Source organism: Hymenobacter sp. BT188 (genome assembly GCF_014333585.1).
Lineage (GTDB): Bacteria > Bacteroidota > Bacteroidia > Cytophagales > Hymenobacteraceae > Hymenobacter.
The window spans coordinates 1-107,192 of record NZ_JACSCW010000008.1 but is presented as its reverse complement, the minus strand read 5'-3'; the positions used below and the strand labels follow the sequence as shown (position 1 = coordinate 107,192).

Genomic DNA, 107,192 nt, shown 5'->3' with positions numbered 1-107,192 from the left:
TTCATCCTGAGCCAGGATCAAACTCTCCATTGTATAAATTTCTTCACTTAGCCGAAGCTAAGCTGCTGTCATGGGCTGACTCCTGCTCACGTATTGACGTAATCATTTAATTCGTGTCGCTTGGTCTTACTTGTTTCAAGTTTGCTTTATTATCAAAAGTAAACTTGAAACGTTTACCATTCGTTACTTTCCAATCATTCAAAGAACGTATGCGCCCTTCCTTTTGAAGGAGCCTTGCGAGCCAATTGACTCGTTTTTTGTTGATGTCCAACCCTCTTTCGGATTGGGGATGCAAAGGTATCTTTTGTTTTTAGATTATCAAGTAGAATCTTTAAAATTTTTATTTAAAATTTCCAGACTCTATTCTTAAAACCTCTTTACTTACCAACTCTTTTTGATTTGGGAGTGCAAAGATAAGAACCTCTTGATTGAAAAAGCAAATAAGTTTTATTTAAAATATCTGCTTGATGAATCAGAAACTATTGGACTGACAGTGCAAGGAGCAATCGTCAATGAAGAACCTTTAGCTTGTTTGCCCACCGCGTTTCGGATTGGGAGTGCAAAAGTGCAGGATAGAATCATCGTTTGCAAGTAGAGAGCGGTATTTTTTACAGTAATTTACTACCGGATCGCTCTGATGGGAGACAGAATATTGAGATACAACTTGTTAAGAACACCAACTATTTCGAATCGCTTTAAGAATCTACCACCAGATTAGTTATAATAGCCCAACTGAACCAGAAGCAGTGCCTACAATCATCTACCACATACATCAGTTGCTGCGATTCTCTAATAAGGAATGAAGATGGCTACGTCTTAGAGCTACTCGCCACACTTGCGACAAAATGCAGCACCTTCCTCATGCTCGGTAGCTTGGCAAACGTGGCAGATAACGTGTTTATAGTTCTTTTGGTAAGGACGTGATAGCTCGGCAGTGACAATTCCGGTAGGAACGGCAATGATGGCATATCCCATAATCATAATAACCGACGCTAGTGCTTTTCCTAGGGTAGTAGTAGGAGAAATATCACCGTATCCAACAGTGGTGAGCGTGACGATAGCCCAAAAAATACTCTGGGGAATACTACTGAAGCCATTCTGCCCACCTTCGATCACATACATTAGTGTGCCGGTTATTACTACCATTGCCACTACAAAGGTTAGGAACACTAATATCTTGTGACGACTAGCTTTCAAAGCCCCCATTATAACTGCGGCTTCTCCTACGAACCGACTGAGTTTAAGAATGCGAAAGACTCGCAATAGTCGGATTGTGCGAATAATCAGTAGATACTGGCTGCCTACTACAAGAAGGCTTAAGAACGTGGGAACGATAGCTAAGAAGTCGATTACGCCTAAAAAGCTGGAGGCGTACTTCAGTGGCCGACGTACCACTATAAGTCGGGTGATATACTCTATAGTAAAGAGGATGGTGAAAAACCACTCCAGGGCGCGCAGATAAGGGCCATACTGCTGATTTATGCTCTGCACACTTTCCAGCATCGCTACTAGCACACTGAGCAAAATGGCCCATAATAGTGTGATGTCGAAGGCTTGCCCGACGTGCGTGTCTGCCTCAAATATTACTTGATATACAGCTTGCTTCCAGCGTGAGGGCTGAGCAGAGGGATTATCTGGCACGGAGTAGCTTTTTATAAAAGTAGGGCAGTATACGATGCGAGAAGGCCACGGTCAAACTGACTTCGCTCTAATTCGGTGTCCTCCAAAATAAACAAATAAGCCCCCCAGAAGCGTGGCTAACCCATAAAGCGACTCGGTAGGATTGTCACGGAGGATAAAAAGCAGCGTCCAGCCGCTGAGCGCCAAGAATACAAGTGGAGTCAATGGATATCCCCACGCGCGATAAGGGCGGGGCAAGTTGGGCCGACGCCACCGCAGCACAAACAAGCCCATGACCGTCAGAAAGGTGAACAGACTAAGGACAAAGCCTGCATAAAGCAGTACTGCTTTGAACGTGGAAGTAAAAATAAACAGAAGCGTGAGGGCCGTTTGAAACAGCATAGCGCGAACTGGGATTCCTGCTTTACTTACGACTGCCATTTCGCGCAATGCTGGCATATCCTCGCCCATGATCTGCATAATTCGTGGGCCAGCAAAAATCATGGAGCTAACCGTAGACAGCAGCAGGCCTGCAATAACGCTTCCCATGAGGCGACCTACCGATTCTCCGAAAAGATGATTGGCCGCTACGTATCCTACTTCTACTTGTCCGGCAAGGCTGGCAACAGGTGTTGAGTAAAGGAAGATGAAGTTTAACGCCACATACAAGAAGACTACGATAGAGGTACCTAGCAGCAAAATGCGCGGTAAGTTGCGCTGGGGGGCTTTTACCTCACCGGCTATGTACACAACCGCATTCCAACCGGAGTAGGCATACGACACATAGATCAATGACACGGCGAACTCTGGACTGAGCAACTGGCCCCAATCGGTGGGCTGGGGGGGAAATTGAATAGGTTGTGGCTCAGCAAGCAGCCAACCAGCTCCGACAAATGCCACTAACACTATTACTTTGGCCGCAGTAATAACTACTTGCAAATAGCTTCCAGCCCTGCTGCTCGTGGCATGAATAGCCGTCAGCACTAACACTACTGCTACTGATAGCCACAGCGGATTAAGCGCTGGCCACAAACTGGTGGCATAACTGCTCAGAGCCATTGCGCCGAGCGCCGTAGGGGCGGCAAACCCCACAGTCGCAGATACCCAGCCCGACAGAAAGCCAATAGCCGGATGATAAATTTGGGATAAGTAATGGTATTCGCCCCCTGAGCGCGGCATAGCAGCAGCCAGTTCGGCGTAGCACCAAGCACCACACAAAGCAATAAGCCCCCCAACCACCCAAAGCATCAGCACCACAAAGCCGCTTTGGATATCCAATAGCTGGAAGCCCAATGTGGTAAAAACACCCGTTCCTACCATATTGGCTACTACCAAGGCCACGCCGGTAGTTAAGCCAATCTGGTAAACAGGTGCTGCGGCTTTAGTCATGCAAGTCGTTTAGCTCTTCTTATACATATAGAGTAAGCTCAGGGCAGATTCTAATTGTGGGCACTCTATATAATATAGGTATCGGCTAAGCTCGCATATATTAGTTGCTTGTACCGTATAGGCAGCGGTTATACTTTGGGGCGCTTGTACAAGGGCACAGTGCTGCATGGCTCCCCATACATCATGCTAGCTGCTACCGGCAGTAGCTTTTGCATGATGGCTACGTAGGCATATGTAGGTACAGGAATGCTGCCACAGCCCTTCACTACTACTTTCGCGTCGCGATACTCTTCGGCATCAATGGCTGCAATGGCATCCTGAAACAATTCCTGCTCCAAGGCTTCCAAATCGCCAAACACGTACCGATGGGCGTGTCCTTGAAGTTTCGTGGCCAACAGCATATATGCCCACGTAGGCACAATAGCATCGGCCGAGCAGATGATAGCTACATTTTTACCGTCGTATTGACTCCAGTCATGGGTCTTAACGAATTCGCGAAAGTCCTTTTCGCGCAGAATAAGCCCTTGAAACAAATTGTGTTTAATATCATACACCACGCGCTCTCCGGGATGCAGCAGCAATTCCAGATTGAGCGTGGTAAGGGCGCTTTGCGCTACACGGTTGATGATTTCTTCCATATCGATAAGACCCAAAGGGCGTCAAATTGGTGCAAAAGTTATTATTGCCTTACTCATCAAATGATGACTCAGGAAGGCCATTCCATTGTTTCTACAACTCTCTACTTCACCTTAGGAGTAGTTGTATAAACTTCCTTCAGATAAAACGGCTCGTAGTACGCAACATCCCGAAACTCCTGACGCTGAAATGCCCCCCAAGCCAAAGCACCCACCGCCACCGCCGACGGCTCGATGCCTGTTAGGAAGCCAGCGTTAGGTTGCTCAGTGAGCAGCGGCTGAAATTTAACTGCTCCGTTGCCAAAGAATAACACGCGGTGCCCACCTAATTGTTCGGCCAACGCATCAGGAGTTAACACCAAGGCTGTGGGGGGCAAAATTTCTCGGCTGTCGTAGGTATATAAAGCGGTATAGACTTCCATGCGCCGCGCATCCAGCATGGGGCAATAAAGATAGGCTTCAGGCGATGCGGTGTAGGCAGCTACTTGCCAGGCCAAGGCCTGCAACGTACTAACAGCCAGCAGCGGAATATCTAAAGCGAAGCACAATCCTTTGGCTGCCGCCCCACCGATTCGCAGACCCGTGTACGAACCAGGCCCATCGGATAAAGCCACCGCCGCCACGTCCTGAAGCTTGTGACCCGTGTTTTCCAGCAGTTGATTTACTAGCACGCTCAGGTGCGACGAGTGCGATTTCTCTAGTCGCAGTTCGGCCTGGCCGACTAGAACACCCGCTTGGTGCACAGCTACAGAGCACACAGGAGAAGAAGTTTCGAGAGAAAGAATAAGCATGAGCTAAGTCTATTTGCGCAAAGGTACAACCGGGAAGAGGCGCAATAATGAGGAGTTGAAATTCCCTTTTGGTTGGCACAAATAAAAAAGCAGGCCCCTACAGGAACCTGCTTTTGCTTATCATAGAATGCCTAAAGGTTATTTCTCCCCTGTTTTCTTGAGTTCAGGGCGAGATTTTGCTTCTGGCGTGCCTGGTTTCAGAAGGGCCGCATAGCGCGCCTGATCATTCAATACATTCAGGGCCATCAGGATATCCGGATCATCGTCGAAGCTGGCTTCGATCTGGCCCTTCTGGAAATAGTAGCGCGATACGATTTCCTGCTCCAGCAACTCCCGAATTTCGGGCTTAAAGCGGGTTAGGTCGTTGCTCTTGTTTGTGGAAACCTTACGACGAATGGCCTCGATTTCAGCTTTTACGTCGTCGTAGTGCTTTTCTTCCTTTGCCCTGCTGCTTAACTGAGCAAGGCTTTTTTCCATATCCGTGGAATAGCTCAAATCCTTTCCGCCTAAGAACTCAATGAATTTCTGATACTCAGTATCTGTGAGGTGAAATTCACGGGCGGGGGGCAAAGTGGCGTGAGCGGCGCGGTAGCGAGTAGCGTAGTCAAACAGATAGTTTTTCTGCAGCAGCACCCGGGTGATATCCGCAATAGCACGCTCTTTCACTTCCACATCGGGAGCTACGCCGCCGCCATCATATACTACACGGCCGCTGGTTGTTTTGAAAGCGGTGCGCAAGGAATCAGGCACTTTCCCCAAGGTGCCATCTTCGGCTCGATGGGCGTAGTCTATTTCCTGAATGCAGCGCCCGCTTGGAATATAGTATTTGGCAGTTGTTACCTTCAGTTGAGAGTTGTAAGACAAAGGCCGAGTGGCCTGCACTAGTCCCTTGCCGAAGGTTCGCTTACCGACCAGCACCGCCCGGTCGTAGTCCTGGAGTACGCCCGACACAATTTCGGAGGCGGAAGCGGAACGGTTGCTGGTCAGCACCACCACCGGCATTTGCGTGTCCAGAGGAGCATCGAGGGCTTTATATGTCTTATTCCAGTCCGTTACCTTTCCTTTCGTGCTCACTATATCCAAACCCTTATTTACGAAGAGGTTAGATACGTTTACGGCTTCGTTGAGCAAACCACCAGGGTTGTCGCGTATGTCGAACACGATTTTTTTGGCGCCCTGCTCTTTCAGCTTCATTACCGCCATGCGTGCTTCCTTGCCGGCATCGATGGTAAAGCCAGCTAGTTGGAAGTAGCCGATTTCAGGGGTCAACATACCGTAGTACGGCACATTTTCTACCTGAATTTTGTCGCGGGTAATGTTGATTTCCACCGGCACATCCTGTCCATAGCGCGTCACCGACAGCTTTGCTACCGAATTGGCCTGTCCTTTCAGCAACTTGCTGATATCGGAGTTATTCTTGGTCGCAACGTTGACTCCGTTAATAGTCAGAATCTCATCGCCGGGCAGCAAGCCAGCTTTTTGCGCCGGATAGCCTTCGTAAGCAGCCTGAACCACAGTTTTTGCTCCCCGCTTCACTACTACCGCCCCAATACCGCCGTACTGCCCAGTGGTCATGGTGCGGAAGTCCTCAATATCGTCTTCGGGAATGTAATTAGTGTACGGGTCTAGCGACTTAAGCATGGCGTCGATACCCGTTTTCACCATTTTTGCGGGCGTTATCTCATCCACGTAATAGGTGTTCACTTCCTTAAATAAGGTCGCGAAAATGTCGAGGTTCTTGGCAATCTCGAAGTAGCGCTCATTATCGGAGGCACTGCGGAAAGAGACGAGCAACGTGGCCCCGCCTAAAACCAGGCCGGCCAGATATTTTTTGCGCATAAAAAGGCTGAAAGTGTGGAAAACAACCTACGATACAGGCACCACTGCAACAGTGGGGGTTGCATCAGTTAGCAAACGCTCCAGCCCTGAAATTAATTTTTTTTCAACCAGCGCGAAAGGCTTTTTTTCCTTGCCCGAATAGATAATCCCTAGCAAGGCAACAGAATGCCCCCCAGGTGCCTCCAGCAAGCGGTATTTATTTAACCGGTATGCCTCCCGCATCAGGCGCTTCAGCCGGTTGCGGTCCACAGCTCGCTTGAAGGAACGCTTCGATACGCTCACCAGTACTTGGGGCGGAGCGGTTGTAGAGGCAGGGGCAGGCAGCCACACCAACCGCAGGGGGTATAAACCAAAAGAAGAACCCCGGCCGAAAAGCTCGTCAATGAGCTTTTTGCGACACAAGTGTTCTTCTTTCGGAAATGAGTAAGAGCGCGCGCCCGGCGCCATAGAGTTGGCTGGCAGGGGCGAATCGGCGGGAGCCGTCAGCGGTTTAGCGCTTATGACGACCCTCGTCGGATACCGTCAGGCGCTTGCGGCCTTTGGCGCGGCGGGAGGCCAGCACACGGCGGCCGTTGGCGGTTTCCATGCGTGAGCGGAATCCGTGCTTGTTGCGGCGCTTGCGCTGCGAGGGTTGAAATGTTCTTTTCATCGTCTTGGAATGCTATTCGGGGATGGCCGGCAAAGGTAAGGCCTTCATTTGTAAATGCCAAACAGTATAAGAAAGTAGTATATGCTTGTTGGCTTTAAGACTTATTTAAGGCATTCTAGCATGCACTTAAGCTTGCAGGGAGACCTGCTTCGTATACATTTGACTTCAGCAACTTCCTTCGTTTTTGGGGCACCAACGTACAATCCAGCCGCAAAGCCTACTTTCCCTTTATGATTCGCTACCACGTCTCGTTTGAGAATCCACTGACTTTTTATCTGCAAATTCAGTTGACGCTAACAGTGCCGGCCGAAGCTACTGAAGCCCTGAAGTTACAGTTGCCTGCCTGGCGCCCCGGTCGCTATGAACTGCAAAACTTTGCGCAAAAGATTCAGCGGGTGGTAGTAGATGATGCTGATTCGGGCGAGGTCCTATCCTACCGTAAGATAACAAAAGACCGCTGGCAGGTGGCGGACGCAGCTGGCCGCACCGTACGAGTGCGCTACAACTTCTATGCTCATCAGATGGATGCGGGCGGCTCCTGGCTCGATGAAAGCCAGTTATACATAAATGGGGTGCAATGCTTTATGTACACTGAGGGTCGTCAGCAGGAGCCTTGCGAGTTGACGCTAGAGCTACCGGACAACTGGCAGATTGCGTGTGGCTTACCCCAAAAAGCCCCCCATATGCTTCAGGCCGATAGTTTTGAGCACCTCATCGAATGTCCGCTGATAGCTAGTCCTACGCTCCAACACCACGAATACCAAGCGCAGGGCATTCCGTTTCATGTGTGGGTGCAGGGCGAATGTAACCCGGACTGGCCGCGGTTGCTTCAGGATTTCGCAGCCTTCTCGGAGGAGCAGTTGAGTCTGTTCGGCAGCTTTCCGGTGTCTGACTACCATTTCCTCAATCAGATACTACCCTACAATCATTACCACGGCGTCGAGCACACCAACTCCACGGTTATCACGCTGGGACCTGCGCAACTGCTTATGACAGATGTGCTTTACAAGGAACTGTTGGGCGTAAGTTGCCACGAATTATTCCACACTTGGAACATCAAAAGCATCCGGCCGGCTGAGCTGCTACCTTACGATTACACGCAGGAACAGTATTTCCGCACTTGCTACATCGCCGAAGGCATCACAACGTACTACGGTGAGTACTTATTGGCGCGCAGCGGCGTGCGCACGGCCGAGCAATACTTTCACGAGCTGAACACGATGCTGCGCAAGCACTACGAAGACGATGGACGCTTCAACTTATCGCTCGCTGATGCCTCAGTCGACCTTTGGCTGGATGGCTACAAGAACGGCGTGCCTGATCGTAAGGTATCCGTGTATCATAAGGGGGCGCTGGTAGCGCTGCTCCTGGATTTGGCGTTGCGGCAGCTTTCCAAGCACCAGCGCAGCCTCGACGATGTACTGCGGCGACTGTGGCTGGAGTTTGGCCAGCCGGGCGTGGGCTACACCGAAGATGACTATATCCGTTTGGTAGAAGAAGTAGCAGGCCGGCCCATGCGGCAGTATTTTGACAGCTTTATTTACGGCACTGCCCCCTTGGAAGAGCCGCTGACCAAAGCCCTGCACTTTGTGGGCTGCACGCTTCTGCAGGAAGAAAACGTATCGGCTACGGAAGGCGTATTCGGGTTTAAAACCATTGTGAAAAACGAGCGAACCGAAGTAGTGAACATCCTCCCCCACTCGCCCGCTGCCGCCACTCTTACCGTTGACGACGAAATAATAGCGGTGAATGGGCAGCGGGTTCAGATGAATTTGCAGGTATTGCTTAGCACTGGGGCTTCCAGCTATGAGCTAAGCGTGTTTCGTCAGAGTCGCTTAAATACCGTGTCGCTGGCAGCTGATCCAACTCGGCGTTTTTGGCCAAAGATTACCATTACGAAACGTCCTGATGCTACGCCGGAGCAACAGGTTAGCTTCAAACAGTGGCTCAAGCAAGATTTTTAATTTTGTGCTTATATGAATTTGTATCCTATTCTTTTTACGCTGGGAGGCATTTTGCTGATCAGCTGTGACAGTAGTCCTCAGGAAATCGCGAAAACTCCGGCAAGAATACCCGCAGCGGCTGTGCAGCCGAAAGTTATTCCACCTGCTGACTCAGCAACGGCAGCCCCAGCGGCCAAGATTTTACGCTCAGAGGCTGATACCCTTAAGCTCCGCAACGGCAGTGTAGCTCGGCTCACCCCAGCCCGCGAAGCTGAGTTTGCCCGCCTCAATGGTATTGACAGCGACACTACCGAGCAGAAATATATCCAGCTGGCCGATGGCCGTGCCCAACGCCGCGCTGATAAACTTCTTCTTACACTCAAAAATGGCCGTACGCTTACGCTAACCAATAATATTACCGATCCGGACGAGGAAAAGCACGTCGTCTACCGCTTCCGGGGCCCTTTAGCCAACAGCAACTTTTGGGTGCTGGATGTCACGCGCTGGGAGTCAGGATTTGTGCTTCTCATTAATCAGCATACCGGGCGGCGCACGCAGTTGTGGGGCCGACCAGTGTTAGCGCCCAATGGCACCCATTTAGTCACATTCAACTCCGATATGGAAGCCGGCTATTCGCCTAATGGGCTGGAGATTTGGTCCTTGGAAAGTGGAATCCCAATGTTGCGCTGGAACCGCGTAGTGAATACCTGGGGGCCAGAGGAAGTACGCTGGCTGAATGACAAAACGCTCATTATCCGGCAGTATTATCCTGACAGTACGCCTCAGATCAAGTATGCGCGGCTGCTGCTGCCCCAGTAGCTTACGGCACAAAAAGCCCCCAGAGCTAGTTCTGGGGGCTTTTTCGTGCCGTTTATCAATCCTTACTTTGCCTTTTGCTGCGAAGGATTGGGGTTGCTGCGGGGCTTATTGGTACGAGCCGAAAGTACTTCGTTCACGTTACCACCGGGCGTATTGCCCTTTATATCGTTGCCCGCTTCGGTAAGGATATTTTGGTTGGCGTTCTGCACTTTAGTTCCGCCGCTATTGGAGCCGCCCTTCATATCCGGGGCTACAGAATTCATATCATTCTGCGGCGAGTCGGAGGGCACAGATTTCTTCTTCGAGGGCTTCTTATTTTCTGCCATTGTAGTAGAGCTAAGGGTGAGAAGATTACTTCGTTCTTTTACCCAGCTTCGCTTTATTTAGTTGCTCAAAGGCGAGAAGCAAGCACATAAAAAAGCCCCCCAGTACCAATAACTGGGGGGCTTTTCTGGATTAATCAGGCTTACGCTTCTATGCTGATCGGCTCTACGTTTACCAGTTCAGCGAATTGACGCTCCCGAACCTCGATTTCCTCTTTGGTCAGATTAACCAAGCGCTCGGTACCAAACTTCTCAACGCAAAACGAAGCCATGGCCGAACCGTGAATGACGGCACGCTTCATATTGTCGAAGCTAATATCATCGGTGGCGGCGAGGTAGCCAATGAAGCCGCCCGCAAATGTGTCGCCGGCGCCAGTCGGATCGAATACTTCTTCTAGGGGCAATGCGGGAGCAAAAAATACTTTGTTTTTGCAGAACAACAGTGCGCCATGCTCGCCCTTTTTGATAATCAGATACTTAGGCCCCATAGCCATAATCTTACGGGCTGCTTTTACCAGCGAGTACTCACCCGAAAGCTGACGAGCTTCCTCATCGTTGATGCTTAGCACATCTACCATTTCAATGGTGGTGATAAGCTCTTCGAGCGCCACATCCATCCAGAAGTTCATGGTGTCCAGCACGATAAGCTTCGGTCGATTGACAAGGCGCTGAATAACCAGGCGCTGCACCTGCGGCGTCAGGTTGCCCAGCATCAGGTATTTGCAGTCCTGGTAAGAATCCGGAATGATGGGGTCGAAATCGGCCAGCACATTCAGCTCTGTTTGCAGGGTTTCGCGCGAGTTCAGGTCCGTCGAATACTTACCCGACCAGAAAAACGACTTCTCCCCTTCTTTTATCTGCAACCCCTCTGTGTCTACGCCGTGCTCTTGCAATAACAGCACATCCGATTGCGGAAAATCGTCGCCTACTACGGCCACCAGCTTCACCGGCTTTACGGAGTAAGAAGCTGACAGCGTGATATAAGTAGCCGCGCCACCAATGATTTTGTCCGTTTTGCCGAAAGGCGTTTCCAGGGCGTCGAACGCCACCGAACCGATAACTACCAGACTCATAAGAAGAGGGAATAAAAGTGATTCAAGCAGATGATTTGAAGTTGACAACGGTACAAACAAAAAAAAAGTCCCCGGAAAAAACTTTCGGGGACCTTTTCAGGGTAAGCAATGGGGCTCGAACCCACGGCCTTCGGAATCACAATCCGATGCTCTAACCAGCTGAGCTATGCCTACCAGATGGGTAATGGAGGGACAAAAGTAGTGGTACGGCGGGGTTATTCAAAAATTATGAGAGAGTTTTTTTGATCGGCGCAGAAGTAGCGCGAAGCTGCCGCCTCGCGCACGAGCAATGCGAGTAGGTGGCACCGCCCTGCTGATGCCAACGCGGAGGAACTCGCTACGCTTGTGCGCGAAGCGGCAGCTTCGCGCTACTCTCCTACCGAAGCGTCGTACCTTTGTCTTTCGCATTACCTTTTTTCATCATGTCCGACGCCACGCCCCAACCCATTTCCTTCGCCGATTTCAAGCTCAATAAGCAGCTGCTTACGGCCGTGGCTGAAGCAGGCTTTACGGAGCCTACCCCCGTTCAACAGCAAACTATTCCGCTTCTGCTTGCCGGGCACGATGTGCTCGGTATCGCGCAGACGGGCACCGGCAAAACTGCCGCTTTTGGTTTGCCCTTGCTCATGAAGGTGAAATATGCACAGGGTATTCATCCCCGTGCCTTGATTTTGGCCCCCACCCGTGAGTTGGCCATTCAGCTCGAAACGCATATAAAGCGCCTTGCTACCCAAACCGATCTACGGATCTACGCTATTTATGGCGGCTTGGGACCCAAAACACAGATCGAAACCATCGCCCAAGGCGTCGATATTCTTATTGCCACGCCGGGGCGCCTACTTGAGCTTTATCTGAAGGGCGACCTAGTCTTGAAAGAGCTGAAAACCTTAGTTCTTGACGAGGCCGACAAGATGATGGATATGGGCTTTATGCCTCAGATCAGGCGTATTCTGGAAGTTATCCCGACCAAGCGGCAGAACGTGCTGTTCTCGGCCACCATGCCGGATAAGGTAGCAAATCTGAGTGAAGAGTTTCTGGAGTTTCCAGTGCGAGTGGAAGTGACCCCGGCGGCCACTTCAGCTCAGAACGTCAGTCAGACGATGTATCAGGTGCCTAACCTGCTCACCAAAATCAACTTGTTGGGCCATCTGGTGCGCGATGAGGAAGTATTCAACCGCGTCATGATTTTCTGCCGCACCAAGGAACACGCCGACAACGTAGCGCACTTTCTGGGGCGCAAAAGCACGGGTGAGGTACGCGCTATTCACGGCAATAAGGGCCAGAATGTGCGTATTAACGCAATGGATGCATTTCGCGCTGGTGAGCTGCGCTTCCTAGTAGCTACTGATGTAGCGGCCCGTGGCATCGATGTACCACAGGTAAGCCACGTCATCAATTTTGATGTACCGCTGATTTACGACGACTATGTGCATCGCATTGGTCGCACTGGCCGGGCCCAGCATACGGGAGCCGCCATTACGTTTGCTAACGCCGCCGAAATGCACCACATGGGTCGCATTGCGGAGCTTATCAATCAAACTATCCCAGAGTTACCCCTGCCACCCGAAGTAACGGTGGCCGCTACTGCCTTCGATGAGCAGCAAGGCATGGATCGGGAGATTGACGATCGTCGTCGCCGCCTTGATCCGAATTTCAAGGGTGCCTTCCATGAGAAGAAGGTGCCGCTGCAAAAGGACATCGATAAGCGGACAGGTTTGCCTTACGTGGAAGGCCCAAACCGTAGTGTAAAAGGGCGCAAGGCGAATCCGTCGAAGGGACGAGCATCGTCGCCAGCGAAAAAAGCGGTAGCCAAGGCTCGCAATCGTCGCAAATAAAGTCTGGTTCTACCCGCCAGATTACTCACTGCATGCCATCAGGCGGTAGCCCGCCCGCACTGTCTCTTCGCACAACGGTAGATACACTCTGACTCCTAAGGCATTGGTGTGCAAAAAAACTAATACAGGAGCGGCAGACGACCGTTCGTGTATAGTGGAAGAACGGCCTTGCAAGGTGAAGGATTGAGGTTTCATAGTAGTAATGATGAAAAGAACGAGATTCTAAATAGCGGGTAGAGCTAAAGATAATACGATACTAGATAAAGCTGAACTGTCTTAAGCACAAATATTTATAGCTTACTTCACATCAAAGCAACAATATAATTTCCCGTTAGGCAATACCCACTTACAGGTATTCTGACCTCAATCTTTGCTACGTAGAAATGCCCCCCAGACTGTCGGTCTGGGGGGCATTTCTACGTAGTTCTATCTCGGAATTATAGCCTCAGTGCTGAAAGATGGGCAAGTGACTGAACTCGATGGTTATGAAGGTGAGAGCAACGCCCCAAATGGCCGCACTCCACAGCATATGCAGCAGAATACGTGAGCGGGGCACATGCAATTGAGTAGCAATGACGGTACCGAGGATGGGGCTAAACAGGATAGGCGTCAGGAAAGCAATGCCGGGCATCCCGAAACGACGAAAAATGCTTACGATACGGCGGCTGCGCTTGCTGAATATGGGTTTTCCCTTACGCTGGCGCCGCTTTCGCATGTGCAGCGCCCAAGCACGGCCCACCCCCGACACGATTACTACACTGGTCATCATGCCAGCCACGGTTAGCCCCCACGTGAGAGCGAAAGACAAACCCGCTGCCGTGCCCGCAACCGGGCCGGCAAAGAACTTGAGAGAGCTCAGTAGGTAAACAGATGCATATTGGGCCAATTCTTTGGCAAGTTCGGGTAGCACGAGCAAGAGGTAGTTACAGCTTGAATGGCAAAAACAGCCAACAGCTTCGGGCGTAAAGGTAACACGAAGCTTGTGCCCCCTTTGGTTCCCTGTATGCTGGCAGATTGTATGCCGTATTAGTAAAGCTGGTTTCTCATAGGCACTCTCCTACTCACAACTTGCTTCCGTATGATAAGTCGCCGGCGTCGCCGAGGCCGGGCATAATGTAAGCCTGGGCGTTTAGGCCTTCATCAACAGCTGCTACCCAGAGTGTCGCCTCCGGGATTTCGCGGGTTACATACGCTACACCTTCAGGGCTGGCAATAACGGCCGCTATGTGTACCTGCCGAGGCGTACCAAAGCGCAACATTGCTCTATACGTAAGTACCAACGATTTACCCGTAGCCAACATTGGATCTGCCAGAATAAGTACTCGCTCGTCCAAGGAAGGCGCGGCCAGATAATCGACCTGCACTTGCACTTGTGACGTGCCTTCAATGCGGTAAGCAGCCGCAAAAGCGCTGGGCGACTGGTCGAAATAATTGAGAAACCCCTGATGAAACGGCAAGCCCGCCCGCAACACAGTAGCCAGCACCGGAAAGTCGCGGAGCTGCTGACTACTGGCCGTGCCCAAGGGGGTTTGTACCGCTTTGTCGGTATAGCTTAGCAAAGAGCTGATGCGATAAGCGATGATTTCGCCTAAGCGCTGGAGGTTGCGCCGGAAGCGCAGACTGTCGCGCTGAACGTCCACATCACGCAGTTCGGCCAAAAAATGATTTGCGATGGATGGCTCGGCGCACACGATGTGTACGCGGTTGGAAAGGTCGGGAGTAGCTTCGGGCGTTGGGTTTAGCGCATCCATTGCAGATACCAGGGTTGGCGGGTTTGAGTGAGGGCCGCGTAAGGCACGGGCGTGGCGCCGAAGTTGGCGAAAAAACGCGCAATAGAGGGAATCATTCCGCCCTCAAAATCGAGTACCAAGCCGGGCGAACCTGCATAACGCTGAATTACATGGTCGAGCAGCAGCAGCGGGGCACCAACTTTTTTGCCCCCCAGTGAGGCGGCGGCAAACAAATAAATAATGGTGTGAGCATGATAAACGAATAATGCCCCAGCCAGTAACTCACCGCTATTCGGAGCTCGTACCTCCAGTATCAGCAGTCGGCTGTGCATCGGTAAAGATTCTACCAGAGCCTCCAAGTGCTGATATTCCTGACTTTTCAACCCAACAGCGACTTTCTCCTTTTTGAACAACTGAATAACAGCCTTCGCCGACATTGTTTCGGTAACTATTAAAGGCTGAGGCTGCTCCTGATTACGACCTAAACGGCGGCGGTAGTCGGGGGAATATCCAGCAAGCAACGTAGCATAAACGGGCGCCAGATTGAGCTGATAAGTTTGGCGCGGTGTCAACTTGAAGCCAGTTGGCGCAGCTACCAGTTCATTTTGGGTGCTCAACTGCAAGTACAGATGCGCAAAACGACCAGCTGGCAGCAAAGCCAGATAGTCGAGCACATTGCGGTGGCGGCTGGCGGCGGTGGTGATCAGGCCAAGCTGCTGCGTAAAAGGCGGCTGATACACGTCGCGGCCCCAAGGCCGCGTTTTAATGGGCAGCGGAAATATGGAAGCATAAGTACCCGTGTCCTCCTTCATTTCCACCACCGCATCCCAACGAACAGCCGTAGCCGCTAGCCACCAAGCGCACGCATACGGCAATGCGTGGGGCGCGGCTGCAATGCAGGCTTCCCAGGCAGACAGGTCGATTTCAGAATGGCGGAGATAACGAAGCAGCAAGGGAAAGTTTGAAAATTACCAGACTTAGTACGGCAACCTGAAGCAAAGGAGCACAGCATTGGGGGGCTATTTTAGGGCAAAAAGATTCAGCAAACCAGCCAACACGTCTTTTACGCAGCGAAGCCGGATCGATTTTCGCGCTGAACCTAATTTGCCCCCCAAGTGCGTAGTTTTGTACAGCCGGACGCCTCAGTGGTCGTTTGGTCCTACTAAGTAGTATGAGAAAATCGTTATTGCTGCTCACAGCGTTGAGCTTTGTAACTGGTCAGGCCGTTGCCCAGGTTAACCCAGCTGGTCCCACTTATCTCCGCATCGACACGCTGGGCGCCAAGCCTGCGGTCCCGGTTCAACCACAAAGTGATGTGCAAGGCACTACCTATGTGCCGCTCGACAGCGACGTGTATCGGCTTATTGACCGCTACACTATTCTCTTCGGCCCCGATTCGCTCAACGACCCGCACACTTCCGTACGGCCCTATACTCGCGCTAGCGTAGCCCGCTTAGCCGAGCGTATTCTTCGCGATAGCACCACCGTGGGTATCACTCGCGCCGACCGATTCAATGCAGACTACCTATTGCGCGACAACTGGCAGTACACGAAGCAGGATGTTGCGGTCAACACCTCGAAAAAGCCTGTGCTGGGGCGGTTTTACCGTAACCAGTCTGATTTTTTCCATGTAGAAACGCCTAGCTTCACCTTGCGCGTAAATCCGGTAGCCAACCTCTCCGCAGGTTATGACACCGACATTGACGGCCTACGCTACCTCAATACGCGCGGCGTGCAGGTGGAAGGTACCATCGACGAAAAGCTGGGGTTTTATACCTTTTTGGCCGATAATCAGACAGCAGCGCCATTTTATGTGCAACAACGGGTACTGCGCGATAACATCGTACCGCACGAGGCTTTCTGGAAAACCTATAAAAACCGCTCCGACCAGTACGACTTTCTGTCGGGCCGGGGCTACCTGACGTACTCGGCAACAAAGCATATCAACCTCCAGTTTGGCTACGACCGCAACACCATCGGCAATGGCTACCGCTCGCTCATTCTGTCGGACTACACGGCGCCTTACCTGTTTTTGAAGGTGAACACCCGCATCTGGAAATTCAATTATCAGAACCTATTTGCGGAAATGACGGCTGAAAAGGCCAACCAAGACACTATTTATCAAAAGAAGTACTTCGCGCTCCATCACCTCAGCCTCGATCTGGCACCTAACTTCAATGTGGGCGTGTTTGAATCGGTAGTTTTTGGGCGCGGCAAAGGCCGCTACGAGTTGCAGTACCTCAACCCGATTATCTTCTACCGATCTGTGGAGCAGGCTATTGGCTCAAACGACAATGCTTTGCTGGGCCTCGATTTCAAGTGGAATATCAAACGGCGGTTGCAGTTGTATGGGCAGGTAGTATTGGATGAGTTCGTTATCAGTGAGGCGCGGGCAGGCAAAGGCTCGTGGCGCAACAAGCAATCCGTACAGCTAGGCGGCCGGTACCTGAATGTAGCGGGTATCCAAAATCTCGATTTTCAAGGCGAGGTCAATTATATCCGGCCTTACACCTATCAGCACCTCGACCAGTACCGTAACTATCAGCACTACAATCAACCCCTGGCTCACCCTATGGGGGGCAATTTGGTGGAGTTGCTCGGTATCATCAGCTACCAGCCCTTGCCACGTTTGAACTTAGTAGCCAAAGGATTCTATACCGTGCAAGGCAATGACGTGGTGGATGAAAATGGCTTTTTGGTCAACTACGGTGGTAATGTGCGCTTACCCTACACCAACCGTCCGCTCCAGCCCGATGGTAATGTGCGCATAGAGGATTTCCGAGTGGGGGATGGTATCCAAACTAATCTTATCCACACCGATTTTACCGCCACGTATCAGGCCCGCCACAACGTATGGCTGGATGCGAAGCTGATTATGCGCCGCGTAACCAGCCCCGATGTAGATAATATAACGAATAGTACAGTGTATCCGTCCTTGGCTTTCCGTTGGAATATTGCGCAGCGCCTCCACGAGTTTTAACAGCTCCTGCGGGCCGCTATTTCCATGACCAATCACTATGATGTCGTTATTCTCGGGGCCGGACCGGCGGGTACGGCGTGCGCGTTGGCGTTGCAACATAGTGGTTTGCGCGTGGCGCTGGTAGATAAAGACCAGTTTCCGCGCGATAAAGTCTGCGGCGACGCCATTCCGGGCTTGGCGCTAAAAGCCATTCGGCAGCTCTCGCCCGCTTTGTACGAGGAGCTGTACGCGTTGCCGCAGAAAGCCGAAACCCGCGACAGTCGGCTGTTTTCTCCCGACGGCGGTGATATTAGGGTACGTTGGCAAATTCAAACCTTCAATAGTCCGCGCTTACACTTCGATGCGCGGCTGCTGGCGATGGTGCGAGCCCATACCGCAACGCATGTTCAGCTCGATTTTCCAGTTAAAGACATTCACATCACAGCTAAGCAGGTCACGCTGCTGCCCGCTAACGACCAGGCGCCACTTTCCTGCCAGCTGCTTATCGGCTGCGATGGCGCGAACTCGGTGGCTGCCCGCAAGCTTACCAAACGTTCCCTCGACCGCGCACACCAGTGCGTAGCCGTGCGCGCCTATTTCCAGGGCCTCACCGACACCGACGAAACTACTACCGAGTTTTACTTCCTACGCGAGTATCTGGCTGGCTACTTCTGGATATTTCCAGTCGGCGACGGCGTGTACAATGTCGGCTTCGGCATGCTCTCATCTGATGTAGCAGCCCAAAAGGTGGATTTAAAGAAAGTGTTATTGGCTATCACTCGCGAGCATCCGCAGGTAGCCAAACGCTTTGCCCAAGCCAGCCAACTAAGTGAAGTAAGTGGCTTTGGCTTGCCGCTGGGGGGCAAATCTCGGCCTATCAGTGGCGACCGTTTCATGCTTTGCGGCGACGCCGCGTCCCTTATTGACCCATTGCAAGGGCACGGCATCGATACGGCTATTCAAAGCGGCATACTAGCGGCGAAGCAAGCCATACGCTGCTTTGAGCAGCAGGATTTCAGTGCGGCGCAAATGCGCTGGTACGAGCAAGCCGTGTATCAACAGATAGGCAAGAAGTTGGCGCGTAGCTACCGGCTGATGCGGTTTATTTCTACCAAGCCTTGGTTGGTAAATGCGGGCTTTGGACTTGCCCGCAATGCCTGGGTAAAGAAATGGCTGCTGAAAGTGGTCGGGTAGAAGCCGATTAACAGTAGGCTGCGCTAATGCCTTACCTTTGCGGCCTCCATGAAAACTTACCTCCGCATTCTGGGCTATGCGCGGCCGTTCGCCGATTTCGTGCCCCTGTATTTTCTGTATACGGTGCTCGGCATCATATTCGGACTCTGCAACTTTACGCTAGTCATCCCGCTGCTCAACGTGCTGTTTGGCACGACAGAGCAGCATACAGCCACCGCTACCGCCCCGCCGGACTTTGCGCTGTCAATCGACTATATCAAGACGACGTTCGATTACTATTTCACGCAGGTCACGCTTTCTCGTGGCAAGCTGGGCGCGCTGAGCTTCGTATGTATGGTTCTGATTGTCTCGGTATTTCTGAGCAATCTGTTCCGCTATCTGGGCTTGCGCATTATTGCCCGCGTTCGGGCTCGCGTGATTCGCAATATGCGCCACGCGCTGTACGAGCGCATCACGCAGCTTCAACTCGGCTATTTTTCAGGCGAGCGTAAGGGCGACCTCATGTCGCGCCTCACCAACGACGTACAGGAAGTAGAAGGCTCCGTGGTAAATACCCTAACCGGCGTCATCCGCGACCCACTGTTTATCGTGGCCTACTTCGTGCTTTTGCTGTATATGTCGGTGAAACTCACACTGTTTACTCTGCTTATTCTACCGGTATCAGGCTTGCTGATTTCGGGCATTTCCAAGCGACTTAAGCGGCAGGCTCATCAAAGTCAGGAATCGCTGGGCACTATGCTGACGGTAATTGACGAGACACTGGGGGGCATTCGGGTTATCAAGGCCTTCAATGCCCAACCCTACATTTTGGGCAAGTTTCGGGCGCAGAACAACGAGTACGCACGCACGCTGCGGGCCATGGCCAACTCCCGCGATTTGTCGTCGCCTATTTCCGAGTTTTTGGGCGTAGGCGTCGTGGCTGGCTTGCTATTCTACGGCGGCACTTTGGTACTGTCGGGCGAGTCGGAGTTGACGGCGTCCGACTTCATCGGTTATCTGATTCTGTTTTCCCAAGTATTGGTGCCAGTAAAGGCGCTGGGCGGGGCGTTCAGTTACATTCAGCGGGGTTTGGTTGCCGGCGAGCGAATTCTGAAAGTGGTAGATACAGAGCCCATCATTCGCGACAAGCCCGACGCGCACGTGCTTCCTCCTTTCGAGCACCAAATCGAGCTGCGCAATTTGCAGTTCAGCTACGGCGACCAGCCCGTGCTCAGCGACATAAACCTTATTATTCCCAAGGGCAAAACTGTAGCGCTGGTCGGCCCATCGGGCAGCGGCAAGTCAACGCTGGCCGACCTATTGCCACGCTTCTACGACCCGACTGGGGGGCAAATTCTGATCGACGGCCACGATGTGCGCGACTGCACCATCCATTCCGTGCGCGAGCAAATGGGCATTGTGACCCAAGAGAGCATTCTTTTCAACGATACGATCTTCAATAATATCCGCTTCAACACCGAGGCCACCGAGGCGCAGGTAATAGAAGCCGCCAAAATTGCCAACGCCCACGAATTCATTCAGCAAACCCCCGAGGGCTACCAAACCTTTATCGGCGACCGGGGCTCGCGCCTCTCGGGCGGGCAGCGGCAGCGCATCAGCATTGCCCGCGCTATTCTGCGCAATCCCCCCATTTTGATTCTGGACGAAGCTACTTCCGCCCTCGATACGGAGTCGGAAAAGCTGGTGCAGGAAGCCCTGACGCGCTTGATGCAAAGTCGTACTTCGCTGGTGATTGCCCACCGCCTAAGCACCGTGCAGCACGCCGATGAAATTGTGGTGCTACAGAACGGCCGCATTGTGGAGCGCGGCACCCACGACGAGTTGCTGGCGCATGCTGGTGGCTTGTATCAGCGCCTTAATAGCATGCAAACCAACGGCATATTGGTGTAGAATTCGGGCTATAACTAAGTGCCAGCATGAAGTTTAACCGCACCGAAAAAGCCCCTCAGACCGTGAAAAAGGCGCTTAAATTCAACCGTTGAAGGCTTGGTTGCGTTTAGCAGGATGGTGCCAAGGTTGCACTGCGCGACGAAAATGGGTAAAGGTCTATATTTAGCCCGCCATTGTGGCTTCCGCGCGTAGTCCGACCACCGGCTTTTCATCCACTTAGCTTTCTCTTCCTATGCTTGCTTTCAAACGCTTAGTCAATGTAGTCGTCATGGTGTATTTGCTCCTGGCGCTGCTGTTCATCCTGATGCCCGCTTCCCGCGACTTTATGATGTCATCAATGGGATTGAGTGGCGACTTAGGGTTGGCAACATTTTACAACACGATGTTTGTCATCGGAGCCATATTGCTGGCTTTAGAGTTGATCGTAGAGAACCTGTACAATGTGGCTTTGCAGCGCGACCTTTCCCGTCAGGCCGGTAAGGTAAACGAGTTAAAAGCTCGCCTCTACGACCATCAGATGGAGCAGCGCGACCGAGACTTGCAGGCGCGTCCGGTTACTACATCGGCCTCAGCAGCCCCCGCTCGTCCCACTACCACAGTGCCCCCCGTTGTGCCCGTTACCCCAGTAACACCACCTACTCCCGTAGCGACACCAACTCCGGCTCCAGCACCAGTACAAACACCGACCCCAGCGCCAACCGCCACTACAACCACTACAACTACCCACCTCGACCCGGTATATGTAGTGCCCACCGATCCGACGCCGGGCACTAATTTGCCCCCTAACCCCAATGTGGTAGAGACACCACCGCATTCTAACGTTCCGCCTGCTTCCGCCGCCGACCTCGAAACGCCACGGCCCTCGCAGTATCCTTCTTCCCAACCTTAGTAGTGACCAATTCGCTTACCAACCGCATTCAGGCCGAACTCACGGAGGCTCGCACGGTCCTCGACCGTTTTCTGGCTGATCCAGCCAACCTTACTGCCATTGAGCAAGCCGCGCGCCTTATGGCTAACAGCTTGCAACAGGGAGGCAAACTTCTGAGCTGTGGCAACGGCGGCTCCCTCTGCGATGCGCAGCATTTTGCTGAGGAGCTCAGCGGCCGCTACCGCCACGATCGTCCTGCATTGGCGGCCATCGCCCTGACCGAGGCCTCGCACATGAGTTGCGTCGCCAATGATTATGGTTACGACCACGTGTTTGCTCGCTTCGTGCAGGCCCTAGGTCGCCCCGGGGATGTGTTGCTGGCCATTAGCACCAGTGGCAATTCGCCCAACATATTACGCGCCGCAGAAGCCGCTAAAGCAGCCGGAATGCGTATTGTAGGCCTCACTGGTAAGGATGGGGGGCAATTAGCCGCTCTCTGCGACGTGGAAATTCGCGCCCCGCACTCGGGTTATGCGGATAGAATCCAGGAGATTCATATCAAGGCCATTCACATCATGATTATGCTGATTGAGGAATTAGTAAACGAAAAAGCCGAGAGCTAGCCCATTTGCGGGCTTGTCCTTCTTCTCAAGAACACAGCTAAAAAAGCCGGCTTCCAAAAAAGGCCGGCTTTTTGGTGTCTATCTTTGCCTAGCTTTCATCTTATCCTATTCAGTTTTTATCAATGCTTACCAAAACCTACGGCTCGGCCGTGCAGGGAGTTAATGCCAATACCATTACAATTGAGGTAGTTGTATCACAGGGGACTAATTTTTATGTAGTCGGCTTGGCCGACAATGCTATTAAGGAAAGCCAGCAGCGCATTGAGTCGGCCCTGAAGTTTCGGGGCTATCGGATGCCGCGCACGAAGGTGGTAGTGAACATGGCGCCGGCCGATGTGCGTAAGGAGGGCTCTGCCTATGACTTGCCTATTGCGTTGGGTATTTTGCACGCCTCCCAGCAGCTAAACACGGAGCAGCTTGGCGATTATATTATCATGGGTGAGCTGGCGCTGGATGGCAGCTTGCGGCCCATTCGAGGTGTATTGCCTATTGCCATTCAAGCTCGCAAAGAGGGTTTCAAAGGCTTTATTTTGCCGCGCGAAAACGCCCAAGAAGCGGCCATCGTGAACAACCTTGACGTGATTCCGGTGGACAGCATGCAGCAGGCCATCGACTTCTTCGAAGGGCGCGAGGAAATTGCCCCCCTGCGCATCGATACCCGCGACGTATTTCAGCACAGCGTCAACCAGTACACTGCCGACTTCGCCGATGTGCAGGGCCAGGAAAACATTAAGCGCGCGCTGGAAATAGCCGCGGCTGGGGGGCATAATGCCATAATGATTGGCCCGCCTGGCGCTGGCAAAACCATGTTAGCTAAGCGGTTACCCAGCATTTTGCCACTCCTTTCCATGCAGGAGGCGCTCGAAACTACCAAGATTCACTCTGTGGCCGGCAAGTTGGGCACTAATGCCTCCTTGCTGACAACGCGGCCGTTTCGGGCACCGCACCACACTATTTCGGACGTGGCGCTCGTAGGTGGCGGCGGTAATCCACAGCCGGGCGAAATCTCGCTTTCGCACAACGGTGTGCTGTTTCTGGATGAGTTGCCGGAGTTTAAGCGCACCGTCCTGGAAGTGATGCGCCAGCCGCTGGAAGAGCGCCGCGTGACTATTTCGCGGGCGAAAGTGAGCATCGAGTTTCCGGCCAACTTCATGCTTATTGCCAGCATGAACCCGTGCCCCTAGGGTTATTCGGTCTTGATAATCAGATATTTAAAGATTAAGTAACAAAATAAGTAACAAGAAAATACATCGTGCTGCGAGTGAAGTTCTTGTAAAAATCAAATTTCAAGCACCTACAAAGCGCGCTCACCTTCGAGCAACTCCCCTACCTTCGCTGCTCGTTAACCATTTTGAAGGAAAATGAGGGGGACCGACACTACAGGCGCATTTGACAAGGCACGCAACGGCCTTTGGGCTTCCATACAAAAGCGCCTTGTCAATCTTTACGAAGCTGACAAAAGCTTTAAAAACAGCCTACGTTTCACAGATACCTTTCCCTTCGCTGCCCAGGCAGTAGAATACGAAGTGCTGGTTGAGTACACGAAGCAGCACACCAAGCTCCGTGACCTGTTTGTAGACGAGGTAGAGCAGCTTGGCGTGCTAGTAAAAGCGGTGAAGACCAAGCCCTACACGAGTGATGAGAAAAAGCAATTGTTCACGCTAATCCTTGGCTACGCAGACTTGCTGTGGTCTGTATGTAGTGAGCTTGAAGAGTGTGTTTCCACTAAGCATATAGTAAACAACGAATGGGAGGAAGCAAAAGCCAGTTTCGAGCGGGTGAAAGCTTTTGCGAGGCTTCATGTGAAAGGAATTGAGGGATTACTATAGGATAAAGTGATTGTGTTTGCGCTTGCTTATCACGCTTTGATTTATAGACCAATCCAGACCGTCAGCGGCCCCCGTCGGTCGTGAGAACCGGCGATTAAATTATTTAATTGATTGGGTCCTCACAGAAAACAGAAATTTGAGCCCGTTTGACACCTAAACTTTTAACCAAAGGATTGTACGGTTAGCCATCGGCGCCCACTTAGGACCTTGTCCCGCAGCAGGAGACGTCTTAGTCTAAGCTTTGTCATGGGTGCTGAGGCAGGTGTAGCTAGCAACCCTTATTTTCGAGGAGGTAAGACCTATTGACCCAAGCTACCGTACCCCTGGAGGAGAGCACTCCACGAGAGACCGCGGCCCACTTTCGCGCAAGCCCTTCCTTTGCAACGCCATCCCGCTGGTCTCTAGGCGCTACCCCCCTTTAAAGCCGAGTACGCCCTACGGCCCTTCCCCGCGGACGTCGCGCACGAGCCGCTGGAAGGCGTGGATGAGCTCGACCGTGTCCATACTTGTGGCCACGCTATGGAAGCCTTGCCCGAACCGCTGCCGCGCCCGCGTGCGATCGGCATAGATGAAGCAGTACTTGCCGGCCGCTTGGCACGCGACCAGAATGCGCTGCAGCGCATTCTGCATCACCGGGGCCTCAAACTGGGCCGGCACGCCCAAGGCGATGGACAGGTCAAAGGGCCCAATGAACAGGCCATCCACCCCGGCCACCTGCACGATCTCTTCCACCCGCTCCAGGCACTCGCGGGTTTCGCATTGGGGCAGCAGCAGCGTCTCGCGATTGCAGCGGGCTAAATACTGCCCTAGGTCGTGGAGCTCGGGCGCGTAGGTGAAGCCCGAGGCCCGGGACGGGCCAAAGCCGCGCTCGCCCAGGGGCGCGTACTTGCCATACTGAACCAGGCGCCGAACCTCCTCCACGGTTTTGACGGCCGGAATCACCAGCCCCTGGGCCCCTTGATCCAGCAGGTTCATCACGGAAGCGCGGGAAGCATCCTTGACCCGTACCAGCGGGGTCAGCGAGTGGCGTTCAGCGGCCAGGATCTGGGCGGCGGCCCCCGCCAGGCTGCTGGGACCATGTTCCATATCCAAGACGACATAGTCGAGCCCGGCCAGGGCCAGGCATTCAATGAGGGCGGGGTCCCCGAGCTGCACGAAGGTGCCGAGCGTGGGGGTGCCCTGCTGCAAGTGGGCGCGCAGACGGTTGTGCATCCAGGTAGAGTTGGGTGAGGCGGCCACGGGGGGCCGGCGTAAGATGGGGATTTCGCACGAACCCGTTCGCCTCCTGCCCGCAGAAGGGTACCTGCGCAGTAGTCCGCTCCGCCCACGGAGCCACCATCCGCTGCCTTTAGCCGGTGGCCGGGGAGAACTGTTGGTGGGTCAAAGGTGACCTAGTGGAATTACCCGCGATAGTCACCTTTCTCGAGGGAGCGTTTAAGAAACGTGACAGTACTACGCAGGCCAACGCCTAACACCCGTTGTGTGGCCCCTGGTAAAATACCACGGGACAATTTTCACTCCCTTCGCCTGATCCTTCTACAAGGGGGCCTAATGGGTGGAGCGAAAGTAGTCTAAGTGGATTGGCTCTCGGTCGCAGCGTCCAAATGAAGAATGAGCTGGGCTTGGCGCACAATCGCCTGCCACTCCGGGTCCGCCAAAATAGCGGCCTCCGTATCGGGCTCCGCGTAGGCCTTGATTTGACGGTCCAGGGTCTGTAATTCCTGCAGGCTAGCCGGACTCATCCCCATATGCTGCTCCCAGGTGAGGAACTTGGGGAAAAAGGCGTCATCATATAAGCGGCAGTACGTTTCGCTGAAAGAATCTACCTCGGATCCCGTCCCCAGCCAGACGCGATGCTGATACGTCGGATCCGCGATATCGCCAAGGGCCGCATAGATTTGCTGTTTCCAGAACGTGTATTCGCGCAGGGTCATAAGAGGAAGATTGGTTAGTGCCCTATTATCAGGCGTTACAGGGTCGAACCTAGTCACCTTAGAACTGATAAGTGGGCCTTATCAGTGCTGACTTTAGACGCTGTACCGGTGTGCAACGAGCGTTCAACAACTGTACAGCATCCCTATAGGGACTGATAACCATGTTCTTATCGGGTCCTATTGCACTTTATTACATCCTGTAAACGCCCTGCCAACGCTGTTTGAACAAAGACCCTTGCGCTGAACGTCGCGTAAGCGCTTACTTTGCCCCGGATGAGCAAGAAGGATTATGTTGCCTATGCGGTATTTTCGATGGTGGCCATGTGCTGCTATTTTGCCGGAAAGGAGGCCTTTGGCTTCTTTGGCGGCATTTTCGGCCTAGCGCTGGGGCTGTTCGCCGGGCTTGCCGCCCTGCGGCTGATTATCCGCCGTTCCCTACGGTTCGGCGTGTATGCGTTGGGCATTGTAACCGTTGGGGGGCTGTCGGCCCTCTACGGCTTGGTGCACTTATCGGAGCGCGCAGTGACCGTGGCCAATCTCCAGGGCCGGTGGGTAGCCGGCGACCCCGGGGGACCCGTTACCTTGCACATCCGGGATTCGACGGCGGTGCTGGACATGGAGGTGTTTTCGGCCCCCCAACGCTTCGCCCTGGTTGTCGCCCACGACAGCTTGCGCATGAGCAGTCCCACGACGAGGCCCTTCGCATGGCGCGTTCATACCCTGACCACGACCCGTATGAACATCAGCGCCAAGCAAGGCGTGTTGACTTTTCAGCGGGAAGACAACGAAGGCCGGCGGTTGGTAACCCCATAGCGAACGCAGTGCTTCGCGTCGAGTAAGAGCTCCTTTCAGACTGCCTTTCCCCTCCCGTTGCTCAACTACCAGCAGCGGCCCGAAGCCAGGTCCGTTGGACGAGACGCAGGTAGCACCTGTTCATAATAAGGACCGATACGACCCTGGTTATCGGTCCTTATCCGAAGGCTGGTGACGTATGGCAAGTGGGGGTTCGGAAACGGTCTGCGTTTTATCACTCGTTTTTGATAAGATGCCACCCACTATAGCCAACACAGAAAACAAAGAAGCCGATGAGTACATAGCCCGGCACTTTATCCCGCTCGTCACTATCCAGGGAGCCAGGTCCCACAAATAGGTCGGGATAGACGGCGGAATGAAATAGCGCCCCCGTTCCTGGGGCGTTCACCGCTTGCCAATACTGGCGACCAACGTTAACCACACGGGCTTGTCCTTGATAGACAAAGTGGACAACATAGGAGGGGTGTTTTCCACCGGAGCCCGCCGTTTTACGAACGATGTCCACCGGCACCGTATGCCCCGCCCGCACCACTTGCCACGCCTGCTGTTTGTGGACCATCACCAGGCTCATCATGACGGTCATGAAAACGGACAAGAGCAAGAGAAAGGTGTAGGGATTCCACAAGCGCGCAAACAGGTTATCCGAGGGGCGCATAGGCTATAATCATATTTCGGGCAGTTTCTTTAATCAGCCTAAACTTAACACTATTCCCAGAGTGCGTTTATAACTACTTTTATGTAAAACAACTTTTCCGTGACGGCAGTCAGTTAATTTTCTGCAGGTGTATACCCGTTAAATCTCATTTTTAGGGCACCCTTAGAAAAGCCTTAGGTGAGCAACTAACACTTTTCCTAGGGTGCGCCCAGCGGCAAGTCCTGGAAGATGGGTGAGCCATGCTGCGGCTCGAGCCGAAAGCCAAAATCCCCCACACCGCAGCGGCACCTGTGCTAGCGTGTGGGAAGGCAAGCTGGTGGAAGCGTTTGTCACTGGACTACGCCTAGCAGGCAGGTCCAGGCGCTAAGGGAGCTTGTGGCAGGCTCCTTGCTTATCCCAGCTGAGGCCGGTGCGCGTAAGCCGGGTACGTCCTGTGGCCTGCTCAGATAAACCATTTGGGTAAGGGTTACGCTGGTAACCCATACCCATGGTATGGGTTACCAGCGTTACCTACTTATCATCATTTGTTCACCGTGCAACGTCAACTGCTTGCTCGGCCTAACCCATTTAAAAGAGCATTAGAGAAGACAATGGGTGACTTGTATCAGGAGGAAAGGAGTTAGATAAGGCGTCTATGGTTATGTGGATTAGTGCTCATTACGGCTGGTTGCTGAGCTTAGCGGGCCTCCTGACCGCCATCCTGGTCATCAACCGGGTGCTTCGCACCGGGCCCACCCCCGCGCAGGCTCCGGGTCCGAAAACCAGCACCCCCATCGGCGGGCCGCCGCGGGCCGGGCGCTCTGGGCTTCAGGATAACTCCGTCAGGGAGCCCGGCCGCCCAACAGAACAGGGCCGCCCGGCGGCGAGTCGCAGCAAGGTAACCCCTAGTCTAGGCTTAAGTGGGGGCGTCGAGCAGCGGCAGTCAGGGTAGCAGAGCCCACCCAACTGAATGATGTAGGCCCCCTAGTTCCCACTCCGGCCCGGGCTGTTGGGGCCGGAGGTGGTCCCAGCAGCTCCGGCGCCTGCAAGGCCTGAAACCAGCGGGCGGCCAGCTTTTCCTCTCCCCGGGCATTAGGGTGCAGGCCGTCGTGCAGGTCCTGGTTTTGAATCTGACTAAACCCAGTATGCTGGTCCACGATGACGACGGGGGACTGAGCCCGCGTTTTCTTTGCGGCTAGGGCCGGCAGCAGCGCATTCAGAGCCCTGATTCTCGGATTGATCCGCTCATTGGGCGGGGCCGCGGGAATCAGCTGGGCCAGCAACACTTTCACCCGCGGGTTTCCGGCCCGCAGCGAATCGATGATAGCGCCCAGGTTGTCGCGTATCTCCGTCACGGGCTTGTCGCCAAAGCAATCATTGGTGCCCGCGTGCAGTAAGACAATATCGGGTCGCTGATCCTGGGCCCACTGCCGGCTTTCGGCCAGCAGCATGGGCGTAGTCCAGCCCCACTGGCCCTGGTGATGTAAGTCAAAGTCCAGGTGGGGCCCCAGTCCGCCCTTGTTGAGCAGGCGCCCGCCCACAAAGTTCACCGGGTAATGGGCCTGCTGCAGCTTCTGCCAGAGGGGGCGGCGGTAGCTCGCATAGTGGCGATTGCCGTGGGTGATCGAATCCCCCAGGGGCATGATGCTCACCCGGTCCTGGTTAAGGTAGGATGAGGCCATTATCCAAAAGGCCAGCAGTAAACCGAGGAGGAGCAGGAAGGCGCGAAAGGGACGAAAGGCACGGATTGCTCGCATGCGAGGGAAGAAGTTAACGAAGCCAGTGATGCATACAATAGGATGGATAGCTTCTTGGTGTTAGCTACTAGGTTCGGTTTCCAGGAGCAGGGATCAAAGGTTTAGTAGTGCGCTCTGCTGCAAAGTGACGGCCAGCATGACGGCGACCAGCCCGAAGAGCAGGAACACCATCAACCACCAGTACAAGCGCTTGAACGGGTCCACCGGGAAGGGCCTCCACAACAGCAGCGGCAAAGACAAGGGCGTAAAGCTATCAAAAAGCGTATGACCCGTCAGCCGTAAGACCAGACTGGTCGCGACGGCCAGTAAGGCACCCGCCAGCAACAGAACCTGCTGCCAGCGGGGAATCTTGGGTATCATAGGACGAGCCGTTTAATATGTCTGGTTGGCCCCCGCTACCGTATAGAGGGGGTCTTCCATAACATTGACCTCGATGATGGATTCAGCCTTGGTCAGCAGCTGCCGGCAATCGGGACTCAGGTGACGCAAGTGCACTTTCTTGCCCGCCCGGTGGTAGCGCTCGGTGAGCTTGTTCAGGGCTTCAATAGCGGACATATCGGCCACCCGGCTTTCTTTGAAGTCGATGACCACTTCCGCCGGGTCGTGCTGCACGTCGAACTTTTCGTTGAAGGTCTGCACGGAGCCAAAAAACAACGGTCCGAACAGCTCGTAGTGTTTAACCCCGGCTTCATCGAGGTACTTACGGGCCCGGATGCGGGTGGCATTTTGCCAGGCAAACACCAGGGCGGCTAGGATGACGCCCATGAGCACAGCCAAAGCCAGGTTGTGCAGGGCGACCGTGATGCCCGTCACCAGGACCATCACCAGCACATCAGCGGCTGGCATCTTGCCAAATGTTTTCAGCGAGGCCCACTCAAACGTGCTCACCGACACCATGATCATCAGGCCCGTGAGGGCAGCCATGGGTACTCGCTCAATGTAGGAAGCCCCGAACATAATGAAGACGAGCAGCATCACAGCCGCTACCATGCCTGAGAGGCGGGCGCGGGCCCCCGACGAAATGTTAATCAGACTCTGCCCGATCATGGCGCAGCCGCCCATCCCAAAAAACAAGCCCGACGTGATGTTGGCTACACCCTGCGCCACGCACTCTTTGTTGGTGCGGCCCCGCGTTTCCGTGATTTCGTCGATCAGGTTCAGGGTGAGCAGGCTTTCAATCAAGCCCACCCCCGCCACAATAGCCGCATAGGGGAAAATCAGCGCCAGCGTTTGCAGATTGAACGGCACAGCTGGAATATGGAAGGGCGGAAAGCCGCCTTTAATGGAGGCAATATCTCCGACGGTTTTGGTATCAATACCCAAGCCGATAACCAGCGCCGACACCACCAGAATAGCGGCCAGAGAAGCCGGAACGGCCTTCGTCAGGCGTGGCAACCCTACGATAATGGCTATGGTGAGACCCACGAGCCACAGCATAGTAAGTAAGGGCGTTCCCGTCAGCCAGTGGCTTACCCCGGCAGCGTCCACCGTCTTAAACTGCACGAGCTGGGACAGGAAAATAACAATGGCCAGCCCATTGACGAAGCCAAACATCACCGAGTGCGGCACCAAGCGAATGAACTTACCCAGCCGAAACACTCCGGCCAGTATCTGCAGAATACCAGCTAGCACAACGGTGGCAAAGATGTACTCCACCCCGTGGCTTTTGGCCAGAGCTACCAACACCACGGCCACCGCCCCGGTCGCCCCAGAAATCATGCCTGGCCGGCCACCTAGCAGGGAAGTGACGAGCCCCATCACAAAGGCGGCATATAAGCCCACCAACGGTGGTACTCCCGCAATGAGGGAGAAGGCCACCGCCTCCGGAATCAAGGCCAGGGCTACTGTGAGGCCCGAGAGGATTTCATTCTTAAAATTTATTTGGTACTGAGTGAAGTATTGAAATACTTGTTGCATAAAACGCGCTGAGAATGGACAAAAGGAAATCTGTCTGCTTTCAGTTGAAAGCAGGGAGAAGAATATCTAAAGCCAAACTTCAGGGCGGAGTAAGCTGAAAAATGAAGGCGTGATGCAGGGGCATAAGCAGAGAAGAAGTGCCTGGAGGTGAATATCAAGCGAACCCAATCAGGCTAATACTTCGAAGGATGACTCTGAAAGCTTGTTTTTGAATGACGGGCATTTAGAGCAGCGGCTTCCGGGCTCGCACCTCGGCCACCCGGCGGGCCAGATCCTGACTATGCAGCGGAATACCCCGCGCGTTTAAATGCGTCGCATCGTGCCAGTACCGTAGGTTGTTGGAAAGCTCGGTAATGGGCTGTTGGGCATAGTTGATATAGGGAATGGACTCAGCCCGTAGCACAGAATCAACCAGGGCGGAAGTGGCCGCCAGATGGCGCGGCTGTTGGTAATAGGTGGCGGTGAAGCAAATCAACTCCATCTGCTCTTGTTTGCAAATGGCAATAAACTCGCGCAGATACCGCAGATGGGCCCTATTGAGGTAGGGAGGTTCCGCGTTCAGCTTTTCCAGCGCATAGAGTGTGCGTACGCTATCCTGAGGTGAGGGCGTTTCTGGCTCATAGCCTTGATTAAGGGGAGCATCGGGGTTACTGCTTACGTAGTTTTTGGCGAGGCTCGCCACGTTGCTGTTATGGCGGTACAGCGCAAAGCTGAACTTCAGCGGGGCCAGCCACGTCCATTCGTTGGTATAGGCCGTCACCAGTGGGTCCTGCCCATAATAGTACTTCAGATACTGAATATCTTCTGGGTAGCTGGGGCGCAGATACTCATCCAGATCGACGTGGAGCAGAATCGTGCGGGGCAGCTTTTGCTTTTGCCGCAGGACACTCAGCAGGGCCGTATGAAAAATCTGCGTCGTGCCATGATGGCCAAGGCTGAAGGTACCCGGGCCTAGACTATCAGGGCAGATATTAGACACCAGCCGCGAGTCGCCCATCAATACGATTGGGGGCGGAGTCAAGTCCAAGTAGGTATTAACCAAGCCCCCTCGCTGGCCGCTACGGACCCGCTCGTACAAATTATCCAGCAGCCAAGCGCCGCCGCGATCCAGCGAAAAAAGCCCCCCCATGAAGAGTAAAAAGAAGATGGTGAAGTTCTTCATAACAAATAGCCGGGGAGGTTAAAACTGGAAATAGATAAATTGCCCCCCAGAGCTGACACCGAAGCACAAGAGCACAACGACCAGACCCAGGGACACAGCCAGCGGCTTGGCCCACCCATTCGTTGGGGCTAGCAAGTGAAAATCGTGGCGACGGAGGAAAGCATATTCGAGCAGTAGCAGCACGGCAACCCGAGGCACAAACGTGCCCAGTTTTTCTAGGTCCAGCGCGGGTGGCGCCGTGTGCAGCACCTCCGTCACGTGGGTCACGACATACCATGCTTGCTCAAAGGTAGTCGCGCGAAAAAACACCCAGGTCAGGCAAATAAGGTGGAAGGTGAGCAGAACCCGCAGGAGTTTAACAGGCCAGCTTAGCGGCTCGCCAACACGTACGCCGAGGAGTTTTTCTACGCTCAAATACAATCCATTTAGAAAACCCCAGATGACGAAATTCCAGGAGGCTCCGTGCCATAACCCTCCCAGCAGCATGGTTAGCATGAGGTTGCGGTAGGTAAAGATTTTGCCCAACCGACTGCCCCCTAGCGAGATATACAAGTAGTCGCGCAGCCAGGTAGAAAGGGAAATATGCCAGCGCCGCCAGAACTCGGTGACGCTCTTGGCAAAGTACGGCAAGCGGAAATTCTCCATTAGTCGAAACCCCATGACCTGCGCCGAGCCTAAGGCAATGTCGGAATAGCCGGAGAAGTCGCAGTAGATCTGAATGGCAAAGGCATAGGTAGCCAGCAGCAAGGACCATCCGGAGTGCATTTCATAGTTATTATAAACTGAGTTGACGTACCCGGCCAGCACATCGCCGACCACCACTTTCTTGAACAAGCCCCACAGTATGCGTTGTAAGCCCATCACCACCTCATTGAACTCGAAGTGCTTTTCCACGTGAAACTGCGGCAGCACGTTCTGGGGCCGCTCAATTGGCCCGGCCACGAGCTGAGGATAGAACATGACGTACAACGAGTACAGGCCCAGATGGCGCTCCGCCGGAAAGTTGCCCCGATACACTTCAATGGTGTAGCTCATGGCCTGAAACGTGTGAAACGACAAGCCAATGGGCAGGATAATGCCCAAGTAGGGCAGCTCATATTGCGTGACGTGAAGCGAGTCGAGCATGGCCCCCACGTTATCGAGAAAGAAATTGTAGTACTTGAAGATGGCCAACACCCCCAGGTTAGCTATTAAGCTAAGGATAAGAAATTGCTTGCGCCGCGGTCCGGTAGCCTTTGCAATCTGTATACCTGCTACATAGTCAATGAGAATGGTGAAAAACAGAATCAGGATGTAGGCCGGAATAAAGGCCATATAAAACCCGCAGCTGGCCCCTAGCAACAGCCACCATCGATGACGGTGGGGAAGGATATAGTATAGGGTGGTGACAACCACGAAAAAAACGAGGAACTCAAAGGAATTAAAAAGCATAGCCAGTCAAGGCACGGCTGCTGGAGCTGCACCAAGTATGAAATCAAACAGGTAATAGGATAAAAGCTTTTAACCGCCTACGCCCGGAGGCACGGCAAAGCAGGGCTACCAGGAACGCCTAGCTAGCCAGTATTAAATAACAGGCTCTCTTTACAGGAGCCTACCGCGTCAAGGCGGGGTAAAAAATAAGATGTGACTAAGCAACATTAATAATAATGTATACAGGAAATAGGGAGTACTGCAGTAGAGAATGCTACAGGACGATTCGTAAAGATGCAAAAGTAGGCTGAACGAATCACTAAAAAATGTATAATTCGGACTTCCTGGTATTTCTACTTAATCTGCTACGGCTCTGGTTTCGCCCGGTCAGTGTTTAATGAAGCGCACACGCTTGGTTCCTGCCTGAAGGTAATAAAGCCCCTGGCTAAGTTGGGAGATATCGAGCGTGATCTGCGTACTCTCGGCCACCTGCCGATCGACCACTTGACCGCGTCCGTTCCAGATAGTAATCGGCGCTGGGCTAACAATACCGCTCACCGTTATCATTCGGTCCGCCGGAATCGGGCTGGCGATTAATTCAGACTGATAAGCTGGTGAGACCGTTACGATGCCGGAGAATCTAACGTCCCCGTTGGTGTCGGTTTGGCGCAACCGGTAGTAGCTTTTTGAATCGCTGGGGGCCATCAGGTCAACAAAGGCATACTCCGTTCTACTGGCTGTGTTACCCCGGCCATCGACTTGGCCCACGGGGGTAAACTGAGTACCTGATCTACTCCGTTCGATAGTGAAACCCACGTTGTTTTGCTCACTGGCCGTAGCCCACTCCAACTGCACACCAACTGGTAGGGGGCGAGCATTAAATCGTACGAGGTTCACTGGCAGCGGCTTTCCCAGCACTGTTTTTAGCGCTTGGTACCACCGCTCCGCCATCTTTTCTTCACCTCGTGCATTTGGGTGTACTTCATCATAAAGATCAACCTTGGGCTCAGTACTAAAACCTGTATTTTGGTCTACTAGTATTACTGGCGCCGCCTCCGTGTTTTTCTCCTTAGCTAAGTCGCTAAGTAAACCGTTCAGCTCAGCGATATTAACATTAATATTTTCGTACACACTAGGGATGATTTGAGCTAGCAATACCTTCACAGACGGGTTAACGGATCGTAACTGCTCGATAATGAGGGCTATGTCATTGCGCGTACTTTCGGCACTTTGTCCACTTATAAGGTCGTTGGTGCCCGCGTGAAGCAAGACAATATCAGGTTGAAAGGAGGTAGCCCATTCTTTACTATAGAGGCTTAGCCAATCTGCTGTCCTACCGGAATGACCCTCATGATTACGGTCAAAATCTGGATCAGGAGGTGCCCCGCCATCATTCAAAATTTGGCCACCCACAAAATCAACATTATAAACGTCAGTTAGCAGTTTTTTCCATAACGCCCGCCGATAGCTATTCAGCTCTGTATCGCCCTGGGTAATAGAATCACCCAACGGCATAATTTTAATCTTCGCTGGCGTTTGCGCGTACGTTGGCAGTAAGCCAAAGAGCCCCAACAGAAGCCCGCGCAATACAGGCAAGATAGTTCTTACAAGAGCCGTATAGGTGCTAGAATTAAACAAAGTAAGTTTCAAGCGAATGGGTTCTTAAGCGGCTCCATAAATGAAGTAGGCTGACTATACGAGTTATGCCTGTCAGTAGGTTTGCCTCGAATACTTAAATACGCGTGCAGTGGTGCCTACACTTAGGGTGTAAAGACAACTTGCTCGATGGCAAAGAGATACTATAAACTAAAAACAAAGATAGGCCAGATATCAGGGAGATGGGTATGGCAACTCCTGATGTAGTTCACCGCCTACACCAGACAGCCCATTATGGCAGAAGAGATAACAGGCAAAACGAATTGCCAATAATATTTTATATAGTATATTTGCTTTATACAAAAAAGGACACCTATACTCTTTTTAGTTTAACTGTATGGGAGCAAAATCTAATGATCATCTATTAACAAGGCCGCGTAAGCGGCTAAGCGATCGGGTACGGTTAGGCCTTGTTCTTATGATTGGGTTTATGCTGCTCTTAGCCATTGCCTACCTGGTAAATCGAGGCTATCGGTATCCAGAGAAGCGAGCCGATTGGCGAAGTGAAGTGCCTCGCCCCTAACGTTCACGAGGTAGAACCTGGCCCCGAAGCGTGTCCAGAAGAGTATAGAGCGTAAAAATTTGGAGTTATTATCCTAGTCATAGGGCAGGCATACCTATTCCAAAACCTATAACGGAGAGCATTATTTAGCATAATGGCCATTATACGACTGAACCGAATTACTTGTCTGGGCTTGTCCGGTTGGGTGGCGGGCAGCAGATCGCTATTTAGGCTAGATTTAAGGGCTGTTTCATATGATACCCATGCCCTACCATCCTCCTCGTTCCCCTCGTCGTACGCTGCCTCGGGCGTTGCTAGCCTCCGGGGCGGCAGGGGCCTTTTTAGCGGGCGTCTTGGTGCCGCCCTTCTCGCGTTACGTTAACATTATCATCTTTCCTCTCTACCAAGAATTCTTTTATGGTCGCCTCCGCGAGTCCGTCTTTTTCACCGGTTTTGCCATCGTAATTAGCCTTCTGCTTTTCTATAGCATGTGGACGATGAGCAAGTACCTATTTCGCCCTGCTTAGCAGGGTGCCAATACCGGTTTACAAGCCTCCTGTATGCCTACCAAGCTATTCAGAATTAGGTACGGGTTCACCCTCGTGCTGCTCGGTGCGAGTCTGCTCTTCGGGAGTAGCTGTCAAAATATAAATCAGCACGGCATCCAGGTTCAGGGCTATCTGCTCGATCAGGTCACCCGTAGGCCCGTACCCAATGCGCGTGTCACCCTTCTCTGCTGGTATGCTGCGGGCTGGGATAAAACCGACTATGTCCGTGTCCAGGTGGTCCCTAATGCTCAGGGGTACTTTGTCGCCACCTTTGAGAAGGGCTATAAAGTGGTCGTGGCCGGGGTTGCCCCAGCCTACCAAGTAGCTCTGCAGGAAGTTACGGTTCCAAAGCAAGCCAGCTTGGGCGTGGAATTACTACTACCGCAGAAAGAAGCCGGTAAACACGACGCGCTGGAGGTGCTCTATGCAGGAGACCTAGAAAAGTATATTGTCCAGACGACGGGCAATTAATACCAAACCCACGCGTACTCATTCCTTTGAATCAGTCATGCTCTAATTACTTAGCATAACTGCCCTTATAAGGCAGGTATCTTAGGAACCTGGATTCGTATCTAGTAAGCTATTTTCCTGTCAGGTCTGCTTCCTTATTCTCACCATGCCGACACCCACTTTGCCGTCCTCCTCCGATATTCCTGAGAAACGGAGGGCCTACAACACGGGGTATCCCGGCCAATGGTGGGCAGCCAGCATCTTGCTCGGCCCGATTCTGGTGGTCTTACTGGGGGTGGTGAAAGGCGGAGGCATTAGCAGCATGGAGATGTTTCCCGTGTTCCTGCTTTTCGGCCTGGTCTTCTCCTTGCCAACCTTCGGGGCTTGTTGGTGGGCCTATGCCCGGTTGATAGACTCCCTGTACTCCGCTTTTGCCATCAAGCTCCTCTTGAACGGGATAGCAATCGGCGGCGTGCTCCTCACCTTTTTTGTAATTGGCGCTACCGGTACCATGGCGATGCCGCTTATCATAGTATACGCGAGCAGTATCATACTGGCGAGCTGCTGCTTTCGAATTTATGAGCCCTAGCGAAGTTGCCTGTTGGCAACAGACAAAGTAGATAAAACGCAGACGAAAGCCCACCCATTAACGCCTATCTATTCCCGGTTTTGTCGCTTAGCATAAGAAGAGTTATACGCAAGGGCTTGGAATAATAGAATCTGAATTACTTACTTCAATTCAGCCCGACTAGTACTTTCTTTAGTAACAATTAAAAATGCCAGTATAAAATCAGGACCACTACCGTGGAAGCTCGCCCGATTCTTGTCCTGCGCTTCTACCGGAGCAGGTTGCCGATACGGTGCTCCTTCTCTTCCTGCTCGAGCAGGCCACCCATTCCCCACGCTTACTCGCTTCCTGTTGATCTGTTTCCGCCTCTTGCTTTTCGTAGGACTGTTCCTCAGCGCAGCCTGTACCAAAGAACCCGCCGCACCGACTCCCTCCTTGCTGGGACGCTGGAACCAAGAGGACGGTACCTTCTACGGTTATAACGCCCAGGGCCAACTCTTACAAACCTCTCCGGCCCCAACCTCACCGCCTCAGTTTTACCTGGAGATCACCGACCTAACAATTGCTCACTATAGTGAAGTGACGGGTCCAAATGGTTTCACGCAGCTCATTGTACCTCCTTCCCCCTATACTCGCCAAGGCAGCATCCTACGGTATGCTAATGGCGTCGAGTTAACGATCGTCGAGTTAACGGCAAACTCGCTGACCTTGCGTTCATCAAAAGTCGTCGTCGTATTTGAACCGCTTACTGGGGTGCAGCAACGAATGAGCGAGTTACACTACCGGCGCTAGCCAGCGGGAGGAAGGAGAGAGCCCCATCGAGGGAGGGGTAGATGAAGGATAAGCCATTCTTATTGCTCTGAGTAGTTTATAACATGCTGTAAACGACCGTTTCCAGCACGTTAAACGTCTTACTTCACGTCCACTACGCCCCGGAAAGCTGAGCGGACAACGTATTCCTCCACGAGTGTTCCCCGCTCCGCATGGCCCCTCCCGCATTTATCACCACAGTCAAAGAGCAATTCGCCTTCCTGGAAGTGGACTTTGCCTGCCGACTCGTCCAGGCCAGGAAAGCGCCCCAGGTCTACGAGTTCCGCTATCAAAACAGCACGACCGGGATTGAGCTCACCTATGAGTATCGCGAGGCCTATTTGTTTATCCTGCTCTACCAGCTCCAAGACGGCAAATGGGTCGCGAATCCTACCCCGATGCAGGAGCAGACTAAGCTCACTGGCTATGCGCTGGATGATGTGCTGCTGCTCCGCAATCCCAACGCCCTGGTCAAGCCCGCCTACGCGTACGGGGCGGATTCGGTCTACTACGAGAAAGAAACCGGCCTGAGTCTATACATCGGGGCGTTTGCGGCGAATTTGCAGCGCTATGCCGCCGATATTCTCCAAGGTGACTTCTCCCTCTTTCCGGCGTTGGAGAAGGTAGTGAAGGAGAGAATGAAAAAATTCCAAAACCCGTAAAATCCGTAAGATTGACCCCGGCCGTTTACACCCCAACTTCTAAAAGCAGTGACCAGCGCTGTGTCATGGATCGCATTTCGGCTCGCTAGGTACTGGCTATGGCCACCATGAATAAGGACCGATAAGAAGGGTCGTATCGGTCCTTATCGGGAGAAGGTACTTTTACACCCCAACCGCTAGCACGGGGTAGTTAATAGCCATCCTTCCCTAGTCCGTCACAATGAGCCCAGGCTGTAGAGTGGCCATTCGGCGCAGGGAATCCTTGGGCGTCTCTTTATACACCTGATCATACAGGGCCATTTGCTGCGCCTGGTTCAATCCCTCCAACTTAACTGGGTGTCTAACCAGCCCACGGGGCACAAACAGCACGTAGTGGCCCTGCTGTTTGTGCCCCACCATCACGGTATCAAGCACCACCTTTTTGGCTGTGGTGATGCGTACCTGCACGGTAAAGGTATCCGTATAGGCTAGGCAGAGTCGCTCCAGTAAGAGCCGCGACTTTTCCGGAAAGGAGTCGGTGTAGATGACCGTTGAGTTGAACGTTACGCGGACCTGTTCGCCTTGGTAGAAGAGTCCCCCCACCTGGAAGTTTTCACATGTCTCCGCCGGCTGTTCTTGTTGGCGGCAACTGGTAGCCAGCAAACTCAGCAGCACGAGGCAGTGAAGGGGTTTCCGCAGGGCTCCTTTCATCAGTATTCGGCGGGCATTTTTTCGATGGACAAGGTAGTCACCCGTGCGTGTACTTCTCGCGGATAACAATCCTGTGGGCCGCGTTTTCTGTCTGTTGGAACGGGTAGCCGAAACTTACGCAACAGCTACAGGGTCTTATCGGTCCCTATCGGGAAGGTGTACAGATGTTGAACGCTCGTCTCACCAGTGTACAGCTTCAACAGTCCGTATTGATAAGGCAGGGTTTTCGGTACTAAGATTAGAATGCCTCTGCGTCTAGAAAGCGGCCCTTTCTTGGATACTTTTCCGACCCTCGAAATCTGCCCGTAAAGGCGGTTTTTGAGGGCTGTTTTTTTGACCCTTTTACGGACAGTGTTTCGTAGCTTTATGGACAGTTTGTAAAGCTCTATGATGAAAGAGGATGATTGCTCATTCACCTCTATTCAGATCTCTCAAGGTAGTATGATGGCTACCACCTGAAGTGTAATGTTCAAATAGTAGCTCTTATTCATTAATGAGGTTTAATCACTAGCGTTAGTTTAATATTTAAAAATCTTTAAAAAAGTATAATGAATAAGTTTCAATTTGATTTAAACAAGTTCGTTTCTTTAGAAGCGAAGGAAATCGTAAATGCTAGAGAACGAGCAATATCAATTCATCATACAAGCGATATTGATGCGGCGGGAGATGAAGTTGAAAAGAAAATTAGAGACCTAATAAGAAATAAATTACCTCTGAATTATTATGTTGGGCATGGTCATATAGCTGACGAGGAACTTAATCTTAGTGGACAGCACGACTTGATAATTGCAGATAATATTGGTTCTCCCATACTATTTAAATCTGAAAATAATACTGAATATTTCCCTTACGAATCAGTCTATTCAATTGGTGAAATTAAATCTACTTACAGAAGCTCGGGGAAAGCTATAGAAAAATATGTTAGTAAAATTAGAAGTTTGCAGGATGTTTTGCGACGTAAAGAAACTCCCCTAAATATGTTAAGCAACACTGTGTCACTTGATCAGAATTTCTTTAAGGTCCCTTCAAATTATGGTTGGCCATATCGAAGTTATGTATATAAATTTATGCTTTTCGCAAACGGAGGAGATTTTAAAATAGAACAATTAAAAGAATTATATAAAAATACCGAAAATAAATATCTGCCCAACGTAGTAGTAATATTTGATCAAGGTATTGTTATTAACTGCGAGCTATTTGATAAGGAAGGAAATGCAATAAAGACTTTGACAATAAATCCATACCCTGAATTCATTGAGCCAAATGAAGCCCACAGATATGAGTGGCTTCTTGTAAAGTTTGGGGAAAGTATTACCAGTTCTAGTCTAGCATATTTATACTTCACATTAAATGATCATCTGCGTAAATGTCTATTGCTAAAACCTGATCTTTCTAGATATTTTCACAACGTTGGATTGTTTAATCCTAAGCTCGCATTTAAAGTATGATATTTAATTTTAAATAGTGAGGTATTATAATTGAATTTAAAAAATGAGAGCCGCCATCTATGCCCGCGTGAGTACCCGCGACAAAGACCAGGACAACGAGAACCAACTGCGTGAGCTACGGGCCTTTGCTGAACGGAAGGGCTACTCTATCTACAACGAGTATATCGATCAGGAGTCGGGGGGCAAGGCGGAGCGCACTCACTTCATGCAACTCTTTCAGGATGCCCACCAGCGGCGCTTCGATGTGGTCATCTTTTGGGCGCTGGATCGCTTCAGCCGCGAAGGAGTCGTCGAGACGCTGAACTACCTACAAAAGCTCTCGGCTTCCGGCGTGCAATTTCTATCCTTTACTGAGCAGTACCTAGACTCCACCGGCGTTTTTAAGGATGCCATTATTGGTATCCTGGCGGCTTTCGCTAAACAGGAAAAGGTGCGTTTAGGGGAGCGAACCAAAGCTGGCATGAGCCGGGCTCGTGAGAGAGGTAAGAACATCGGCCGACCCTCTGTAGATGCTGAGAAGGTAGTACACGTGAAGCAACTGAAAGCTGCTGGCATCTCCGACCGTGCTATTGCAGCTACTTTAGGTATGTCACCCAGTACAGTTGCTAAATATATAAAGCCATAATAATTCGAAAAACACTGGGAAATTGACAATCGTTTTTGATCATTTAAACTAATTTTTTATGCCTTGGAAGAATCAAGCACAGGTTGAAGAAGAACTCAAGCAGATTTCTGATAAAACACGACTTCAAAAGTTTTATAATCTTCGGGAGATTATAAATCAATCCATATTCCCACAAGACTATGAGGCAAATCCTGCATATGCTAGATATCTGGTTAAGTCAGAGCATGCTCAAGAGATATTAGATAGCAATTCTGAAATCGAGGATGAATTCTCTGCATCTGATGTAGTACTTGGATTGATGGACTTCTTTTACTTTAATGATCTTTTAATAGATATTAATACGTCGGACATTGATGAAGTTATAAGATTATTTTCTGAAGAAATTCGCAGTAATAAAGTTAAGCTTCCTCACAGATTTGGTAGAGAATTGTACGATAAATTTAATGATAACTTCAATAACGATAGAACTGAATTCTTGGAATATGATGATGTTGTAAAATTACTAGATTCAACTGAGCAAGGTATATATCAAGTCGGAAACCTAGTAACAGGTCCGTTTGGCATAATAGAGAGTTTAGAAGTAAGGTATCTTCCACCAAGTCTAAAATTACCTCTCTGGCATTGTTCTGATACAGGATGTACTGCTTTGCATTCAGTTCAATTGAATGTAACGGCATCAATGAATATTCAGGCCTATAACAGTATTGCGGAAGCAGGAAAAGAATTGTTTGGACATGATTCCGAGTGGGAAGGACCATATTCCTATTTGCATAGAGGAGAAAAATGGGCGGGTGGAAGGCCTTACACTGATTTATGCGTTCTTATTTCTGACACTATTTTAGGTATTGAGCGTTCTAACCTATTAAAGCAGGCAATAAGTAGTGATCAAGGCGCTTTTTTGCGGAATATTTTGCGCACTTATGGAAAAAAGAAGGCTGCTGAAGGTTCAGTAGATGACGTTGTTAAAAAACTAAGCAGTGCTGAGCAGTTGCAGTTACTATTTCTATTGACTGATGATAGTTTAATAAAGCTTATAGACGATTGCGTACAGCGACGCATAATTAAAATACCGGCAAATGAGTTAAGAGTAGTTCGTACTGGTGCTACAAGTCTATATTCATTAGATAGATTTTGTGAATTATCGATGTATGGTGTTAAATCAGACAGCAGGGATCCACTAGTGTCATTTTCTGCTGCTATCTGGGAAGGATATAACAAAGCAGGCCTCTTAGACGATTTAGCTTGGCGTTGTAGTAAACATGAAGGTTCTGCAACTCCAGGTATGGTGATGGCCTATCTAAGAGATCATTCTCCTCAAGAAGCTGTGCAAACCTTAATTTTGCCGAGTCGAGTGGTCTTAAATTATTTATCAGAAAAATTCATAATGCATCTTATTGCATCTGAGTCTGATACTGACCTTACTAATAGACTTCTTTGGAAGGTGGGATTCGATGTTACCAGATATGAAGCAGATTATATCTCTTTTATTAATAGACTTCAGTCTTTCAATGACACACTTTTGTCGATAAACGAAATAAAAAGTGAAGCTGATAGAGAAGCTATTCGAAGTGCAGGCGTAAACCTTTTTGTTTCGCTAGAACATATATTAGAAGAATTTATTTCTTATAACGTTTGGATGTTGTCATCAGATCATTTTCTGAACACTCATTTTAATTTTAATAATAAAGATGCTGTTAAGTCTGTTTCTGATATTATAGGCAGTAGCAAAGATAGCGGGTCTTTTACTGCTCATTGGGATGATAAGGGTGGAAATACATTAGGGACTCTTTTGGTATACCTATCAGCTACTAGTAATTGGATTGAATCTCTTATTACTAAATCTAAAGAAGACATCAAGAGAGCACCAGAAGATTTGCCTCATTATACAAGTGACGACGAAAGGATTTTTGCATTTGCACATACAGAATTATGGGCTGATGCTACACAATCTGAATTAAAGCGTCTATATGAGCATTTTGACAAAGCTGTTAAGTTATTTCTTACTTCTGCACTTGCTGAAATCAGAAATGGTTTGGATCATAAAAGAACTGATTTGACTTTTCCAGATATGAATGCTATGCTAGCATGTTGCGCTAGGTTAAAAGATGCATTCAACATCATTGACGCGTTTAGATTTTTGCCAAAAACATATTGGCTAAATAGTAAGCAAGTAGATGTTTATGGAAGGATTCAATCAGAGGCGTTTGACTACCAAAAAAAGGCTATAAGACTCTTCGGACCTAGTGAAATGTCTGGTTTACCAAGTATAAAGTTTGGAAAGCCTGCATTAGTACCTTTTGGTAATTTGCTAGGAATACCCAATTCAGAAATTGTCTTTGGTATTCAGGAAGTAAGTCCATATTCTGAATATTGGAATGGGTATCCAAGAAGAAGGTTTATTCCTGCAAAAGAAGCAGAAGGCGTTACTGAAGAAGTTGAGGTGGTGGAGTCAATAGACAACGAGGAATAGACCGTTTATCTGTCCTTCGCGCTGGCTTCGAAAGTGGTGAGGTTTGGGTCCTTCAATGATCCCAAACCTCACCACTTTATTTATGAAAAAGCTTCTACTTACCTCACTTGCTGGTTTTGCCATGTTGTCTGGTGGCACTACCCCAACTCCCTCCTCGACGACTGCAGCGCCCGAAGGGCAGACAGTTAAAGGGCCAACGTATTCGTCGAAATCCCCGAAGCAGGCACAGACGCCATAAGCGCAGCAGCAGTCAAAGCATGTTGAAAAAACGCCCCTACGTTAGCCAACATGGGTGCCTTAACACCTATCTCAACTTGTTCCCTTTCTTGTAACGGACCATAAACGCCCATCGAGATACGTGATGAGATTGGGTTGTTTTGATGCTAGTCGCCTTTATTAAACCAAAAGGTTCAACAGAATTTACTTATGCTAAAGAGTGTGCTCACCGGGGAAGCAGCTCCCCTCCTGTTCGGAAAAGGCACTTCTTAAATAATTTAATGGCAGCGGACCTTGGACTGTAGGAGTCGCCCCCACGTAGAGGCCGGGGTAATTAAATTATTTAATTCCGATAAGGCATCAGGCCTGTTCCCGCTCGCGTAATACCAAGCGTCGCACGCCGGCGGCGGTGAAAGCGCAGCCCCGGCGGGTGCGGTAGCCTGAGGCCGTGAGCTGGGTTGCGATGCGTCGGTAGTCCCATTGCAGGCTGCGGTACAGCCGGGCTAGCTCCATGGCCTGCCGGTTGGCCAGACTCATCTGGGCATTCACTTGACGTTGCGTCTGTCCCTTGGCCCGCGCCTCCGCCGTCAGATTGGCCGGCGTGCCTAGTTGGTGCCCGCGCGCCTTCTTGGCCGCGAGCGCATCTTTGGTACGGGTGGAAATGGCTTTCGCTTCCTTCTCCGCCACGGCCCCCAGCACGTGGATGGTAAACTCATCGGCCGCGGGCATATCGACCGCTTTGAAGCGCACCCGGCTTTCCATGAGCGCCGAGAGAAAGGCCAAGTTGCGGGCCAGCCGGTCGAGCTTGGCCACCAGCAGCACCGCCCCTCCCTCCTTCGCCGCCTGCATAGCCGCCACCAGCTGGGGCCGGCTGTTCTTGCGCCCGCTCTCGACTTCGATAAACTCCGCTACAATCTGCTCACTCGGCGCTAAGAAGGTACGGACGGCGGCCTGCTGCGCTTCCAGCCCGAGGCCACTGAGCCCCTGGCGGGCAGTACTGACACGGTAGTAGGCGACGTAGTCGGGCATGGACAAGCGGGGGTGAATGGTAGAGCCCAAACCTACCCTTTTTTCCTTGTATCATTTTATAAACGGTCGTTCAAGAAATGATACACGACCCAACCGGTACGTTCCGAGCTGGGAGGGGGGCCACATTCACCGCGGCAGAGAAACCAGGAAGGCCTCCCTCCTGCCCTATCCTCGCACTGGTTTCTTTCTTCAGCTACCCGACAAGGTGGGCAGCTAAATCTAGGATATTCCGTATATTTACTAAGGGAGGTGCTTCGTTACCCCCCCTCTTTTTTCCTACCTCCCATGAGTGATACCCCGGACCTTTCCGCCCCTGCCCCAACGGGCTATACGCCCCCGACCGAGCCCTGCCGCTTTCCCAATCTAACGGATAAAGAACTCGACCGCGACATGGTGAATCTGTTTTTGCCCGAGATCGATCTGTTCGCCACCGATGAGGAGCTCGCGGCGATGTACCCGCCCGGTGACTGGGCCCGCATGCAGCGGGAGCTGGACCGGCAGTAACCTTCCCGCCCCGCCCGCGTCAACGGGGAGGGTTCGGCAGTCCGCCACCCCGGATACCCGAACACCCGGCGAGCAGCAGATGCTACGGGGTTTCGCGGCCTGTTTTTCCCTACAATCGGGGGTGTTGACTTAGAAAAGCTCGATCAGGGGTGGCTAGCGTTCTGGCTCGAGGGGGCAAGGAGGGGCAAGGTGGAAAACGGCTACCAAGCGAGCCCCGCCCGCTACGCCAGGGCTTTCTAATTACATAATTTAATCCGGTAAGAAGGTCCCACCGGCAGCCCAGGGTCCCTTGCTCGGACGGAGGGTAGTACCCAGCGCTTCCCGGTACCGGTCCCCCCAGCTGCGGGCCGGGAGGGTGCGCGCTGGGCCTGGCCCGGCAGCGGGGCGTATTCCGCTGGAAGTGTGCTTGACTTCCTCCGGCCACGCCCTCCCGGCCTCCAGGTGCCGTGCGTTGCACGCGCGTAGGGTGCCGATGGCTGGCGGATAGGACGGGAGCCCCCTCGCTTGCCGTGGATACGCATCGCGGCGGCGGGCAAGGCTCGTAGCTGCTGTTGCTCCTCTCGTGGCAGGGCCACCAGCTGCCGCTTTAGGTTAGAGGTCGACGTTTGCCCGGCACTCCGTAGCCCGTCGATACTGGCTTGGACAAGACGCTGCGCGCCCGAGTAAAGCGGGTGGGCCTTCCGCGCCGGCCTGCGTTGCCCGGCATCCACCTGTACCACGCCCTCGGGAATAGCGGAGACGGCGGCAACCTTGGGCGTAGCGGATTCTAAGGGGTCTATGGGGTATTTTTGACTGGTATTTCGGTGTTTTGACCTAGAAACCCCGGTTTACTTGTGGCTAACGTTGTGGCTCGGTTGTGCACTGAAGGGCAGAGTTGCCCCCGGCTAAAAATTAAATTATTTAAGGGGTTTCGCAGCCCCTCTTTTAACCATGTCCCCGTTCCGGGGCGGGGGGCGAGTGGGGCGCGGCGGGGACCCGGTGGCTCAGGCTTCGGGCCGCTGGTTGGCTTGGCTAATCTTGTCGGCATTGCGGTTCACGTCTTCTTTCATTTGGGCAATCTTGAGCTTGAGTTGCTCGCGGATCGTGGCGCCCATGTTTTTGGGGGCGGAGGGCGTTTCGCCGGGTACTGGGGGTACGACGGGAGCGGTGGGGTCCGGCGCTACGGGCTGACTCATGACGTCTTCCGTGGGCCATTCTTTGAGCTTCTTATCCGCGGCCTCTCTGGCAGGGGCTTCCGCTTTGATCTTATCCCAATCGTAGACAAACTGACTCGGGTAAATGGGCGTTTCGTCCATTTCTTCCTGAGTAGCCGGCACGCCCCCGGTAAACTTGGCGTACAAGCTCGTTTGCAGGCGGGCCATAAGGTACTGGGGGTTCTGCCCCATGCGAGCGGCCACGCGGGCAATGATAATATCTAGTATGCTAACCTGTTGCAGCATTTGCTTCCGTAGCACCGGGTCCAACAGGATATTGATATTCATATCCGCTTTGATATTGACCGTGCTTACTTCGCCCTCCATTTCCTTGCGGATTTGCTCCAGTATGCTTTGCAGTTGGCGTTCGTTGGCAATACTCGGGTTTTGGATATAGGCCGCTTTGCGCATCTTATACACCCAGGTTAGCTCTTCCATACGCATGGGCTTATACCCTAAGCGAATCCCTGAGGGGTCATGCTTCACCTCTTCCTGCCTTGCCTTAATGGCTTCCAGGTGGCGGGCTTTGAAGGCGCGCAGCGTACCAATAGACAACTGATAGCCCCAGTCTTTGGTAATAATTTCGTGCACGTCTTCCACCGTGTGCATATTGCCAAACAGCTCTATGAGTTCGGCTTTGCGCGGGTCTAATACCGGGGCTACCTCGGCGTACATGCTCATACTCGTGCGCCCCCCGTAGGCCAGGGAGGTGAGGCCGCCTATTTTGCCCTTGATACTCGAAGCGGCGGCGTGCAGCGCCAGAATATTCTGTTGCTCCTGTTGCGGCAAGGCCACCAGCTTCAGCTTCAGATTATAGGTCGACGTTTGCAAATCAATTTCCAGCCCGTCAATACTGGTGCGGACGATCCGCTCGGGGCCCGAGTAGAGCGGGTGGGCCTTTAGCTCCTGCATGCGCTGCCACGCGTCCACGTTGACTACGCCCTCGGGAATACCAGAGGAGACGGCGGGAACGGTGGGGGGCGTGGTCGATTCTAAGGGCTCCATGGGGTAATTTCTACTAGTATTCCGGTGTTTTGACCCACTTTGCCCCCTTTTCGTCTGGGTAGCGTTGTGGCTCGGTTGGGTGATGCTGGGTGATTAAATTATTTAATGGGACGCGGGCCCGATGGTATCGGGGTACACCAAGTCAATGTGCTCAGCTGGGCGAGCTTAGGCTACTATCGCGTTGGTTCTGGACGTCGGTTTTAGCGCGCTCATGCCATACGCTTGCACTGTATGATGAGAATCCAGCGCTTGAAAAATAACATCCAATGCCGCCAGATCCATTCCTTGGAGATTGCTTGTTTTGAAGTCAACTAACGGTTTTACTATATACTTAAGTAGCCCTTCCATGTTATACACAGGCGTCAATGCTTGTCCTTTCTCATTCGCTTTATTACCAAAGTAGGCTAGCCACTCTGCCACTAATTTCTCCGCAATCAGAGAATTGGGCAGAATAATGTGGAAATGGGGATGGCATCGATCTGCAATCTTGTTTACTTCTAAGCTGCGAACGGCTACGAGGGGAGATGGAAACAATTTCTGCGTAGCTGGCTTACGCCAACGGTCCCGAATGCTCTCGAAGGCCTGTTTCATTTCGTTGATCCGACTGGGCAGTTCTTCTTCTGTGCACGTAGTTAGGGTAAGAGTTACAAACTGCGCGGTTTTCCAACTCTCTAGCACAGGTAAGTACTTACGTAGCACTGTGGCGATGCGCTTACGAGAACAGACTCGGCACCATCGTCGCTTGCAGAAGAAATAAGATGTTACCCAACGCCCATTTTTCAGCAGGGCCTCATTACAGCGGAGGGACTTTTCATATGCTGACCGTAAAGGGGTGGACCGGGTCAGAAGTTGCTGAATTAATTCGTGGGTAAACTCTTTGTCTTTTTGTCTCTTTTCCAGAAATACCCTGGAAGTAGATGATCTGTCCCGACTTATGCCATTAAATGAACTAGGTATACGCTCCGCACTTGCGCTAGTATTCGTGTTTTTTTGACCAGTGGAAGCAGAGATTGGGTGGACAGTTTCGTCCGAGTTCGAGTTGTTAAATTGAATCAAGGCACTTCCCTATTCGGGAGTACAGTCGGTATTTACAGTCTTTAATCGCCTAAATGCTCAAAAACTGTTCTTGCGAACAGTATTCTTAGAATAAAGCACTCTTTCTACTCAATTCCTTTTCGATAATAACGCCGAAGTTCAATCGCTGAAGCCGCAGCTGAATTATTATTTACTTTATCTGCAGATTTCTCTCGATGCGTTTTCGTGACCAAATGACTTTTAAAGGCTATTAGATTTTTTTTAGAATATCTGTTTGTACTGCTTCCTGGTAATGTTACAGGATAAAGAAGTTTTTCGGTTTTGTTTTTTTTATAAAGCCAGGAAGCACTCACCCCTAATAGTTCAGCAGCTTCGTTATGAAATAGGAATATGGTCTCATCTTCTAAAAGCTTATTTGAAGATAGTTCTAACCTCATTGAAGATTCATCTAGGTTAATAGAATGACTCATTGAATTATTTAACCGCCTTTCTTCAGTTTGGAGGCGGTTCGGTACATAGTTGATCAACAAATCACAGAGTTTACCCATAGTGTCGTCAACGACCAATGTACCATGCATTTCATTGGTAGGAGTATCAATATCCCAAAAGAACGGATCGTTATACCTCTGATGCCAAAGTCCACCCTCCTTATTAATACGACCGCTTTTAAATTCGTTTAATAGGTAATTCAGGCATTTGATTCGTTGGTATATGGTCAAGGAATTAAGCTTGAAATCTAACATACCTTGTGGTTCAGAACCGTCATTGCATGCCATCTGCACCAGTAATTCTTCAAATTCGTCAAATATATTATCCATGTGTTATGAATTTTTTAAACAAATAAATCACCAATTGATGAGGTTGCTTTGTTTAATTTCGAATCTAAAATTTTCGCGTATATCTGGGTAGTATCAATTCGGCTATGAGCTAACGCTTTTTGCACTAAAGAGATATCTTCATTCTTGAACAGGAGGCATGTTGCAAAAGTATGACGGGCACAATGCCATGTTATCTTCTTATTAATTCCTGTTGATAATATCCAACGGTCTAGCTTCACATTTAAATACATGTTGTAAGTAAGAGGGAAAATTCGTTCGCTGGCCTGCTTAGTTTCCCCAACCAGCGATAAGGCGAACGCACTCAATGCAAATCGTAAGCGCTTTTTTCCTTTGCTCTTTCGTATTTCAGTATCTAACATGTCTCCCTGAATGTCTTTCCAGGTGAGAGCTGTTAAATCTGCCCAACGGAGACCCGTTGCACACGCAAAAAGAAATGCACGCTTCATCATTCCGTCAACTGGATTAGCCTTTAATTCTTGAACAAGCTTTTTTACTTCTTCTGGATCTAGATAGTGTCTTTGAGGCATAACTGACGCAAAGTTCTTAACAGGAAACGCTGCATCTTTGGAAATAAGCCCCTCTTTAAATGCCATTGCAGACACCATTTTCAGCCGCTTAAAATAGATTTGGGCACAGTTGGAATTAATACCTCGATTACGATTACCGTTAGTTTCTAGGTTTAGGCCAGACTTTCTACTCTCATTAAGAACGACGAGCTTAGTTAGATAAGCACGAAATTCTTCCACGAACTGGGTGGTAAATTGCTGAAAGCCTAAATCTTCTCGATGACTAGTATGCATAAATCTCTCAAAGTGCCTAAAGCAAGAGTAGGTATTGGACTTACATCCACGTCGGGCACGCCGCCGCTCTGCCTCTGCTCGAAAGTAGCTTAAGAAGGATTGTGAATCTCTTTCTTCTGGCTTCGTTGCGCTAAGCTCAGTCTGAAAAACATAAGTACCTTCTGCAAGCCTCCCCTCTAGTATTGATAAGACCCTTTCAGCCTGCCTTTCCACGTCAGCATTAGCTTTTAGAGTTGCTTTATCTTTGCCTGGCCTGATAATTAGCTGAGGCTCTTTATACGTTGGATATTCACGGCGTCCTTTGTAGTAAACATCGAAGTAGTACTGTTCAGAGCCATCGCGTAGCTTACGCTTTCTTAATTTCACACCCATTTTAAACGGTTTAAGGTTTGTTACGATTTGTTACGCCCCGAAAGTAAAAGTCTGTTACGAGCCCCAAAAGCCGCAGCAAAAAGATGCAAAAGGAAGATAAGAGATGTTAAAAGATGACAAAAGATATAAATTCATCTTTCTCATAATCAAGTAATTGCATTACAAAAAATGCGCTTTCCAACTCAAATCAAATGGTGAATAGCCTCTGCCCCTGCGGCTACTACAATCACCCAGAGAAGGAATGTGTTTGCGGTCCCGGCGTAGTGCAGCGCTATCTTAACAAGGTAAGCGGCCCCCTCCTCGACCGTATCGATTTGCACGTAGAGGTTACACCCGTCACGTTTGACCAGATGACGGAAACCCGCAAATCGGAAAGCAGCGCTGATATTCAGCTACGAGTAGAAAAGGCGCGGAAGGTGCAAAATGCTCGTTTCAAAGACTTTCCCGATATTCATTCCAACGCCATGATGCCTTCGCAGATGGTGAAGGATATTTGCCAGATAAATACGGCGGGCCGCGCCCTGCTCAAAACGGCCATGGAACGCCTCGGACTCTCTGCCCGCGCCTACGACCGCATTTTGAAAGTAGCCCGCACCATCGCTGACTTAGCCGGTACCGAAGAAATTCGCATCGAGCACTTGGCGGAGGCTATCCAGTATCGAAGCTTAGATCGCGAAGGCTGGGCCGGATAATTTTTAACTAACTGACCGATGTACAAGCGCTTCGTCAAACCTCTCCTTTTTCAACTCGACGCGGAGCGCGCACATCACTTTGTTTTCGATAATCTCAAGCGCGGCTACCGCGTGCCGGGCACAGCCGCCTTGCTGCGCGGCCTCTATGATTTCCAGCATCCTAGTCTGGAACGAGAGGTTTTTGGGTTGAAATTCAAGAATCCTGTGGGCTTGGCGGCGGGCTTCGATAAAAACGCCGACCTCACCGATGAGTTGGCAGCGCTAGGCTTCGGCTTTGTGGAAATTGGGACAGTGACGCCACGGGCCCAGCCGGGCAATCCAACCCCACGCCTGTTTCGGCTGCCGACTGATGCGGCCCTTATTAACCGCATGGGTTTCAATAACGAAGGTGCTGAGGTCGTAGCCGCACGCCTTCGTCAGCGCCGCTCGTCCATGATCATTGGCGGCAACATTGGCAAAAATAAGGATACGCCTAATGAGCACGCCGCCGCCGATTACATCACCTGTTTCGATGCGCTCTTTGATGTAGTTGACTATTTCGTGGTCAACGTCAGCTCGCCGAACACGCCCAATTTGCGCCAGCTCCAGGAAAAAGCCCCCTTGATTGACTTGCTCCAACAAGTACAGAGCCGTAACCAAGCCCGCCCTCAACCCAAGCCGCTGCTGCTCAAAATCGCGCCTGACCTGACGGATGGCCAACTTGATGATATCTTGCTCATCGCCCGCGAAACCAAGTTGAGTGGCTTGGTTGCCACCAACACCACTATCAGTCGGGAAGGGCTGCAAATTGCCCCCCAGCAGCTACAGCAGCTAGGCGCAGGCGGGCTGAGTGGTCGCCCTCTGCGCCAGCGCGCCACGGAAGTTATTCGGTATTTACACCAAAAATCTAACGGCGAATTGCCGATTATTGGTGTGGGAGGCATTTTTTCGGCTGCCGATGCTCAGGAGAAACTTGCAGCCGGCGCAGCGCTGGTGCAGGTATATACCGGCTTTATTTATGAAGGCCCAGCGGTTGTGAAACGGATTAATCAAGCGTTGGTGCATTGATCTTTTCTACTGTTCTACTGAGACCGTCGTGCAGAGCGGTAGCGAAGCATCTCGCTCGCACCGTTAGATTAGTAATTCTGCGTCAGCACGCGAGATGCTTCGCTACCGCTCTGCATGACGGTCTAAATAAGAATTAGTTAGCTCAAGAGAAATTTTTCTGCGGTATCTGATAAGGAAGATCTACACCTGCTTCTGTAGGCGCACTTCCACTATTTATTCAGGCCGTTGCCCCTGCGAGAATTTCGCTTTGTAGCGCCGCTGCACCCACATTAGCGGCGGCACCATGACCAGCGTGGGCCACAGAAAATTCCAGGGCCAGGGAATGAACGTGAGGCTAGTAGCCGAAAAAGCCGACACCGCCGCGATGTAAGCCCCTACGAAACCCGATATATGGTTGTGCAGCCATTGCCCCGTGGGCCAAGGGCCAGGGCGCCGAAAGGCGCGTAACTGCTGCACGGCAAAGTTGACCCCAATGCTGCCAAACACGAGCGAAATGACATTGCGGGTAACCAACCCATAGACAATTGTGCCCCCAAAAACCACTAATCCCAGCCCTACTCCTATCCAGTCGTAGACGGAGGCTTGCTGCCCTCGGCCCATGGGTTTATGGTAGAGGGAGCGGTAGCCAAACCAGGCCAAGTACAAGCTAAAAATACCCGTCAGGAGCAAGAAGGTGAGACCCTTAACACTGGCTGAGCAGATAGCCGTAGTGCCTGCAACCACCATCGCCCAAAAGAATATTCGGCCCCAAAGCCGATGCGCTGCTCCACCTTTTCGCACCGCCAGAGCGGCCGGCGCCATAAAAAAGCCTACAAATCCGGCCCCAATGTGAAGCCAGCGGTTCAGCAGCAGTATCTCGTCCATGACAGCAGCGAATAAGCGTTGAGTATCAACCAACTCTGGTTGGTTGCTGTCAAATGTGGGCGAAAACGGGGTTTGAGTGAAAAAAATGATTCTGAAGCGTCGGAATCAATAGCTGAAGCAGCGGCTCCGGTAGATGAATTGCTGCTGGGTCGGAGGCTGGGGGGCTTTTTTCATCATGCCGGAGTTCATATAAAGCGTTGTGATGACGAGACCGGCTAAATCTTCATTCCCACTCGCCACTCAATTACGTCGGCGGCGCCGCGGTGCACTTTTAAGTCAATCGAGCCAAAAAGCCGTTCCGTAACGTGGTATTTCAAGCCGATACGCTCGTAGTAAAAGCTGTTCGATTTGTACGGATTATACACGTAAACACCTAGGTGCGTTACCACCGCCATGCGCCCAAACAGCAGTTCGTGACCGACGAGTACCCCCGCTTTTTTCACGTCGATTAGCGCTTCTCCATTGCGAACCGTATCGCGCTGCTCAGCCAGCAAGCCACGGTCGTAAAAGCCCTCTACGCCGGCTACTAGGTTACTTTTGCGGTTAATCCGCCGGCCGGCAATCACCGTCAGCGAGTTTACTAGATACTTCTGCCGGCTCGATTCGTTGCGCTGCTTGTAGCCGAGGGTGCCGCTTAGGTTGAGAAAGTTCTGGCCAATATCTTCCGGCACATAGCCCGGTACAGTAGACACTGGCCGAAATGGGCGCTGCTGATGATAGTTCAGGCCCACGACCACCGTCGGAATATTGATGCCGAGGTTGGGCTTGGTGGTAGCGCCGTTGGAATAATGGTTGAGACCCACGCCTAGCAGTAGGCCCAAATGCTCCGAAATGGCTACATCGTACTCGGCCCGCAGTTGTAGCGTGGCGTTCAGGCGCGAGCTGACAATCAGGTTTTTATGGTTGGTTTCTTGATCGAAGCGTATGGGAAAGTAGCCCAGACCAGTGCCCATGCGTAGGTTCAACTCGTGGCGCGCGGTGCGCAGAAACGCTTTGTTCAGGTACACGGTAGCGGCGTACGACTTGCCCAGCACCGGATTGTGGTAATCGTAGTACGTGAGGGCCACACCTACTTTCGGGTAGCGATACCACGCGTGCCAAGGGGCATTTCCGGTGGTTTGGCGCTGCCAGTTCAGCTCAAAGCCCGTTGGGTGGGCCTGCACCAAGTGCGCTACCCGCGGCGTATGGGCGATAATAAAGCCGCCTTGCACATATGCGCCTAGCACCAGCGGCCCGCGGGGCGCCCCGGTGTCATCTGTACCCTGAGCTTGTACCGACTGGCCACATAAGCCCAGTGCAATGAAAGCAGCTAAAACAATACTGCCCCTATTCAATCGACCAAAAATAACCATAGAGCAGCGTATCGCGACTCAAAATTAGTAAAACTCAGGCCACCGCACCCCGGAAACAAGGCGGTTACTAAATGAACACTAAGCTACTGACCTCATTGTACTTGTCGGAAACAGGGGCGCTCAAAATAGGTTTATACCACTGCTACCACAATATTAATTACTACCTGAGCCGCAACTTTTATACTCGTTTTTACGGTATGAGGGCCGGACATTTGTTTGTCTTGCTGGCATTAATACCAGATTTACAATGTTTTACAAATCCTTTTTATCATTTTTATGAAAAAGTTTGCAGTACTAGCTCTAGGCCTTCTGACGGCTTCCGTCGCCCAAGCTCAGGATCCGGGCGGATTTCGCATTGGCGTAAAAGCCGGTGCCACTTACTCGAACATCAGCGGTGACAACGTAGAGCAAATTACGGGTGCGGGCTATAGCAGTGATTTTGGCGATTACAAGTTTGGCTACAACGCCGGCGTATCGTTGAGCATCCCGCTTAGCTCCGATGGATTCTTCTCCTTCGCTCCCGAGTTGTTGTACAACCGCAAAGGCTACGAAATCACCTCTACCCAGAAAAATCCGGGTACTGGCATCGAGAAGATCGAAGTGGAGCAGCAGCGTGTGTTGCACTACTTAGACGCACCACTTCTGGCTAAGATCAACGCTGGGGGGCTTTTCTTCGAGCTTGGTCCACAGGTGAGCTACTTGTTCGGTTCTAAAAACAAGAGCCAGACTACTACCAAATTCACCAACGGCGACAAAGACAAGGTAGAAGATAACGGTACTTTTCTTGACTACACTGGTGTTAGCCGCGACGAAGCCTACAAATCTGACTTGGCGCAGTTCGACATCAGCGGTGTAGCCGGCATCGGTTACATGACCGAAGGCGGCATCAGCTTGGGCTTGCGCTATGCTCGCGGCTTCAACTCACTGATCGACACGAAAGATCAAGACAACGAGCCAAAAGCATTTAACAATGCTTTCACCTTACAGTTGGGCTACTTAATTCCGACGAAATAGGTAGTTGCTGTTCAGCTTCTTAGAACGGGTTGCCAGCACTTGGCAACCCGTTTTTTTGTGCTGTTTGAAGTTTAAATAATACTGTTTTTATTGGTTTTTGGCGACCCTGGCACACTTTTCGTCTGTGGTTGAGCTGTGCAATTTATCTAACCAAACTTCTTTTGCGCCATGAAAAAAACTGCATTTGTACTCGCCACTCTGCTGTCGGCTGCGGCCTTTGCCTCTTCCGATGCGCATGCTCAGGGCATTCGCTTTGGCATCAAGGGCGGTGCCAACTACTCCAACCTTTCCGGCGACCTGACCAACGAAGACATATACGAGAATAAGTTTGGCGCTCACGGTGGCGTCATGCTGAATATCGGCCTCGTAGACGACGGCTTCCTCTCGGTGCAGCCCGAGGTTTTGTTTTCCCAAAAGGGCTACAAATACGCCGATGATCAATTCACCTTCCTAGGCCAGAACTACACCTACAAAGGCACCCAGACCTACAACTACATCGATGTGCCATTGCTGCTGAAAATCAATACGGGGGGCGTTTTCTTCGAAGGTGGCCCGCAGTATAGCTACCTGCTCAAAGTAAAAGATGAATCGGAGCGCACGACCAATGGCACTGTGTTCAGCAAAGTACAGAACGAGCAAAACCTGGACGAGGTAAACCGCAACGAGATTGGGTACGCCGCCGGCTTGGGCTACCAGAGCGACACGGGCTTATTGATTGGCCTGCGCTACAACGGCTCCTTCACTGACTTTGCCAAAGACGGCTACCGCGACGACGAACTACGCAACGCCCGCAACCAAGTGTTTCAGGTGTCGCTCGGCTACTTGATTCCGAGCCGCTAGTCTGCGGTAAGTAACCGTACAAAAAAGCCCCCCACCTTGTCTTTTTGATAGGCTGGGGGGCTTTTTGTATGATTGGCATAATTATACATGTAGGCAATCGGAAGCGCAATCCTAAGTCAGGAGGCGCATTAAATGCCTTATACATTCATATAAATGAAAAAAACTTTCCTCTCCCTCCTGCTGCTTGGTAGTGTTGCTTCCGCGGGATTTGCACAAGGCATACAGTTGGGTGTTAAAGCCGGAGCCAACTTGTCAAGATATACCGGCGACGGTAAAACGAACATTGAAGCAGTTACTCAAACAGGCATGAAAATGCTGGTGGGCTTTCATGGCGGGGTTACACTAAATGCTCCCTTAAGCAGCGATGGATTCTTCTCACTGCAGCCCGAGCTGCTATATTCTCAGCGAGGCTACCGTTTGGAGGAAGGCACCAATAAACTAACAGTGCGCCACCACTTCATCGACTTACCAGTACTGGCCCGCATAAACGCCGACGGTCTTATTTTCGAAGTTGGTCCGCAGCTAGGTTATTTGATTGGGACAAAAAATACCTTTGAAAACACGACAGCAGGCAACGGCGATGATTACTTTGATGGTGATCATCAGTTTAGTGTCGGCTATATAGCGGGCGTTGGCTACCAAGTCGCTTCGGGGCCCAGCGTGGGCATCCGCTACAATGGCAGCATTTCGGGGGTGTACCGTAACATTGTTGAAGATAAGAAAACACGCCACTCTCTATTTCAGCTTTATGTCGGCTATACCTTTGGTGGTAGATAGTACATAGAATGCAAAGGTATCAAGCCCGTCATCCAAGTTGGACGACGGGCTTTTTTATGATGATAGCCCTAGAAAAAGCTGCCCCATCTGTAGCTACTTTTGACCGATGACTTCGTTAGTAGTCTTTCGCTCTCGGTATTTTATGATAAAGGTACTTTTAGGCTTCTTACTGCTGCTATTCGCCAGCACCACCAGCTACGCCCAACTCGTGCGCTTACGGCCGGGCATCAAGGTGGGGGGCAATTTGAGCAGCGGCGTTGGCCGGGATGTAGAGGACAGCAAGTTTCGGGTGGGCTACCACGGCGGCGCTACGTTGAACGTGAGCATTGGGGAGCGGTTTTCGTTGCAGACGGAAGGGCTATACACAATCAAAGGCGACAAGGCACTTGCTTACGGACCGAACATTCTGTCTGAGTTGCGCTACCTGGATGGCTTAGCACTCTTGCGCTACACGGTCACCGACATATTCTTTGAAGCCGGCCCGCAGATGGGACGCTTGCTGTCGGTCAAGAGCAATCTAGAAGAAGTAGCGGAGTTCAGCGTGGAGGAAGGCCCCTTTCGTCAGATAGAGTATGGCTACGCCTTCGGCTTTGGCTACCAGGATCCGGGTGGCCTCAGCGCGGGCTGGCGCTACCTAGGCGGCCTCAGCAACATCTTTAAAACTGTCCAGTTTGCTGAGAATGAAACGCAGCAGTTACACGTCCGCAACGGAGCGCTGCAGTTTTACGTCGCCTACCGATTCTTCAACAAGCAGAAATAAAGCAAAAAAGCCCCCCAGAATATTTCTGGGAGGCTTTTTTTGCTTTACAACCGGCGAGTATTATTTGCTGGCCGCCGCGTAGTTGCGGTAGAAGTGCGGAATGGTTTCGATGCCCTTCAAGAAATTGAAGACGCCAAAATGTTCGTTGGGTGAGTGAATGGCATCGGAGTCCAGCCCGAAGCCGAGCAGCACCGTATCCAAGCCCAGCTCCGACTTGAACATGGCTACAATTGGAATTGAACCGCCGCCGCGCGTAGGCACCGGCTTTTTGCCATACGTAGTTTCGATGGCCTTAGCCGCCGCCTGATACGCCACTGAGTTTGTGGGCGTAACGACGGGCTCACCACCATGATGCGGCGTTACCTTCACCGTCACGCCTTGGGGGGCAATTTTGGTGAAGTGCTCTTGGAATTTCTGGGTGATTTCGGCTGAAGTCTGGTGGGGCACTAAGCGCATCGAGATTTTGGCGTAAGCCTTGGAAGCGATTACCGTTTTGGCGCCCTCGCCAGTATAGCCGCCCCAAATACCATTCACGTCCAGCGTAGGCCGGATGCTGGTGCGCTCGATGGTGCTGTAGCCCTTCTCGCCATAAATGTCTTTCAGACCGATACTCTGTTTAAAGTCTTCATCGGAGTGCGGGGCTTTGGCCATTTCGGCGCGTTCCTCGGCGCTCAGTTCGTCTACATTATCGTAAAAGCCCGCGACGGTGATGTGGTTATTCTCGTCGTGCAGGCTGGCAATCATCTTGCAGAGCACGTTGATGGGGTTCGGCACCGCGCCGCCATAAATACCGGAGTGCAGGTCGCGGTTCGGGCCGGTTACTTCTACTTCGTGGTAGCTCAGGCCACGCAAGCCAACCTCGATGCTAGGCACGTCATTAGATAACATGCCGGTATCCGAAATCAGAATGACATCAGCCTTCAGCTTCTCTTTGTTGGCCTTCACGAAGATGCCGAGGTTGTTGGAACCTACTTCTTCCTCGCCCTCAATCATGAACTTGACGTTGCAGGGCACGCCGCCGTCCTGGCTCATCATTTCGAAAGCCTTCACGTGCATGTATACCTGGCCTTTGTCGTCGCAGGCGCCGCGCGCGTAGATTTTCTCGTCTTTGATTACTGGCTCAAAGGGCGGCGACGTCCACAGTTCATATGGGTCGGCGGGCTGCACATCGTAATGGCCGTACACGAGCACCGTGGGCAGGCTGGGGTCAATAATTTTGTCGCCGTACACGATGGGGTAGCCGGCAGTCTGGCAAATCTCCACGTTTTCTACGCCGGCTTCTTCGAGGCGGGCTTTGAGAAAATCGGCGGCTTTGAGCACATCGCCCTGAAACTTAGGGTCGGCGGAAACGGATGGAATACGGAGCCAATCGAGCAGTTCGGTGAGGAAACGTTCTTTGTTTTGGTCGAGGTACGTGGGCATGGGGCGGTGAGGTTGATTGGGAATGCGAGAGTAAAAGTAACAATCCCTTGTTGTCGTTTGAAGTCGCTTGACTACGCCGAGCGACTTCGGGTTATTTATCAATGTATTTGTGAACTATCTCCCAAGCATGTTCGATACTAATTCCTTCATTCTGAGCTACAGATAAAGGATGCTCAGTAGGCTCTAACTCAATTGTTGGTCGCAAATTAATCCCATTAAAATGGGCTCTTGTTTTCAAGTTGACTGTTGAGCCAAAAGCAGGAATATCACTACATAGCCAGCTGAAGTAAGGCCCTATTTCAGCTGAGTCAGGGTTCATTACATAATTAGCAAAGTTTTCTTCTTTCTGGCTTACCCATACTCCTAATCCGAAGGTTGCGTCTTGCCCATGTACTGGTATCTCGATAAGACCACGGATGAAGAATTCTTCATTATCTATGACGCAAGTATCCGCAGTCAGTTTTATTCGATATTCCCGCTCATCTTTTGGCACAGTAAAAAATGGCTCTGGCTTAGCGAACCCAATATCAGGTAATGAATCGTGCATTTGCCCACAACAGGCACATTGATAACTCATAATTGAGAGGGATTTTGTGTTAATTTTTATTTCCGCCCAAACAACGGCACTCGGCTCTCTGTCCCGGCGCGGAGGCGGCCGATATTAGCTCGGTGGGTGTAAATCAGCAGCCCGGCCAGCACGAAGCCGAATACCAGCAGCAGCGAATTATCCGGTCGAAACGGGGGCAGCAGCTGTAAGAAAGCAAACGCCACGCCCGCTGCCATCGATGACAGAGAAACGTAGCGGGAAAGCAACAGCACGGCCAGAAACACCAAGATGCATACGCCCACGGTGGCCGGCGCAATGGCCAGCATCATGCCCAGCACCGTGGCCACGCCCTTGCCGCCCCGAAAGCCCGCGTAGATGGGATAGATGTGGCCAACCACGGCCAGCACACCGCAAGCCAATTGAAAGTACAGTAAGTGCCCAGCCTGAATAGCTCCCTGGTTCATCATAACTGTAGCCAGCGACGTAGCGGCCCAGCCCTTGAATACATCAATGGCCATTACCACAGAGCCAGGGCGCTTGCCCAGCACGCGAAAGGTGTTAGTAGCGCCCGAATTGCCGCTGCCGTGCTCCCGGATATCCAGCCCAAAAAACCACTTTCCCATCCACAAGGCCGTTGGGATGGAGCCAATAAGGTAAGCGGCCACAAGGAGGGCAAGCACGGTAGCAATGTTCATAGGGCGGAAGGGCAGAAAGCGCGGGTACGCTCAAAGATAGAAGTTGACTCCGCCTTATACGCAAGCATCAACATAGCATTACGAGAATACCTGTAAAGGCCACCATAACCGATACCACGACGCACTCTACTGACCAACAGAACTCACCTATAGTCCGTCATGCAGAGGCGGAGCCGAAGCATCTTGCGTGTTTAGCCAGATTACTAACCTAGCGAAGCGAGCGAGATGCTTCACTACGTTCTGCATGACGGCCATTTAGAACAACTGCATATTAAAAAGCCCCCCAGAAACTTTCTGGGGGCTTTTTAATATGGTGAATCTTACTTCTTAGGAATCGCCGAAGGGGTCTTCTTCATCAGCTTTTTTCTTCTTCTTTTTCTCCTTCTTAGGTGCCTCCACCGGAGCATCAGCAGCAGGAGCGGCTTGGTCTACAGCTTCGTCTTTCTTCTTTTTCTTGCGGCTGGGTTCTTCTACAGGAGCATCAGCGGCGGGCGTGGTGCCTTCGTCGACGACGGCATCTTGCTTCTTCTTTTTCTTCTTTTTGCCGGTGTCCTCCATGTTGTCGAAAGTGCTCGTATCGTCGTTGCCGCTTACGATGGGAGCCGCTTTGCGCTTCTTGAGGTCTTCGCCCAGATAATCCTTGCGAAAATGGTCGAGGAAGAGTTGCACCTCCTGGTCGTCGCCGAGGTAGAAGCCATATTGGGTGGCCGTGTTGTAGTCGCCCTTGGCTTTGAGGCTGATAATCTCATCGAAGGAGCCGTGCTGAGCTTTGGCCAGCACCACATTGTTGGTGTACTTGATGTAGTACCACGTGCGGGGCTCGGCTTCCAGGTAGATTTCAACTGCGTCGCCGGTGCTCTCCTTCTTGATTTCGATGTAGCCGTCAATCAGTGCATTCAGGTCTTTTTTGCCTACGCTCGCCAGGCCAATTTTGCCCACCGAGTACCAGGCTTTCTTCTTCTCCGACCATTCCAGATTCACCTTGCTCAGCACCAGTGTATGCAGGAATTTGGAAGAAAGTTTTTGCAGAGGCACATAGCTGCCCTTGCGAGCCGCGTAGCCCTGCACTGCCTTGCTACCAATAAACTCACCTAGCTTGTACAGCTCATTCTGCGAGCCGTCGAGCGCCTCGGGAGCACCTTTGATGCTGCCGGCTATGTCGGCCGCCATTGCCTCGATGGCTTTTTCGGGCATGTTAATGTCGAACGCCATGAAGGTATCCAACTCGTAGCGGTTGCTGTCGGGCTTGGCTTTACCTACACCTGCCGCGGTCAGCGAGTAGTCTTTATTGGAGGCAATCAGCTCCATTTTGCCCCGGAAATTCATTACTCCTGTTGCATCATCTAGTTTCAAAACCTGACCTTCATAGATGTTAATGTCATCGGCATCATGGCGGGCAATGGTGAAGTTGCGCTTCTTGGCATCGAAGCGCATGGTGCCGTCCACCTTAAAGATATTCTGGTCGGTTACGTCGGGCTTCACGGCCGCGAAGAGCGGATACACTTTGGCCGTACTACCAGACATAAATAGACCCGTGAGCATGGGCGTGCCATCTTCCGAAGTCAGATCCTGCACCTTGATGCGCATATCCTTGGGGTCGATGCTATCCTGGACAGCAAACCACCCACTCGCCGAGGGTTGGGAGCTAAAGTCGAGACGAGCCTGGCCATCAAAGATGAAGCCGCGCCGCTGGGAGTTCAGGCGTACGTTGCCCCGATAAGGCACCCGCGGCGCCAACTTAAATTTCTCGGCGGCCTGAATATTAGCCACTGCCACTGTGGCCGGCGACAAGGGGTTCATAATGTTCTCCTTTTTGCCCCCCAGAAAGCCTTTGCCGCCACCTTTCCCGAGATTAGCTAAGCTACCCTTCACTGCTACAGAGTCAACAGCGAAGTTGGCGAACTTGATAGCAAACGAGTCGGCCGTAGCATTCTGATAGCTGTATAAGGCGTTGCCCGTGAAGGACGTACGCGACTTAATTTCTATCTGGCCCTTATACAGCTCGTGAAATTTGCTCAGCGTATCCATCACGATACCAGCGTTCTGGAAGGAGCGCATCTGGCCGCTGCCCAGCACATACACTTTGCTGCTGTCAGGCGTAATCCAGGCGTCGGCGGCGGCAATGTAAGGCACACCACCTGCTACCAAGCGGTAGCGGCTCAGGTCATACTGACCAGTAGTACCTCTGAACTTCAGCCCTTTCTGCTCTTCTTTGGTAGAGAAGAAGTACGCCTTGGTAGAGTCGGCACCGGGCGCAACGCGCATTTGCACTAGTTTCTTCTTGAAGTCCCAACGACCACCGCTAAGCGTCGTTTTGAAGTCCGAATAGGGCAGATCGATGCTAGCTTTGCTGCCTTCTTCGCGGGTGAAGTTGGCGTAGCCCTGCTTTATATCGAAGTCGAAACCTACTTCGTTAGCTGTCAGCGCGGGCTTGTTTGCTTCCGAAGATTTAATGCTGAGCGTTGACTTTTTACCCTTGTAGCTGGTAGGCAAGAAGGTGAACTGCTGCGAGCGAATAAACGACTGCGGTCCGTCCATACCGCCGTTGCCATAAAGCCCCCCAGGGGTCAGAATGGTTGTGCCCTTGAAGCCATATTCACCTGCGTAGAACTTCATGGCCATGCCGTTGCGCGGGGTACTGATATACATGGAGTCGGCTTTCACCACCCACTTCATCTCGTAGCCCGGCAACAGCGCTACATTGGCAAAATTCACCCCGTTTAATGGTCCCTGCGCGATATTACCCAACTTACCCGAAGTCACGACGGAGTCTTGATAGAAGATAAACTGCTCGCTTTGGAGCTTGCCCACGAGGTAAGTCAACTCGCCGTTGCCTTGAATACCGCGGTTGCTCATCTGCACCTTGTTGTACAGACGACCTTTGCCGCCGTACACCGGCAGGCCCTCTTTGGGAGCATTGTAGTTGAAGCCCAGTGAGCCGTCTTCCTGGAGGCTCAGCTTCGTTTTAATAGGCGGCAAAATGCCCCCTGACATAAACGTACCCTTAAACCCGACGGCCGAGCGGTTCTTGTTATTCAATGAGTCGAGGCGGAAAGGCGGAATGTCGAAGTACACGGCCGTGTCGTAGGCGCCGCCCAATACTTCGGGCTTGTTGAAGAACACGTAAGCACCGGTAGAAGCGTCGAAGGAGGGATAAGCGCCTAATCTCTTGCGGCCCGACTTGTTCTTGGGGTCGTTGATGTAGAGCTTACCCGCTGAGCTTTTCTTCTTGTTGGTCAGGGAAAAGTCGGTGTCTTTGCGCGTCTTCATTACCGAGCCTTTCGAGTTTTTGCCCTTCACGATGATGGAGTCAATCTTCACCAGATCAATGAAGAAGCCATCGTAGTCAAACTTAAACTCCTTGCCCTTGAAGATAAACGCCGAGGCTACCACAGTACCATTGAACAACACGCCGCGATTTTTCTGAATGCGAATCGTGCTGCTGTCGGGCTTCACATACACCGTCACCGAGTCGTCGGAGAAGTTGAACCGGTCCACGCCGCGCACAATTAGATCGTTGCTGTTCAAATCTAGCGTCGCATTCTTGCCGCTCGGTGACAACGACTTGATGGCGATGTGGTCGTAGTCTTTTTTACCCCGTGAGGAGCGTACATAATGGCTAGCTTTCGGCAGCAGGGTTACCTCGTCGGTGGTGGCGTTCCAGGCCACGTAGCCGTCGCGGGCGAGTCCCGATACGGCGGAGCGGACGTTGGCTTCCTTTACTTTCAGATCGGCAGCCATCTGCGCTACCGTAAAGGTTTTGACATCGCCGTGGGCCTGGCTGTAGCCCACTACCATTTGCAGGGGATGCAGCTTATTAATGGCCTTGATCTGCTGGTAGCGCGTATTCGTATAGAATTCTTTCGACTCAAAGCTGGCCGTTACCTGATTCTTGGCAGTCAGCATCGAAAAGTCAATCAGCGGCGTGCGAATGGGCCAGGTGAGCAGTTCCGTCGCGATTTCCATCTGATGATAAGAATCGTAGTAAGGCGTAGTTTTATACAAACCATCTTCCCGATTCAACTGCAATACCTGGCCGCGCTTACTGTACTTGAGCTTCACGCCGGGGTGCGTCAGGGAATCAGCTTTATCCTGATAAATGGTAACGCCGGCGCGGGCAGCCGTGATGATGGAGTCGCCGAGCACATAAGCCCGCGACGTGGCTGCAAACTTGGTTTTGCCATCAGCTACCACCGTGATACGCGACAAGCTGCCGTCGAGCGAAGCGCTGAACATCTTGCTGCCAGCCAACGAAAAGCCTCCCACGTAGCGAATGTTGTCGCCGAGGTTTTTTACGCGAGCGTCATTGGTTAGGGAAATGAAGCGAGGATAACCCGAGTCGGTAGCGCCGGGCTTTTTCTTTACACTTTTATAAGAAAACGCGCCATCAATAGGGGCTTCCAGCACGGCCGGGTACGTTAGGGTAACGGGCTCGGCGGTGAACTCGGCTTTGGCAATATCAAAGTCATAGCTGGTCATGTCAGCCGTGACGGGGCTGTTGTTTATGGTCCAGGCCATTTGCCCGCCCTGTCCCACGAAGCTGCTACGACCGGGCACTACAATGCCACTGGTTTTGCGCAGCACAATGCTGTCGCCGGGAGTGGCCATCAGCAGGTCGGCATCTTTGATGATGAGCACCGGGCCACGCGTGGGCGGAGCCATGTAGGAATCATAGCTGGTATCAACGAATACGGGCTCAGGAACAGGTTCAGGCGCTTTTACCGGGGCAGCAGCCTTAGCTGGCGTCTTGGCGGCGGTTTTGGCGGGAGCTTTCGCTGGTGCTTTTTTCTTGGGAGTGCCCCAGCCATCGTCGTTGCCCCAGCCATTATCGCTGCCGGAGTCCCAGAGGTCGGCGGTGTCCCAGCCGTCATTGCTTTTCTTTTTGGCGGGCTTTGGCTTGGCAGCTGGCTTAGCGGCAGGAGTAGCAGCGAGTGGCTCCGTTTTGGCTACGGGTGCAGGTGCGGGCGCGACTAACTTAGGCCGAGGCGGAGCCGGAAGCGGGTTGTCATTATCGTTGTAGGCAAAGGTAAAATTGCCTCCCACCACGCGCAGATTGTTGTAGCGCGAGCGATAGAGGGTTTTGGTGTTCAAAAACTGCGCGGTGCTGGCCAGAAACTTTTCCGTAGTCAACAAATCCTCTTTGTCTACTGCCTTAGCTACTACGCCAAGCAGCTCTGTCATCTGCTGGTCGGAGAGGTTTTGACTGGCGCCCGCCAGCACGGCGTTGAACAGTGACTCAAAGTGCGGCCGGGGCCGATATTTCTTTTCCAGCATCTGTTGTGAAACAGCAACAATCGTGGCCTGATGCGTAGCCGTAAGCTTGTTGCTGGCCCATAGCTGCTGCAAGCTGGCAGCGGAGGCTTTGGCCGCCGCATTGTTGGTGCTAGCCATCATGGACTGCACATCCAGAATATATTGGGCTGGTTCCTGAGAAAGCTTGCCCTTGGGGCGAGGGGCCGCCACAGCGCCAGCCGCAACCGGCGGCTTGGGCTTGGCTTGCTGCGCCCACACGGGCACGCTTCCCCCCATTATCAGCAAACAAAACCAACCAAAGACAAGATGCTTCATACTCACACTATCAGGACCATAATAAGACAGCTACAATTTCGCAAAAACCACGCAGATTTTTGAAGTGACGCCCTGAAAACAGCGTAGTTGCAGGATTTGAGGCTTTTTATATAGTATAGTACCTAGCGAATACACTATGAATTGACCATCGCCTTTCTACTTAATGTTATTATAATACAATTATAAGAAATACGCTACACAGAATCATGCACCATAATTCAAGTATGGACCATCCTTATAGCGACTACGGATTAGCGTAAAAAGCCCCCCAACGAAGATACTGGGGGGCTTTTTGCCTCTGTGTAGCTTTACTTAGACTCCATTCCTAGGCGACTTATTTACTATTGTACCAGAATCCGTACAATTAGAAATTCTATATCATGCTGGCAAGTACCATACGTCACCTGTTTCAACTATCCGATCAGAACAAATTGACGGCGAAGTACCTCGTGAAGGCGACTGGCGGTGCAACTTTTATTTAGCCCCTTTAGCATCAGTGGCTTTGGCAACTACGGGCTGATTTTGCAGGATAAAGTTTTCGAAAGCCACGGTGGCTGTGGCCGGACCTTTAGCCAGCAAGCCGGCCCGCACGCCCCGATCCCAGGGCGGCAGGTAAGTACCGTTGATGGGCGTACTCATGCCAGGCATGGCTTGCCAGGTTTTGCCGCCGTCGGTGCTCCAGTCAAAGCGGAACTGATTGCCGCCTTGGGCCTGCATACGCATGGTAAGGGCAGTGGTGGGGGGCATTTTTACTTCGCTCAAGGTTTTCTGCTTACTCTTTTCCAGTTGCCAGAGCTGCACTTTTCCGTTGCCAGCAGTGAGGGCCAGCGTGTTTTCCGGGTCGCCGTGGGCAGCCAGGCCAGCTATGGTGCCAGTTGGTAGCTTGCTGGGGTTGAGCAGCGTAGTGGTTGCCGTGTAGTCGGCGGTGGTGGTGTGCTGGCCGAGTACGGCGCCGCTGTGCTGAGGCCGGGCCGTGAGCTGCAGCTTTCCGTCGCGCAGAGCTACCGTGGGCCGTTCTTCCACGGGCCACTGCCAGGTCGGCAACAGCGTGGGTTGGTCAAATTCATCGTTTAGGTTGCGGGGCGTAGGGGCGGGATCCGCGCTGGCGGCCACAGCGCCATCAGGGCGAAACTTAGGCCATCCATCGGCAGTCCAGGTGAATTCGCTTATCACGCCCTGCCGGCCCACAAACTCGAAGCTGCGCGTATCGTAGGCGTGGTGCAGCATGTACCAACGGTTGCCGCGGTTGAAAACGGTGCCATGACCAGGACAGGCCCACTTCTCATTCTTGGTCAGGATAGGATTCTTGTCGTACTTCTCCCAGGGGCCGAGCAGGTTCTTAGATCGGGCCACGCCAATGCCGTAGGTACAGGTGTGGCCGCAGCAGCCGTTGCCGGCATAGAAGGCGTAGTAATAGTCATTGTGTTTCACCATGGCCACGCCCTCTACTAGGTTGCCTTCCCAGGGCGACGTATTGCGAAACAGCTCCGTTTTTTCGCCGATCAGCGCCGTATGTTCCTCGTTGAGGCGTTGGGCCCAAATGGGCGTCGGTAAGTTGCGACTATTACCGTCCTCCTTCCAGATCAGATACAGCTTACCTTTCTCATCGCGCATCGGAAACCCATCGATGGAGCCTACCTCCTGCCCTACTATGGGCCCGTGGTCACGGTATGGGCCCTCAGGGCTATCGGCGCTGGCGATGCCTACGGCTAGGTTGCCGCCCTTCTGGTGAGCGGTGTAGTAGATGTATGTTTTGTTGCCTTCCTGACTGATCTCCGGCGCCCAGAAGTAATAATCGGCCCACTCGGGCAACTCGTTAGGAAACACATGCCCTGCCAACTCCCAATTAGTTAGGTTAGTCGATTTCAGCAAGGGAAACACCGGCCCCCAATTAGAAGAAGTAGCCGTGGCCCAATAAGTGTCGCCAACCTTAGTAATCGATGGGTCAGGAAAGTCGCCGGCCAACACCGGATTGACGATGTTTAACGCGGGCACATCGGCTTCAGCTCGGGTTTCGGCCGTATTAGTCGTCGGAGTGCTGACAACAGTGGAGGCTTTTTGCTGGCAGGCGCCCAGCAAGCTGAGGACCAGCCCAAAAACCAGATTTGTAGACTTTTTAAGTGTCATAAAGGAGAGAGCTACAAATATTTTAATTGGTGGAGACATGCTGGGGGGCATTTTCAGAATTACTCGCCGCCCGGCTCCGGTAGTTGAACCCCAATGGGCTCTGGGGTTCCGAAGTTGGGCGTATCATCCGCGTTCCAGGTAAACTTCTGCATGCGCGGACTACGGGCGTCGCCGCAGCCTTGGTTAGGACCCGCGTTGGCGTGGTACAGAATCCAGTCCTCCTGGCCGTTTTTCGACTTAAAGAAGCTATTGTGGCCCGGCCCATATGCCCGGTCCGCAGGATCTTTGGTAAAGACGGGTGTAGCCGATTTCGTCCAGGAAGTTGGAATCATTGGGTCGGCGGTGCTGCTGGTAGAGAGTAGGCCGAGGGCATAATCGTCGGTATTGCAGTGGCTGGCCGAGTATACGATGAAGGTCTTATTGTTACGCTTCAGTACCTGAGGACCTTCGTTCACCTTAGGCTCCCCGTTTCGTTCCCACGGGTACTCAGGTCGGCTCAGTTCCGCCCGCGGGCCGGTTATAGTCCACGGGTTGCTCATGGGAGCAATGTACAAGCGCTGCTCCACCGAGCCAGCCTCTTGCCCGGACCATAGCAGGTAGCGTTTGTTGTTCTGCTCCAGAATGGTCGCATCAATGGCCCACAGATCCTGATTGGGCACCGCAATCTGGCCTTTCTCTACCCAAGTGCCTATAGTCGGATCGGCCGCGTCGTTTTCCAGTACCCACAGCCGCTGTCCGCCGCAGCAATTACCAGGGCCGGCCGTGAAATACACGTACCACTTGCCGTCCAAGAAGTGAATTTCGGGGGCCCAAATGTCTCGCGAAGTGCCACCGGTAGCCGATGGCGTCCAGATTACCTTACTCGTTGCCGACCCCAACTCCGACATCTTCGCCGTTTTCCACAGCCGTAGGTTGTTGCCCGTGGTGTGCATGTAGTAGTAAAATCCGCCTTTCTCCGTTACCCACGGGTCGGGGCCAGAGGACAGTACGGGATTTTGGAAAGTAATAGCATCAACGCTAGGAGTAGGCTGCGGAACAGAATTCTGCGGCTTGTCTTTTTCACAAGCTACCAGCCCCAATAACAGTACACTACTCAGAAGGCGGCGAAGCAAGTTGGGAAGCATAAGTTGAATGTTAGTAATGGATACTGGTAATACGCTAAACCCAGTTGCGCGGTGAACAGTTGGCAGGCCCGCCAACTGTAACAGCCGCCCCGACCTGGGCCGGAGCGGCTGTTACGCTACAATTGACTAAGCTGGCGCTTATTGCCACCCCGGGTTCTGCGTGAGGCGAGCTACGTCTACATCGGTACGCAGGATGGGTATCAATCGTGACTTGTTCAGCTCAAAGCTGGTAAAGTCAGGGTCGCGCTGTCTGGCGGCATTGAGCGCCGCTGTCTGGTCGATGCCGGGCTGCGGATCTACTACACCCCAGCGCTTCAAGTCAAACCAGCGCAGACCTTCTCCGGTGAGCTCTGTTACCCGCTCGTGCATAATGCGGGTACGCAAGCTAGCCTGCGTGAAGCTGCCGGCTACCAGTGGCGTCATGCCTGCCCGTGCCCGCACCCGATTGATAAGCGGAATAGCAGCAGCAGTCTGCCCTTGCTCATTCAATGCTTCAGCTTGTAACAACAGCACGTCGGCGAAGCGCATCACCCGGTGATTGATGGGTGAGTCGAAGTTCTCGAAAGTACGGTAGTAATCGGTGGAATACTTACGCCAGTAAATGCGCGAGTTGTTAGTGCTGCCGGGGGCAAATCGGGTATTGAACGGCTCACCATATACCATGGGCTCGGCACCACGGGGAATAGTGTTTGGAGTGAGCTGGGGGTTATAGAAAAAGGTCGCTTCGAGGCGTGGGTCGCGAGTGCCAGCGGCCGTTGCTTCTGTCAGAAACTCATCGCGCACCCAAGGCCGCGCCTCTCCATCCGTAAATCCGTCGCCGGGCACGCCCCAGAACTGCGAGCGTTGACCACCTTCCGATGAGCTGGCGTCGTCGCCATCATTGCCCCCCAAGTTCACGTCTGAGAAGCCAACTTCAAAAATAGACTCCGAATTGTATTCGGTTGTATGCTTAAAGTTATCCTGATAATTGGGCACTAAGCTGTAGCTCGTATTGGATATTACCTTCTGGAACTGAGTGGATGCATCGGGCCAGCGACGCAGCTGCATATATACTTTGCCCAGCAAGGTAGCCGCCGCCCCACGGGTAGCACGTCCAACATCACTGCCTGTGTAAGAGACCTCCAGGTCAGGCTCGGCGGCCTGCAAATCGGCAATAACCTGGTCCCACACCTGAGCTTCTGTGCCCTGCGCAGGCCGGTACGTTACCGTAGACGGCTCCAGAGCCAAGGGCACGTTACCATACAACGACACCAGATTATAGTAATACAGAGCCCGCAGAAACCTAGCTTCCGCAATCACGCGCTTTTTCAGGGTTTCATTCATGGTAATGCCCGGCACCGAAGTTATAACTTGGTTAGCCCGGTTGATAGCCCGGTAATGGTCGCGCCAGATATCACGCGAGGGCTCGAAGTCGTAGTTCACCTGCCGGAACTTGGTAAAGTCGGCCAACTCGCCCCACGGGCTGGAGCTAAAACCATCGTCGGAGCGCAGGTCGAGGGCAAAGTGAAGCCACCGACGGTACGTACCGAGTTGCTGCAGGCCGCTATACACAGCGTTTACCCCTTTAACAGCATCTTCGCTGGTTTGCCAGAACGATTGAGTAGTGGCTATGTTGGGGTTATTTTGTTCGAGTAGATCTTTTTCGCAGGCTGTAGTCAGCAGCAGAGAGCCAGCCAGCGCGCAAAGTCCGAGTTTTGAAATATTCATGTCTGATCAGTTGAGAATTGGAGGAAACGCCCTAGGCTAAAAACCCAGCTGAATACCTGCGGTGAAGGTGCGCACATTCGGGTAGCTGCCTTCATCTAGGCCACGAGTAAGCACGCCGCCCCCGCCCCCGATTGTTTCGGGGTCATAGCCAGAATAGTCAGTAATGGTGAATACGTTTTGGCCCGTGAGGTACACGCGCACGCTGCTTATTCCTTTCACGCGCTCAAGCACCTCCTTCGGAATGGTGTAGCCAAGCTGGATGTTTTTCAGGCGCATATACGAGCCGCTTTCCAGCCAGCGCGTGGAAGCTGCCCGGCTGTTGTTACGAGCCGATGGACCTTCTTTCACCGGCCGAGGCGTAGTTGTGGAAGGGTTAGTAATCGTCCAGGGGTTCAGGTCGCTACGATAGGCGCTATTCTCGTCCAAACGGTCGGTCCAGAAGCGCGTGGCGTTCCACACATCATTGCCCGAAACTCCCTGGAAGAACACAGCCAGATCGAACCCACCATATCCAGAGGTCAGGTTAACGCCATACTGCAATTTGGGGAAAGGGCTACCAGAATGCGCTCGATCAGCATCGTCGGTAATTCTGCCGTCGCCGTTGAGGTCTTTGTAGCGTACGTCACCGGGCTGAGCGTCGGGCTGAGCACTGTTCGCAATGTTGTCTCCCGTCTGGAAAATGCCATCGAACTGGTACAGATAGAACGAGCCAACGGGATAACCCACTTCTGTGCGGGTAATGCCGCCCTCAGGGCCAGCGTTGAATACTTGCCCAGGCACGTCTGTCAGTTCCAGCACTTTATTTTTCAATGTGCTTAGGTTGGCCTGAATGCCATAGCGGAACTTGCTCCGGTTCTCATTGTAGCTGGCTAAAAACTCAAAGCCTCGGTTCTCAATGCGGCCCAAGTTTCTATAAGGGTTGATGCCTGCGTTACCCAGGAAAAAGGCCGGATCAGGAGCCACTAGAGCATCTTTCGTGCGCGATACGTAGTAGTCGGCAGAGAACGTAAACCGGTCTTCCAGTAGCCCTATGTCAAAACCAATGTTTGTGGTAGCTCTGGTCTCCCATCTGATTCCCGTACTAGCCAATTGTGTTTGAGCGTTACCATTTAATACCGTCTGGCTTGTTCCAAAAGGATAGTTAACGTTGGGGTTGATGAACCCTTGATATAAGTAGTTGCCGGGCAAGCCATCGTTACCGAGCTGTCCGTAGCTACCGCGCACCTTCAGGTTGCTGATAGCTGTTATACCATCGAAGAAAGCCTCCTCCGAAACGCGCCAGCCAGCTGATGCAGCGTAGAAGTCTCCATACAGATTTTCGGGACTGAAACGGGAAGAACCATCGCGGCGATAAGCACCTGTGAGCAGGTAGCGCTGGTTATAATCGTAGGTTACCTGAGCAAAATAGGAGCGCTTGGTCCAGATATCGGTGCTGCCACTTACGGCCGGGTTCTGGGAGCCAGCATCTAACGACCAGTAATAAGTTGGTCCAGTGCCGTAGCCGCGGTTGGTAGCGCGCGATATCTCGAACGTGTTTTTCTGCTCCGAGTAACCCACTACCGCCGTAACATTATTGTTGCCGAAGCTTCGGTCAAACGTCAGTGTGTTCTCCGCCATCAGGAACAGTTCACTGCCTCTGCCTTGAAACAGGAATGATGGGTTCAGAGGGTCATTCTGCCGCTGCTGCCCATACTTACGCCGGTCTTCATCGCGAAAATTATGCAGCTCAGTCGCTAAGTTGAGCCGGTAGCGCAGAAAGTCAAATATGGACACCTCGCCGAAGATGTTGCCTTGTAAACGGTAAGAAAGGCCAGTGCTGCGCAGCAAATCCTGGCTGGCGATGGGGTTGGTGCCGAACGTGTTATTATTAGAATTACCAAACGCAAAGCCTCCTGGATTAGCAGGGTCTAAGACGGGCAGCGTTGGGGGAAGCCGCACGACATCAATAAAGGGCAGTCCGTTTACCCGCACCTGATCGGCTCGGGTAAGCAGGGCATTTTGGCCCACACGCAGACGGCCACGATTAAAGCCTGAGTTAAGGCGCAGACTATAGCGCTCAAACTTAGGACCTACGATAGTGCCTTTCTGGTTGAAGTAGCCAGCCGAAATCAGGAAGTTCGACGACTCATTGCCGCCCGAGAAGCCAAGGTTATAGTCTTGGATTCGACCCGTTTGAAACAGCTCATCTTGCCAGTCAGTATCGGTGCCCGTAAGCTGGCTGGACGCAGGCTGGCGTGGCAAACCGGCATTCTCATATGCCAGATTATTCACCGCTGCCCACTCCTGTGCGCCCATCAGGTCGTAGCGTTTCGCAATGTTCTGCACTCCTGTGTAGCCATTGAATGTAATAGCTGGAGTACCAGCACGACCTTTACGCGTCGTGATGATTACCACGCCATTTGCCCCCCGCGAGCCATACGCGGCTAGGGAAGCCGCATCTTTTAGCACCTGCACCGATTCAGCATCGGCCGGATTGAAGTCACGCACATTATCAGTCCATAGTCCGTCAACGATATACAATGGACCGCTGCTGGTACCTCCCAGCGTGCCAATACCACGAACATTCACGTTAGAGGCCTGGCCTGGCTGACCGGAGCTGGTAACGGTAACGCCCGGCAAACGACCCTGAATTGCCTCGTTGACGGTAGCTACCGGAGCCCGACGAATATCCTCAGAACTCACTGATGCGACCGAGCCCGTCACATCCTGGCGGTTTTGAGTAAGATAGCCCACCACCACTACCTCGCTAAGAGACTGTGCATCAGGGGCCAGTGGTACATCAATGGTAGTGCGGCCACCTACGGCAATTTCCCGGGGCGTATAGCCCACGTAGGATACCACCAATGTTGCATTGTCCGGCACGGTGATGCTATACCGACCGTCAACATCAGTGCTGGTGCCGTTGGAAGTGCCTTTTACCACTACGTTAACACCAGGCAGGCCCTCCCCTTTTTCATCCGTTACACGACCAGTTACGGTTACGTCAGGGGCCTGGATTATTGCAGCTAAAGGCAGTGCCGCACGCACGCTGGCCGCGGCGTTAGCCTCGGCGGCTACGGTAAGGGGCAGGTAGCAGATAAGCGCTGGAATGGCGAGCCAACGCAGCTTGGGTACAGTCTTTTTCATAGAGAAAGGGTAGGATAAGGAAGGTGTTCGTTCAGAAGAGGAGAATAGGAGCACATATGAATGGCAAGCAAATCTTACAATTTGGCGCAAACGTTTGCGGACTGTTTGTTAAAAAAATCAGTTAACCAGGAAGAACTAATCTTCGGGGTGAACTGAAATACTACTGGTAGTGGCCAAAGAAAAGTGAGCGAAAATGCGCGCTAAGGGGCATTATAGTTCTCAACCAACTGATTAAGTGTTGTAAGGATAACAGGAAATTAAACTAATGTCAAGACAAATCATGCAATTTATATTAGCTGAACAATTCAATCATAAAACAATAGTCAGGAAATCCTGCATTATATAAAGTAGCATCCAGTGCGTTTTAGCGTGTGAATTAGAGCATGAGTTTAGAAAGAATTTTATGCAGTACAGCTCATAACTCAGTAGGTCAAACACCTAATTCAGCAGCAGCGCCAATTACGTTTTCAATCACGATTTATTTAGTTAACTATTGCATTTACAGATGATTACATCAACAATGTATCATTATTAAAGTGAGTCATTTGTCTGACTCATAGACTGGTTTATCACCTACTAATGAGTGTTCTTCGTATCCATTTCCTTACTCCAAGCTGATAACAATAATCCATACCTATTAGTGACTAATAGGCGCAATCGTTTGCGTTTTACAACTGGGTTTCTCACCTTTAGCCTTACTGTTGCCCCTCCCCTTTTTTTGTTCATTTTAGCTGTATGCCTTTATGTCGTCTCAATCTATAACTACTGCCTTCCAAGACCACTTCGGGTACGCCCCGCTTTTGGTGAGAGCTCCGGGTCGGGTAAATCTGATTGGTGAGCACACTGATTATAATGGTGGCTTTGTACTGCCTGCCGCAGTAGATAAAGAGATTCACTTTGCGGTAGGACTAAACGGCAGTGATACTGCCCGCTTGGTGGCGCAAGACTTAAATGAGACGCATGATTTTTCACTGACCGAAGAGGTAAAGCCCGGCAAAACTCAGTGGGCGAATTACCTGAAAGGCGTTGTGGCACAGATGCAAAGGAAGGGCCTCGTGGTGCCAGGCTTCGATTGTGTATTCGGCGGCAATATTCCGCTGGGCGCAGGCATGTCGTCATCGGCAGCCATAGAATGCGGGTTGGGTTTTGCTTTGAATAAGCTGCTGGGGGACAAATTTGACCGCTTGGAGCTGGCCCACATGGGGCAAGCAGCCGAGCACGAGTTTGCCGGCGTGAAGAGCGGCCTGATGGATCAGTTTGCTAGTTTGTTTGGGCGCGCCGGCCACGTCGTGCGGCTGGACTGTCGCTCTCTCGACTACGAATACTTTCCTTTTGATACGACCACTTATCGTCTGATTCTGTGCAACTCGGGCGTAAAGCACGCGTTGGCTAGCTCTGAATATAACACCCGCCGCCAGGAATGCGAGCAGGGTGTGGCGCTGATCAAGCAATACTACCCTACTGTGCACAGTCTGCGCGATATTACACTGACCCAACTAAAAGAGCATCAGACCGAACTAGGCGATGTGCTGTATCGTCGCTGCTCGTATGTGGTAGAGGAAAACCTGCGGGTAGAAGCGGCCTGTTTGCACCTTCTGGGGGGCAATTTTCAGGCTTTTGGTCAGGAAATGTACGGCTCGCACGCCGGGCTACGCGATAAGTATGAGGTAAGCTGCCAAGAGTTGGACGTATTGGTAGAGTTAGCCCGACCTCTTCCAGGCGTATTGGGAGCCCGTATGATGGGAGGCGGCTTTGGAGGTTGCACCATCAACTTGGTGGAAACCGACAAGGTAGATGCCTTTGTAGAGCACATGACAGCCGGCTATCAGCAGGAGCTAAATTTGACTCTGGAAACCTACCAGGCTACTATAGTAAGCGGCGTAGAAGTGGTAGAAAGCGTAGAGGCAGGCAGATAGAGCCGCTCTGCTTATTTATTAACCATCAATCGCTACTTGCCATGCCATTTGATACCGCCGAACACTCCCACCGCCGCTACAATCCGCTCACGGGTGAGTGGATACTGGTGTCGCCCCACCGCTCGAAGCGGCCGTGGCAAGGGCAGCAGGAAGAAACCCCGGCCGATGTGCGGCTTACCTACGACCCGACTTGTTACCTGTGCCCTGGCAACACGCGCGTGGGGGGCATTGTGAACCCGCCTTACGATAGCACATTCGTATTTGCCAACGACTTTGCCGCACTGCAAGCCGATGCACCCGTGGGTGAGATAACCGTGGGCGGGCTGCTGCGTGCCGAATCTGAATCGGGCGTGGCGCGTGTTATCTGCTTTTCGCCCCGCCACGATCTGACCTTACCGGAGATGGACGAACCCGCTATTCGGCGTGTGGTGGATCTGTGGGTAGAGCAGTACGTGGAGCTAGGTGCCCGGCCGGACATTAATTACGTGCAGATATTTGAGAACAAGGGCGCGATGATGGGTGCCAGCAACCCGCACCCGCACGGCCAGATCTGGGCGCAGCGGACGGTGCCATCTGACCCAGCAAAGGAAACCGTTCAGCAGGCCGCTTACTTTGCTGAGCACGGCCGCAGCTTGCTCAGTAATTATCTGGAAGTGGAGCTACAGGAGAAAACCCGGGTGGTGGTCGAAAACGAGCACTTTGTGGCGCTAGTGCCCTTCTGGGCTGTGTGGCCCTACGAGACGCTGATCGTTTCGCGGCGCCACGTAACCAGCATTGAGCAGCTGACCAGCGATGAGAAAGACGCGTTTGCTGCTATTCTGCGCCAGCTCACGATTCGCTACGACAACCTGTTTCAGATTTCCTTCCCCTACTCTGCCGGCCTGCACCAGCGCCCTACCGACGGGCAAGCGCACGAAAGCTGGCACTTGCATATGCATTTCTACCCGCCGCTGCTGCGCTCCGCCACAGTGCGTAAGTTTATGGTAGGCTACGAACTGCTGGCCAACCCCCAACGCGACGTAACCGCAGAGTTTGCGGCCGAACGCCTGCGCAGTTTGCCCGCCGTGCATTATAAGCAGACGGCGGCGTCTGGAACGGAAGCCAAGTAGCTACATCGTTGAGACAAGCGGATGCTGCTACATAAAAAAGCCCCCCAGAGCTACTCTGGGGGGCTTTTTTATGGGCTAGTAAACAACTATTTGGCCTTGAGTGCTGCTTCAATGGCGGCATCGGCTTTTTCGGCGTTGAGTCTCTTAATCACGCTCGCTTCGTCCTGACGGTAGGGCGTGCCATCGGGATGAAATACTTCGTGAAACCACTCAATTGGCTCACTACCGTCGGCCAGAGGCGTATCCCACTGGTACTTGGTGTTCGTTTTGCCTGCCACCAAGCCCCAGTTGATAGCTCCCACGTTCTGCTTTTTCAGCAAAGGCATAATGTTGGCAAACCGGCTGTTGCGAATACGGGCCATGTACTCGGTGCAGATAAGTGGCCGGCCGTGGGTTTCCAGTATCTCAATGATGCGCTGGTGGGCGGGCGTATCGTCGTAGCAGTGGTAGGTAATGACATCGGAGTTTAGGGCTTGAAAGGTGTTCAGCTTCTCAAAATCCCAGGCCCAAAGGCCCACGCTCAGCGGCTGGTCAGGGTTGACAGCGCGGGCCCAGCGGAATACGTTGCGCACCAGCGGCAAAGAGTTTTCCTTGTGGTTACTGTTGCCCGGCTCGTTATACAAGTCCCAGAGCAGAATACGCTTGTCATTCTTGAACTGCGTCATCACGTCGGTCACGTACTTCTGCAACACTGGCAACATGGTCGAGTCCTGAGAAGTAGGCTCGCCGCCGGGGTCCTGCACCCAGCCGGAGTTGTGAATACCGGGCTTGGGCGCGGGTTGCGGACCGGCTTTGTAGTCCTTGTTCCAGCAGTCATCAAAGAACACGAACATGGTCTTGATCTTATGCTTATCGGCAATGTCCAGGTACTGACCCATGCGCTTCTTAAATCCTTGCGGGTCTTGCTCCCAGGCCAGGTGATGCAAAAACACGCGCATGGTATTGAACCCAATACTTTCGGCGTAGCCTAGTTCTTTATCAATGGTAGCAGGATCGAAGGTGGCAGCCTGCCACATTTCGAGCTGGTTGATGGCCGTGCTGGGCGTAAAATTGGCCCCCGACATCCAATCCTGGGCTTTGTACCATGCATTGGCCTTTTCGGGTGTCCAACGGGTACCAACCGCAGCTTTGGTCGTTTTGGCCGCTTTGGTTTTTCGATTTTGTGCTTGTAGCTGAACGTCAGGCGTTGCCACCAGCAACAGCAGAATAAATAGCAGAGCTTTCTTCATGCGCTTAAAATTTGGGGAGAGTGTGGATGGATAAGAATGTTTTCAAGGGCTTCGGGGCTATTTACTAGTGCTGGCCAGGGGCAACAGTATATGTACAGTTGTCCATTTCTTGCTGCTTATTGGCTTCGCTAGCAACGTTACTTTTCACCGGAGGGCCTGGGCAAGGGTATTCCGGTCGAAATGGGCTGCCCAAAGCTGGGCATATCATCGGCGTTCCAGGTAAATTTCTGGGCGCGGGGCGTGCGGAAACGACCGCAGCCCTGGCCTGCCTCGTCGTTGGCGTGGTAGAGAATCCAGTCTTCAGTGCCGTCCGGCGATTTGAAGAAGGAATTATGGCCCGGCGCATACACCTTAACAACGGGCGCCTGTTGAAAAACAGGCGTGATAGTTTTGGTCCAGGAGCCGGGCTGGAGCAAGTCGCTGGTAGCGGAGGCGGAGAGCATGCCCAACGCGTAAGTATCGGTCCAGCAGCCGCTAGCGGAATAAATCAGATGGATTTTCTTGCCATGGCGCAGCAATTGCGGCCCCTCATTTACATCCACGTGAGGCGGATCGTTTGGGTTATTTAAGTCACCGTTGCGCTCCCAGTGAAAAACGGGCGTGGATAGCTTGTGCCGCTCCCCGTCAATGGTCCAGGGGTTCTTCATCTTGGCGATGTATATTTCCTGCCGGCCGTTTACATCGCCCTCCCAGCCCGACCACACAAAATACAGCTGCCCATTGTGGTCGTATACCGAGCCATCGATGGCCCATTTGTCGGTGGGGTCTGTGATTTTTCCTTTATCAACCCACGTGCCTTCCATCGGATCGGGCGAGGAGTTTTCGAGCACCCAGAGCCGGTGCGTCTGGTTGGTACCGGCGTCGGCGGCGTAGTACAGGTACCATTTGCCCCCCAGATAGTGTAGCTCCGGCGCCCAGATATCTTTGGAGTTGGGGCCGGTGGCAGGCGGCGTCCAGACTACCTTTTTAGGCGCGTTTTTTAGCTGGCTCAACGACTTGGTTTTCCAGAGCGTAATGTTGCGGCCGGTGGTATTGGTGTAGTAATAATAGCCGTCTTTGTAAATGCTCCACGGATCGGCTCCGGAAGGCAAAAGCGGATTGGTAAAGGTGTTATCGGAGGCAGCCGGCGTTTGGGCCCAAGCAGCGGGTCCTACGCTAAAGCCGAGCAGCAATAAAAGCAGCAGTTTTTTCATTCTATGCAGTTGTAAACTGTCAAGTTCCAGGCCGTCATGCAGAGCGAAAGCGAAGCATCTTGCGTGCTGATGTTGTAATGCTAATCAACGAAGTGGGCGAGATGCTTCGCTTTCGCTCTGCATGACGGCCTTAACGTTTATACCAGCGCTTCAAAAAGCCCCCCAGCCTTACTTAGACGTTCCGCTAGGACGGGGCAGCGGTTTTTTGGTCGATACAGGTGCGCCGAAGTTGGGCGTACCATCGGCGTTCCAGGTAAAGGGCTGCATGCGCGAGCTACGCTGTTCGCATTTGCCGGTGGCGGCATCTTTGGCGTGGTACACTATCCAATCCTGCTTGCCGTCGGGCGACTTGGTGAAGCTGTTGTGGCCGGGTCCATACACGCTATTGGCCTCCGACATTTTGAACACCGGCTGGGGGGCTTTTTTCCATGAGCTGGCTTGCAGAAGATCGGCATTTTGGTCGGCCGTGAGCATGCCCAGCGAGTAGTTGTCGTCCCAGCAGGCGCTGGCTGAGTACACGAGGAATAGCTGGCCTTTTTTGCCTGGCAAAAACTCCGGACCTTCCAGAATCTGGCGACCGCCGCCTTTTTCCCAGTTGTAGGTTGGCTTAGCGATGATGACCTCCTTGCCCACTTGTAGGGTCCAAGGGTTCTGCATGGGCGCAATAGCCAGCACGCTCTGCGGCCCCACGTAGGCTGAGTACACGAAATAGCGCTTCCCTTTGTGCTCAAATACGCTACCATCAAGGCCGGAATACTGGGTATTCACCTTGCCCCGATCCGTCCAAGTGCCGGTGGTAGGATCGGCGCTGGCGTTTTCCAACACAAATACGTAGCGCGTCTTGTCGCCAAATTTAGCCTTGTCGGTGGCCGTGTAGTAGATATACCATTTACCGTCCAGAAAGTGCAGCTCCGGTGCCCATATCTCATATGAGTTGGGCCCTGTGGTGGGGGGCGTCCACACTGTTACGGGCTTAGCCTCACGCACTTGGCTTAAGTCTTTGGTTTTCCAAAGCACCAGGCGGTTGCCTATGGTATTCGTGTAGTAATAGGTGTCGCCCTGCCGTATTACCCACGGATCGGGACCATTAGCGAGCAAGGGATTGGTGAAGGTAGCCGCCGTTTGTGCCTCACTAACGAAGGGCAGGCTGGCAAGCAGGGCTATGATGAAGAGAAAGCGCTGTTTGATTTTCATAGTAGGCAGGATATAGGGTAGTAAACGCAAACGTTTGTTTTCTTCGCTACAACTCAAGCCATATTAGATAGAAGCTATCAGTAACCGTAGTGACGCATATCGCAAGAAGTCTGCATTAGCCCGGTTAAGGCGAAGGTTCTTATTCTTACTCATAGCCTGCTAGTGAAGAAAGAAAAGCTAGTAAGTACACCCCTAAGGAATGACTGCTGCTGTAGCCGATTTTGCCTATTCAATAGAAAGTTGCCCAGATAAGTTTGGACGGGCTATGTGGGCAATCTAAGACAGATTATTATATTGTGCAAACGATTGCGCTTCCTTGCACTGTTGCTGACCTGCCTTTTCGCCCTGATCAGCCACCCTGTTTAGCTCCTGCTTATGCTACGAAACACGCTACTCTTTCTCCTGCTTTTTGGTAGTTGCTGGCCTGCATTGGCCCAAAAAGCGACCTTCAATGGGCTGGGCTCCGAGCTAGGAAATCTATACCGCCTCTCCGACGCCCAAACCCGTTCCATCAGCCCCGAAAACTTTAACGGCGCCAAAGGCAAAGGCGGCATGGCCACCGAGGGAACCGGCAAAAATGCCTCCCGCGACTTAGGCCAAGGATGGAAAGTAAGTCCGAGCGTAATAATCAAAGCTGGTCAGACCATCAGGGTGGCCGAAATAAACGGTTCGGGAGCCATTCAGCACATCTGGATGACACCCACCGGACTGTGGCGGTTTGCCATTTTTCGCATGTATTGGGATGGTGAGAAAGAGCCCTCGGTGGAAGTGCCGGTGGGCGATTTTTTTGGCCAGGGCTGGGGGCAAGTAGCCATGCTCAACTCGATTCCGGTGGTGGTAAATCCTGGCAGCTCATTCAACTCCTACTGGCTGATGCCCTTTCGCAAGAAGTGTCGCATCACGATGGAGAATATCGATGAGAAGGATATGGTGCTGTATTATCAAATAGACTACACGCTCACCGATGTCCCCAATGATGCGGCCTACTTCCACGCGCAGTTCCGGCGCCAGAATCCGACACAGTACAAAGTACCCTACACGATTCTGGATGGCGTGAAGGGTCGTGGTCATTATGTAGGCACTTACATGGCCTGGGGCGTGAACAGCAACGACTGGTGGGGCGAAGGCGAAATCAAGTTTTACATGGACGGCGACAAGGAGTGGCCCACCATCAACGGCACGGGCACAGAAGACTACTTTTTGGGCTCCTACAACTTCGAGAACAAGAAAACCAAGCAGTACCAGGAATACACTACACCATACGTAGGTCTGCACCAGGTAATCAGGCCAGACGGGTTGTACCAGGCCAATACGCGTTTTGGAATGTACCGCTGGCACATCCCGGATCCGGTCCGCTTTCAGCAGGATTTGCGCATTACCATTCAAGCCTTGGGCTGGCGCTATAATGGGCGTTATCTGCCTTTACAGGATGACGTGGCGTCGACCGCTTTCTGGTACCAGACGGAGCCGCACGCGCCATTTCCCAAGCTGCCTAGCAAGGATGATTTAGAAACCAAGTAACGCTCAGCCTAGTCTCTGACTCCTATCAATATCAACTCGTTAATCCGTCAATTTTGCCCCCCAGCATGTCTATTTCCTCCTCCCGTCGCGAATTTCTTCAGCGTAGCACGCTCGGCCTGGGCGCGCTGGCCTTTTTGCCTTACTGTACCTCCCGCACCAGCCCCGACGCAGAAAAGGCTGTCGGAGGCGGTAAAGCCGGCGCTACTTATACGAACCCCGTGTACGCCGGGCAGTTTCCCGACCCGTTTGTGCTGCGGCATGAGGGCACGTATTACGCCTTCGCTACTACCGGCCAAAGCCAGAAAAAGGACGGACGAATTTTCTCTATTCTGACTTCCAAAAACCTCTACGATTGGGAGGAAGTAGGCGGCGCGCTTACGCCACCCGCCGGCTCGGAAGGCGCTGATTTTTGGGCCCCGGAGGTGGTATTTGTCAACGGCAAGTTCTACATGTACTACTCCAGGGGCGGCGGCGCTATCAACGCCAATGTAGGTCACCGCCTGCACGTGGCTACCAGCGATAAGCCAGCCGGACCATATCAGGAAGTGGCGCTGATGGATGTGCCGGAAAGCAAGTTCACCATTGATGCTCACCCCTTTCAGGACACTGACGGCAGCTGGTATCTCTTCTACGCCCGCGACTTTATCGATTCTAACGACGGCTACTATCCGGGTACCGGCCTAGTGGTAGATCGGCTTATTGACATGACGAAGCTGGCTAATGAAAGCCGCACCGTGATGCGGGCGCGCCACCCTTGGACGCTGTTTGAAGCCAACCGCCGCATGCCCATTTATGACAACAAGGTGTTTGCGCAGTGGCACACGCTGGAGGGACCATTCATGCGCAAGCACGAAGGCAAATACTACTGTTTCTACAGCGGCGCCAACTTCCTGACCGACCGCTACGGCGTCGATTTTGTGGTAGCCGATTCTATACTTGGGCCATACTCTGATGCCGGCGCCGAGAAAGGTGCCCGCGTGCTGCACTCAGTACCGGGCAAAGTGCGCGGCCCCGGCCACCACTCTCACGCCATGAGCCCCGACGGCAAAACCGAAGTACTCGTGTATCATGCCTGGGACGAAGCCATGAAGGAGCGTCAACTCTGCATCGACCCACTCGCTTGGACACCCGAAGGCCCCCGCTGCCAGGGCCCTACCTACACGCCCCAGCCCAGGCTGACATAGAGCTCCGCAAAAAAGCCCCACAGACTGTCATGCAGAGCGGTAGCGAAGCATCTCGCGTGCTGATGCTGGAGTACTATTACTACTACCGCGAGCGAGATGCTTCGCTACCGCTCTGCATGCCCGCCGCTTATTAAATAATAAGCTGACTTCCTGCTCTACATCTTACTCTTTATGAGACTTATCAAATACCCTCTCCTCCTATTGACTTTGCTTGCGCAGCTTCCTGTGCAAGCTACCGTGCGCGTGCCTAAGCTAGCGGGCGACCATATGGTGCTTCAGAGAGATAAGCCCCTGCAACTCTGGGGTTGGGCCGACGCAGGCGAAGCAGTAACGGTTTCGTTTCGGGGGAAAACCTACCCGGCTAAAACGGGTGGGCCGGGGGGCAAATGGACGGTGACGCTGCCGGCCCAGCCAGCCGGAGGCCCTTATGAGATGACCATCAAGGGCAAGAATACTCTCCAAATCAAGGATATTTTGCTGGGTGACGTGTGGCTGGCTTCCGGTCAATCGAACATGGAATGGCCGCTACAGCAGAACGTGGTCAACTTTAAGCAGGAAATAGCCCAGGCAAACTTCCCTTGCATACGCCTGCTCAATGTGCAGGATGCCACGGCGGCTGCCCCACAGGTGGAGTTCAAGAGCAAAGGCTGGCAAGTGTGCAGCCCCCAGACGGTGGGGGGCTTTTCGGCCGTGGCCTACTTCTTCGGGCGCGATTTACACCAGCAGTATAAAGTACCTATCGGGCTGATTTCGAGTGAGTGGGGTGGCACGCTCGCCGAAGCTTGGATCAGCGGGGCAGCCTTGCGCAAATTTCCGGAATTTGCCCCCCAGGTGGCCGCGCTGGAGTCCAACATGGGCCCGGCGCGCCAGCAGGCCGACTATCAGGCTGCACTGGCCGCGTGGAAAAAGAGCCCCGCCAGCCAAGATCGGGGCTTGACACCGGGGCAACTTTCCTGGGCCGATCCGAAGTTTGCCGCGACTAGTTGGCCTTCAATGCAGGTTCCGGGCCTGTGGGAAGAGCAAACCGATCATCCTGAACTTAACACCTTCGATGGCATTATCTGGCTACGCCGGGAGGTGACATTGCCGACGGCCGCTGCTGGTCAGCCGCTTTCGCTTTCGCTGGCTCAAATTGATGACCGCGACTCTACCTGGTTCAATGGCGTATTGGTGGGCAGCACCAACGGCTACACCCAGCCTAGGCGCTATACCGTGCCGGCCACAGCCGTACGCGCTGGTCGCAACGTGCTGACGGTGCGCGTGGTAGATACTGGCGGGGGTGGCGGCATCTGGGGTAAACCCGAAGAGCTTTATCTCAAAACGGCTACCCAAACTATGCCGCTCACTGGCTCCTGGCAATACCAACCTGCCTACGATCCAGCGAGCGTTCCCAAAAATCCTTTCCCCGGCGGCACTCAAAATCAGCCGACCATGCTTTACAACGCCATGATTGCCCCTCTGGTCCCTTATGCGCTAAAGGGTGTCATCTGGTATCAGGGCGAGAGCAACGCCGAGCGTGCGTATCAGTACCGCACGTTGTTTCCGGCCCTTATTCAGGATTGGCGGGCGCAGTTTGGGCAGCCAGATTTGCCGTTTTTATTTGTGCAGCTGGCCAGTTTTGGCCCCCAGCAAGACCAGCCCGCCGACTATGCCTGGGCTGAGTTGCGGGAGGCTCAAATGATGACGCTCGCGCAGCCTCACACCGGCATGGCCGTCGCCTTGGACCTCGGCAATCCCAACGACATTCATCCCCTCAACAAGCAGGATGTGGGGCATCGCTTGGCTCTGGAAGCGCGGCGAGTGGCTTATGGCGATAAATCGGTTGTGTCTTCCGGACCGACTTATAAGTCGATGAAGGTGGAGGGCAACCGCATTCGCCTGCAATTTGAGAATGTAGGCAGCGGCCTTGTGCTAAAAGACAGCAGCGGGCCGCACCTGAAAGGCTTTGCCATTGCGGGAGCCGACCGCAAGTTTGTGTGGGCTCAGGGCAAGCTGGAGGGCAATACGCTCGTGCTTTACAGCGACCAAGTATCAAAGCCGGTAGCCGTGCGCTATGCCTGGGGAAACAGCCCCTTTGTCAATCTATACAACAAAGAAAACCTGCCCGCCTCTTCCTTTCGCACGGATACTTGGCCAGGTATCACAGAAGGTAAGAAGTAAGATATTTTTTGCGTAAATTACCCAAGGTTTTGCGCTGATTTTTGCACAAAGCATTGCGTTATCAAGTCTTTTTCTCCAAAAAAACTACTTCTGTGGCCAGCAAGCGAGCGTCCATTTCCGATATGGCGAAAGAGCTGAATGTATCCGTCTCTACCATTTCGCGGGCACTTAGCAATCATTCCAGTATCAGCGAGGCTACCAAGAAAAAGGTCTGGAAGCTGGCGCAAGACCTTAACTATCAGCCCAACCATCTGGCAGCTGCGTTGCGCAAGGGCAAAAGCAATTTGCTGGGCGTAATTGTGCCCCACATTGATGGCCACTTTTTCTCCTCCGTAATGCATGGCATTGAGACGGTGGCCAGCAAAGCGGGTTTCAACGTCCTGATTTGCCAGTCGAATGAAGATGTGACGCACGAGCGCAAGAATATTGAAACGCTCATTAATGCGCAGGTAGAAGGCATTCTAGTGTCGTTGGCCCGCACCACCCGCGACTTCAAGCACTTCGAAAAAGTTCGGAAGCGCGAAATTCCGCTCGTGTTTTTCGATCGGGTTTTGGAAGGTCAGGACGTGAATGCCGTGGTAATTGACGACCGCGAAGGCGGCTATCTGACCACTAAGCACCTCATCGCGCAAGGCTGCCAGCGCATTGCCCATTTTGCGGGCCCGCAGCATCTGAATATTTACAAAAACCGCCGTCAGGGTTACTTAGATGCGCTTCGGGAGCACGATCTGCCCATCAATGAGGATCTGATTTTTTACTGCGATATGACCCTCGAAGACGGCATTGTGGGCATGAAACACTTGCTTCAACTGCCTGAGGTGCCGGATGCGGTGTTTTCGGCTAGCGACTTCTCCATTGTAGGCGCGATGCAGGTGCTGAAAGCCCAACACCTACGAGTGCCGGAAGATATGGCGCTGGTTGGGTTCAGCAACGAGTCATTCACGTCTCTCACCGAGCCCATGCTCACCTCCGTCGACCAACGCTGCGAGCAGATGGGGCAGTCGGCGGTGCGCCTGTTTCTGGAACTGGTAGAAGAGAAGAGCACTAAATTTTCACCCCGCCGCATTGTGCTCCAGCCCGACCTGATTATTCGGGATTCTTCTATTCGGGAGAAAGTCGGCGTGTAGCAGTGCCTTAGCTTTCCATACTCAAAAAAGCCCCCCAGCTATGAAAATATCATGGCTGGGGGGCTTTTTATACTAAAATGCACGCGTGCGCTACGCTACTTTCGTAAACACGGCGGAAACCCAGTTATTCTTGGTGAGGTGAGACTGAAAAACCAGCTTTTGCTTTTTGGCTTCCGCTTCAATCAGGGCCAGATCTTCCTGATAAAAACCGCTGAACAGAATAGGTGAGCCAGTGGGCAGCAAGGCCGCGTAGGCGTACATATCTTCCAGTAGCACATTGCGGTTGATGTTGGCCAGAATCAGGTCGAAGGGAGCCTCGCCTTCCAGCACCTCTACCCCACCCAAGCGGCACTCAATGTTGGAGCAGTGGTTTTCAGCGGCATTGTCGGCGGCGTTTTCTACGGTCCAGGGCTCCACATCTACGGCCAGCACCTCACGGGCCCCGAGCTGAGCTGCCATGATGGCCAGAATACCAGTGCCGCAGCCCATGTCCAGCACGCGTTTGCCAGCGTGGTCTACGCCGAGTTGATTTTCAATCATCAGGGCCGTGGTTTCGTGGTGGCCGGTGCCAAACGACATGCGCGGCATAATCACGATATCGTACTCAATTGGCTCGGGCTTGGGATGAAACGGAGCCCGCACCGACACTTTATCGGCAATAACCAGCGGTTGAAAATTCTTCTCCCACTCAGCGTTCCAGTTTTGGCGCGTGATAATGCGGTGGCTATAGTCGAGCGTGCCGATGCCGGAGTAGCGGGCCATTACCTCGGCCACGGCATCGGGGTTGAAATCGCCCTCCCCAATGTAGGCGCAAAACCCTTCGTCGTTGTCCTCAAAGGTGTCGTAGCCAACCTCAGCCAATTCGGCTACCAGAATATCGGCCAACTCGCGCGGGGCCAGTACGCGCACTTCCACAAAATCCATAAGGGTCAAAAAGAAAAGTCAGAAACGAAAATGCCGCCCGAAGATGGGGCGGCAAAGTTCGCAGGAAAAACTCAGCTATAATACGGTTGCTTTGAAGTGGTTGTTGCTCCTTATGTTAAGCCCCAATACTGCTCCACAGCTGGCGGCGCAGAGAGCCCTCATTGCGCCGAATCCGGCTAATCAAAAGCCAAACAGACGCCATGAGGACAGTTACTATGGCCACGCGCACCCACCACCACGGTAGGAACCACAAGCCCGCCGCCACCAGTACGGAAGCCGCACTCATAAGCTGAGAAGTATTATTGCGCATAGCGCTCAGCTCCTTCGTTTTTTTCACTGGCTTAGCATGGCAGAAGCTTGCCCACAAGCCCACACTCATTAACGCGCCCACGCTCAACGGCAACAGCCACAGCACGTCCCACACACTGGACGGAAACAGTACCATCAACAGCACAGCAGATATAAGGCAATCGGTAAGCACTACGGGGAGTGCCAGCCGGAAGTAAAGCTTCAATATGCGCGGCGTCAGGCCAATTCGCTGTATTTCGTTAGCGGCCAACGGCATGAGGTAGCCAAAGAGGTTGTTATTGATATAAGTGAAGCTCAGCACTGGCAGGAACGCGATGTAGAGCATACCATTTGTCCTCATTTTACCATTGGTTTCTACTAGTGTGGTGCAAATGCCCATCAGTACTATTTTGAACAACAGGCTTACCAGCAGAGGCACCCAGACTTTCAACAAGTAGGCTTTGCTCTCGGGTGCTAAGCGGGCCAGCAGACGGATAGATCTTTCGGGGGCACCGGCTATCAGATGGCGAGCGTTGAAAAAGCGCCCCAGCCACCAAAGCTGCACACCCCACAGCACCCACGGCAGCAGGGCCATTATTGCGCCCAGCGCCGCATGGTACGGCGCTTTGGGCAAGGCCAGCCACACGCCGCTCGCCGCCAGACTAATCAAGTGCAGTACTACCACTGGGTGGCGCCAGAGCCCCAAGGAAAACAGCAAGCGCAGATTGAAGCTGGTAGCGGTAGCACTCAGAATCAGTAGCAGGCTAAACCCTATCTCCAGGCGCAGCCGTTGCGCTATAGCCAAAGCCAGCAGCAGCCCAAAAACAAAGGCAAACCGCCGCAGAGAAATAAAATCAAGCAGAAAAGCCGTCACCAGATTTAGCCTGCCTGATACGGGGAAATGCTCGGGCAAAGGCCGCTGCACCGCCCGAAAGGAGGGCATAAAATCTATCAACAAGGTAGAGGTGAACAGAACACCGTTTAGCCCTAGCAGCAAGCCCTGTAGTGTGGCCGCTTTCATATCGCTGTTGCAAATGGCCCCCAACAGCCCACCATAAAGCAAACCTGTACCGAGCAGTAGCATGCTTACGACACGCTCTTCGCCGGCTGCGGGCCAGACAACAGCCAGCAGACGACGCCTTAGCAGGTAGGGCAGAAAATGCCCTAGCGTTGGTTGGTTAGCCATGTCAGATCTTGGGTAGAGGCAGTGGTGGGTTGGAGCAGCTGAAGCAGCGCGTCGTTGAGGTAGGCCTGCTGGCCTTGCAGAAAGTCTTCCATCGTGCCCCAATACTTTACTTCGCTCTCGTCCAGAATAAGCAAGTGAGTAGCGACCTTCTCGATATGCGTCAGGTTGTGCGTTGATACAAACGTGACGGCCTGCGGACGGTAGCTGTTTAGCAAGGCGAGCATGCGTTCGACGGAGAAGACATCGAGGCCGTTGAAGGGCTCATCGAGGATAAGCAGCTCGGGGCGGTGCAGCAGGCAGGACGCTACGGCCACTTTCTGCTTCATGCCCGTTGAAAAGGAGCTGAGCCGCTTGGTACGCACGGTATCGTAGTCTTCCAGCAGGTGAGCCAGCAGACTTTCAATGCGCGTCATGGCGTCGGGCAGTTCGTAAATGCGCGCTACGAATTGCAAGTACTCAATGGGCGTGAGTTCTTCCACCAAGTAGCCCTGATTTATGAGCGCGCCCATGCGCCGCTTTACGGCCACTGGAAACGTTTCGCCCAGTGGTACGCCATCCAGCAACAGCTCGCCGCTGCTGGGCAATAGTACGTTGGTGAGTAGGTTGAACAGTGTGCTTTTGCCGGCCCCGTTGCGCCCCAAGACGCCAACACAACACCCCGTTTGCGCAGCGAAGGAAACGTCGTTCAGGACTTTTTTCGACCCAAATGATTTGGTAATACCGCGTAATTCTAGCTCCATCTAATAAGAAGTATAAACGTGGGTAAGCACTGCCTTTTCAGCAGATAATTTTGCTAACAAGGTACCACAAACCGCCCAGGTACAGCTTACCGTAATGCGCAAAAAGACAGCGCCCACCCAAAATGTTTTGGGTGGGCGCTGGGCTTAATAAGCTGGGTTTCCTACTGCTTACGGCAGCCGGCGTATGAGCGCACGTCGGTGTAGTGAATGCTGAAGTCGGCGAGGTTGCGGTTGTCGGTTACAAACAGGGCGTAATCGGCGAAGTCGCGGGCCATGGTGAAGTACCAGAAGCCGGCTTTATCGGCAAATAGCTTGTTGGACTCCTTGAATATCAGCACATCGGCGAAGGCTTCTTCGGGCTCCAGATATATCGTGGCGAAGCAGTAGCTGCGGCGGCGCGGGTCGGTTTCGAGATAGATGCTGCCGTATATGCGGCATGGCTCAATGGATTGGGCCGAGCTGGGGGGCGAAGTTGGTGCTGGAGCCGGCTGGGGGGCAAAATTCATTCCCCAGCCCAGCGTTAGCCAACTCACTAGCAGCAGATAAAACGTCATGATTTCTTAGTAAAAATATACCTGCTTGCCAGACAACTGTATCGTCTGCCTTGGTTCGGTGACTGAGCCTTTTCCTTCTTAGAAGGACTTGATAATCTCGGTGAAGTCGCGCGATTTGAGGGAGGCGCCGCCGATAAGGCCGCCGTCGACGTCGGGCTGGGAAAACAGCTCGCGGGCATTTTGGGCATTGGCCGAGCCTCCGTAGAGAATGGTGGTATCGAGGGCGGCTTTAGCGTCGTAAGCGCGGGCAATCTGCTCGCGGATGAAGGCGTGCACTTCCTGCGCTTGCTGGCTGGTAGCGGTTTTGCCCGTGCCAATGGCCCAGATCGGCTCGTAGGCAATAACTACCTGCTCAAACTCTTCATTGGACAGATGAAACAAGCCATTCTGAAGCTGCTTACCGATATAGTCGTTGGTCTCGTTCATTTCCCGCGTATCCAGGCTTTCGCCCACGCAGAAAATTGGCTTCAATCCAGCGGCCAGCGCGGCTTTCAGCTTCTGGCTTAGTAGCTCATCGTCTTCGCGGAAATACTGACGCCGCTCTGAGTGGCCCAAAATCACATATTCGCAGCCCACGGAAGCCAGCATTTTGGCCGACACCTCGCCGGTATAAGCGCCTTTTTCCTTTTGATGGCAGTTTTGGGCACCGAGGTGAAAATTGCTGCCTTGGGGCAATTGCCGACCTATAGCCGACAGAAAAGGGGCTGGGGGGCAAATCACAATCTGGACTTCAGAATTGGTCACCTCGTCGGCTACCATATTTGTGATTTCAGATACCAGGGCCAGACCGTCTTGGTAAGTCATGTTCATTTTCCAGTTGCCGGCAACGAGGTTTTGGCGCATAAGCGAAAGGTAAGTGGATGGGAGAATGGATGGAGCCGCAAGTTAGGCGGAGTATCGGCAATGGCGGTTGGTGTCGGTGGCTATGTACGGCTTCGGGACAGAAAAACGCCCCCCAGACCAACCAGTACAGCCCCAACAAGCGCCGCCCAGGCCAACTCGGGGTAAGCAGCGCGCTGCGCTACCCATATGGCTACCAGCGCCCAGGTAAGCACCAGCGGATACACGCTTTCCCGAAAAGCCCGGCTTATTATAAGTCCCAGCGCCACTACCACCGCCAGCAGCCCAAACGCGAGCAGCACGGCCACATTCAGAGGCGTTTGCCAGCCCATGTCGCGCAAGCCTAGGGTAATATTAATTGCAGAAGCCACCGAAATCCAGCCCAAATACAAGGCAAACGGCACACTCACCCACGCAGAAGCTTCACCAGCCAGCACTTGCCGCCGTGCCCGGCCATACACGATAATGAGCGCACCCAGAATGACCAGCATGGTTAGCACGCTCAACCCAATCAGCTCATAGGCAAACAGCACTACCCAGGCAGCCGTAGCCAGACTAGCCACCGTGAGCGGCACGGCAATGGTATCGGGCAGAGAGTTGTGGCGCTGCGCGGGCAACAGCTGCCACACGGCATAGATGGTCAGGGCCAGGAAAATTGCCCCCCAGATACTGAAGGCATAGCCTGCGGGCGTGATAAGCGTCGGATACTGGGCCGAGACAGCGCCCATGGTTTGCCCATTGAAAGGATAAGCCTGGCTGTAATAGTTCAGGCCAATGTTGCCCAGAATACTCAGAGCCGCGAGCCAGCGCCAAACGCGTGCAGCCTTCATCGAAGCAGTCAGTGAGTTGTCGTAAGCAGCAGTTGTCATAAAGTGGATGCGAGGTGTAGTGTTAACATTAACTAGCCTTTTCAGAGGCAGTATTCTGACGCTATTACTGTACGCCTTCTGCTTTATTATTAAAAACAGCTGACAAACCAGGTTAGCTGAAGCTGTATTCTGGTCGCCACTTCTCAATGGTATGATTGTAAATAGCTTGATTAGCCAAGTGCACTGTGCAGGCCGTCCGCGCCCCGGTCAGGACATTAGAATCAGGGGTTTTGTTTTCCTTAATGGCCCGATAGAAGTCGCTCAGCGCATACCAAGAGCCATCTTTCAGCGGTTCAGCACCAGTGGTAATAGGAATACCACCCTCTTTATTCCAAGTGATTTTAGTGGCACCAGTCACTCCGTCTACCGTTCCATACTGCTTTAGCGTTTCCTTCTCCGGGTAATATATGCCCTCATCGATGAGTAGTGAGATGGTGCCCTTTGTGCCTTTGAGCTTAAATAGATAGCCATCGCGAGCGTTGGCACAGGTGGCCCCGAAGTTACCGATCATGCCTTCGCGGGCGTAGCGCACCATCACCTGCACGTTGTCGTAAGTCTCACGGCCATCTTTGTAGTAATCAATACCACCTGTGCCCATTATCTCGTCGGCGTGAGTGTCGAATGCCCAATTGATAAAGTCCATTTGGTGAGAAAGCAGCTCGGCGGCCAACCCGCCCGAGTATTCGCGATACATGCGCCAGTTGATCTGACGCTCCAGGCCGGGCTCGGGCAGCGGACGCCGCCAACTACCATTACGATCCCAACGGCAATCTATCTGGGTTACTTTGCCTAGGTAGCCCTGGGCTATCATTTCCTTCACCCGGTAATACAGCGGCGAGTAGCGGTACTGATGACCCACCTGCAGCGTTTGATTGGGACGCTGCTGAGCCAGCCGCACCAGCTCTTGAGCCTGTGGGATGTCGTAGGTCATGGTTTTTTCCAGAAACACCTGCTTGCCGGCTAGCAATGCAGCTTTGGCCACTGCGAAGTGGAGGTGCAAGGGCACGGCAATGATAACGGCCTCTATCGCCCGCACATCGAGCAAGGCCCGATAATCAGCATAAAGCTTGCCTTTGCCGGCCTTATCTATCTTGCGCGCATCGCGCAGGCGAAAGGGCAGCTCATCGGCTAGCCCTATCACCTCAAACTTATCTGGCAGCTCCTGCAGGATTTTCAGCAAGCCCTTGCCCCGGTCGCCGCAGCCGATGATACCGATCTTTATTTTATCGGCCATGGGTGCGGTGGCAAACACGTCAATCAGCCCGTTGGGCAACAGCAGGCCGCCGGTTAGCAAGCCGGTTTTTTGGAGAAAGTCTCTTCTAGCGAAGTTTGTCATGGGTTCAAAAGTAACCGTTGAAAACCGGAGGTAGCGGTATCGGCCGCAGTCCCGTTGGGGCGCTGATAAATCAGGTAAACCTGTAATTCAGGATGTTGACGCAAAAATACCAAAGCCCCTGCCAAGTCCATGCCCATCAGGGCATTATCGTAGGCGTCGGCCGTCAGCGCGTCGCGGGCTATTACGGTAACGCTGATCATTTCATTCTGGAAAGGATAGCCGGTTTTGGGGTTGATAAGGTGAGCATTTTTCACGCCCCCTACCTGCCGGAACTTACGATAGTTGCCGGAGGTAGTAATTGCGCCCGTCGTCAGGTCAATGATTTGCTGCAAAGCGGGCGCGGCAAAGGCACTGGTATCGGGTCGCTCAATGCCGACGCGCCACCGCTCGCCGCTCGGCCATTTGCGGCCCCGCACCCTAATTTCGCCCCCCAACTCCACCAGATAATCCCGGATGCAGTGGCGTTCCAGCAGCGCGGCCAACACATCTACGGTGTAGCCCTGGGCAATACCGTTCAGGTCGAGTCGAAGAGTAGGCACGTCCTTCACTAAAGAGTCGCCCCGCAAATGAAGCTTATCGGAGCCCACGCGGGCCAGCAGCGCCCGGATAGTTGCTGGCGTCGGCGCGGCCGCTGGCGGGGCCTGTGGCCCGAAGCCCCAGGCCTGCACCAATGGCTCCACTGTGGCATCGAAGAGGCCATCCGTGTCTTGGTAAACCCGCAGCGCCGCGCTGCCTACTATCTTCAGATGTCGGTCGGCCAGCACGCCGCGTCGGGCTTCGTTGAACTGGTTGATTAGGGAGCCAGGATGGTATAGCGAGAGTGAAGCGTCAATTTCGGTTAGCTGTTGGGTTACTTGCTCCTTAGTTACGACACTATCGGGGGCATAGTAAGTAATAGCATAAGTAGTACCCTGAGCGTGGCCGCTCAGGTGGAAAGCCTGAAGGGGAGCCGGCATGGTCACCCACAGCATTAAAAGAGAAAACAGGCCGAATACCATGGGTTTGGGGGCAAAAAGTAAGTATTCGTAGTGTCGGCAGTCGGCACCAAGCCCCGTTTTGGCGCAAGGCGCGGTAGCTGTCCACTACTAAATCGACAAGTTTATTGCTCCAGTGCCAATTTGAGCTTGATTAGAGCAGAGCTGCCGATAGAAAGTATCCAGTTGTGACAGCAGGAAGTTTGATAAATGTGACTATAAACAGAAATATAAGCAATTACGATTAATGGTAAGCTACGGTATTTTCACTTATTAGGCCGTTGCCTACACCCCGTAAAAACTAGGCAGGATAGCTTCATTCAACATTTCACAAAGTTTTTTAAAATAAAAAGGAGTCGTGTAAAAAGTAACGGAAACGTTTACGCAATTAAAGAGACCAATTATATTTTTATTAACTACTAAATTTTCTACGTTTAGTGCACATTCGCCATAGTATCCTGTAAACTAAGCTATTTGCCTTACCTGATCTTGCTTAGTTTCTTGAGTAAGCTAAGCCCTCGGCTTAAGTTCCTCTTTCCTTTCCCTCCCACCACTTACCCTTGACTGATGAATACACTTTACTGTCGTCACTTGTGTCAGGTGATTATTCTTTTAGTTGCGCTGCTAGCTGGTGTAGTCCATAAGGCGTGGGCGCAGCAGACCGAAATCAGCGGTACAGTCATAGAGGAGAAAGGAGGCAGTTTGCCCGGTGTCACGGTACAGGTGAAAGGCACTACTACGGGTACCAGTACCGACCCCGATGGCAAGTTCTCACTGAAATTGCCCCCCGGTGCCACTGCCTTGGTCTTCAGCTACATTGGCTACGCTCCCCAAACCATTGAGATTGGTAACCGGCGCCAGTTCAACGTAACCTTGCGCGAGGACGCTACAGCTCTGGCCGACGTGGTGGTGGTAGGCTATGGTACCCAGAAAAAAAGCCAGACCACCGGCGCTATTTCGTCTGTTACTTCTAAGGAGATTGCTGAATTACCGGTTTCTAACGCCCGTCAAGCCCTGCAAGGCCGGGCCGCCGGCGTCGACGTTATCCAGTCGGGTAGCCAGCCGGGCGGGGGCGTGACGGTGCGCATTCGGGGGCGGCGCTCCATTAATGCCTCTAATGACCCACTGTATGTAGTCGACGGCATTCCGCTGGCCGGCGGCATCGACGACATCAACCCGCAGGATATCGCCTCGCTGGAAGTGCTGAAAGATGCTTCCGCGACTGGCATTTACGGCTCGCGGGGGGCAAACGGTGTGGTGCTGGTAACTACCAAGCGCGGCAAATCCGGCAAATCCGTGGTAGGCTACGATGGCTATTATGGCTTCTCGAACGCGCTGGGGCGGGTTGATGTGATGGATGGGAGGCAATATGCGGAGTACAAGCGCGAATCGCGCCGGACGGCGGGTACCTACGACGACAGTGACCCCGCCGCGGCCGACAGAAAGCTATTTACTGCTGTTGAGCTAGAAGGCATCGAGCAAGGCCGCAGCACCGATTACCAAGCCTACCTGCTGCGGACGGGCGCGATTCAGAGCCATCAGGTAGGTGTGCAGGGTGGCAACGAGAAGACGCAGTTTGCCATTTCAGCCAATTACTTTCAAGAGAAGGGCATCATCAAGACCACGGATTTTACTCGCTACACATTCCGCGTCAATCTCGACCACCAGATCAATGACCGTATTCGGGTGGGCACTTCCACGTTCGGAGTATACAGCATCAATAACGGAGCTGACAGCCCTGTCAATAACCCCGCCTTCGACGGTAGTTCGACCGGTACCTATACGGCGCGGGGCTTCCGTCCATACGGCGGCGCGTTGGAGGAAAACCCCCTAGGGAAACCCTATGATGATGAAGGCAATATTATTTTCCTGCCTACGCCTGATGGCCTGCGCTCCAACCCAGCCGCCGAAGTGGTATCCGGCGCCAATATCGCCGAAACCAAAACCGTGCGCCTCTTTAACAGCATTTACGGCGAGTGGAAAATTCTGGACGGGCTGAAATACCGCCTTAATTTCGGTCCTGACCTGACCAATGAGCGCTTTGGACGCTTCACAGGGCGCTTTACCAATGCCCGGCGTTTGGGCCCGCCCACCGCCCGCACCGAGTACGGGATGCGCTTCAATTACACGCTCGAGAACATTGTCACGTACAATAAGCTGCTTGGCCAAGTGCACAACGTGGGACTGACCGCTCTGCACTCCATTCAGCGCGACAACTACGAATCGGCCTTTATCGATGTGAACGCTGTATCGGCCGAGCCGCAGGAGTTTTATAATCTAGGGCAGGCCGGCTCATTCAACGCTCCCGGCACCGACCTGCGTACCTGGATGCTCCAGTCGTTTATGGGCCGCATCAACTACGATTTCAAGGAGAAATACTTACTCACCCTCACTGGCCGCTACGACGGCTCGTCGCGGTTTGGAGCCAATAATAAGTATGGCTTCTTCCCCTCGGTAGCCGTGGGCTGGAACCTCGGCGACGAGGCTTTTCTCAAGGGTATTTCCTGGCTCGACCAGGTGAAGCTGCGGGCCAGCTACGGCGCCATTGGCAACACCGGTATTACCCCTTATCAGACTCAAAGCCTGCTGGGCCGCACGACCTACGCCTTTGGCACGGCGCCGGCCTACGGCTACCGGGTGGGTACGCTCGGCAACGACGATCTGAAGTGGGAAACCACCACTACCGGCAACGTGGGCATAGACTTCAGTCTGTGGCGAGGCCGGCTCTATGGGTCGCTGGAAGTGTATCAGGCCGATACGCGCGACTTGTTGCTTTTTGACCAATTGCCAATTTCCAACGGCTTCGACCGGGTGCTGCGCAATGTGGGGCACACCCGCAACCGGGGTATTGAACTGACGCTTACTACCGTTAACGTGAATGCGGCCAACGGCCTGCGCTGGTCCACGGACGTGCAGTTCACTCGCAACCGCGAGGCCATTATCGAGCTGTTCAATGGCAAGGCAGACGACATTGGCAATCAGCGCTTTATTGGGCAGCCGCTCCAGGTGTATTACGACTACGAGAAGCTCGGCATCTGGCAGTTGGGCGAAGAAGACGCGGCTAAAGCATTTGGACAGGTGCCAGGCCAGATTAAGGTAAAAGACCAGAACGGCGATGGCCGGCTCGACGCGGTGAATGACCGCGTGATTCTGGGCAGCACCATTCCGAAGTGGGCAGGCGGTATCACGAACCGTTTTGAATTCAAGGGTTTCGACTTATCGTTTTTCGTGTATGCCCGCATCGGCAATATGATTCGCAGCCAGTTTCACACCAACTTCAATCACTTGGCGGGCCGCTATAATAACTTAGATATCGACTACTGGACGCCCTCAAACCCCACCAATGAGTTCCCGCGGCCCAACACGAACCAGGAAGACCCTATCTATGGCTCTACCCTACAATACTTCGATGGTTCCTTCGTGAAGGTGCGCAACATCAACTTCGGCTACAACTTCTCCCCAAGTATTTATCAGGCGCTTAAAATCAGTGGCTTACGACTGTACACAAGCATTCAACAGCCGTTTATTTTTGCCAAATACCGATCTCAGTATAAGGGTATAGATCCCGAAACCTCGGATGTGATCAACGCCGACCAGACGCCATCTGTGCGGCAGATCACCTTTGGCCTTAATGCAAAATTCTAACCTGACTACTCAGTCTTTTTTTGACTTTTTCATATGAAACTTCTGAAACATAGCAAGTTGCTATTGGCTGCAATGCTGTTGCTGGGTAGTCAATCCTGCCAAGACTTGCTGGAGGAGCGCGTGGTGTCGCAAGTTGGGAGCGAGTACATCACCACTGCCGCAGGCTTCGATGCGGGCGTGCGGGCGGTGTACGCCTCACTCCGCGATTTTTACGGACGAGAGAGTGCGATGACCATGACCGTATTTGGCACCGATACTTATACAATGGGGTCTGACGGTTCTTTTAAGTTCGTAAATCAGTACACGACCCAGTTTGACAGCCGTACCCAGTTCGTGGCCGATATCTGGAACTCTTTTTACCTGGGCATTAACACGGCCAACACCATCATCGACCAAGCTGCCAACGTAACGGGCATTGATGAGGCCACTAAAAAGCGCCGCGTGGCAGAGGTGAGGTTTCTACGAGCACATCATTACTTCGTGCTGGTGCAGATGTATGGACCTGTGCCGCTGGTGCTGAACCAGAATACCAAGGCTACGAAAGAAGCTACACGCACGCCGGTACCGGAAGTATATGCCGCCATCGTCAGCGACCTAGAAACGGCGCTACAAGACCTGGCCACGCCCACGCCTGACTACGGCCGAGCCACGAAAGGAGCCTGTGAGCATCTGCTGGCCCGCGTTTATTTGACCAAAGCCACCTCCGAAGCTGCTGCCCCCGACGACTACGCCAAAGCTGCCATATACGCCCAGAATGTTATTAAAAACTACTCGTATCGTCTGCTGCCCGATTATGCCAATGTGTTTGCACAGGGTGCCGGCGAGATAAACGACGAAGTAATTTTTGCCACCCAGTACACCGCCGACCCCACTACCAACGGTGCGGGCAACGAGACGCACTTGTTCTTTGGGATGGAGTACGACGTGCAGGCCGGCATGCGGCGTGACGTTTTCTACGGCCGCCCCTTCAAGCGCTTTCGGCCCACGAACTACACACTCAACACCGTTTTTAGTGATCGGACCAATGACTCGCGCTATCAGAAAAGCTTCCGTAGCACCTATCTCTCCAATAATCCGGGTACGTTCACGAACCTATTTGACAACTCCAAAGCCCGGGTCACTTTCGCAGCCGGTGATACAGCTATCTACCTGCCAGGTGTCGAGTGGACAATGGCTCAGCGGGCCAGAAAGCCCTACCAAGTCTTGGTGCCCAGCCTTTACCGCCCTAACCTCTACCCAACCCTAACCAAGTTTCTAGACCCCTTGCGGCCCGACCTCACTTACACGAACGGCAGCCGTGACTTTTTAATGTTTCGGCTGGCCGAAACGCAGCTCATAGCGGCGGAGGCCCTGCTCAAAACTGGCAAGCCCGCCGAGGCGCTGCCTTTCATCAATTCTGTGCGACGCCGGGCAGCCTTTCCGAGCAAAGAAGCTGCCATGCAGATTACGGCTAGCCAGCTAACGATGGATTTCATCATGGAAGAGCGGGAGCGCGAGCTTTCAGGTGAAATGTTCCGGTGGTTCGACCTTAAGCGCTGGGGGGTACTGATCGAGCGGGTGAAGCTGTATAACCCGGACGCCGCCCCCAACATCAAGCCGCACCATGTGCTACGGCCTATCCCACAGGATCAGATTGACAGAACTGCCGGCGGCGCGGCAGCTTTTCCACAAAACGCGGGATACTGAGAAAAAACACGTCTATCGGATGATCATGCAGCCGGCTGCGCCACATGATCTGAAAAATGCCCCCCAGAAAGTGATATTGGGCCTAGGACCCTTAAGGCCTACGTCTGATAACGCATATTTTAGTAGTTTGACCTAACCGAAGTATACACTTCATTCCATTAATACCTTGAAAACAAACCACTTCTTGCTTACCTGCCTCGCGTTGGCAGTACTGGCTTTCACTCAGCCTCAGCGGGCTGCTGCTACCCCAGCCGATACCTGGCAAAACCTATTTGATGGCAAAACCCTGAAGGGCTGGAAGCGCTTGGCGGGCACGGCCGACTACAAAGTAGAAAACGGAGCTATCGTCGGGACTACTGTTATGAACTCGGGCAATACTTTTCTGGTCACGGAGAAGGAATACGGCGACTTTCAGTTGGAACTCGACCTAATGATTGAGAGCACCGTGAGCAACTCCGGCGTACAGACCCGCAGCCACTTCGATACCCCCGGCCACGAAGGCAAAGTCTATGGTCGGCAGGTTGAAATTGACCCTTCGGCGCGAAGCTGGTCGGGGGGCATTTATGATGAAGCACGGCGTCAGTGGCTCTACCCTCTGGATCTAAACCCCAAGGCCAAGCCGCTTTTCAAGGTGGGTCAGTACAATCACATTACAGTGGAGTGTATTGGTAATGAGATGAAAACCTGGATTAACGGCACGCCCGTGGCCTATGTAGTTGACCCGGTTGATCCGAAGGGCTTTATTGGTTTGCAAGTGCATGGCATTACGACCAAGGAGCAGGAAGGCAAAAAAGTCTACTTCAAAAACATCAAAATCAAGACGACAGACTTGAAGCCTAATGCCTTCCCCGCCGACGTTTACGTAGTCAACTTCGTACCCAACAATCTTACGGCCTACGAAAAGCAGCACGGCTGGAAGTTGCTCTTTGATGGCAAAACCCCGGCTGGCTGGCGCAGTGCCAAGACTGCTACGTTTCCGGCCCAGGGCTGGCAAACAACTGATGGTACACTTACCGTGCTATCGTCTGAGGGAAAAGAGGCAGCCAACGGCGGCGACATTGTTACCAAGGACCAGTATAAGGCTTTCGACCTCTCCTTCGAGTTTAAGCTGACGCCGGGGGCTAATAGTGGTGTAAAGTACTTCGTAACCTTAGACGAGAAGACAGAAGGTTCGGCCATCGGCTTAGAGTACCAGGTACTCGACGATGAGCGCCATCCTGATGCCAAGCTTGGCCGCGACGGAAACCGAACTCTGGCCTCGCTTTATGATTTAAAGAAAGCCGAGAAGAATCCCCGCTTTGTTCATTCCATCGGTGAGTGGAATGTAGGGCGCGTGGTTGTCTACCCCAACAACCGGGTGGAACACTACCTAAATGGGGCGAAAGTACTGGAATACACACGCGGCTCCCAGGAATTCAGAGACCTAGTAGCCCAGAGCAAGTACAAAGTCTGGGCAAACTTCGGGGAAGCTCCAGCCGGCCACATTCTCTTGCAAGACCACGGCAATCTTGTTTCCTTCCGCAGTATCAAAATCAAAGAGTTGAAGTAATTGCTCTCTTCTATCCTGTAAAGCAAGTTCTCATGTCTACCGAACGTCGTCAGTTTATTAAGCAAACTGCCTTAGCCAGCGCCGGGGTATTGTTTTCGCAAGTCAGTTGGTCAGCCAGCAGCTATAAGCGAATTATTGGAGCCAACGACCGGGTGCGCGTTGGGGTAGTCGGTTTCTCAGATCGACACAAGGGTTCGCACATGCCCTGCTTTATGAACCACTACAAAGAATTAAACTTTGATGTGGTAGCCGTGTCGGACATATGGAAACAGCGGCGGGAAGAAGGTGCTGCCGCCTGGAAAGAAAAGCTGGGGCACGATGTGGTGGCCTACCGCAACAATGAGGAGATGTATAGCAAGAAGGCCGTAGATGCTGTCTTCATCGGCACCGCCGATTTTCAGCATGCGCTGCACGCCATTGAGGCCGTAAAAGCAGGCTGCGACGCGTACGTGGAGAAGCCCTTCGCCGAGACGATGGAGGACAACCAGGCCGCCCTGAAGGCCGTCAAAGCCTCCGACCGCATCATCCAGATTGGCTCCCAGCGCCGTAGCGGCAACAACTACCACGCAGCCGATGCCTTTATCAAGTCGGGCAAGTTCGGGCCCATCACCATGGTAGAACTGACCTGGAACGTGAATCAGCCCGGCCGGTGGCGCCGGCCGGCGCTGGTGGCCGGGCTAAAGGAGTCCGATGTGGATTGGAAACGGTATCTGATGAACCGCCCAGCCGAGGCCTTCGACCCACGCAAGTATCTGGAATACAGGCTTTTCTGGCCTTATTCCTCCGGCCTTCCCGGCCAGTGGATGAGCCACCAAATTGACACCGTCCATTGGTTTACTGGCCTGCCGCACCCACGCAGCGTGGTAGCCAATGGCGGAATTTATATGTGGAAGGATGGTCGCCGCAACTGGGATACGATGACAGCTGTGTTCGACTACGGCCCTCTGAATGACCCCACCACGGGCTTCCAGGTAACGTTTGGCTCCCGAATGCACAACGGCGATGAGCGGCCGGCCGAAATCTATTACTCCAACGGCGGTGAGTTGAACCTGATTACCAATCAGGTTTCGCCCAAAGGCGGCTTAAACAAGAAGTTCGCCGAGGCCATGAAGATGCAGGCCAACCTGTTGCCGGAAATGAGCTTGTCCAACACCGAAGCGGTAGTTGCGTCAGCTAATACCGGGGGCGACACGCTGACATCCAATCACATCCGCAACTGGATGGAAAGCGTGCGCAGCCGCAAGCCGCCGCATGCGCCGGTCGAGGCTGGCTACAGCCACTCGATTGCAAATATCATGACCACGGCCGCCGCCCGTACGGGCATGAAGGCCACGTTTGATGAAAAAACTCAGGAAGTGATGGTAGGGGGCAAAGTGTTTACATATTAAGTTAAGTCAGAAGCAATGCTGAACTCTGCGCTTTCCTGGCTTGGAGCCATGCTACTATCCACGCTTGCCTGTTCCGCGGCCTCGGGCCAGCAGAAAGAGGCAGTTCGGATGGTACGAGATGCTAAGCAAAAAAAGATTGATGTGTACATAGGCAAGCAGCTATTCACTAGCTTTTTGTACCCGGATACGCTGGAGAAGCCGGTTTTATATCCGTTGCACACGACCAAAGGCACAGTAGTTACGCGCAGCTTTCCGTTGGTGCCCCGAGCCGACGACCCCACCGACCACCCCCACCACATTGGTCTTTGGTTTAACTTTGAAAACGTCAACGGCCTGGACTTCTGGAACAACTCCTACGCTATTCCGGCGGAGAAAAAAGCCTCCTACGGCTGGATTAAGACGGATCGAATTCTGGAGGTCACCAACGGACCCATCGGCACCCTGGCTTACCATGCCAACTGGACCAATCAGCAAAACGAGGTGCTGCTGGAGGAAACGACCCGTTTTGCGTTTAGCGGTACCAATCGGCAGCGCATAATTGATCGGGTTACGACCCTGAAAGCCAGCACCGACGTGACCTTCACCGACGCCAAAGATGGCCTAATCGGGTTGCGCCTAGCCCACGAACTGCAAATACCGACCGATCAGGACCAGAAGTTCACCGACGACAAAGGCAACGTGACGGTCGTAAAAGGCGGCACCGACAAGCTGGCCAACGGCAACTACCTCACCAGCGCGGGCAAGCGCGGCAACGACGCTTGGAGCACACGCGCGGCCTGGTGCAAGGCATTCGGCAAAATAGGCAGCGACTCGGTCAGCGTCACCATCATCGACCATCCTCAGAACCCGAACTATCCAACCTTCTGGCACGCCCGCGGCTACGGTCTGTTTGCCGCCAACCCCTTAGGCGAAAAGATTTTTACCAACGCAAAGTCGGCCAAGAACCTTCAACTCAAGAAAGGCGAGTCGGTCACGTTTCGCTACCGGATAGTTATCGACGAAGGTAATGCTACCCCCACCAGCAAACAGCTCAACGCAACCGCCGCCGACTTTGCCAAGAGAAGCGTGGCCGCGACTCCGTAAGAGGCTATTTGGGTTTATCGGTGTGGTGTAAAAAAGCATGACCAAGCGAGAAGAAGAGTTCAAGCAGTACGTACGTCACTAGTCCATTTTTCACAGCCCAATACTTAACTTAAGCGGCCGAAAAGTATTATGGCGGCTAAGGGTTTGTAGACACAGTATACAGGCAGGAATTGCGCCGTGTAGCGGTACCAGACCGGCTGACGTCTGTCTGTCAGTCGGCGCTGGAATTGCTTCCGCTGCGCTTCTCTACAAACCTAAAACCGCGTAGCGGCTACTCTGCTTCCCCGGTTAGGGCTGACGCACAGTTTATAAAGCAATATCACGAAATGAAACGTACCCTGCTTACACTGTTGCTGTTTGTCTTTACAGGGCTACCGTCCGCCTGGGCGCAAGCTGGAAACGCGCTTACCTTTAACCACGCGGCTCTTTGTGTGCGTGACCTTGCGGCCAGCACCACTTTTTACAAGTCTGTTTTGGAGCTGCCCGAAACGCCCAATCCATTTAACGATGGCATTCACGCGTGGCTTACGATAGGTCCTCAGTTGCAGCTCCACCTTATTCAGCGGGGCTGTGCGGTGACGCCAGAGAAAAACGTGCACCTATGTTTTAGGGTGGCTTCTCTGAAAACGCTAACTAATCGCCTGGAAAAGCTAAACGTGCCTTATACTAACTTGAAAGGCGACAAGCAGGCACCAACCATCCGGGCAGATGGGGTCAAGCAGATTTATCTTCAGGATCCCGACGGCTACTGGATTGAAATCAATGACGCCAGATAACTGGGCCCAGGACTTGCGCGGACTCATTGCCAAAACCTATTGTACTGGTTCTGGGAGGCTTTTTAAGGTTGTAGCAGTTGCGGCTGCCTCTTCCGCTAGTAGGTTTGCTTGCTGATTGTGCGCTTCCCCGTCTATGGCTGCTGACAGAGCCGACTGTTGCCAAGGGAATTTTTGTTGTTGGTTTATGAAGCCGTAGACCGACGGGCTACCAATTCCGACTTCAGCACTACACTTTGAGCAGACAGAATCGCGCGCTTTTTCTCAATTGCACCCAGCAGGATTCCGGCTGCTGCCTTTCCCATCTCGTAAGCGGGCTGCGTAATCGTGGTCAGGCTTGGGGCAAGCAAGGCGGCAACACCCAGATTGGAGAAGCCAACGACTTTGATAGCGGCGGGAATAGCGCGGTCCAGGGTCTGGCAGGCATAGTAGCTGCTGATGGCTAAATGCTCAACGGAGGCAAAAATACCGTCTATCTCGGGGCGGTGGCGCAGCAGCTTTATAATCCGCTCGGTGTTGCACTCATCGTTGCCGTCACCGCTGAGCACCAGCGCCTCCTCATAAGGAAGGTCGTGGTCGCGCAGGGCGGCCTGGTAGCCTTGCATGCGTAGCCGCCCGATGGATAGTGTACCTGAAACCTGCAAATACGCGATGTGGCGGCAGCCGGCTTCAATCAGGTGTTGTGTAGCGAGGTAACCACTCTCGTAGTCATTGGTGGTCACGCTGGCCGTGGCTATCGCCTGGCATACCCGGTCGAAAAAAACAATGGCTGGCTTACTGACATGCAGCTTTTGCAGGTGGGCAAATTCCCGGCTTTCGCTGGCTACCGACATGAGGAGACCATCAACCCGGCCCCCGGTTAAGTACTGAGTAATAGCGACTTCCCGCTCATACTCATCGTGGGTGATGTAGATGAGCACATGGTAGCCGCTCTGGCGGGCAATTTCTTCAATGCCATTGATAGCCAGCGAAAAGAAAGTGTTGTTCACCTCCGGAATGACCACCCCAATGGTTTTGCTGATGTTGCGGCGCAGGCTGCTGGCGTAAGCATTGGGCTCATAGTTCAGTTCAGCAGCTAATGCTTTTACCCGCATTTTCGTCTGGAGCGACACCTCATAGCTGTCTTGCAAAGCCCGTGAAACCGTGGCAATCGACAAGTTTAACTCCTGAGCCAGTCGCTTTAAAGTAACTTCGTTCATCAAAAAATTTAGCAGAACTAAGCAGCAATGCAGGTGGAACAAAGGAGCTATAGCTCATATTAGAAGTAAAGCTAACGCATTTTGAATAACGGTGGAGGACCTAAGCTACCAGCAGTAACGGTTGTCGAGCCGCTTTGTCATCCGACAACTTTGCAGCTCCTCGAAAGCCAAGTTTGTCGTAAACGTTTACATAGATAAGTAATGCTTCCCCGGTGGGGCAAGCACCAAATTCGCTATACTTGGCACCGCGATTAAGGCGGTTAACGCGGTTTTCAACATCCGCCCGCGACATGCTTGGCACTGCGCCGCCTGACGCTTACTATTAGTTTTCTTTATGCCCATTATCCAAAGCTGGCGCTGGTACGGCCCTTCTGATCCCGTAAGCCTCGCCGATATCCGTCAGGCGGGCGCGACCGACATCGTGTCGGCCCTGCACTACATTCCCAATGGCGAAGTATGGCCCGTAGCCGACATTCAGCAGCGGCAGGCCGACGTAGCCGCGGCCGGTTTAACGTGGAGCGTGGTCGAAAGCGTGCCCGTGCACGAGCAGATCAAAACCCGCACCGGCCCCTTCGCCCGCTACCTTGCCAACTATCAGCAGAGCCTGCGCAACCTGGCAGCCTGTGGTATTCACACGGTCACCTACAACTTCATGCCCGTGCTCGATTGGACGCGCACGGATTTAGCGTATGAAGTAGCAGACGGCTCCAAAGCCTTACGCTTCGAAAAAGATGCCTTCGTAGCCTTCGATGCCCTGCTGCTGCAGCGGCGCGGCGCCCCCGAGGAATACACGGCGGAAGAGTTG

General features: G+C 52.8%; 88 protein-coding genes, 1 tRNA gene and 2 pseudogenes. 39 read left to right on the top strand and 52 right to left on the bottom strand.

Features of this window, described 5'->3' with window-relative positions:
- Positions 1–822 precede the first annotated feature (822 nt).
- The 7 genes from H8B13_RS19210 to rpmH all read right to left on the bottom strand — a co-directional run bounded on the left by H8B13_RS19210 (position 823) and on the right by rpmH (position 6,923).
- Positions 823–1,641: an ion transporter gene (locus H8B13_RS19210; protein ID WP_187312443.1), complete on the bottom strand. Its 819-nt coding sequence runs from the start codon at positions 1,639–1,641 to the stop codon at positions 823–825.
- Between the two features lie 51 nt (positions 1,642–1,692).
- On the bottom strand, positions 1,693–3,009 hold the full coding sequence (locus H8B13_RS19205) for an amino acid permease (protein WP_187312442.1): 1,317 nt from the start codon (positions 3,007–3,009) through the stop codon (positions 1,693–1,695).
- 128 nt (positions 3,010–3,137) lie between these two features.
- A complete protein-coding gene (locus tag H8B13_RS19200) occupies positions 3,138–3,647 on the bottom strand; it encodes a DUF2480 family protein (protein WP_187312448.1) in 510 nt (169 codons plus the stop codon).
- 101 nt (positions 3,648–3,748) lie between these two features.
- The gene (gene tsaB, locus H8B13_RS19195) at positions 3,749–4,435 is read right to left on the bottom strand and encodes a tRNA (adenosine(37)-N6)-threonylcarbamoyltransferase complex dimerization subunit type 1 TsaB (RefSeq protein WP_187312441.1); all 687 of its coding nucleotides are present in this window, start codon (positions 4,433–4,435) and stop codon (positions 3,749–3,751) included.
- A gap of 138 nt (positions 4,436–4,573) precedes the next feature.
- Complete coding sequence (locus tag H8B13_RS19190) at positions 4,574–6,274, bottom strand: S41 family peptidase (RefSeq protein ID WP_187312440.1); 1,701 nt, start codon at positions 6,272–6,274, stop codon at positions 4,574–4,576.
- A gap of 27 nt (positions 6,275–6,301) precedes the next feature.
- A complete protein-coding gene (locus H8B13_RS19185; RefSeq protein ID WP_187312439.1) occupies positions 6,302–6,721 on the bottom strand; it encodes a ribonuclease P protein component in 420 nt (139 codons plus the stop codon).
- 43 nt (positions 6,722–6,764) lie between these two features.
- On the bottom strand, positions 6,765–6,923 hold the full coding sequence (rpmH, locus tag H8B13_RS19180; protein ID WP_084444044.1) for a 50S ribosomal protein L34: 159 nt from the start codon (positions 6,921–6,923) through the stop codon (positions 6,765–6,767).
- A 230-nt stretch (positions 6,924–7,153) separates the two neighbouring features.
- On the opposite strand from rpmH, the gene H8B13_RS19175 reads away from it, so the two are divergent.
- Together H8B13_RS19175 and H8B13_RS19170 are read left to right on the top strand one after the other, a co-directional pair.
- Positions 7,154–8,887: a M61 family metallopeptidase gene (locus H8B13_RS19175; protein WP_187312438.1), complete on the top strand. Its 1,734-nt coding sequence runs from the start codon at positions 7,154–7,156 to the stop codon at positions 8,885–8,887.
- Positions 8,888–8,899: 12 nt separating this feature from the next.
- Entirely contained in the window at positions 8,900–9,685 is a 786-nt protein-coding gene (locus H8B13_RS19170; protein ID WP_187312437.1) for a hypothetical protein, read from the top strand.
- Between the two features lie 62 nt (positions 9,686–9,747).
- Here H8B13_RS19170 and H8B13_RS19165 read toward each other — a convergent pair whose 3' ends face one another.
- The 3 genes from H8B13_RS19165 to H8B13_RS19155 form a co-directional block, all read right to left on the bottom strand.
- Positions 9,748–10,011: a hypothetical protein gene (locus H8B13_RS19165; RefSeq protein ID WP_187312436.1), complete on the bottom strand. Its 264-nt coding sequence runs from the start codon at positions 10,009–10,011 to the stop codon at positions 9,748–9,750.
- 140 nt (positions 10,012–10,151) lie between these two features.
- A complete protein-coding gene (locus tag H8B13_RS19160; RefSeq protein WP_187312435.1) occupies positions 10,152–11,081 on the bottom strand; it encodes a PfkB family carbohydrate kinase in 930 nt (309 codons plus the stop codon).
- 100 nt (positions 11,082–11,181) lie between these two features.
- Positions 11,182–11,255 (bottom strand) — tRNA-His (locus H8B13_RS19155).
- Between the two features lie 248 nt (positions 11,256–11,503).
- Between H8B13_RS19155 and H8B13_RS19150 the strand changes: the two genes are divergently transcribed.
- Positions 11,504–12,916, top strand: a complete 1,413-nt coding sequence (locus H8B13_RS19150; RefSeq protein ID WP_187312434.1) for a DEAD/DEAH box helicase — start codon at positions 11,504–11,506, stop codon at positions 12,914–12,916.
- A gap of 21 nt (positions 12,917–12,937) precedes the next feature.
- Here the strand turns inward: H8B13_RS19150 and H8B13_RS19145 are convergent, their stop codons facing one another.
- From H8B13_RS19145 to H8B13_RS19130, 4 genes are all read right to left on the bottom strand, one after another.
- Positions 12,938–13,111 (bottom strand): hypothetical protein, encoded by a 174-nt coding sequence (locus tag H8B13_RS19145; protein WP_187312433.1) that lies wholly within the window; start codon positions 13,109–13,111, stop codon positions 12,938–12,940.
- A gap of 250 nt (positions 13,112–13,361) precedes the next feature.
- On the bottom strand, positions 13,362–13,826 hold the full coding sequence (locus H8B13_RS19140) for a hypothetical protein (protein WP_187312432.1): 465 nt from the start codon (positions 13,824–13,826) through the stop codon (positions 13,362–13,364).
- 151 nt (positions 13,827–13,977) lie between these two features.
- Positions 13,978–14,667: a uracil phosphoribosyltransferase gene (gene upp, locus H8B13_RS19135; RefSeq protein ID WP_187312431.1), complete on the bottom strand. Its 690-nt coding sequence runs from the start codon at positions 14,665–14,667 to the stop codon at positions 13,978–13,980.
- The gene (locus H8B13_RS19130) at positions 14,655–15,599 is read right to left on the bottom strand and encodes a GNAT family N-acetyltransferase (protein WP_187312430.1); all 945 of its coding nucleotides are present in this window, start codon (positions 15,597–15,599) and stop codon (positions 14,655–14,657) included. The genes upp and H8B13_RS19130 overlap by 13 nt, the downstream gene beginning before the upstream one ends.
- 218 nt (positions 15,600–15,817) lie before the next feature.
- On the opposite strand from H8B13_RS19130, the gene H8B13_RS19125 reads away from it, so the two are divergent.
- The 7 genes and pseudogenes from H8B13_RS19125 to H8B13_RS19095 all read left to right on the top strand — a co-directional run bounded on the left by H8B13_RS19125 (position 15,818) and on the right by H8B13_RS19095 (position 24,009).
- A complete protein-coding gene (locus H8B13_RS19125) occupies positions 15,818–17,626 on the top strand; it encodes a hypothetical protein (RefSeq protein ID WP_187312429.1) in 1,809 nt (602 codons plus the stop codon).
- 24 nt (positions 17,627–17,650) lie between these two features.
- On the top strand, positions 17,651–18,799 hold the full coding sequence (locus tag H8B13_RS19120; RefSeq protein ID WP_187312428.1) for an NAD(P)/FAD-dependent oxidoreductase: 1,149 nt from the start codon (positions 17,651–17,653) through the stop codon (positions 18,797–18,799).
- Between the two features lie 48 nt (positions 18,800–18,847).
- Positions 18,848–20,689, top strand: coding sequence for an ABC transporter ATP-binding protein (locus H8B13_RS19115; RefSeq protein WP_187312427.1), 1,842 nt, complete (start codon positions 18,848–18,850; stop codon positions 20,687–20,689).
- 232 nt (positions 20,690–20,921) lie between these two features.
- Positions 20,922–21,578: a hypothetical protein gene (locus tag H8B13_RS19110; RefSeq protein ID WP_187312426.1), complete on the top strand. Its 657-nt coding sequence runs from the start codon at positions 20,922–20,924 to the stop codon at positions 21,576–21,578.
- A 2-nt stretch (positions 21,579–21,580) separates the two neighbouring features.
- The gene (gene lpcA, locus H8B13_RS19105) at positions 21,581–22,180 is read left to right on the top strand and encodes a D-sedoheptulose 7-phosphate isomerase (RefSeq protein ID WP_187312425.1); all 600 of its coding nucleotides are present in this window, start codon (positions 21,581–21,583) and stop codon (positions 22,178–22,180) included.
- Between the two features lie 122 nt (positions 22,181–22,302).
- Positions 22,303–23,361, top strand: a pseudogene (locus H8B13_RS19100) (YifB family Mg chelatase-like AAA ATPase); the annotation flags it as partial.
- Positions 23,362–23,541: 180 nt separating this feature from the next.
- Positions 23,542–24,009 carry a hypothetical protein gene (locus H8B13_RS19095; RefSeq protein WP_187312424.1) on the top strand — a complete coding sequence of 156 codons (468 nt, stop codon included), beginning with the start codon at positions 23,542–23,544 and terminating at the stop codon, positions 24,007–24,009.
- Between the two features lie 435 nt (positions 24,010–24,444).
- Here H8B13_RS19095 and H8B13_RS19090 read toward each other — a convergent pair whose 3' ends face one another.
- Positions 24,445–25,221 (bottom strand): HpcH/HpaI aldolase family protein, encoded by a 777-nt coding sequence (locus H8B13_RS19090; protein ID WP_187312423.1) that lies wholly within the window; start codon positions 25,219–25,221, stop codon positions 24,445–24,447.
- Positions 25,222–25,580: 359 nt separating this feature from the next.
- Entirely contained in the window at positions 25,581–25,943 is a 363-nt protein-coding gene (locus tag H8B13_RS19085) for a hypothetical protein (RefSeq protein WP_187312422.1), read from the bottom strand.
- Positions 25,944–26,216: 273 nt separating this feature from the next.
- Here H8B13_RS19085 and H8B13_RS19080 point away from each other — a divergent pair, with 273 nt between their 5' ends.
- On the top strand, positions 26,217–26,756 hold the full coding sequence (locus tag H8B13_RS19080) for a hypothetical protein (RefSeq protein WP_187312421.1): 540 nt from the start codon (positions 26,217–26,219) through the stop codon (positions 26,754–26,756).
- A 214-nt stretch (positions 26,757–26,970) separates the two neighbouring features.
- Here H8B13_RS19080 and H8B13_RS19075 read toward each other — a convergent pair whose 3' ends face one another.
- Positions 26,971–27,411, bottom strand: a complete 441-nt coding sequence (locus H8B13_RS19075; protein WP_187312420.1) for a hypothetical protein — start codon at positions 27,409–27,411, stop codon at positions 26,971–26,973.
- 634 nt (positions 27,412–28,045) lie between these two features.
- Here H8B13_RS19075 and H8B13_RS19070 point away from each other — a divergent pair.
- The gene (locus tag H8B13_RS19070; protein WP_187312419.1) at positions 28,046–28,342 is read left to right on the top strand and encodes a hypothetical protein; all 297 of its coding nucleotides are present in this window, start codon (positions 28,046–28,048) and stop codon (positions 28,340–28,342) included.
- Here the strand turns inward: H8B13_RS19070 and H8B13_RS19065 are convergent.
- The 6 genes from H8B13_RS19065 to H8B13_RS19040 all read right to left on the bottom strand — a co-directional run bounded on the left by H8B13_RS19065 (position 28,296) and on the right by H8B13_RS19040 (position 35,286).
- Positions 28,296–29,147: an SGNH/GDSL hydrolase family protein gene (locus tag H8B13_RS19065; RefSeq protein ID WP_187312418.1), complete on the bottom strand. Its 852-nt coding sequence runs from the start codon at positions 29,145–29,147 to the stop codon at positions 28,296–28,298. The two genes, H8B13_RS19070 and H8B13_RS19065, sit on opposite strands and share 47 nt — an antisense overlap.
- Positions 29,148–29,240: 93 nt before the next feature.
- Entirely contained in the window at positions 29,241–29,507 is a 267-nt protein-coding gene (locus H8B13_RS19060; protein ID WP_187312417.1) for a hypothetical protein, read from the bottom strand.
- A gap of 12 nt (positions 29,508–29,519) precedes the next feature.
- Positions 29,520–31,064 carry a SulP family inorganic anion transporter gene (locus H8B13_RS19055; protein WP_187312416.1) on the bottom strand — a complete coding sequence of 515 codons (1,545 nt, stop codon included), beginning with the start codon at positions 31,062–31,064 and terminating at the stop codon, positions 29,520–29,522.
- A gap of 223 nt (positions 31,065–31,287) precedes the next feature.
- On the bottom strand, positions 31,288–32,226 hold the full coding sequence (locus H8B13_RS19050) for a hypothetical protein (protein ID WP_187312415.1): 939 nt from the start codon (positions 32,224–32,226) through the stop codon (positions 31,288–31,290).
- An 18-nt stretch (positions 32,227–32,244) separates the two neighbouring features.
- Positions 32,245–33,657 (bottom strand): MBOAT family O-acyltransferase, encoded by a 1,413-nt coding sequence (locus tag H8B13_RS19045; RefSeq protein WP_187312414.1) that lies wholly within the window; start codon positions 33,655–33,657, stop codon positions 32,245–32,247.
- Between the two features lie 366 nt (positions 33,658–34,023).
- Complete coding sequence (locus tag H8B13_RS19040; RefSeq protein WP_187312413.1) at positions 34,024–35,286, bottom strand: GDSL-type esterase/lipase family protein; 1,263 nt, start codon at positions 35,284–35,286, stop codon at positions 34,024–34,026.
- A gap of 771 nt (positions 35,287–36,057) precedes the next feature.
- On the opposite strand from H8B13_RS19040, the gene H8B13_RS19035 reads away from it, so the two are divergent.
- Positions 36,058–36,321: a hypothetical protein gene (locus H8B13_RS19035; protein ID WP_187312412.1), complete on the top strand. Its 264-nt coding sequence runs from the start codon at positions 36,058–36,060 to the stop codon at positions 36,319–36,321.
- Positions 36,322–36,366: 45 nt separating this feature from the next.
- On the opposite strand, the gene H8B13_RS19030 is transcribed toward H8B13_RS19035, so the two are convergent.
- A complete protein-coding gene (locus tag H8B13_RS19030) occupies positions 36,367–36,696 on the bottom strand; it encodes a hypothetical protein (RefSeq protein ID WP_187312411.1) in 330 nt (109 codons plus the stop codon).
- A gap of 262 nt (positions 36,697–36,958) precedes the next feature.
- Between H8B13_RS19030 and H8B13_RS19025 the strand changes: the two genes are divergently transcribed.
- From H8B13_RS19025 to H8B13_RS19015, 3 genes are all read left to right on the top strand, one after another.
- On the top strand, positions 36,959–37,381 hold the full coding sequence (locus H8B13_RS19025; protein WP_187312410.1) for a hypothetical protein: 423 nt from the start codon (positions 36,959–36,961) through the stop codon (positions 37,379–37,381).
- A 348-nt stretch (positions 37,382–37,729) separates the two neighbouring features.
- Positions 37,730–38,152, top strand: a complete 423-nt coding sequence (locus tag H8B13_RS19020; protein ID WP_187312409.1) for a hypothetical protein — start codon at positions 37,730–37,732, stop codon at positions 38,150–38,152.
- Positions 38,153–38,343: 191 nt separating this feature from the next.
- Entirely contained in the window at positions 38,344–38,832 is a 489-nt protein-coding gene (locus tag H8B13_RS19015) for a hypothetical protein (protein WP_187312408.1), read from the top strand.
- 207 nt (positions 38,833–39,039) lie between these two features.
- On the opposite strand, the gene H8B13_RS19010 is transcribed toward H8B13_RS19015, so the two are convergent.
- A complete protein-coding gene (locus H8B13_RS19010; RefSeq protein ID WP_187312407.1) occupies positions 39,040–39,486 on the bottom strand; it encodes a hypothetical protein in 447 nt (148 codons plus the stop codon).
- Between the two features lie 584 nt (positions 39,487–40,070).
- On the opposite strand from H8B13_RS19010, the gene H8B13_RS19005 reads away from it, so the two are divergent.
- Genes H8B13_RS19005 through H8B13_RS18995 form a run of 3 tightly spaced genes read left to right on the top strand, consistent with a single transcriptional unit; the run spans position 40,071 to position 44,065 of the window.
- Positions 40,071–40,970: a DUF6602 domain-containing protein gene (locus H8B13_RS19005; protein WP_187312406.1), complete on the top strand. Its 900-nt coding sequence runs from the start codon at positions 40,071–40,073 to the stop codon at positions 40,968–40,970.
- A gap of 43 nt (positions 40,971–41,013) precedes the next feature.
- On the top strand, positions 41,014–41,595 hold the full coding sequence (locus H8B13_RS19000) for a recombinase family protein (RefSeq protein WP_187312405.1): 582 nt from the start codon (positions 41,014–41,016) through the stop codon (positions 41,593–41,595).
- 58 nt (positions 41,596–41,653) lie between these two features.
- On the top strand, positions 41,654–44,065 hold the full coding sequence (locus H8B13_RS18995) for a hypothetical protein (RefSeq protein ID WP_187312404.1): 2,412 nt from the start codon (positions 41,654–41,656) through the stop codon (positions 44,063–44,065).
- Positions 44,066–44,641: 576 nt separating this feature from the next.
- Here the strand turns inward: H8B13_RS18995 and H8B13_RS18990 are convergent.
- Positions 44,642–45,310: a recombinase family protein gene (locus tag H8B13_RS18990; protein ID WP_187312403.1), complete on the bottom strand. Its 669-nt coding sequence runs from the start codon at positions 45,308–45,310 to the stop codon at positions 44,642–44,644.
- A gap of 249 nt (positions 45,311–45,559) precedes the next feature.
- Here H8B13_RS18990 and H8B13_RS18985 point away from each other — a divergent pair, with 249 nt between their 5' ends.
- Complete coding sequence (locus H8B13_RS18985) at positions 45,560–45,814, top strand: hypothetical protein (RefSeq protein WP_187312402.1); 255 nt, start codon at positions 45,560–45,562, stop codon at positions 45,812–45,814.
- 983 nt (positions 45,815–46,797) lie between these two features.
- Here H8B13_RS18985 and H8B13_RS18980 read toward each other — a convergent pair.
- The 4 genes from H8B13_RS18980 to H8B13_RS18965 all read right to left on the bottom strand — a co-directional run bounded on the left by H8B13_RS18980 (position 46,798) and on the right by H8B13_RS18965 (position 51,058).
- The gene (locus H8B13_RS18980; protein WP_187312401.1) at positions 46,798–48,012 is read right to left on the bottom strand and encodes a hypothetical protein; all 1,215 of its coding nucleotides are present in this window, start codon (positions 48,010–48,012) and stop codon (positions 46,798–46,800) included.
- Positions 48,013–48,177: 165 nt separating this feature from the next.
- Positions 48,178–49,068 carry a protein rep gene (locus tag H8B13_RS18975; protein WP_187312400.1) on the bottom strand — a complete coding sequence of 297 codons (891 nt, stop codon included), beginning with the start codon at positions 49,066–49,068 and terminating at the stop codon, positions 48,178–48,180.
- Between the two features lie 104 nt (positions 49,069–49,172).
- Positions 49,173–49,865 (bottom strand): hypothetical protein, encoded by a 693-nt coding sequence (locus H8B13_RS18970; RefSeq protein ID WP_187312399.1) that lies wholly within the window; start codon positions 49,863–49,865, stop codon positions 49,173–49,175.
- A 14-nt stretch (positions 49,866–49,879) separates the two neighbouring features.
- Positions 49,880–51,058: a tyrosine-type recombinase/integrase gene (locus tag H8B13_RS18965; protein WP_187312398.1), complete on the bottom strand. Its 1,179-nt coding sequence runs from the start codon at positions 51,056–51,058 to the stop codon at positions 49,880–49,882.
- Positions 51,059–51,264: 206 nt separating this feature from the next.
- Here H8B13_RS18965 and H8B13_RS18960 point away from each other — a divergent pair.
- Positions 51,265–51,750: pseudogene (locus tag H8B13_RS18960) on the top strand (ATP-binding protein); the annotation flags it as partial.
- Between the two features lie 18 nt (positions 51,751–51,768).
- Entirely contained in the window at positions 51,769–52,797 is a 1,029-nt protein-coding gene (locus H8B13_RS18955) for a quinone-dependent dihydroorotate dehydrogenase (protein ID WP_187312397.1), read from the top strand.
- A gap of 213 nt (positions 52,798–53,010) precedes the next feature.
- Here H8B13_RS18955 and H8B13_RS18950 read toward each other — a convergent pair whose 3' ends face one another.
- On the bottom strand, positions 53,011–53,661 hold the full coding sequence (locus H8B13_RS18950; RefSeq protein ID WP_187312396.1) for a hypothetical protein: 651 nt from the start codon (positions 53,659–53,661) through the stop codon (positions 53,011–53,013).
- 215 nt (positions 53,662–53,876) lie between these two features.
- Entirely contained in the window at positions 53,877–55,013 is a 1,137-nt protein-coding gene (locus H8B13_RS18945; RefSeq protein WP_187312395.1) for an acyloxyacyl hydrolase, read from the bottom strand.
- Positions 55,014–55,289: 276 nt separating this feature from the next.
- On the opposite strand from H8B13_RS18945, the gene H8B13_RS18940 reads away from it, so the two are divergent.
- From H8B13_RS18940 to H8B13_RS18925, 4 genes are all read left to right on the top strand, one after another.
- A complete protein-coding gene (locus tag H8B13_RS18940; RefSeq protein ID WP_187312394.1) occupies positions 55,290–56,027 on the top strand; it encodes a porin family protein in 738 nt (245 codons plus the stop codon).
- Between the two features lie 168 nt (positions 56,028–56,195).
- Positions 56,196–56,867 (top strand): porin family protein, encoded by a 672-nt coding sequence (locus H8B13_RS18935; RefSeq protein WP_187312393.1) that lies wholly within the window; start codon positions 56,196–56,198, stop codon positions 56,865–56,867.
- Between the two features lie 153 nt (positions 56,868–57,020).
- On the top strand, positions 57,021–57,644 hold the full coding sequence (locus tag H8B13_RS18930) for a porin family protein (RefSeq protein WP_187312392.1): 624 nt from the start codon (positions 57,021–57,023) through the stop codon (positions 57,642–57,644).
- A 142-nt stretch (positions 57,645–57,786) separates the two neighbouring features.
- Complete coding sequence (locus H8B13_RS18925) at positions 57,787–58,404, top strand: outer membrane beta-barrel protein (protein ID WP_187312391.1); 618 nt, start codon at positions 57,787–57,789, stop codon at positions 58,402–58,404.
- Between the two features lie 60 nt (positions 58,405–58,464).
- Here the strand turns inward: H8B13_RS18925 and H8B13_RS18920 are convergent, their stop codons facing one another.
- The 8 genes from H8B13_RS18920 to H8B13_RS18885 form a co-directional block, all read right to left on the bottom strand.
- Positions 58,465–59,826, bottom strand: a complete 1,362-nt coding sequence (locus H8B13_RS18920; RefSeq protein ID WP_187312390.1) for a dipeptidase — start codon at positions 59,824–59,826, stop codon at positions 58,465–58,467.
- A gap of 91 nt (positions 59,827–59,917) precedes the next feature.
- The gene (locus H8B13_RS18915; RefSeq protein WP_261990470.1) at positions 59,918–60,403 is read right to left on the bottom strand and encodes a DUF2199 domain-containing protein; all 486 of its coding nucleotides are present in this window, start codon (positions 60,401–60,403) and stop codon (positions 59,918–59,920) included.
- 26 nt (positions 60,404–60,429) lie between these two features.
- Positions 60,430–61,068, bottom strand: coding sequence for a glycerol-3-phosphate 1-O-acyltransferase PlsY (gene plsY, locus H8B13_RS18910; RefSeq protein WP_187312388.1), 639 nt, complete (start codon positions 61,066–61,068; stop codon positions 60,430–60,432).
- 327 nt (positions 61,069–61,395) lie between these two features.
- Positions 61,396–66,636, bottom strand: a complete 5,241-nt coding sequence (locus H8B13_RS18905) for a hypothetical protein (protein ID WP_187312387.1) — start codon at positions 66,634–66,636, stop codon at positions 61,396–61,398.
- Positions 66,637–67,110: 474 nt separating this feature from the next.
- Positions 67,111–68,763, bottom strand: a complete 1,653-nt coding sequence (locus H8B13_RS18900) for a family 43 glycosylhydrolase (protein WP_261990469.1) — start codon at positions 68,761–68,763, stop codon at positions 67,111–67,113.
- 59 nt (positions 68,764–68,822) lie between these two features.
- A complete protein-coding gene (locus H8B13_RS18895; RefSeq protein ID WP_187312386.1) occupies positions 68,823–69,887 on the bottom strand; it encodes a family 43 glycosylhydrolase in 1,065 nt (354 codons plus the stop codon).
- A gap of 138 nt (positions 69,888–70,025) precedes the next feature.
- Positions 70,026–71,594: a RagB/SusD family nutrient uptake outer membrane protein gene (locus H8B13_RS18890; protein ID WP_187312385.1), complete on the bottom strand. Its 1,569-nt coding sequence runs from the start codon at positions 71,592–71,594 to the stop codon at positions 70,026–70,028.
- A 36-nt stretch (positions 71,595–71,630) separates the two neighbouring features.
- On the bottom strand, positions 71,631–74,720 hold the full coding sequence (locus H8B13_RS18885; protein WP_187312384.1) for a SusC/RagA family TonB-linked outer membrane protein: 3,090 nt from the start codon (positions 74,718–74,720) through the stop codon (positions 71,631–71,633).
- 743 nt (positions 74,721–75,463) lie between these two features.
- Between H8B13_RS18885 and galK the strand changes: the two genes are divergently transcribed.
- Positions 75,464–76,636, top strand: coding sequence for a galactokinase (galK, locus tag H8B13_RS18880; protein WP_187312383.1), 1,173 nt, complete (start codon positions 75,464–75,466; stop codon positions 76,634–76,636).
- Positions 76,637–76,677: 41 nt separating this feature from the next.
- Positions 76,678–77,745 carry a UDP-glucose--hexose-1-phosphate uridylyltransferase gene (locus H8B13_RS18875; RefSeq protein ID WP_187312382.1) on the top strand — a complete coding sequence of 356 codons (1,068 nt, stop codon included), beginning with the start codon at positions 76,678–76,680 and terminating at the stop codon, positions 77,743–77,745.
- 86 nt (positions 77,746–77,831) lie between these two features.
- On the opposite strand, the gene H8B13_RS18870 is transcribed toward H8B13_RS18875, so the two are convergent.
- The 3 genes from H8B13_RS18870 to H8B13_RS18860 all read right to left on the bottom strand — a co-directional run bounded on the left by H8B13_RS18870 (position 77,832) and on the right by H8B13_RS18860 (position 81,361).
- Positions 77,832–78,974, bottom strand: a complete 1,143-nt coding sequence (locus tag H8B13_RS18870) for a cellulase family glycosylhydrolase (protein WP_187312381.1) — start codon at positions 78,972–78,974, stop codon at positions 77,832–77,834.
- 137 nt (positions 78,975–79,111) lie between these two features.
- Positions 79,112–80,167: a family 43 glycosylhydrolase gene (locus H8B13_RS18865; RefSeq protein WP_187312380.1), complete on the bottom strand. Its 1,056-nt coding sequence runs from the start codon at positions 80,165–80,167 to the stop codon at positions 79,112–79,114.
- A 168-nt stretch (positions 80,168–80,335) separates the two neighbouring features.
- Positions 80,336–81,361 (bottom strand): family 43 glycosylhydrolase, encoded by a 1,026-nt coding sequence (locus H8B13_RS18860; protein ID WP_187312379.1) that lies wholly within the window; start codon positions 81,359–81,361, stop codon positions 80,336–80,338.
- A gap of 375 nt (positions 81,362–81,736) precedes the next feature.
- Here H8B13_RS18860 and H8B13_RS18855 point away from each other — a divergent pair, with 375 nt between their 5' ends.
- From H8B13_RS18855 to H8B13_RS18840, 4 genes are all read left to right on the top strand, one after another.
- Positions 81,737–82,882 (top strand): glycoside hydrolase family 172 protein, encoded by a 1,146-nt coding sequence (locus tag H8B13_RS18855; RefSeq protein WP_187312378.1) that lies wholly within the window; start codon positions 81,737–81,739, stop codon positions 82,880–82,882.
- A gap of 65 nt (positions 82,883–82,947) precedes the next feature.
- Positions 82,948–84,066 carry a glycoside hydrolase family 43 protein gene (locus tag H8B13_RS18850; protein ID WP_187312377.1) on the top strand — a complete coding sequence of 373 codons (1,119 nt, stop codon included), beginning with the start codon at positions 82,948–82,950 and terminating at the stop codon, positions 84,064–84,066.
- A gap of 207 nt (positions 84,067–84,273) precedes the next feature.
- On the top strand, positions 84,274–86,226 hold the full coding sequence (locus H8B13_RS18845; protein WP_261990468.1) for a sialate O-acetylesterase: 1,953 nt from the start codon (positions 84,274–84,276) through the stop codon (positions 86,224–86,226).
- A gap of 92 nt (positions 86,227–86,318) precedes the next feature.
- Complete coding sequence (locus tag H8B13_RS18840) at positions 86,319–87,353, top strand: LacI family DNA-binding transcriptional regulator (protein ID WP_187312375.1); 1,035 nt, start codon at positions 86,319–86,321, stop codon at positions 87,351–87,353.
- A 90-nt stretch (positions 87,354–87,443) separates the two neighbouring features.
- Here H8B13_RS18840 and prmA read toward each other — a convergent pair whose 3' ends face one another.
- The 8 genes from prmA to H8B13_RS18800 form a co-directional block, all read right to left on the bottom strand.
- Complete coding sequence (gene prmA, locus H8B13_RS18835) at positions 87,444–88,277, bottom strand: 50S ribosomal protein L11 methyltransferase (RefSeq protein WP_187312374.1); 834 nt, start codon at positions 88,275–88,277, stop codon at positions 87,444–87,446.
- 115 nt (positions 88,278–88,392) lie between these two features.
- On the bottom strand, positions 88,393–89,751 hold the full coding sequence (locus H8B13_RS18830; RefSeq protein ID WP_187312373.1) for a hypothetical protein: 1,359 nt from the start codon (positions 89,749–89,751) through the stop codon (positions 88,393–88,395).
- Entirely contained in the window at positions 89,730–90,491 is a 762-nt protein-coding gene (locus H8B13_RS18825) for an ABC transporter ATP-binding protein (protein ID WP_187312372.1), read from the bottom strand. The genes H8B13_RS18830 and H8B13_RS18825 overlap by 22 nt, the downstream gene beginning before the upstream one ends.
- Before the next feature lie 161 nt (positions 90,492–90,652).
- A complete protein-coding gene (locus H8B13_RS18820) occupies positions 90,653–91,045 on the bottom strand; it encodes a DUF6150 family protein (RefSeq protein WP_261990467.1) in 393 nt (130 codons plus the stop codon).
- Between the two features lie 78 nt (positions 91,046–91,123).
- A complete protein-coding gene (tpiA, locus tag H8B13_RS18815) occupies positions 91,124–91,888 on the bottom strand; it encodes a triose-phosphate isomerase (RefSeq protein WP_187312371.1) in 765 nt (254 codons plus the stop codon).
- An 80-nt stretch (positions 91,889–91,968) separates the two neighbouring features.
- Entirely contained in the window at positions 91,969–92,754 is a 786-nt protein-coding gene (locus H8B13_RS18810) for a hypothetical protein (protein ID WP_187312370.1), read from the bottom strand.
- A gap of 112 nt (positions 92,755–92,866) precedes the next feature.
- Positions 92,867–94,090: a Gfo/Idh/MocA family protein gene (locus H8B13_RS18805; RefSeq protein ID WP_187312369.1), complete on the bottom strand. Its 1,224-nt coding sequence runs from the start codon at positions 94,088–94,090 to the stop codon at positions 92,867–92,869.
- Positions 94,087–95,046: an FAD:protein FMN transferase gene (locus tag H8B13_RS18800; RefSeq protein ID WP_222841484.1), complete on the bottom strand. Its 960-nt coding sequence runs from the start codon at positions 95,044–95,046 to the stop codon at positions 94,087–94,089. The genes H8B13_RS18805 and H8B13_RS18800 overlap by 4 nt, the downstream gene beginning before the upstream one ends.
- 585 nt (positions 95,047–95,631) lie before the next feature.
- Between H8B13_RS18800 and H8B13_RS18795 the strand changes: the two genes are divergently transcribed.
- The 6 genes from H8B13_RS18795 to H8B13_RS18770 all read left to right on the top strand — a co-directional run bounded on the left by H8B13_RS18795 (position 95,632) and on the right by H8B13_RS18770 (position 105,191).
- Positions 95,632–98,709: a SusC/RagA family TonB-linked outer membrane protein gene (locus H8B13_RS18795; RefSeq protein WP_187312367.1), complete on the top strand. Its 3,078-nt coding sequence runs from the start codon at positions 95,632–95,634 to the stop codon at positions 98,707–98,709.
- A 33-nt stretch (positions 98,710–98,742) separates the two neighbouring features.
- Positions 98,743–100,395 carry a RagB/SusD family nutrient uptake outer membrane protein gene (locus H8B13_RS18790; protein ID WP_187312366.1) on the top strand — a complete coding sequence of 551 codons (1,653 nt, stop codon included), beginning with the start codon at positions 98,743–98,745 and terminating at the stop codon, positions 100,393–100,395.
- 166 nt (positions 100,396–100,561) lie between these two features.
- Entirely contained in the window at positions 100,562–101,944 is a 1,383-nt protein-coding gene (locus H8B13_RS18785; protein WP_315985166.1) for a DUF1080 domain-containing protein, read from the top strand.
- 32 nt (positions 101,945–101,976) lie between these two features.
- Positions 101,977–103,332, top strand: a complete 1,356-nt coding sequence (locus H8B13_RS18780; protein WP_187312365.1) for a Gfo/Idh/MocA family protein — start codon at positions 101,977–101,979, stop codon at positions 103,330–103,332.
- 48 nt (positions 103,333–103,380) lie between these two features.
- A complete protein-coding gene (locus H8B13_RS18775) occupies positions 103,381–104,415 on the top strand; it encodes a PmoA family protein (protein WP_187312364.1) in 1,035 nt (344 codons plus the stop codon).
- 326 nt (positions 104,416–104,741) lie between these two features.
- The gene (locus tag H8B13_RS18770) at positions 104,742–105,191 is read left to right on the top strand and encodes a VOC family protein (RefSeq protein ID WP_187312363.1); all 450 of its coding nucleotides are present in this window, start codon (positions 104,742–104,744) and stop codon (positions 105,189–105,191) included.
- 182 nt (positions 105,192–105,373) lie between these two features.
- On the opposite strand, the gene H8B13_RS18765 is transcribed toward H8B13_RS18770, so the two are convergent.
- Positions 105,374–106,387: a LacI family DNA-binding transcriptional regulator gene (locus H8B13_RS18765; protein WP_187312362.1), complete on the bottom strand. Its 1,014-nt coding sequence runs from the start codon at positions 106,385–106,387 to the stop codon at positions 105,374–105,376.
- 334 nt (positions 106,388–106,721) lie between these two features.
- Here H8B13_RS18765 and uxuA point away from each other — a divergent pair.
- A partial coding sequence (gene uxuA / locus H8B13_RS18760; protein ID WP_222841483.1) for a mannonate dehydratase occupies positions 106,722–107,192 on the top strand: 471 nt, incomplete at its 3' end.

What these genes read in the sequence shown, in the direction of transcription:
- H8B13_RS19205 (WP_187312442.1), bottom strand. Translation starts at nt 3,009, where the DNA reads ATGACTAAAGCCGCAGCACCTGTTTACCAGATTGGCTTAACTACCGGC.
- H8B13_RS19200 (WP_187312448.1), bottom strand. Translation starts at nt 3,647, where the DNA reads ATGGAAGAAATCATCAACCGTGTAGCGCAAAGCGCCCTTACCACGCTC.
- tsaB (WP_187312441.1), bottom strand. Translation starts at nt 4,435, where the DNA reads ATGCTTATTCTTTCTCTCGAAACTTCTTCTCCTGTGTGCTCTGTAGCT.
- H8B13_RS19190 (WP_187312440.1), bottom strand. Translation starts at nt 6,274, where the DNA reads ATGCGCAAAAAATATCTGGCCGGCCTGGTTTTAGGCGGGGCCACGTTG.
- H8B13_RS19185 (WP_187312439.1), bottom strand. Translation starts at nt 6,721, where the DNA reads ATGGCGCCGGGCGCGCGCTCTTACTCATTTCCGAAAGAAGAACACTTG.
- rpmH (WP_084444044.1), bottom strand. Translation starts at nt 6,923, where the DNA reads ATGAAAAGAACATTTCAACCCTCGCAGCGCAAGCGCCGCAACAAGCAC.
- H8B13_RS19175 (WP_187312438.1), top strand. Translation starts at nt 7,154, where the DNA reads ATGATTCGCTACCACGTCTCGTTTGAGAATCCACTGACTTTTTATCTG.
- H8B13_RS19170 (WP_187312437.1), top strand. Translation starts at nt 8,900, where the DNA reads ATGAATTTGTATCCTATTCTTTTTACGCTGGGAGGCATTTTGCTGATC.
- H8B13_RS19165 (WP_187312436.1), bottom strand. Translation starts at nt 10,011, where the DNA reads ATGGCAGAAAATAAGAAGCCCTCGAAGAAGAAATCTGTGCCCTCCGAC.
- H8B13_RS19160 (WP_187312435.1), bottom strand. Translation starts at nt 11,081, where the DNA reads ATGAGTCTGGTAGTTATCGGTTCGGTGGCGTTCGACGCCCTGGAAACG.
- H8B13_RS19150 (WP_187312434.1), top strand. Translation starts at nt 11,504, where the DNA reads ATGTCCGACGCCACGCCCCAACCCATTTCCTTCGCCGATTTCAAGCTC.
- H8B13_RS19145 (WP_187312433.1), bottom strand. Translation starts at nt 13,111, where the DNA reads ATGAAACCTCAATCCTTCACCTTGCAAGGCCGTTCTTCCACTATACAC.
- upp (WP_187312431.1), bottom strand. Translation starts at nt 14,667, where the DNA reads ATGGATGCGCTAAACCCAACGCCCGAAGCTACTCCCGACCTTTCCAAC.
- H8B13_RS19125 (WP_187312429.1), top strand. Translation starts at nt 15,818, where the DNA reads ATGAGAAAATCGTTATTGCTGCTCACAGCGTTGAGCTTTGTAACTGGT.
- H8B13_RS19120 (WP_187312428.1), top strand. Translation starts at nt 17,651, where the DNA reads ATGACCAATCACTATGATGTCGTTATTCTCGGGGCCGGACCGGCGGGT.
- H8B13_RS19115 (WP_187312427.1), top strand. Translation starts at nt 18,848, where the DNA reads ATGAAAACTTACCTCCGCATTCTGGGCTATGCGCGGCCGTTCGCCGAT.
- H8B13_RS19110 (WP_187312426.1), top strand. Translation starts at nt 20,922, where the DNA reads ATGCTTGCTTTCAAACGCTTAGTCAATGTAGTCGTCATGGTGTATTTG.
- H8B13_RS19095 (WP_187312424.1), top strand. Translation starts at nt 23,542, where the DNA reads ATGAGGGGGACCGACACTACAGGCGCATTTGACAAGGCACGCAACGGC.
- H8B13_RS19090 (WP_187312423.1), bottom strand. Translation starts at nt 25,221, where the DNA reads ATGCACAACCGTCTGCGCGCCCACTTGCAGCAGGGCACCCCCACGCTC.
- H8B13_RS19085 (WP_187312422.1), bottom strand. Translation starts at nt 25,943, where the DNA reads ATGACCCTGCGCGAATACACGTTCTGGAAACAGCAAATCTATGCGGCC.
- H8B13_RS19080 (WP_187312421.1), top strand. Translation starts at nt 26,217, where the DNA reads ATGAGCAAGAAGGATTATGTTGCCTATGCGGTATTTTCGATGGTGGCC.
- H8B13_RS19075 (WP_187312420.1), bottom strand. Translation starts at nt 27,411, where the DNA reads ATGCGCCCCTCGGATAACCTGTTTGCGCGCTTGTGGAATCCCTACACC.
- H8B13_RS19070 (WP_187312419.1), top strand. Translation starts at nt 28,046, where the DNA reads ATGGTTATGTGGATTAGTGCTCATTACGGCTGGTTGCTGAGCTTAGCG.
- H8B13_RS19065 (WP_187312418.1), bottom strand. Translation starts at nt 29,147, where the DNA reads ATGCGAGCAATCCGTGCCTTTCGTCCCTTTCGCGCCTTCCTGCTCCTC.
- H8B13_RS19060 (WP_187312417.1), bottom strand. Translation starts at nt 29,507, where the DNA reads ATGATACCCAAGATTCCCCGCTGGCAGCAGGTTCTGTTGCTGGCGGGT.
- H8B13_RS19055 (WP_187312416.1), bottom strand. Translation starts at nt 31,064, where the DNA reads ATGCAACAAGTATTTCAATACTTCACTCAGTACCAAATAAATTTTAAG.
- H8B13_RS19050 (WP_187312415.1), bottom strand. Translation starts at nt 32,226, where the DNA reads ATGAAGAACTTCACCATCTTCTTTTTACTCTTCATGGGGGGGCTTTTT.
- H8B13_RS19045 (WP_187312414.1), bottom strand. Translation starts at nt 33,657, where the DNA reads ATGCTTTTTAATTCCTTTGAGTTCCTCGTTTTTTTCGTGGTTGTCACC.
- H8B13_RS19035 (WP_187312412.1), top strand. Translation starts at nt 36,058, where the DNA reads ATGCCCTACCATCCTCCTCGTTCCCCTCGTCGTACGCTGCCTCGGGCG.
- H8B13_RS19025 (WP_187312410.1), top strand. Translation starts at nt 36,959, where the DNA reads ATGCCGACACCCACTTTGCCGTCCTCCTCCGATATTCCTGAGAAACGG.
- H8B13_RS19015 (WP_187312408.1), top strand. Translation starts at nt 38,344, where the DNA reads ATGGCCCCTCCCGCATTTATCACCACAGTCAAAGAGCAATTCGCCTTC.
- H8B13_RS19005 (WP_187312406.1), top strand. Translation starts at nt 40,071, where the DNA reads ATGAATAAGTTTCAATTTGATTTAAACAAGTTCGTTTCTTTAGAAGCG.
- H8B13_RS19000 (WP_187312405.1), top strand. Translation starts at nt 41,014, where the DNA reads ATGAGAGCCGCCATCTATGCCCGCGTGAGTACCCGCGACAAAGACCAG.
- H8B13_RS18995 (WP_187312404.1), top strand. Translation starts at nt 41,654, where the DNA reads ATGCCTTGGAAGAATCAAGCACAGGTTGAAGAAGAACTCAAGCAGATT.
- H8B13_RS18990 (WP_187312403.1), bottom strand. Translation starts at nt 45,310, where the DNA reads ATGCCCGACTACGTCGCCTACTACCGTGTCAGTACTGCCCGCCAGGGG.
- H8B13_RS18980 (WP_187312401.1), bottom strand. Translation starts at nt 48,012, where the DNA reads ATGGAGCCCTTAGAATCGACCACGCCCCCCACCGTTCCCGCCGTCTCC.
- H8B13_RS18970 (WP_187312399.1), bottom strand. Translation starts at nt 49,865, where the DNA reads ATGGATAATATATTTGACGAATTTGAAGAATTACTGGTGCAGATGGCA.
- H8B13_RS18965 (WP_187312398.1), bottom strand. Translation starts at nt 51,058, where the DNA reads ATGGGTGTGAAATTAAGAAAGCGTAAGCTACGCGATGGCTCTGAACAG.
- H8B13_RS18955 (WP_187312397.1), top strand. Translation starts at nt 51,769, where the DNA reads ATGTACAAGCGCTTCGTCAAACCTCTCCTTTTTCAACTCGACGCGGAG.
- H8B13_RS18950 (WP_187312396.1), bottom strand. Translation starts at nt 53,661, where the DNA reads ATGGACGAGATACTGCTGCTGAACCGCTGGCTTCACATTGGGGCCGGA.
- H8B13_RS18945 (WP_187312395.1), bottom strand. Translation starts at nt 55,013, where the DNA reads ATGGTTATTTTTGGTCGATTGAATAGGGGCAGTATTGTTTTAGCTGCT.
- H8B13_RS18940 (WP_187312394.1), top strand. Translation starts at nt 55,290, where the DNA reads ATGAAAAAGTTTGCAGTACTAGCTCTAGGCCTTCTGACGGCTTCCGTC.
- H8B13_RS18935 (WP_187312393.1), top strand. Translation starts at nt 56,196, where the DNA reads ATGAAAAAAACTGCATTTGTACTCGCCACTCTGCTGTCGGCTGCGGCC.
- H8B13_RS18930 (WP_187312392.1), top strand. Translation starts at nt 57,021, where the DNA reads ATGAAAAAAACTTTCCTCTCCCTCCTGCTGCTTGGTAGTGTTGCTTCC.
- H8B13_RS18925 (WP_187312391.1), top strand. Translation starts at nt 57,787, where the DNA reads ATGATAAAGGTACTTTTAGGCTTCTTACTGCTGCTATTCGCCAGCACC.
- H8B13_RS18920 (WP_187312390.1), bottom strand. Translation starts at nt 59,826, where the DNA reads ATGCCCACGTACCTCGACCAAAACAAAGAACGTTTCCTCACCGAACTG.
- H8B13_RS18915 (WP_261990470.1), bottom strand. Translation starts at nt 60,403, where the DNA reads ATGAGTTATCAATGTGCCTGTTGTGGGCAAATGCACGATTCATTACCT.
- plsY (WP_187312388.1), bottom strand. Translation starts at nt 61,068, where the DNA reads ATGAACATTGCTACCGTGCTTGCCCTCCTTGTGGCCGCTTACCTTATT.
- H8B13_RS18905 (WP_187312387.1), bottom strand. Translation starts at nt 66,636, where the DNA reads ATGAAGCATCTTGTCTTTGGTTGGTTTTGTTTGCTGATAATGGGGGGA.
- H8B13_RS18900 (WP_261990469.1), bottom strand. Translation starts at nt 68,763, where the DNA reads ATGACACTTAAAAAGTCTACAAATCTGGTTTTTGGGCTGGTCCTCAGC.
- H8B13_RS18895 (WP_187312386.1), bottom strand. Translation starts at nt 69,887, where the DNA reads ATGCTTCCCAACTTGCTTCGCCGCCTTCTGAGTAGTGTACTGTTATTG.
- H8B13_RS18890 (WP_187312385.1), bottom strand. Translation starts at nt 71,594, where the DNA reads ATGAATATTTCAAAACTCGGACTTTGCGCGCTGGCTGGCTCTCTGCTG.
- H8B13_RS18885 (WP_187312384.1), bottom strand. Translation starts at nt 74,720, where the DNA reads ATGAAAAAGACTGTACCCAAGCTGCGTTGGCTCGCCATTCCAGCGCTT.
- galK (WP_187312383.1), top strand. Translation starts at nt 75,464, where the DNA reads ATGTCGTCTCAATCTATAACTACTGCCTTCCAAGACCACTTCGGGTAC.
- H8B13_RS18875 (WP_187312382.1), top strand. Translation starts at nt 76,678, where the DNA reads ATGCCATTTGATACCGCCGAACACTCCCACCGCCGCTACAATCCGCTC.
- H8B13_RS18870 (WP_187312381.1), bottom strand. Translation starts at nt 78,974, where the DNA reads ATGAAGAAAGCTCTGCTATTTATTCTGCTGTTGCTGGTGGCAACGCCT.
- H8B13_RS18865 (WP_187312380.1), bottom strand. Translation starts at nt 80,167, where the DNA reads ATGAAAAAACTGCTGCTTTTATTGCTGCTCGGCTTTAGCGTAGGACCC.
- H8B13_RS18860 (WP_187312379.1), bottom strand. Translation starts at nt 81,361, where the DNA reads ATGAAAATCAAACAGCGCTTTCTCTTCATCATAGCCCTGCTTGCCAGC.
- H8B13_RS18855 (WP_187312378.1), top strand. Translation starts at nt 81,737, where the DNA reads ATGCTACGAAACACGCTACTCTTTCTCCTGCTTTTTGGTAGTTGCTGG.
- H8B13_RS18850 (WP_187312377.1), top strand. Translation starts at nt 82,948, where the DNA reads ATGTCTATTTCCTCCTCCCGTCGCGAATTTCTTCAGCGTAGCACGCTC.
- prmA (WP_187312374.1), bottom strand. Translation starts at nt 88,277, where the DNA reads ATGGATTTTGTGGAAGTGCGCGTACTGGCCCCGCGCGAGTTGGCCGAT.
- H8B13_RS18830 (WP_187312373.1), bottom strand. Translation starts at nt 89,751, where the DNA reads ATGGCTAACCAACCAACGCTAGGGCATTTTCTGCCCTACCTGCTAAGG.
- H8B13_RS18825 (WP_187312372.1), bottom strand. Translation starts at nt 90,491, where the DNA reads ATGGAGCTAGAATTACGCGGTATTACCAAATCATTTGGGTCGAAAAAA.
- H8B13_RS18820 (WP_261990467.1), bottom strand. Translation starts at nt 91,045, where the DNA reads ATGACGTTTTATCTGCTGCTAGTGAGTTGGCTAACGCTGGGCTGGGGA.
- tpiA (WP_187312371.1), bottom strand. Translation starts at nt 91,888, where the DNA reads ATGCGCCAAAACCTCGTTGCCGGCAACTGGAAAATGAACATGACTTAC.
- H8B13_RS18810 (WP_187312370.1), bottom strand. Translation starts at nt 92,754, where the DNA reads ATGACAACTGCTGCTTACGACAACTCACTGACTGCTTCGATGAAGGCT.
- H8B13_RS18805 (WP_187312369.1), bottom strand. Translation starts at nt 94,090, where the DNA reads ATGACAAACTTCGCTAGAAGAGACTTTCTCCAAAAAACCGGCTTGCTA.
- H8B13_RS18800 (WP_222841484.1), bottom strand. Translation starts at nt 95,046, where the DNA reads ATGCCGGCTCCCCTTCAGGCTTTCCACCTGAGCGGCCACGCTCAGGGT.
- H8B13_RS18795 (WP_187312367.1), top strand. Translation starts at nt 95,632, where the DNA reads ATGAATACACTTTACTGTCGTCACTTGTGTCAGGTGATTATTCTTTTA.
- H8B13_RS18790 (WP_187312366.1), top strand. Translation starts at nt 98,743, where the DNA reads ATGAAACTTCTGAAACATAGCAAGTTGCTATTGGCTGCAATGCTGTTG.
- H8B13_RS18780 (WP_187312365.1), top strand. Translation starts at nt 101,977, where the DNA reads ATGTCTACCGAACGTCGTCAGTTTATTAAGCAAACTGCCTTAGCCAGC.
- H8B13_RS18775 (WP_187312364.1), top strand. Translation starts at nt 103,381, where the DNA reads ATGCTACTATCCACGCTTGCCTGTTCCGCGGCCTCGGGCCAGCAGAAA.
- H8B13_RS18770 (WP_187312363.1), top strand. Translation starts at nt 104,742, where the DNA reads ATGAAACGTACCCTGCTTACACTGTTGCTGTTTGTCTTTACAGGGCTA.
- H8B13_RS18765 (WP_187312362.1), bottom strand. Translation starts at nt 106,387, where the DNA reads ATGAACGAAGTTACTTTAAAGCGACTGGCTCAGGAGTTAAACTTGTCG.